Here is a 102,136-nt window from a genome sequence, read left to right as displayed (position 1 = left end):
GTACAACATCCCGGGCGCACAACCGAAGGTCATGTTTCCGAGGAGTTGGTTGCCTGAGCGGGACCCCGTCCGGACTGCATCTCCAGGTCTTCAACCCGGTGATCGTCTCGGCCGTTCCGTTCTCCGCCTCAGCGGCAACGAGTGATTACTTTACGCAGAGGTGAACGGCAGCGCCAAGCCGGGCCACATCCCGGGCGTGTCGCCACCTGGGCCGCGGTTGGGCACTCCCCCGGCAACGACGAACGGCCCGCTCCCCACCTGGGGAACGGGCCGTACGGGAGCGCTGTCAGTGCCGTGCGATGACCGGGTTCTTCAGCGAACCGATGCCGGAGATGGTGACCTCGACGATCTCGCCGTCGCGGATCTGCCCGACACCGGCCGGCGTCCCGGTCAGGATGACGTCGCCGGGCAGGAGGGTCCAGATCGAGGACACGAACTCGACGAGCGACGGGATGTCGTGCACCATCTCGTTCGTCGAGGCCGCCTGCCGGAGGTCGCCGTCGACACGGGTCTCGATGCGGATGTCCGACGGGTCGATCTCGGTCTCGATCACGGGGCCGAGCGGGCAGAACGTGTCGAACCCCTTCGCCCGGGTCCACTGACCGTCGCGCGCCTGCAGGTCTCGGGCGGTCACGTCGTTGGCGATCGTGTAGCCGAGGATGACGCTCGCGAAGTCCTCACGCCGGACGTTCTTCGCGAGCGAGCCGATCACGATGGCGAGTTCGCCCTCGTGGTCGACGCGGCCGATGTCGGCGGGGAGGCGGATGGGTTCGTCCGGACCGATCACCGAGGTGTTCGGCTTGAGGAACACCACCGGGTCGTCGCCGGCACGCTCGTCCATCTCGGAGGCGTGCTCCGAGTAGTTGAGCCCGACGCCGATGACCTTCGACCGCGGGATGACGGGGGCGAGGAGCTTCGCGTCGGCGAGTGCGACGCGCTCCCCGGTCGTCTCGAACCCCTGGTACATCGGGTCTCCCGCGAGCACCACCAGAGCGCGCTCGTCGAGGATGCCGTACCGGGGGTCTTCACCCTTGCTGCTGAACCGTGCGATCTTCACCGTTCGACCCTACCCACGCCTGCCGGTCGATCAGGACGCGTCGGTCAGCTTGGTCATCCACCCGTGCGGGTCGGGACGACGGCCGTACTGGATGTCGGTGAGTTCATCGCGCAGGGACATCGTGAGTTCCCCGGCCCCCACGGTCGGCGAACCGATGGTGAAGCCGTCACCCCGGAGTTCGGCGATCGGGGTCACCACGGCGGCGGTCCCGCACGCGAACGCCTCGGTGATCGAACCGTCGGCAACGCCGTCACGCCACTCGTCGAGGGTCACCCGGCGCTTCTCGACGGTCAGGCCGCGGTCCTCGGCCAACTGCAGGATCGAGTCACGCGTGATCCCTTCGAGGATGGACTCGGAGTCGGGTGTCACGAGGGTGCCGTCGGACTTGACCAGGACGACGTTCATGCCGCCGAGCTCTTCGAGGTACTTGCCCTCCACCGAGTCCAGGAACATCACCTGCTGGCAGCCGTGCTCGTAGGCCTCTTGCTGGGGCAGCAGCGACGACGCGTAGTTGCCGCCGGTCTTCGCCGCACCGGTCCCGCCTTTGCCTGCCCGGGCGTACTGCGTCGACAGCCAGATCGACACCGGCTTCGGGCCCGAGGTGAAGTACGCACCGGCCGGGCTCGCGATGCAGTGGTACGCGACGGCCTGTGCCGCGCGCACCCCGAGGAACGACTCCGTCGCGATCATGAACGGCCGCAGGTACAGGCTGGTCTCGGGCGCCGAGGGCACCCAGTCGACGTCGGTCTGCACGAGCTGCCGGATCGACTCGACGAACGCCTCCACCGGGAGTTCCGGGAGCGCGAGCCGTCGGGCGGACCGCTGGAATCGCCGGGCGTTGGCGTCCGGCCGGAACGACCACACCGAACCGTCCGCGTGCCGGTAGGCCTTGAGCCCCTCGAAGATCTCCTGGGCGTAGTGCAGCACGCTCGCGCTCGGGTCGAGGGACAGCGGCCCGTACGGGTGGATCGACGCACTGTGCCAGCCGTCGTCGAGCGTCCACTCGACCGTCGCCATGTGGTCGGTGAAGTGCTTGCCGAAGCCCGGGTCGGCGAGGATCTGCTCGCGCTCGGCGGCCGCGCGGCGGTCGGCGGACGGGGTGCTGGCGAACTCGAGTCCGAAGGCGGTGTCGGTGCTCATGGGGAGGACTCCTTCTCAGGCGGTGGTGGTGCGTACCGTGGCCGCGGCGGCGATCGCGTCGCCGATCTCGGCCGTGCGACGCGGCGTGGTGCCCCGGTCGGCGAGGTCGGACTCCACCGCAGCCGTGACCGCGGCCGCCAGGTCACCGCGACCGAGGTGGTCGAGCAACAGGGCGACGGAGCGGATCGCGGCGGTGGGGTCGGCCAGCTGCTGACCTGCGATGTCCGGCGCGGAACCGTGGACCGGCTCGAACATGCTGGGGAAGGTGCCGTCCGGGTTGATGTTCCCCGAGGCCGCCAGACCGATGCCGCCGCTGATCGCGCCGGCAAGGTCGGTGATGATGTCGCCGAACAGGTTGTCGGTGACGATGACGTCGAACCGGGCGGGGTCGCGGACCATGTGGATGGTGACCGCGTCCACGTGCTGGTAGTCGACCGTGACGTCCGGGTACTCGGCGCCGACGGCCGCGACGGTGCGCTGCCAGAGGGCTCCGGCGTGTACCAGGACGTTGCTCTTGTGCACGAGGGTCAGGTGCCGACGCGGGCGTCGGTCCGCCAGCGCGAAGGCGTACCGGACGACCCGCTCGACCCCGAAGGCGGTGTTCAAGGAGACCTCGGTCGCGATCTCGTGCGGGGTCCCGGTCCGGATGGCACCGCCGTTGCCGACGTACGGCCCCTCGGTGCCTTCGCGCACGACCACGAAGTCGACTTCGCCGGGGTCGGCGAGCGGCGTCGGAACGGCCGGGTGCACCGTCGTCGGCCGGAGGTTCACGTAGTGGTCGAATGCGAAGCGGAGCTTGAGGAGCAGCCCGCGCTCGATGATGCCGCCGGCGAGCCGCGGGTCACGGGGGTCACCGCCGACCGCTCCGAGCAGGATCGCGTCGTGCTGCGCGATCGCCGCCATGTCGTCGTCGGTCAGGACGTCACCGGTCTCCAGGTACCGTGCGGCACCGAGGGAGAACGGGGTCTCCTGCACCACGAGGTCGTTCGGCAAGACCGCGTGCAGGACCTTCAGGGCCTCGTCGACGACCTCGGGGCCGATGCCGTCACCACGGATGACCGCGAGTCGGATGGTCTGCGCGCTGCTCATGTCCGCCACTCCCTAGAGCGTGATGTCGATCTCGCGGAGCGAGGACGCGTCGATCGCCGAGCGGACGTGCTCGAGGATCTCGGCCGGGACCGGCGAGTCGACGGTCAGGACGCTCAGTGCCTGGCCACCAGCGGCTTCGCGGGAGATCTGCATGGCGGCGATGTTGATGCCGGCCTGGCCGAACTCCTTGCCGTAGACCGCGACGATGCCCGGTCGGTCGGTGTACTCCATCACGACGTGGTGCCGGTCGAGCGGCACCTCGACGTCGTGCCCGTTGATCTCGACGAGCTTCTCGACCTGCTTCGGGCCGGTGAGTGTGCCGGACACGCTGATGGCCGGGCCGTCCGACTGGGCACCGCGGATCGTCAGCACGTTGCGGTACTCGGGGCTGTCGGTCTCGGTGATGAGGCGGACGGTGACCCCGCGCTGCTCAGCGATGAGCGGAGCGTTGACGTACGAGACCTGGTCGCTGACGACGTCGGTGAAGACGCCCTTGAGCGCCGCGAGCTTCAGCACGCTGACGTCGTACTCGGCGAGCTCGCCGTGCACCTCGACGTCGATGCTCGTGACCGGTGAGGTCGCGAGGGCGGTGAAGACCTGGCCGAGCTTCTCGACGAGCGGGATGCCGGGGCGCACGTACGGGTCGATGACCCCGCCGGCGACGTTCACCGCGTCGGGCACGAGTTCGCCGCCGAGGGCGAGACGGACCGACTTGGCGACCGAGACGCCTGCTTTCTCCTGCGCTTCGTCGGTGGAGGCACCGAGGTGCGGCGTCACGACGACGTTCGGGAGCGCCAGGAGCGGCGAGTCCTTCGGGGGCTCGGCGACGAAGACGTCGAGGCCGGCGCCGGCGATGGTGTTCGCCGTGAGTGCCCGGTGCAGGGCGTCCTCGTCGATCAGGCCGCCGCGGGCCACGTTCACGACGAACGCGGTCGGCTTCATCAGGGCGAACTGGGCGTCCGAGATCATGCCGAGGGTCTCCGGCGTCCTCGGCATGTGGATCGTGGTGAAGTCCGCTCGGCGGAGCAGGTCGTCGAGGGAGACGAGCTCGACCCCGAGCTGCTGCGCACGTGCCGTGGTGACGTACGGGTCGTACGCGATGACCGTCACGCCGAAGGCCTGCAGCCGCTGGGTGATGAGCGCGCCGATGCGGCCGAGGCCGATGATGCCGACGGTCTTCTCGTAGAGCTCCACACCGGTGTACGACGAGCGCTTCCACGCACCGGCGGCCAGCGAGGCGTGGGCGGCCGGGATGTGCCGCGCGAGCGACAGGATGTGCCCGACCGTGAGCTCCGCCGCCGAGATGATGTTCGAGGTCGGGGCGTTCACCACCATCACGCCGGCGGTCGTCGCGGCCTTGATGTCGACGTTGTCGAGGCCGACGCCGGCGCGGGCGACGACCTTGAGGCTCGGTGCCGAGGCGATCGCCTCGGCGTCGATCTTGGTGGCGGACCGCACGAGGACGGCGTGCGCGTCGGACAGCGCCGCCAGGAGCGCCGGACGGTCGGTGCCGTCCACGTTCCGGATCTCGAAGTCGGGCCCGAGGGCGTCGACCGTTGCGGGCGAGAGTTCTTCGGCGATCAGGACGACCGGCTTCGACACAGCAGCTGTTTCCTCACTCGAGACGGTTGGTATCCCACCATGCTATCGACGCGGGCCGGTGGTTACGACCGCGGGAGCGGTCCTGTGGAGAACCACACGACGGCAGGAGGCGCGGGGCGGGGCCGCACCGAGCCTCCTGGCCGTGGGCGGGTCGCGTCAGAAGTCCAGCAGCGTCGGGACGAACAGCTGGAGGTCGAGCCAGAGGGCGCCGGCGCCCGCGAACGCGACCACGAACACCGCGATCGTGACGGGCAGGCTCGCGCGCCGGGTGATGACGATCGCCGCGACGAACGCGACCGGCGCGATGAGGATGTCGAGCACGAGCCACAGCCACGGGGTGCTGGTCTGCAGCGAGTCTCCACCCGAGGTCGTCTGGAGGAACGCGTTGAAGGCGTCCACCCGCTGGTTGATCTGCGTCAGGTTGCCGACGGCCTGCACCGTCATGTACGCGAACAGCGCCGCGAACACGACCCAGACCACGATCTTCGCGACCACGGGGGCACTGTTCCGGCGGGTCGTCGCCGGCACTGCCCCGGTCACCCGAAACTCCGCGTCAGGAGGAACGGCCAGGGGAAGAGCACGACGGCGCCGAGGAGCATCCAGAGCAGGCGGGTCCGGGTGCGGCTGCTGCGCGCTGCCCAGAGCACCACCGTGAACCAGAGTGCCGGCGCGAGGATCGCGAGGAAGCGGAGCACCTCGACGAAGAGCGTGAGGACGGTGTCGACGCCGGAGACGTACGCGGTCGAGGCGGTCAGGAGCCAGGCCACCGTGTAGAGCAGGTAGAGGCCACCGAAGACGCCGAACCCGACGAGCGCGCCGGAGGTCTCGGGGGCTTCGGGGTCACGGGCTCCGCGGTCACGCACCGCCACCGGGTTGTGCGCCGCGTCGACGTGGGTGGCGTCGTCCGCGTCACCCCAGCTGAGGGCGGCGTCGTCGGTGTCGACGGCGTTCGGCACGTCCGGGTCGATCGACCCGTCTGGTGGGGATGCTGCCGTGGTCATGCCCCGATTCTACGAGGGACACGACACCGGGGAGACCAGCGGCGGCCGGGAGGTCGACGTCAGACGTCGGCCGGCTGCGTCGCGAGGACCTCGGCGACGACGTCGCGGACGGCCGGGAAGAGCGGGTGGCTCTCCATCAGGCCCGTGAGGATCTCGGTGAGCGCGTGCGCGGTCGCCCCGGAGCGCAGGAGTGCGTGCAGCTCGATCGACTCCGGGTCGTTCTCGTCGTCGAACGCGAGCGCCGCGCGGACAGCACCGAGCAGGTGTTCGACGGGCAGGCCGCGCTCGGCGAGCTGCGACGCCGGCCCGACGAAGCGTTCACGACGGCCGAGCTTGCGGAGCGGGTTGCGGCCGACGCGTGCCGTGGAGTCCGGCAGGTGCGGGTTCGCGATGCGGGAGAGGTTCGCGGCGACGTAGCGCGCGTGGTCCTCGGGATCGAAGCCGTGCTTCGCGACCAGCAGTGCGGTGGTCTCGGCGAGCACCCCGTCGACCTCGGCGCGGACGGCGTCGTCCTCGAGTGCTTCGCGGATGAGCCGGATGCCCCGCACGTAGCCGTGGTAGGCGGCGGTGGCGTGCGCCGTGTTGACCGTGTAGAGCTTGCGCTCGACGAACGGCTGCAGGTCGTCGACCCAGGTGACGCCCTCGATCGTCGGCGGTTCGGCGTCGGAGCCGAGGAACGGGGTGCGCTCGATGACCCACTCGTAGAACGGCTCGAGCACGACGTCGAGGCCGCCGGACTGACCGAGCACACCGGACTGGTCCGGGACGATGCGGTCGATCGCGCAGTTCGCGAAGACGGCGGCGATGTCCCGGTCTTCGAGGATCGGGGCTCGGCGGATGCTGGCGTGCAGGGAGTCGGTCGCGTTGAACGCGTTCTCGCAGGCGACGATCGTGACGTCGCCGCGCTCGAGCGGGCGTGCCGCGAGCCCCTCGGCGATGAGCGGCGCGACGAGCGGGAGCGTGCGGGCGCCCACGGCGGTCGTCACGACGTCGGCCTCGGCGATGGCCTGCACCACACGCTCGCGGTCGGTCTTGCTGCTGAGCGCACGGAACCCGTAGACGAGGTGCTCGACCGGCATCTCGCCGACCTCGTGCACCACGAACCGGCCGGCTTCGTTCAGCGCCGAGACCACGCGTTCGTCGACGTCGACGAAGGTGAGCTCGTAGCCGCTCGCCACGAGGAACTGGCCCACGAACCCGCGCCCGATCTTGCCGGCGCCGATGTGGACCGCTCGCTTCGTCACCGCCATCGAACGATCATCCCATGCTGGTCGGGGCGGTCCTGACCGCGGGTGCGCAGCACGGCCGACGGGTGTCGGGAATCGTCCGCGCGCACGGCGGAGGGACGCCGGTCCGCGGCGTCGGGGCTGGAGAAGGGCTGCTGCATAACGTTCGGGTCACATCGCGAGGCGGCGGTGCAGGTGCACCGCCGCCTCGCAGGTCGAGTGGTTCTCGGAAGACTACCGCGCGGCCGAGCCGTCCACGTAGTCGCCGTCGTTCTGCTTCCACGCGAAGAGCGCGCGGAGCTCACGGCCGGTGGCCTCGATCGGGTGGCCTTCGCCCTTGGCACGGAGCGCCTTGAACTCCGGAGCGCCGGCGTCCTGGTCCTCGATGAAGCGCTTCGCGAAGGCACCGTTCTGGATGTCCGCGAGCACCGCCTTCATGTTCTCCTTGACGTCCGGCGAGATCACGCGGGGGCCGGAGACGTAGTCACCGAACTCGGCGGTGTCGGAGATCGACCAGCGCTGCTTGGTGAGGCCGCCCTCCCAGATGAGGTCGACGATGAGCTTGAGCTCGTGCAGGACCTCGAAGTAGGCGATCTGCGGCTGGTAGCCCGCCTCGACCAGGGTCTCGAAGCCGTACTGGATGAGCTGCGAGGTACCACCGCAGAGGACGGCCTGCTCGCCGAACAGGTCGGTCTCGGTCTCCTCGGTGAAGGTCGTCTTGATGCCGCCGGAGCGGAGGCCACCGATGGCCTTGGAGTACGACCACGCGAGGTCCCACGCGGAACCGGACGCGTCGACCTCGACGGCGACGATCACGGGGACGCCACGGCCGGCCTCGTACTCGCGGCGCACGGTGTGGCCCGGGCCCTTCGGAGCGACGAGCGACACGTCGACGCCCTCGGGCGCCTCGATGTAGCCGAAGCGGATGTTGAAGCCGTGGCCGAAGACGAGCGTCGCGCCCGGCTTGAGGTTCGGGCGGATGTCCTCTGCGTAGACGATGCGCTGGACCTGGTCCGGCGCGAGGATGACGACGACGTCGGCCCAGGCGGTGGCGTCGCCCGGGGTGTGGACCTCGAAGCCCGCCTCTTCGGCCTTCTGCCGGCTCTTCGAGCCCTCCTGCAGGCCGATCTTGACCTCGACACCCGAGTCACGGAGGTTGAGGGCGTGGGCGTGGCCCTGCGAGCCGTAGCCGATGACGGCGACCTTCTTGCCCTGGATGAGCGTCAGGTCGGCGTCGGCGTCGTACACGATGTCAGTCACGAGGGTGTGTCTCCTTGGTTCTGTGGTCGGTGCCGGGCACCGTCGGCGCCCGGGAAGGGTGTGACGGGCGCTCAGCGCACCCGGTCGGTGATGCTCTTCGGTCCGCGGCCCATGCCGAGGAGGCCCGCGCGGGCGAGCTCCTTGACGCCGTAGGGCTCGAGCACGCGGAGGATCGCCTGGATCTTGCCGGGGTCGCCGGTCACCTCGACGATCAGGGAGTCGGTCGCCACGTCGACGACCTGGGCACGGAACAGGTTCACTGCTTCGAGCACCGCCGAGCGCGTCTGGTTGTCGACGCGCACCTTCACGAGCATGTGCTCGCGCTGGACCGACTGCGAGAAGTCCAGTTCGACGATCTTGATGACGTTCACCAGCTTGTTGAGCTGCTTCGTCACCTGTTCCAGCGGGAGGTCCTCGACGTCGACGACGACCGTGATCCGGCTGAGGCCGTCCACCTCGGTGTTGCCGACGGCGAGCGACTCGATGTTGAACCCGCGGCGGGCGAAGAGTCCGGCGACACGGGTCAGCAGACCGGGCTTGTCCTCCACGAGGAGGGAGAGGACGTGGCTCATGCGGTTTCTCCCGTCATGTCGGCGTCCTCGTCGTCCCAGGTGGGGGCGAGTGCCTGGGCGTACTCGATGGAGGAGTTGCTGACGCCCTGCGGGACCATCGGCCAGACCATCGAGTCACGACTCACGACGAAGTCGATCACCACCGGGCGGTCGTTGGTCGCCAGGGCGAGCTCGATCGCGGCGTCGACCTCGTCGGCCTTCTCGACGCGGATGCCGAGGGCACCGTACGCGTCGGCCAGCTTCACGAAGTCCGGCACGCGACGCGAGTCGTGCCCCGTCTCGAGGTCGGTGAAGGAGTGCCGGCCGTCGTAGAACAGCGTCTGCCACTGCCGGACCATGCCGAGCGAGGAGTTGTTGATGATCGCGACCTTGATCGGGATGTCGTTGATGACGCAGGTCGCGAGCTCCTGGTTCGTCATCTGGAAGCAGCCGTCGCCGTCGATCGCCCAGACCACGCGGTCCGGCTGGGCCACCTTCGCGCCCATCGCCGCGGGGACCGAGTAACCCATCGTGCCGGCGCCACCGGAGTTGAGCCAGGCGTTCGGCCGCTCGTACTTGATGAACTGCGCCGACCACATCTGGTGCTGACCGACACCCGAGGCGTACACGGCCTCGGGACCGGAGAGCTCACCGATGCGCTTGATGATGCCCTGCGGTGCCAGGAGCCCGTCGGTCGGCTCGGCGTACCCGAGCGGGAAGTCGGCCTTGAGCTGGTGGAGCTTGGCCCACCACTCGTCGGTCGATGCGCGGTCCTCGACGGCGATGCCGCCCCAGGCGTCGAGCAGGTCGACCAGGACCTCGCGGGCGTCACCGACGATCGGGACGTCGGCGAACCGGATCTTCGAGATCTCGGCCGGGTCGATGTCGACGTGCACGACCTTGGCGTCCGGCGCGAACTCGTCGGCCTTGCCGGTCACGCGGTCGTCGAAGCGGGCCCCGAGGGCGACGATCAGGTCGCTCTCCTGCAGGCCGAGTACCGCGGGCACGGTGCCGTGCATCCCGGGCATGCCGAGGTGCTGCGGGTGCGAGTCCGGGAACGCGCCGCGCGCCATCAGGGTCGTGACGACCGGCGCCCCGGTCGCCTCGGCGAAGCGGAGCAGCTCGGCGGTCGCGCGGGAGCGGACGACCCCGCCGCCGACGTAGAGCACCGGTCGCTCCGACTCGGACAGCAGCTGCGCGGCCGCGGTGATCTGCTTGCCGTGCGCCTTGGTCACCGGGCGGTAGCCGGGCAGGTCGATCTTGGGCGGCCACACGTACGGCGCCGACTTCTGCTGGGCGTCCTTCGTGATGTCCACCAGCACGGGGCCGGGCCGACCGGTCGTCGCGATGAGGTGCGCCGCGGCGAGGGTCGCCGGCACGTCGGCCGGGTCGGTCACCAGGAACGAGTGCTTCGTGATGGGCATCGTGATGCCGACGATGTCGGCTTCCTGGAACGCATCGGTGCCCATCAGCGTCGAGAACACCTGACCGGTGATCGCGATGAACGGCACCGAGTCCATGTAGGCGTCGGCGATGGCCGTGACGAGGTTCGTCGCGCCGGGGCCGGACGTCGCGATGGCGACCCCGACCTTGCCGGACGACGAGGCGTAGCCCTCGGCGGCGTGGCCGGCGCCCTGCTCGTGACGGACGAGGATGTGGCGGATCGTGGTCGACGCCATCAGCTCGTCGTAGAACGGGATGATCGCGCCGCCCGGCAGGCCGAAGACGTCGGTGATCCCGAGGTGCTCGAGCGTCCGGAGGACGGCTCCCGAGCCGGTCAGGATCTCCGGCGACCGGCGTGCACCGGCGGCCGCGGACAACGGAGTTGCTTCCGTGGGCATGAGTGGTCCTTGCCTGAGTGGTGGCGGTGGTGCGGGTGTCGGACGCTAGCCCGTGACCGCGCCCTGGGCGGCGGACTTGACGAGCTTGGCGTACTTCGCGAGGACTCCGCGGGTGTAGCGCGGGGGCAGCGGGGCCCAGCCGTCACGGCGGGCCTCCAGCTCGGCCGGGTCGACCAGTAGGTCGAGCGAGCGAGCCGCGATGTCGACACGGATGCGGTCGCCATCACGAACGAAAGCGACTGGACCTGCGTCCACTGCTTCCGGTGCGATGTGGCCGATGCACAGGCCGGTTGTGCCGCCTGAGAATCGACCGTCGGTCAAGAGTAGTACATCCTTGCCGAGGCCCGCGCCCTTGATGGCCGCGGTGATGGCGAGCATCTCGCGCATCCCCGGACCGCCCTTCGGTCCCTCGTAGCGGATGACGACGACGTCGCCCTTCTCGATCTTGCCCTCGGTCAGGGCGTCCATCGCGGCACGTTCGCGGTCGAACACCCGGGCGGGGCCCTCGAAGACGGAGGCGTCGAAGCCCGCGGTCTTCACCACGGCGCCCTCGGGGGCGAAGGAGCCCTGGAGGACGGTGAGGCCGCCGGTCTCGTGGATCGGGTTGTCGAGCGTGCGGAAGACCTCACCATCGAGCGCCGGCGGGTCGATCTCGGCCAGGTTCTCGGCGACGGTCTTGCCCGTCACGGTCATGCACTCGCCGTGCAGCAGGCCCGCGTCGAGCAGCGCCTTCATGATCACGGGGATGCCGCCGTTGCGGTCGACGTCGACCATGACGTACTTGCCGAAGGGCTTCATGTCGGCAAGGTGCGGGACCTTGGAGCCGATGCGGTTGAAGTCGTCCAGCGACAGCTCGACCTCGGCCTCGTAGGCGATGGCGAGCAGGTGCAGGATGACGTTGGTCGAGCCGCCCAGGGCCATCGCGACGGCGATCGCGTTCTCGAAGGCTTCCTTGGTGAGGATCTGCCGCGCGGTGATGCCGTGCTCGAGCATGTTCACCACGGCCTCGCCGGAGCGGTGCGCGTAGTAGTCACGGCGGCGGTCGGCGCTCGGCGGGGCCGCGGAGCCCGGGAGCGACATGCCGAGGGCCTCGGCGACGGAGGCCATCGTGTTCGCCGTGTACATGCCACCGCAGGCGCCCTCGCCCGGGACGATGGCGCACTCGATCTTCTTGAGCTCTTCCTCGCTCATGGTGCCGGCCTTGCAGGCGCCGACGCCCTCGAAGGAGTCGATGATCGTGACTTCCTTCATCGTGCCGTCGGCCTGCTTCACGTAGCCCGGCATGACCGAACCCGCGTAGAGGAACACGCTCGCCAGGTCGAGGCGCGCGGCGGCCATCAGCATGCCGGGGAGCGACTTGTCGCAGCCGGCGAGCAGGACGGTGCCGTCGAGGCGCTCGGCGTTGACGACGGTCTCGACGCTGTCCGCGATGACCTCACGCGAGACGAGGGAGAAGTGCATGCCCTCGTGGCCCATCGAGATGCCGTCCGAGACGGAGATGGTGCCGAACTGCAGCGGGTAGCCGCCACCGGAGTGCACGCCCTCCTTCGCACCCTGTGCGAGGCGGTCGAGCGACAGGTTGCACGGCGTGATCTCGTTCCACGAGGACGCGATGCCGATCTGCGGCTTGCTCCAGTCCTCGTCTCCCATACCGACGGCCCGCAGCATGCCACGCGAGGTGGTTGCTTCGATCCCGTCGGTGACGACCCGGCTGCGCGGCTTGACGTCGATATCAGGCATGGGATGAGTCTAGGACGCTTTGGGATACCAGCTGTGCACCCCCGTGCATTCTCATGCTCCGGGCCCGCGATCAGCGCGTCGCGCGGAGCCTCGCCAGCTGCTTGAGCACCCCGGTCAGGGCCGCCGGGTCGGCGATGCGGTAGCCGGCACGGGTCTCCCCGGGTCCGACCTTCACCCCGACGTCGCCGTCGCCGAGCACGCGGAACGCGTCCTCGTCGGTGACGTCGTCGCCGGCGAAGAACACCGCGTCGGCACCGTGCAGCTCGCGGAGCCGGGCGATCGCGTCGCCCTTCGTGACGTGGCGGACCGCGAACTCGACGATGTCCTTGCCACCGCGCTCGAGCACCTCCGGGTCGGCCTCGTGCGCAGCACGGCTCGCCGCCGCGTTCGCCTCGGCTGCGACCTCGGCGGAGACGCGGCGCGTGTGCACCCCGTGCCCGGCGGGCTTGTGCTCGATGACGACGCCCGGGAACCGTTCGCCGACCGCGTCGAGCGCAGCGCCGATCCGTGCCACACGACCGACCTCGTCATCGGACAGCGCGGCCTCGTCGTGGCCGTCCACGCGCCACTCGACACCGTGCGAGCCGACGAGCGCCATGTCCTCGGGTGCGTGGGTGACCGCGGCGAGGCTGCCGAGGGGACGCCCGGACACGAGCACCACCTCGGTGTCCTTCGCACGGTGCAGGGTCAGGACCGCGGCCCACGAGCCCGGCAACGCGCCGACCTGCGAGGGGTCGTCGGCGAAGGGGGCCAACGTGCCGTCGAAGTCGAGGGCGACGATCAGTCGCGGCGAAGCCGCGAGCGTCTCGAGGGCCGCGTCGATGGCGGTCTGGTCGGTGGTGGTCTCAGTCATCACGTGCCTCCCGGGTGTCCTCGGCAGCACGCGCGGACTGGGCGTCCTGGTCGAAGATCGACATGTTGTCGGTCTGTGCCTCGCGGTGCTGCTCGCGCGGGTCGGCGGCGGACGGGTCGATCTGGGCGTTCCGCGGTGCGTGGCGGTCGAGCGCCTCGAGGAACGAGCGCGACCAGCGGGCCACGTCGTTGTCGCGGACCCGCTTGCGGAGCGCGCGCATGCGCGTCGACCGCTCGCGACGCGGCATCTGGATCGCGCGCTCGATCGAGTCCTTGAGCGCGCCGATGTCGTGCGGGTTGACGATCACAGCCTGCTTGAGCTCGTCGGCGGCACCGGCGAACTCGGACAGGATGAGCACCCCGTCGTTGTCGAAGCGGGCGGCGACGTACTCCTTCGCGACGAGGTTCATGCCGTCGCGCAGTGCGGTGACGAGCATGATGTCGGCGGCCAGGTAGAGCGCCACCATCTCCTCGCGCGGGTAGCCGTGGTGCAGGTACGAGATCGGCTGGTGGCCGATGACTCCGAGGTCGCCGTTGATGCGGCCGACGCTCAGCTCGATCTCGTCACGGAGCGCCGCGTACGAGTCGACACGCTCCCGACTCGGGCTCGCGACCTGGATGAGGGTGGCGTCCTCGACCGCGATGCGGCCGTCCTCCACCAGCTCGCCGAAGGCCTTGATGCGGTGGCGGATGCCCTTGGTGTAGTCGAGCCGGTCGACGCCGAGCAGCACCGTCTTCGGGTTGCCCAGGCTCTCGCGGATCTCGCGCGCACGCTCCTGCACCTCGGGCTTGCGGGCGATCGCCTCGAAGCTCTCGGCGTCGATGGAGATCGGGAAGTGCCGCGCCTCGACGTGGCGGACCGTGATGCCCTTGCGGCTGCGCGGGGCTGCCGGGTCGTCCACCGGGACGTCGATCGTGGTGCCCTTGGTCGTGTAGCCCTTGATGTGCCGGACCGCGCGCAGGAAGTCGCTGGCGTCGTCGTGGCGCTGGAAGCCGATGACGTCGGCGCCGAGCAGCCCGTCGAGGATCTGCGCACGCCACGGCAGCTGTGCGTAGATGCCGACCGGTGGGAACGGGATGTGGTTGAAGAAGCCGATCGTCAGGTCGGGGCGCTTCGCGCGGAGCAGGGCCGGCACGAGCTGCAGCTGGTAATCCTGCACCCACACGATGCCGTCCTGCTCGACGATCTCGGCGATCTGCGCGGCGAAGCGTTCGTTGACCCGCTTGTACGCGTTCCACCAGTCGCGGTGGTAGCTCGGGTGCTCGATGACGTCGTGGTAGAGCGGCCAGAGCGTGTCGTTGCTGAAGCCCTCGTAGTACTCCTCGACGTCGTCGTCGGAGAGCGGGACGGGGACGATGTGGATGCCCTCGTTGTCGAACGGTGCGACCTCGACCTCGGCCTGCCCCACCCAGCCGACCCAGGCTCCGTCGTTCGCGCGCATCACGGGTTCGAGGGCGGTGACGAGGCCGCCCGGCGAGTGCCGCCAGCCCTCGTTGCCGTCCTGGTCGACGACGCGGTCCACCGGGAGGCGGTTGGAGGCGACGACGAACGAGTAGCGGGTCTGTTCGGTGCGGTCTGCAGGCATGGGGTGGTGTGATCTCCGTTCCGCCCGGCCGGGGCCGGGTGCGTCGGGTGCGTCGGTGCGTCGGGTGCGACGGCTGGCGTGGTGCGACGGCTGGCGTCGTGCGACGACCGGCGTGGTGCGCCGGGCGCGCTGCCGAAGTTACCAGCGTGGGGACAGCGCATTCACGGCGGATCGGCGGTTCCGCTACGCTGCAGGCACGTGTCGGGGGGACACGGGTGCTGGAGTGCGGCGCCGGCCTCCCGGTCGGAGAGGACCCCCAGCCGTGAGCGAGAACCCGCCCAACCAGCCCGTCCCGCCGTCGCAGCCCGGTCCCGGCCAGCCCGGTTCCGGCCAGCCCGGTCCCGGCCAGTACGTTCCCGGCCAGCCCGCCGGGAACGGCCAGCCCGCCTGGCAGCAGCAGCCTGGAGGCCCGCAGCAGTGGTCGGGTCAGCCCGCCCCTGCCGCGCAGCCGTCCGATGCGTTCGGCCGCTTCCTGCGCTCCGTTTCCGGTCGCGACTGGCTGGCGGCCGTGCTCGCCGCCGTCGGCGGCTGGGTCGCGGCGTACGTCGTCGCCGGACTCTCACTGCTCATCACCGTGGGCCTGCTCGCATCCGGCGGCAGCGGTTCGGCCGCTCCGTCCACCGGGTCCGGCACCGACCTCGGCGCGGGCTCGGCCCCCGACGTGGAGTCCCTGCTCTCCGGCGTGAGCGTCCTGCTCGGTGCGCCGGCGCAGCTCGTGGCCCTCGCCGACCTCGGCCGTCTGCACCTGTCCGGGTCGATCGGGTTCCTCGGTTCCGGTTCGGGCTCGCTCGCCGTGGTACCCGCACTGGTGCTCACCGCGCAGGTCGTCCTGGCCGTCGTGCTCACCCGCCGGATCCGCACGCGAGGCCTCGGTCGCACGCAGGTGCTCGTCACCGCGGTGGTCTCCGGCCTCGTGACCACCGTGCTCACGAACGTCGCGGCCGCCCTGTTCGCGATCCGGTTCCCGTCGGTGTCCGGCGCGGTCATCGAGCCGGTGCACGCCGTCGGTGTCGGGAGCATCCTCGGCGCGTTCGTCATCGGTGCCCTGGCCGCGCTCCTCGCCCGGCCCTCCGTGCTCGCTGGTGGCAACGTCTTCGCCGCCCGCCTGCTCGGCACACTGCGTGTCGCCGCGTCGCAGCTCACGGTCCTCGTCGTGCTGGTCGCCCTCGTCGTCCTCGTCGTCGCCGTCATCGCCCAGCCCTCTTCCGGCTCCGCGTTGCCGCTGCTGCTCGGCAACGTCGCGGTCGGGCTGACCGCGCTCGGGTTCTTCGGTGGGGTGGGGACCTCCGGCTTCGGGTCCGCCAGCGACAGCGCTTCGGTGTTCGGCGGGGCCGGCGGCTGGACCTGGCTGGTCGTGCTGTTCGTCGTCGTCACCTCGGTCGCGGCCGGGCTCGCACTCGCCGTCCGCCGCAACGACCGGATCCGCACCACCCTCGACTGGGTCGTCACCCCGCTGGTGTGGTTCGCACTCGGTCTGCTGTTCTTCGTCCTCGGCACCGGCGTCGCCTCGTACCAGGTGAGCAGCACGAGCTCCGTGGACGCATCGGGGTCGATCGGCGTCGCGCCGTGGACGCCGATCGTCTTCGCCCTGTGGGGCGGCGTGATCGAGGTCGTCGCCCGGTACCTCGCTCCGGTGCTCCTGCCCCGCCTCGGTGGTGCCGCGGTGCTGCGGACGTCGCGTCTGGTCGGGGCGGACCCCCGCCCCGTCGTGCCGCAGGCGTTCCCGGCCGGGCCCGTCGCCGGCCAGGGTGCTCCCGTCGCGCCCACCGCGACCGTCGACCCGGCCGCTCCCGTCGCGCCCGACGCGCCTGTCGCCGCGGACGCGCCGGCTGCCGCCGCGTGGAACACTCCCCCGGTCGCTGACCAGCACGCGTCGTACCCGCCGGCCGGGCCTGCCCAGGAGCCCGCGTACGGCGTGCAGTCGAACTCCGGCGCGCAGCCGTCGTACGGGTCGCAGCCGCCCTACGGCACGCAGCCCCCGTACGGCGCACAACCCGCCTACGGGTCGCAGCCGTTCATCGGCGGTGGTGCCCCGGCTCCGGCACCGATGTCCCCGCGGTCCAAGAAGATCCTGGTCCGTTCGCTCATCGCCGGTGGCGCCGTGATCGTGGTCGTCATCGCCGGCGCGGTCACGACGAGCGTCCTCCGCGCCAACGTGTGGGGTCCGGCCCCGACCGTCAAGTCCTACGTGCAGGCCATCGCCAGCGGTGACGCCGACACCGCCGCCGACCTGAGCGAGGTCCCCGACGACGCCGCGATGCTCGGCTCGAAGGTGCTCGGGAGCGCGAAGGACCGCCCGTCGGACATCCGCGTCGGCCGGGTCGCCCGGACCGGTGACACCGCGATCGCCACCCTGAGCTACACGCAGGACGGCAAGAACCGCTCCGGCCAGGTGTCGTTGCGGCGCACGGGCACCTCGTTCCTGGTGAAGGACGAGTGGCGTGTCACGCAGCCCCTCGCCCAGCAGGTCACCCTGACGGCCTCCGACGTGCTCGAGGGTGCACCCGTGACCGTCGGCGGCAAGGAGATCGGGAAGATCAGCGAGGGCACGTTCACGTCCCTCGCCTACCCCGGCACCTACCAGGTCTCGGTCGGCGGTTCGAAGTACTTCACCGGCGGCACCGAGAAGGTCTCCGTGGGCGCGGCCACGTCGGGCTACGTCGACTTCGCGCCGAAGGCGACCAAGGCACTCGAGCAGGACGCCGAGCAGTACGTGACCGACCTGATCGACGACTGCGCCGAGAAGACCGAGCTCCGGGCACTGAGCGGTTGCCCCTGGTACGGGCCCTACGACGCCGACGGCGGCGTGCAGTACGACGTCACGTCGATGCCCGAGCTGGAGGTCGAGGCGTCCCGCGCCGGCACCGTGATGGTGACGAGCACGAAGGACGGGAGCGTCTCGTACAGCTACACCTCGTACCTCGGTGACAAGAAACGCGGCGAGGACTCGTTCGATGTGAACCAGTACCTGAAGGTGGAGGACGGCAAGCTCGTCTCCGCCTACTGAGCAGGAGCCGGCTGAGCAGGAGCCGGCTGAGCGGCTCCGCAGCACCACGACGGCCGACCCGGGATATCCCGGGTCGGCCGTCTCAGTAGGCTGACGAGCATGGTCAGGACACGGGCGTGGTGCAAGGGCGACACGGTCGAGCGGGACTTTCCCGTCGACCGGATCTCCGACCTCGTCGCCGATCCGGACACCTTCGTCTGGATCGACTACACCGACCCGACCTCGGCCGACCTCGAGCAGATCGAGGAGGAGCTCGGCATCCACGCGCTCGCGGTCGAGGACGCCGTCGAGCACGGTCAGCGCCCGAAGCTCGACCGGTACCGGGACAGCCTGTTCCTGGTCGTCTACGACGTGGGCGGCACGGACGACGAGGGTGACCTGATCACGCACGAGGTCAAGGCCTTCGTCACCGAACGGGCCCTCGTCACCATCCACGGGTCCGACGTCGACACCGCCCCGATGGAACACCGGCTCACGGCGAACTCCGACATCGCCGAACACGGCGTGCCCTGGCTCGTCTGGGCACTGCTCGACGCCGTCGTCGACCGGGCCACCGACACCGTCGAGGACCTCGAGCGGCAGATCGATGCGCTCGAGGACGACCTGTTCGTACCGGGCGACCCCCGCGAGCAGCAGATCCAGCGGCGGTCGTTCCGGCTCCGCAAGACCCTCGGGGTGCTCCGGCGGCTGGTCGTCCCGACGCGGGACAGCGTCGCGTCGTTGCTGCACGGTGACGCGGAGACGATCTCGAACGGCATCCGCCCGTACTTCCGCGACGTCGAGGACCACCTGGTCTCGATCGCCGACTCGGTCGAGCAACTCCGCGACGCGGTGTCGAGCGTGCTCGACACGACCCTGAACCTGGCGTCGAACCGGCAGAACACCGTCATGAAGAAGGTCACGAGCTGGGCGGCGATCATCGCGATCCCGACCGGGGTGACGAGCTTCTTCGGGCAGAACGTCGAGTTCCCGGGCGAGGGCGCCTGGAGTGGTCTCTGGGCCTCGCTCGCGATCATCACCGCGTCGTCGCTCGTGCTCTACCGCGTCTTCAAGACCCGCGACTGGCTCTGACCACCCGAAGCTCCGCCACCGCCTCGGCACCAGGCCCCGCCCATGTCAGAGCGCGAGCGCCAGGACCCCGCCGACCACGGTGAGCGGCGCGACGACGCACCCGAGCGCCATGTACCGGCCCCACGACAGGTGCACCCCCTCGGCCGACAGCCGGGCGTGCCAGAGCAGCGTCGCGAGCGAGGCCCACGGCGTGATGAGGCAGCCGGCGTTCACACCGATGAGCAGCGCCGCGTACCGAACGGCCTCGTGCCCGGCGGCCGGTTCGAGCACCAGGTACGCCGGCAGGTTGTCGATGCCGTTCGCGGCGACCGCGCCCGCACCGCCGAGCAGCAGCAGCGGGCCGGTCCCGGTGCCGCCCTGCAGCGCTCGCACGATCGGGTCGGTGATGCCCGTCGTGTGGAGCGCCTCGACCACGACGAAGAGCCCGGCGGCGAACAGCAGGGTCGACCACGGCACGCGGGACACCCGGAGTTCGGACGGTGACCGGAACGCCGCGACCACGACGAGCACCACGGCGGCCAGGACCGCAGCGATCCACACGGTCACCCCGGCGGTCAGGGCGACGACGAGCGCGACCAGCACGGCGGAGGCCGCCCAGAAGAACACCGGGTCCTTCGGCGTGCGGACGGACACCGGCGAGTAGCGGCCGAACAGCTTGCCGCGGAACACCACGAGCAGGACGACGCACGGCACGACCACCCCGGCGACCGCGGGCCAGGCCATCAGCCCGGCGAACGGCAGCGGGCCGCCGAGCCCCATCCGGTCGACGGCGAGCAGGTTCGTCAGGTTGGACACCGGCAGCAGCAGTGAGGCCGTGTTCGCGAGCCAGACCGTGGTCAGGGCGAACGGCATCGGGGGCAGCCCCACACGCCGTGCGAGCGAGATGACGATGGGGGTGAGGAGCACCGCGGTGGTGTCGATCGACAGGAAGACGGTGCAGAGCACTGCGAGCACGACGACCGCGCCCCAGAGCCCGATGGTGCGTCCGCCACCGACCCGGGCGGCGACGTCGGCGAGCCGGTCGAACACCCCGGCGTCCGCGGCCAGCTCGGCGACCACGGTCAGCCCGAGCACGAACCCGAGGACCGGCAGGACCCGGTCAGCGAGCACGGCGAGGTCGTCGAGTGGCAGCAGCCCGAACACGACGCAGACCGCGCCGACCACGAGCAGGGCCGCTCCGATGACCGCTTGACGCACGAACACTCCTCTGGCACACACCGCGGCAGGGTGACCGGCGGCGCTCCAATGTACGGGCCGGTAGCGTTGTCAGCACGACGACAGGAGGCCTCTGTGCGCAAGTTCATGTTCAACGGTGCGGTGTGGAGTTCGCTCATCAGCGGCTACAGCGTGCTGCAGACCACCCGCCAGGGACCGCGCGACTGGCGGCTCGCGCTGACCTGGGTCGCGTGGCTCGCCACGACGATCGTGGCGATCGGCACGGTCGTCGAGGACGACCGCGCGGTCAAGGCGCGCCAGCCGTAGGTCCAGGCCGCAACCACACGACGGACGGGAGGCCCGTGGCGGATCCGCCACGGGCCTCCCGTCCGTCGTCAGCACCGTCCACGGAACCTGGTTCCGCAGCGGCAGACGCGCCCGTCAGCGCTCCGACGGCGGGATGTCGGACGTCTGGATCGGGCCGGTGAAGAGCGCCGCGCGGTCCTCCTGGCCCGGCGCGAACAGCGCCGAGTCGGCAGCGGTCGACGCTGTGCGCCGTCGCGGCGCCGTCTCGTCGACCATGAGCACGCGTTGGACCGGCAGGGCGTCGGGGTGGGTGCGCTGGATCCACTCGACGAGCTCCTCGCGGATGTAGCAGCGCAGGTCGAACAGCGACGGCGCGTCGTGCGACGTCGCGAGGACGCGCACCCGCACGTACCCCTGCACGGCGTCGGTCACCTGCAGTACCTTGACGCGGCGGTCCCACAGTTCGGTGCGGTCGAGGATGCGGTCGAGCTCCTCGCGCATCTCCCCCGGCCGGACCCGCCAGTCGAGGTCGAACTCGACTGCGCCGAGCAGTTCGCTGCCGGTCCGTGTCCAGTTCTCGAACGGCGTGCTCGTGAAGTACGTCGACGGCAGCACGAACCGACGGTCGTCCCACAGGTGCACGACGACGTAGGTCAGCGTGATCTCCTCGATCCGTCCCCACTGCTGCTCGACCACGACGACGTCGTCCACCCGGATCGACCCGGAGAACGCCAGCTGCATGCCGGCGAACACGTTGCCGAGCGTGGACTGCGCGGCGAGGCCCGCGACCACGGAGATGAGACCGGCGCTGGCGAGCACGCTCGCGCCGGCCGCCTCGACCCCGTCGAAGGTCAGCAGGATCGCGCCGACCGCGATGATGACGAGTACGGCGACGGTGAGCCGCCGGATGATGAGCACCTGGGTGCGGATGCGACGCGCCTGCCGGTTGTCGGGCACGTCGATGCGGAACCGGTGCAACCCGAGGTCCTCGAGGAAGATCGCGACCTGGCACGCGAGCCAGCAACCGGTCGCGATCGTGACGATCAGGAAGGCGTGCGCGACCTCGTCGCGCCACGGGTACGCGTCGGCGTTCCGCGGGATGCTCGACGTGAACGCGATCCAGAGCAGGACCACCAGCAGCACGGTGCGGAAGGGGTGCTTCGTCCGTCGCGAGAGCACGCCGGCCCAGCGTTCCCGGCGCGCGATCGCCCGGAGGACCAGGTGCAGGACGAGGGCGACGACGGCGGTGACGAGCAGGGCGAACCCGATCGCGACGAGGAGTCGGAGGAGGATGTCCATCCCTCCATGCAAGCAACGGACGACGGTCGTCGTTCAGGTTCGGGCCGCCGTCAGCTGTGCGGACGTTCAGCGGTCGCGGTTCGCCCGAACCGGGGTTTGCGTGACGGCCCGGTCCGGTGCGCATGTAGGTTCTCTCGCATGACAGCGCAGAACGACACGGGTGGCAACCGAGCGCCGGCGAACGACTTCTCGCACGAGCAGGAGGGCTACCAGCACGGCCTGAAGCCCCGGCAACTGCAGATGATCGCGATCGGCGGCGCGATCGGCACCGGCCTCTTCCTCGGTGCCGGTGGACGCCTGCACACCGCGGGCCCCGCGCTCGCGCTGACCTACCTGGTCGCCGGGATCTTCGCCTTCTTCATCCTCCGTGCCCTCGGCGAGCTGGTGCTGCACCGCCCGTCCTCGGGGTCGTTCATCTCGTACGCTCGCGAGTTCTACGGCGAGAAGTTCGCGTACGCCGCCGGCTGGATGTACTTCCTCAACTGGGCGATGACCTCGATCGTCGACACCACCGCGGTCGCGATCTACCTGCAGTACTGGTCGGCCTTCACCGCCGCACCGCAGTGGCTGCTGGCGCTGATCGCCCTGGTCGTCGTCCTCGCCGCGAACATGGTCGCCGTGAAGGTGTTCGGCGAGCTCGAGTTCTGGTTCGCCCTCATCAAGGTCGCCGCGCTCGTGGCGTTCCTCGTCGTCGCGATCGTCTGGCTCGTCTTCGCGTTCCCCGTCGAGGCCGGCGGCGAGGCCGTCCGCACCGGGTTCTCGATCTGGGGCGACAACGACGGGCTGTTCCCGAACGGGCTGCTCCCCGCGGTCATCGTGATCCAGGGCGTCGTGTTCGCGTACGCGGCGATCGAGCTCGTCGGAACCGCGTCGGGCGAGACGCAGAACACCGAGAAGGTCATCCCCCGCGCGATCAACTCCGTGGTCTTCCGCATCGCGGTCTTCTACGTCGGCTCGATCATCCTGCTCTCCCTGCTGCTGCCGTACACGGCCTACAAGGAGGGCGAGAGCCCGTTCGTCACGTTCTTCTCGTCGCTCGGCAACCCGCAGGTCGGTTCGATCGTCGGTGGGATCATGAACTTCGTCGTGCTCACCGCGGCCCTGTCGTCCCTGAACGCCGGCCTGTACTCCACCGGACGCGCGCTGCACTCGATGGGCATGAACGGCTCGGCGCCCAAGTGGACCACGAAGATGTCGAAGGGCGGCGTCCCCTACGCCGGCATCCTGCTCACCGCGGCGTTCACCGTCGCGGGCGTCGTACTGAACTACTTCGTGCCGAGCCAGGCGTTCGAGATCGCCCTGAACATCGCCAGTCTCGGCATCATCACGGCGTGGGGCACGATCATCCTGTGCCAGATGCGGCTCCGTCAGTGGGCCAAGCAGGGGCTCGCCAAGGAACCCACCTTCCGGCTACCGGGTGCGCCCGTCACCGCCTGGCTCACCCTGGCGTTCCTCGCCTCGGTCATCGTGCTGATGGCGATCGACTACCCCGTCGGCACGTACACGATCGCGTCGCTCGTCATCGTGATCCCCCTGCTCATCGTCGGGTGGTTCCTGCAGCGTGACCGCATCCTGCGCATCGCCGCCCTGCGCGAGGGCGTCACGGGTCCCTACCCGATCGGCGTCCGCGACCCCGCCGCCTCGGTGCGACGCGACGGCGACGGGAGCTAGCGCTCCGCTTGTCCCCGGAACGCAAGGCACCCCGGCGGGAACACGAACGGTCCGGCACCCCTCGCTACCATCAGCAGGTGCCGGACCGCTCTGCTTCGCCCACCCTCGACCTGCAGCTCAGCTGGCGAGGTGCCTACGGACGCCTCCGGGTGTTCGCGGATCGTCTCGAGGCCGAGACCGACTACCAGCGAGGGACGCGAACCATGGTGCCGATGGACGCGGTGCAGGGGTGGCGCCTCGGACCGTGCGACGAGGACGCCGTCTGCGTCGAGTTCCTCACCGGGCAGGACACCTACCGCGTGCTGCTCGACACCCCGGACGAGCAGCTCGCTGCGCTGGCGATCCGGAAGGTGCTCGGCCCGCCGCTGGAGTCCTGAGGACGCGGTGCCGGGCCCCCTGGGGCCCGCGGCCCGGGTGCCCGGGTCAGTCGTCGGTGTCGACGCGGTCGGTGACGACGTCACCGGATCCGGCGTCGATGCGCACGCTGTGCTTGGTGCCGGACGAGTCGAGCACGTCGCCCTCCCAGACGACGGAGCCGAGGTGGTCGTCGAGGCCGAGTTCGGTCACGGTCCCCGCGTGCAGGTCCTGGAAGGCGTCGACGGCCTGCTTGACGCTCAGGTCGGCGGCGGCGACGAAGCGCTCGTGCTCGGCCTCGTCGTCCGCGTCGGCGGCCTCGGTCTGCGGGGTGCCGGCGACCGAGGTGCCGTCGGCGTTCGTGTGCACCTCGTGCTCGGTGCCGTCCTTCGTCACGACCAGGACCTCGTAGGCGGAGGCGCCCTGCTCCTGCTCGACCGAGATGACGGTGCCCGAGCCGACCTCGCCGCGTGCGGTGGCGACCGCTGCGAGCAGGGCCGTGTTCGAGCCGCTGGACGCGACGCCGGACGCACCGGACGCCGACGAACCGGAGCCCGACGAGTCCGTCGCCGACGAGCCGACCGAGCCGGAGCCGGCCGAGCCGGTGTCGTCGTCGGAGTCGTCGCTGGCGCAACCGGTGAGTGCGAGCGCCGCGACGATCGGCAGGGCGGCGAACGCGGCGATGCGGCGGGCGGAGGGCTTCTGGTGCTGGGTGCGGAAGTTCATGTGGACGAGCATCGCGTCGGGGTGCTGAAGCAGCCCTGAAGCCACCTGTTCAGCCGCCGAGTGCGATGCGGACGACGAACCGCGCGCCGCCGAGCGGGGACGTGACCACGGTCGTGTCGCCGCCGTGCGCCCGCACGGCGTCGCGGACGATGGCGAGGCCGAGCCCCGCGCCACCGGCGTCCCGGCTGCGGGCCTCGTCGAGACGGACGAAGCGCTCGAAGACGCGCTCGCGCTCGTCCTCGGGGACGCCGGTGCCGTCGTCGTCGACCGTGAGCACCGCGGACCCGTCGTGCTCGGTGAGCGACACGGCGACGCGTGTGCTCGCGTGCCGGACGGCGTTGTCGACGAGGTTCCGGACCACCCCTGCCAGCACGCGCTCGTCGCCGAGGACCCGCGCTGCCGAGATCGCCGAGCCGTCCACCCGGACCGCCGGGGCGTCGCCGTCCTGCGCGGGCGCGTCACCGGCCCTCGACCGTGCTCGCGCGCGGGCCACCGCGTCCAACGCCAGGTCGTCGAGGTCGACGGAGCGCCGCGTGCGGATCCCGCCCTCGTCGAGGCGGGAGAGCTCGAGCAGCCCGGTGACCAGGTCCTGCAGGCGCACCGCCTCGGACCGGACGACGTCGGCGAGGTCGGCCACCTCGGTCCGCTCCGGGTGCGCGACGGCGACCTCGGCGTGCTGCCGGATCGACGCGATCGGCGACCGGAGTTCGTGGGAGGCGTCGGACACGAAGCGCCGCTGGCTCTCGGCAGACCGTTCGAGTCGGTCCAGCATGGCGTTCATGGTGCTCGCGAGCCGGGCGACCTCGTCGCCGGTGTCGGGCACCTCGACCCGGGCGTCCGGACGGGCCGCCCGGATCGTCTCGACCTCGGTGCGCATCCGCTCCACGGGCCGCAGCGAGCGTCCTGTGACGGCCCAGGTGACCGCGACCAGCAGGAGCACCAGCACGGGCACCCCCACGGCGAGGAGCACGACGGCGGTGCGGACCGCGGTGTCGGCCTGGTCGAGCGTGGCGCCGTAGACGAGCGTCGCCTCGCCGCCGCCGGGCAGGTCCACGTCGTCCGCGACGAGCAGCCAGCGTTCGCCGTCGTGGGTCCACCGGGACTCGTCGGCGGTCGGCAGGGCGGCCCCATCGGCGTCCTCGCCGTGCGCCAGGACCGCCCCGCCGTCGCCGATCACCTGCACCAGGACGTCCTCGTAGCCGGTCACTGCGGCCGCACCGTCCGCTTCGACTCGGGAGGACACCTGCTCGAGACCGGTCTCGGCCGAGGTGCGCACGCCGTCGAGCAGCACGAGCCGCAGCACGAGGACGAACGCGACGGCACCGATGACCAGCGCCGCGAGGACGACGACCCCGGCGCCGAGGGTGGTGCGTGCCCGGACCGACCGGGGGCGACGAGGCCGGTTCGGCGTGGCCCCGCTCGCACGGGGGGCCGGCCGCTCAGCCACCGTCCGCCGCCAAACGGTACCCGGCGCCACGGACCGTCTCGATCGCGGTGCGCCCGAACGGCCGGTCGAGCTTCCGGCGGAGGTGCCCGACGTACACCTCGACGATGTTCGGATCCCCCTCGAAGTCGACGTCCCAGACGTTCTCGATGACGTCGCGCTTCGACCGGACCTGACCCGGGTGCCGTGCGAGGTACTCGAGCACGGCGAACTCGCGGCTGGTCAGCTCGACCGGGGTCTCGCCGCGAGCCACGGTGCGGGCTGCGGGATCGACCACCAGGTCGCCCAGCGTCAGCACGGTGGGGCGCTCACGGGCACCCCGTCGGACGAGCGCCCGCAGCCGTGCGACGAGCACCGGGTGCGAGAACGGCTTGGTGACGTAGTCGTCGGCGCCCGCGTCGAGCGCCTCGACCTGGTCCCACTCGCCGTCCTTGGCGGTCAGCATGAGCACGGGGGTCCAGTCGCCGTCCGCACGGAGCTGCGCGCACACGGCCCAGCCGCTCAGGCCGGGCATCATCAGGTCGAGCACGATCGCGTCGTAGCGGAACTCCCGCGCGTGCCACAGCCCGTCGACGCCGTCGTTCGCGACGTCGACCGCCCACCCCTCGGCCTCGAGGCCGCGGCGCACGCCGTCGGCGAGCCGGACCTCGTCGTCGACCACCAGCACACGCATGGGGTCGATCCTGCCGTGCCCCGCTGAAGCAGGCCTGAAGCGGCCGGCGAGTGCGGCGGGGCGGACGGGAGGTCCGTGGCGGCGCCGCCACGGGCCTCCCGTCCGACGGTGGTCCGGACCAGGGCCGCGCCGCCTCGGAGGGCTCAGACCAGCAGCAGGATCCCTGCGATCACGGAGGCGACGGCGATGGCGAGCGCGAGGAGCAGGAGCACGAGGTGCACCGTGTAGAACGTCGTCGGCTTGCCGGCGGCGTCGCGGGCACGGGAGTCCTTCGCGACACGCTGGAAGAAGCGCGGCCAGGTGACGACGTTGAAGACGGCGCCGATGAACAGGACGACTGCGGCGAAGACGAGCACGGGACGATCCTAGTGAACGTCCGCGGCGACGATGCCGGTACGGCGACGCCGGGCGGGTGGTGCTCGGCCGCCCCCAACGCGGCCGAGTCCCGACCCGGCAGGCCACAGGATCTGTAGCACTTGCTACAGACTGTACACGGCCTGTTCGACAGCGTCGAGGGACTACGCGGTCTCGAGCGCGGCTTCGGCGTCGGCGAGGGCAGCACGCTCGGCGTCGGTCAGGGACGCCCGTGCACCCCGGACGCCGTCGTTGATCTCGACGATGCGGCGACTGAGCCGGGTCGCGGGGTCGTCGGTGGGCGGGTAGGCGTTGTCCACGCCGACACGGTCGTGCAGCGGCGCGAGGAGGCGCAGTGCATCGTCGACGCGGCGTGCCCGACGTCGGCGGGAGATCCGGTGCCCGACGACGAGCAGGAGCATGCCGGACGCCACGCACAGCACGGCTCCCGGCGTGGTGACGTCGTAGGGCAGCGAGAGCGCGTGCGTGACGTCCAGGTCGCCGGTGACGTGCGCGACGTCCATCACGACGACCACGACCATGCGGACGACCCCGAGCACCCAACCGAGGACCAGCACCCACAGTCCCACCAGGTCGGTGGTCGTCCGGGCCTCGCGCAGGTGGAGCACGCAGATGAACCCCGTCGCACCGAGGGCGACTCCGAGGTAGACGGTCTGCGCGATCGCGTAGACCGTCGCCGCCGGGTGCGAGCCGGCGTCGAGCATGAACGTCGTCGTGGTCGCGGGCTTGTCGAGCACCGTGAACGCGACGACGACCACCACGACGACCGCGGCGAAGGAGACCACGACCGCGTTCCGGAGCCACGGGCGCGCCGCGCCGACCGCCTTCGCCACGCCCCACAGCAGCGTGCTCGTCCCGGCCACCATGAGGCAGTCGCTGATGAGGGTCACGACGTTGTGCCCGCCCAGCAGCGGGTCGAGCCACCGGTACAGCGGGTCGACGTTCGTCACGATGGTGGCGGCGAACAGCAGGAACGTGAACGCCAGGGTGCGGTCCTGCCCACGCTGCAGGACCAACAGCACGATCGTCCCGACGATGAGCAGCACCGCCTGGACGACGGCGATGATCACCCGAAGACCCCGCGGAAGGCGCTCGGGCGGCCGCGGTGCCGACGGATCACGGTGGCCAGGCGGTCCGCGAAGACCTCGGCCTCGTGCTCGTAGGTGTTCGAGAACATCCCCCGGGCAAGTGCCCGCTCCACCTTGTACTCGGGCAGGTCGGGGATGACGTCGCGGATGTAGGCGCTCTGCGGCGCGTGCTCCTGGTGCCGGTGCAGGACGTGCCCGAGCTCGTGGCCGATGACGAACGACCGGAAGGTCGGTGAGGAGGTCGGCGAGATCATCACGAGGTGCGCGTGCTCGAGGGTGGCCACGAAGCCGCACACGGGCTCGGCAGCCAGGAACGACTCCTCGCGCACCACGATCGGCTTGCCGACGACGTCAGCCGCGGCGGCGACGGCCTGGTCGACGTCCGACCACCCCTCGGCGGCACCACGAGCCCAGAACGCCTCCACGAGGGCATCGGTCATGCGACGCTCCCCCGCTGTGATTCCTCCTCGAGCACCTCGGCGATGCGCCGCAACGCGTCGGGTGAGAGTTCGCCGGGGAAGGTCCGGGCCGCGAAGCCGCTCACGCGCGCGGACCGCAGGGACCGGACGAGGGCGAGCTGGGCACCGATCCGTTCCGGTACCTCGCTGTCCTCGAGCAGGAAGCGTTCGTCGACCTCGAAGTACCCGGCCAGCAGGCGCAGGAGCTCGGTGTCGCGGTTGCGGCGGCCGTCGCCGGAGAGCATGTAGGTCCACTTCGCCCGCGACAGCGACCCACCGTGGGCCGCGACGTACTCCTCGATCGAGGAGAACGGCACCGGAGCGCCACGCTGGGACTCCTCGAAGTCGAGGAGCAGGTTGAGGCGGCGCGCGAGTTCGGCGGCGTCGAGCGCCCCGCCCTTCAGATCACCCGTGTCCATCTCGGACTCCTCCCCAGCCGTGTCCGCGCGACCTGTGGGTCCGGCGCGTGGACGCCATGTTAGCGCGGGCGCCCGGCACGCGCGCCGCTACCCTCGTGGGCATGCCCCGCCGCTTCCCCGCCACCGTCGCGGCGCCGGTCGAGCACGAGCTCGTCATCACGAAGTCCCGGTTCATCACCACCGTCGCACCGGTGTCCGGGGTCGAGGACGCCGACCGCGTGATCGCCGAGGTCCGCCGGCGGTACTGGGACGCCCGGCACAACTGCACGGCGATGGTCACCGGCGTGCTCGGCGACCAGGCGCGTTCGTCGGACGACGGGGAGCCCTCCGGCACAGCGGGTGTGCCGATGCTCGAGGTCCTGCGACGCCGCGGTCTGACCGACGTCGTCGCAGTCGTCACGCGGTACTTCGGCGGGGTGAAGCTCGGTGCCGGCGGACTGGTCCGGGCCTACTCGACCTCGGTGTCCGAGGCACTCGACACGGCGGTCCTCGTGCGTCGCGAGGCCCTGACGCAGGTGCGCTTCGACGTCGACCACGCCGACGCCGGGCGGCTCGACAACGTGCTGCGCGACTGGGTCCGGCACCACCACGCGACGCTCGGTCCGACCGAGTACGGTCGGGCGGCGACCTTCGAGGTGTGGGTCCCCCGCGAGGCGCTCGGAGCCCTGACCGCCGACCTCGCCGCCGCGTCGGCCGGTTCGCTCGAACCTGTCATCGGCGAGGAGCGGATCGTCGACGTCCCCGCCGACTGAATCCGCGGTTCCTGCACACCTCGGGCGTGTCACCGCTTCGGCGTGAGAACCTGCCCGGAACGCACGAACGCACCGACTCGATGAGCCGGGGCGTTCGTTCTGCGGTGCACCCCCTCGGACTTGAACCGAGAACCCACTGATTAAGAGTCAGTTGCTCTGCCAATTGAGCTAGAGGTGCATGTTCCGGCTTCCGTGCCGCAACGGGAATCAACAATAGCATGGGTTTCGCGCGCCCACGACCACTCGTGTGCGCACGACGCGAACAAGGAGCACCATGACCGACCGTCTCGTCCCCGGCGACACCGCCCCCGACTTCACGCTGCCCGACCAGGACGGCACCCGGCACTCCCTGGCTGCCCTGCGCGGCAAGAAGGTCATCGTGTACTTCTACCCGGCGGCCTCCACCCCGGGCTGCACCACCGAGGCCTGCGACTTCCGCGACAACATGTCCTCGCTGCAGGCCGCCGGCTACGAGGTCCTCGGCGTCTCGAAGGACGAGCAGGCGAAGCTCAAGACGTTCCAGCACGAGCAGGCGCTGACCTTCCCGCTGCTGAGCGACCCCGATCTCGCCGTGCACAAGGCGTACGCGGCCTGGGGCGAGAAGAACAACTACGGAAAGATCGTCACCGGCACGATCCGGTCCACGATCGTGGTCGACGAGGACGGCGCGGTCCAGCTGCCGCTCTACAACGTCAAGGCCACCGGGCACGTCGCGAGCCTGCGGAAGAAGCTCGGCCTGGTCTGAGGACCGGCCACGCACCGGAGGCCCGGTGCCGGTTCTCGGAACCGGCACCGGGCCTCCAGTGCGCTGTCTGCAGACCGCCCTCGCAGGCTCGGCCGGCGCTGGCGCCGCGCGCCGCTGGCGCGTCGCCCCGTGCGGGGCGCGCGCTACTCGGCCGGACGCGCGAGCGCGGCCGTCACCGACCGCGACAGCACCAGCGTGATGCCGAGCAGGGCCGGGACGAGCAGCACCCAGCCGACCGCGGCGACCCGGAAGACGCCCTGGAACGCGCCGATCGCGATGGCGCCCTGCAGGACCTGCCAGACGATGATCCCGGAGCGCACCCACGACCGGCCCTGCCACAGGCCGTTCAGCAGCGCACCGAGCCAGAGCGCAGCGATGGCGACGAGGACGGTGAGGGCGATGCCGGACGCGATGCTCGTGGCCGGGGCGACGAGCAGTTCGACGACCAGGACGACGGTCACGACCACCAGCGCGAGGAACTCGAGGCCGACCACCGCGAGCAGCCCCAGCATCGCCGGCGACCGGCGCGCGACGGGTGCGGAGGGATCGGTGTCGTTCGGGGTGTCGTCGTGCACAGTGATCCTCCAGCATCGGAACCCTTGATTTGGCCCTACCAGTATGGAACGATATTGGAGGTCGTTTGGACGGCACGATGTGGTGTGCGTCTCCCGTGGTTCATCGCTCCTCCCCCGAGCGTCTCGCGGGCGTCAGACACGCTTCCTGCGGACTCCTCCCCACAGTTGTCCCCTCCATGCCGCATGCATGGTCAGCGGTCCGATCCCCCGAGCCACGGCCCCGGCCTGCCGTTCGAGCATCGACATCAAGGAGCACCACACATGGACTGGCGTGACAAGGCTGCCTGCCTCACCGCAGACCCCGAGCTCTTCTTCCCCGTCGGGAACACCGGGCCCGCCGTCGACCAGATCGAGAAGGCCAAGTCGGTCTGTGCGCGTTGCACGGTCACCGAGATGTGCCTGCAGTACGCACTCGAGAACAACCAGGACTCGGGTGTCTGGGGTGGTCTCAGCGAGGACGAGCGTCGTGCGCTGAAGCGTCGCGCCGCCCGCGCTCGCCGCGCGTCCTGACCCCGGTCGCCTGACACCACGACGCCCGTCGTCCCTCCGGGGGCGGCGGGCGTCGTCGTGCGCGCGGGGCGGCTTCTGCAAAACACCGGTGTTCACGCGTCGAACACTGGAACGCGGGTGTTCGACCGGTGAACACCGGTGTTTTGCGGACTCGAACCGGGCGTCAAGCGGGGGCGGTCAACCAGCGGAACGGGATGGTGATCGTCACCTCGGTGCCGCTGCCCGTCAGGGTGTGCCAGTCGATCGTGCCGCCGAGCTCGCCCTGGATGAGCGTGCGGACGATCTGCGTGCCGAGCCCCGAGCCGACCTTGCCCTCGGGGAGCCCCACCCCGTTGTCGCGGACCTCGATCTCCAGGTGGTCGTCGAAGCGGCGGGCGACGATCTCGACCTCGCCGTCACGGCCGTCCAGCCCGTGCTCGACGGCGTTCGTCACGAGCTCGGTGAGCCCGAGGGCAAGTGGTGTCGCAGCCTCGGAGGGCAGCACCCCGAACTCTCCGGTCTTCTTCGGGTGCACGGTGGTGTTGTGCGACGCGGCGACCTCGGTCACGAGCTTGAGCACCGAGTCGAACACCTCGTCGAAGTCCACCGTCTGGCTGAGGCCACTCGACAGCGTGTCGTGCACGACGGCGATGGCGGCGACGCGGCGCATGGCGTTCTGCAGCGAGGTCCGCGCTTCGTCCGAGTGCGTGCGACGCGCCTGGATCCGCAGCAGGGACGCCACCGTCTGCAGGTTGTTCTTCACCCGGTGGTGGATCTCGCGGATCGTGGCGTCCTTGGTGATGAGCTCGCGCTCCTGGTGCCGCAGCTCGGACACGTCGCGGCAGAGCACGATGGCGCCGATGCGCTCACCGTGGTCGCGGAGCGGGATCGAGCGGAGCGACACCGTGACGCCCTTCGACTCGATGTCGGCCCGCCACGGTGCACGGCCGGTGACGACGAGCGGCAGGGACTCGTCGACGTCGAGCTGGGCGCCGATGAGCTCGGTGGTGACCTCGGCGAGGGACTTCCGCTCGAGTTCCCCCTCGAAGCCCATCCGGTTGAACGCGCTCAGGCCGTTCGGGCTCGCGAACGTGACGATGCCGGCGGTGTCGAGGCGCAGCAGACCGTCGCTGGCACGGGGCGCACCACGACGGGGACCGGCCGGTGCCCCGAGGTCCGGGAAGTCACCGGTGGCGATCATGCCGAACAGGTCGTTCGCGCTCGCGGTGAAGTTGAGCTCCTGGCGGCTCGGGGTCCGCATCTCGTCCTGGTTGGAGTGCCGGGTGACGACGGCGATCGGTCGCTCGGTGGTCTCGGCGCTCTTCGCGCTCAGGCGGCGGAGCACCGGGATCGCGCGGACGCGGGTCGGGGTGTCCTCGTACCAGTCCGGCTCGGCGGAGTCGACGACCCGTGACCCGGCGAAGCTCTCGGTCACCTGGCCGCGCCACTCCTCGCGGATCTCCTGCCCGACGATGTCGCGGTAGAACAGCGTCGCCGCGGAGCTCGGTCGGGCGTGCGCGACGGCCACGAACGAGCCGTCCTCGGCGGTCGGGACCCAGAGCACCATGTCGGCGAAGGACAGGTCGGCGAGGAGCTGCCAGTCCCCCACGAGCAGGTGGAGCCACTCCACGTCTGCTTCCGAGGAACGGCCTTGCGCGAGGACGAGGTCACTGAGGGTCGACACCCAGCCAGTCTAGGTCCGGCGCCTTGTGGAGAACGTCGCCCTGTCCACAGGGCAGACCGGTATGTATTTTGTATGTCGCACGCCCCATACGCTCGCTCCAAAGACGGAAGGGGCAGGGGTGGCAGAGCAGGCACGCCGCATCGATCACGAGACGACGACGGCGCACCCACCGCCGCTGCGCATCGTCGAACCGGCACCGGAGCCCGCCGTGGCGACCGGCCCCCCGGACCCGGCGACGACGGCGCGGGCGCTCGGGCTCTGCGTCGCCGAGGTGCTCACCGGCGCGCGGGAGGTCGACAGCATCACCCGGTGGATCAGCGACGACGTGCAACGCCACCTGCAGCAGCGGGCCGCGGTGGCAGCGCACGCCCGAGGTTCCGGTCGGCGGGCACGCGGGCGCCCCGTGCTCCGGGTCGGCAGCGTGCTCGTCTGCCGCCCCGCGGCAGGCGTCGCCGAGGCGACGGTGGTCGTGCACGCGCGCAGTCACGCTCGGGCGGTCGCCATGCGGCTCGAAGAGCGACACGGACGGTGGCAGGCGACCGCGATCGGGGTCCTGTAGCCGGGTGGCGGGCAGACGGGAGGCACGGTGCCAGCTGGCACCGTGCCTCCCGTCCGTCCTGTGTGGACGCTAGTTCTTCTTGGCGGCCTGACGACGCTCGGCGCGGTTGCTCGCCGCGGCCTGACCGGAGGCCGTGGCCGCGTTGCCGAACGCGGAGCCCTGCTCCGGCTCGGCGGCCGCTTCGGCCTCGGCCTGGGCGCGCTGCGCGCGGGCGGTCGCCGCCTGCTCGAGGCGACCCTTCTCGTCGCGGACCTCGACCTCGCCGTCGATCGACGGTGCCGAGTACTCCAGGCCGGAGACCTCGTCCTCGCCGAGACCCTTGGCCTCGATCACCGCGTTCTCGCCGTCGGACTGCACCTGGACCTCGAGGTTGAAGAGGTAGCCCACGGACTCTTCGCGGATCTGCCCCATCATCGTCTGGAACAGGGCGTAGCCCTCGCGCTGGTACTCGACCAGCGGGTCACGCTGCGCCATCGCGCGGAGGCCGATGCCGTCCTTCAGGTAGTCCATCTCGTACAGGTGGTCGCGCCAGCGGCGGTCGATCACCGAGAGCACCACGCGACGCTCGAGTTCACGCATCGCCTCGTCGCCCAGGAGCTCCTCACGCTGCTGGTAGGCCAGCTTGGCGTCGGAGAGGATCTCGCGGGCCAGGAAGTCACGCGACGCCTTGCCCTTCGAGCCGGCCTCGGTGATGACCTCGTCGATGGAGATCGAGATCGGGTAGAGCGTGCCGAGCTCGGTCCACATGGCGTCGAGGTCCCAGTCGTCCGGGGAGCCTTCGCCGGTGTGGCTGTCGATCACGTCGTCGATGACGGCCTTGAGGAACGACTGCGCGCGATCGTGCAGGTCGTCGCCCTCGAGGATGTGACGGCGGTCGCTGTAGATCGCCTCACGCTGGCGGTTCAGGACGTCGTCGTACTTCAGGACGTTCTTGCGGATCTCGGCGTTGCGGCCCTCGACCTGCGCCTGGGCGGACCGGATCGCACGGCCGACGAGCTTGTTCTCGATCGCCAGGTCGTCCGGCACGTTCGAGCGGCCCATCAGGCTCTCGGCGGCACCGGAGTTGAACAGGCGCATCAGGTCGTCGGTCAGCGACAGGTAGAAGCGACTCTCGCCCGGGTCACCCTGGCGGCCGGACCGGCCACGCAGCTGGTTGTCGATGCGGCGCGACTCGTGGCGCTCGGTGCCGAGCACGTACAGGCCGCCGACGGCGCGGACCTTGTCGCCCTCTTCCTCGACCTCGGCCTTGACGCGGGCGAACACGTCGTCCCACTCGGCCTCGTACTCGTCGGGGGTCTCGGTCGGCGACAGACCCTTGGCGTGCATCTCCTGCACGGCGAGGAACTCCGCGTTGCCGCCGAGCATGATGTCGGTACCACGACCGGCCATGTTCGTTGCGACGGTCACGGCGCCGAAGCGACCGGCCTGGGCGACGATCGCGGCTTCGCGTGCGTGGTTCTTCGCGTTGAGGACCTCGTGCTTCACGCCCTGCTTGGCGAGGAGCTTCGACAGGTACTCGGACTTCTCGACGCTCGTGGTGCCGACGAGGACGGGCTGGCCCTTCTCGTGGCGCTCCGCGATGTCCTCGGCGACCTGCTCGAACTTCGCCTTCTCGTTCTTGTAGACGAGATCGGTCTGGTCGATGCGCTGCATCGGCTTGTTCGTCGGGATGGGCACGACGCCGAGCTTGTAGGTCGACATGAACTCAGCCGCCTCGGTCTCGGCGGTACCGGTCATGCCGGAGAGCTTCTGGTACAGGCGGAAGTAGTTCTGCAGCGTGACGGTGGCGAGGGTCTGGTTCTCGGCCTTGACCTCGACGCCCTCCTTCGCCTCGATCGCCTGGTGGATGCCCTCGTTGTAGCGGCGGCCCATCAGGATGCGGCCGGTGTGCTCGTCGACGATGAGCACCTCGCCGTTCATCACGACGTAGTCCTTGTCCTTCTTGAACAGGGCGACGGCCTTGATGGAGTTGTTCAGGAACGAGATGAGCGGGGTGTTCGCCGACTCGTAGAGGTTCTCGATGCCGAGGTAGTCCTCGACCTTCTCGATGCCGGGCTCGAGGACGCCGACGGTGCGCTTCTTCTCGTCGACCTCGTAGTCCTCGCCCGGGGTGAGGCGCTTGGCGATCGAGGCGAACTCGGTGAACCAGCGGTTGGCCTCGCCCGAGGACGGACCGGAGATGATGAGCGGCGTGCGGGCCTCGTCGATGAGGATCGAGTCGACCTCGTCCACGACGGCGAAGAAGTGACCGCGCTGCACCATGTCGGACGCCTGCCACGCCATGTTGTCGCGCAGGTAGTCGAAGCCGAACTCGTTGTTCGTGCCGTACGTGATGTCGGCGGCGTACTGCTCGCGGCGCTCGGCCGGGGTCTGGTTCGCGATGATGCAGCCGGTGGTCATGCCGAGCGCGCGGAAGACGCGGCCCATGATCTCGGACTGGTACGACGCCAGGTAGTCGTTGACCGTGATGACGTGCACCCCGCGCGACGGGATCGCGTTGAGGTACGCGGCGGTCGTCGCGACGAGGGTCTTGCCCTCACCGGTCTTCATCTCGGCGATGTTGCCGAGGTGCAGGGCCGCGCCGCCCATGAGCTGCACGTCGAAGTGCCGCATGCCGAGGGTCCGCTTCGCGGCTTCTCGAACAGCGGCGAACGCCTCGGGCAGGAGGTCGTCGAGGGTCTCGCCGTTGGCGTACCGCTCGCGCAGCTCCTTGGTCTCGTCGTGGAGTTCCTCGTCGGTGAGGCTCGAGAAGTCGTCCTCGAGGTCGTTGATGGCCGAGGCGTACGCCTTCAGCCGACGGAGGGTTCGTCCTTCGCCGATGCGGAGGACCTTCTCCAGCACGTTTGCCACGTGAACTCCTTACGAGGTCGTCGCGCGCGACCTGCGCGCCCGATCGACCAGTCATGCTAGCAACCCGCGAACGCACGGCGCTGTGAGCGGCGCGGCTGTGGCGGACACGGGTGTGCGCGGCCCGCGAACGGGCCGCGCACACGGTGCGGAACGCAGGTTCCGCGTCGGGGTCAGGCGATCGCGGCTGCACGCTCCGCGTCGGCGTCCACGTCGGCCGACGCCTGGCCGGCGGGCACCTCGTCGATGCCGATCACCCCGTAGTCCCAGCCCTTGCGTCGGTACACGACACTCGGACGACGGGTCTCGGCGTCGAGGAACAGGTAGAAGTCGTGCCCGACGAGCTCCATGTAGTAGAGGGCGTCGTCGACCGTCATCGGGGCGGCCTCGAAGACCTTGTGGCGGATGACGACCGGGCTGTAGACCTCGTTCTCGTCCTCGGCGGCCTCCTGGTCGACGACCGGGACGGCACCGGTCGCGACGTCCTCGATGAGCTTGCCGTCGGCCGGAACGACACCCATGCCGTCGAAGCCGCTGCCGGCGGCCTCGGCGACCGAGGTGGGGCGGTGCCGACCGTGGTGCACCTTGCGGCGGTCACGCGCCCGACGGAGGCGTTCCATGATCCGCGCGAAGGCGAGGTCGAAGGCGGCGTACTTGTCCGACGCCGCGGACTCAGCCCGCACGAGCGGCCCCGGTCCGATCAGCGTGAGCTCCACGCGGTCCTCGCCCTGGCTGCCGCTCGACTTCTCGTTGTGGCGGCTGATGCGCACCTCGAAGGCGAGCGCGCGGTCGGCGAGCACGTCGATCTTCTCGGACTTCTGTTCGACGTAGGTGCGGAAACGGTCGGTGACCCCGACGTTCCGGCCCGTGATCGTCACGTCCATGTGGCGGCTCCCATCCAGTGTCGGCGCGTCGCCTCCGTCCGGCGACCCGAACGCCTTGTCGCGAGGCTAGACCCGGCGCACCGTCGGCGTCACGGGGAGGCGGCGAGTCCGTCGGACACTCACCGGACACACAGCGGCCACCGGGTGTTCACCAGGCGTCAGGCGTCGACGGTCGCCACGGCGACGCAGCGCACCACCCGGCCACCGGCGGCCCGCACCGCGCGGACGCCCTCGGCCATCGTGACGCCCGTCGTGACGACGTCGTCGACGAGCACGACATCGCGGCCGTCGACGCCGGTCGCGTGCAGGGTCCCGACGGTCGCCGCGACGCGTTCCACCGCCGACCGCTCCTTCTGTCCCGGTCCGGATCGCCGTCGTCCGGCCGCGGTGCGGACGAGACGCCCCGTGTGCCGGACACCACCACGGGCGAGCAGCAGCACGACCGGGTCGAACCCACGTCGTCGGGCACCCGCCCGGGACGGCGGCACCCGGAGCACCACGGTGCCGTCCGGGGCCGCGGCGAGCGCCGCACGGACGAGTGCACCGAAGCGGACGCCGAGCGGACGGGCGACGTCGACCCGCCCCCGGAGCTTGAGCTCGAGGACCAGGGTGCGGACCAGCCCCTCGTAATCGAAGGCCGCGTCGAGCCGGACACCGGCGACCAGCCGGACCCGCCGGGGCCGTGCTGCGAGCGCCGCCCGGCACGGTGGGCAGAGCGCGCGGTCCTGGCGGCCGCAGCCCAGGCAGGTGACGGGCAGGAAGAGCCCGAGCACGGCGAGCAGGGCATCACGCCACGGGGTGGAGTCGTCGTCAGGGGGCATGCCCACGACTGTGGTGGTGACCGGACGGTGGTGGTGGGCCGTGGTGCCGGACGGTGGACGGGCCTCCAGGCCGGCTGGGGTGTGGAGGACCGTCGCGTCAGCGCTGGACGCCGAGCACGTCGGCGGTGACGCCCGTCGTGTCCCAGCCACCCCCGGTGGACTGCAGGACGTCGCCGTCCGACATCCGGAGCAACAGCGCGCCGCCGCCGCCGCCGCTGATGGCGGTGGCGCGCCCGTCGGGCTTCGGCAGGGTGCTCGACTTGCCGCCGATCGTCGTGCGCACGATGTTCGGACCGGTGGGGGTCTGCCCGACCGAGGCGACGTCGGTGTCGTTCACCCATGCGGCGTCGACCGCGGTGCCGCTGGCCGCCTGCACCCGGACCGGGGCGCCGAACGAGGTCGGTGACCGGTCGGACCCCCGGATGATCGCCATCACGTACAGGCCGGGGCCGTCCGAGGTCTCGATGAGTGCGAGGGCCCTGGTGGAGTCGCGGGACACCTGGAACGACACGAGGTCGCCGCGCGGCAGGGTGGTGCGCACCTGGTGGGGGTCGCCGCCGAGCCCGTACGCGGTGATGCGGCGGGTGTCGGACTGCTGTCCCACCCAGACGAAGCCGAGGTCGTCGACGGCGGGGGCGATGAGGCCGTCGCGGGCATCGACGCGCAGGCGGTCCTTGCCGCGCACGACGATGACGCCGTCCCGGTTGCCGACGGCGGCGGTGGTGCCGGACGCCGACAGGGCGATCGACGTCGGGTCGAGGCCGGCGATCGCGGCGCCGACGCCGCTGCCGAGTTCGGCGACCTTGCCGGTTCCCGAGGCGGCGTAGCCGACGACGCCGTCCTCGTCGACCAGGGGTCGGGGATCGACGTCGGGGTTCTGCTGGGCGTCCGCTCCCCCGGAGTCCGGCACCGACAGCGTCGCGCCCTCGATCGTCATCGAGACCGACGAGATGGTGGCGACCGAGGCGAGCGACTTGCTGAGCTGTTCGCGCATCCGGACCCTGTCGACGGTGCTCGCGCCCAGGGCGTCGCGCGACAGGTCGACGAGGGCCGTGCCGCTGTCGATCGTCACCGCGTTGAGGGACAGCTGGGTGCCCTCCGGGAACGACGAGACGACGGCGCCCTTCAGCCAGTCGGTGGGGCCGGCGAGCAGGGCGCTCGCGATGCGCGTGCTCGTGGAGGACCGGGCGAGGAACCAGCGCTGGTCGGGCACCAGGAACCTGTAGGTGGGGTCGTAGAAGTACAGCGCGTGCGGTTGGAACACCGACTCGAAGCTGACCGGCGACAGGATGATGCCGTCCGGGGCGTAGGCGATGCGCCACTCGCCGTCCTCGCGGACGAACTGGAACGTCAGCGTCGACGAGGTCGGGCGGACGGCCTGGGTGTACTCCCCTTCGGAGTCGACCGTGGCGCTGGCCGTCATCGTGTAGGTGAGTTCGCGGTCGTCGGCGCGTTCGACGGTGCCGCTGCCGTCGCGGATCGTGACGCCCTGCCGTGGGTTCCACTGCTGGGCGAAGTCGGCGGCCAGGAACTGCCGGGCGATGGCGTAGTTGTCCTGGGCGCCGGTGGCGGCGGCGATGAACCCGCGGAGGATCGCCGTCTGGTCGGACCCGGTGATCGGCTTGTCCGGCCGGAAGTCGACGCCCGAGAGTGACTCGTCCTTGATCGTCTGCCCGGTGCGGACGGCACCGTCGGTCGGGATGGCCGCGCAGGCGGTGACCGCGAGCAGGCTGACCGCGGCGAGCGCGACGGCGAGGACGTGGCGGATCCGGTGGCGCATCAGGACTCCTCTCGCACGGCGCGGGGGCCGTCGTACGACTCGTCGAGCTCGGGCAGCGGGATGGCCGAGGTGGCGGTGGTGCCCTGCTCGTTGCGGGGCAGGGTGAGCACGAACGTCGAGCCCTCGCCCGGTCGGGACCACACGTCGATGCGCCCGCCGTGGAGCTTCGCGTCGCCGAGGCTGATGGCCAGACCGAGGCCGGTGCCGCCGATGGTGCGCTTCCGGCTCGGGTCGGCTCGCCAGAACCGGTCGAACACCCGTGCGGCGTCCTCCGGCGGCATGCCGACGCCCTGGTCGCGGACGGCGATGGCGACGGTTCGTGCGTCGCTGTCGACGACGACCTGCACCGGCTTCGCGTCACCGTGCTCGATGGCGTTGCCGACGAGGTTGCGCAGGATCCGGCGGACCCGCTTGGCGTCGAGCCGCATCGTGGTGTGTCCGCCGGGGGTCGCGAGCTGCAGGTCGATGCCGGCACGCTCGGCCAGCGGGCGGAACTCCTCGACGATGTCCGCGGCGAGCGCCGCCGGCACCGACGGTTCGGTGTCGAGCTGCACCGCTTGCGCGTCGTAGCGGGAGATCTCGAGCAGGTCGGCGAGGAGCAGCTCGAACCGCTCCACCTGGGCGTGCAGGAGCTCGGCGGACCGGCCGACCGACGGTTCGAACGCGTGCCGGGAGTCGTAGAGCATGTCGCCGGCGAGGCGGATGGTGGTGAGCGGCGTGCGCAGCTCGTGCGAGACGTCGGACACGAAGCGCTGCTGCACACGGGAGAGCTCGGCCAGCTGGGTGATCTGGCGGCTGACCGCCTCGGCCATCCCGTTGAAGCTCCGTGCAAGGGTCGCCAGGTCGTCCTGGCCGCGCACCGGGATGCGCTCGTCGAGGCGCCCCGCGGCGATCTTCCGGCTCGTCTCGGCGGCACCGCGGATCGGCACGACGACGAGCCGGACGACGAGCGACGTGACCAGGGCGATGAGCACCATCAGGGCCACACCGCCGATGGAGAGCGTCTGGGAGACGAAGTCCAGGGTCTGCTGCGCGTCGGACAGGTCGTAGACCAGGTAGAGCTCGTACTGGCCGGCGCTCGGGATCTGCAGCGTGGACCCGACGGCGAGGCCCGGCACCCGGCGCCCGTCGTCGTCGAGCTCGACGGGCTGCAGGCTGAGCCGACCGGTGTTCTGCCCGACCTCCTTGCGCAGGGCATCCGTGATGACCGCGTCCGGGAAGTCCTGGCTGGCGATCGTCTGGAGCGTCTGCGGGGTGGACTGGTCCGGGCTCCGCTCGATGGCGATGCTCGTGCCACCCGGGCTCGTCGTGTTCGACAGGATCGCCTGCTGCGCCTCGTTCTGCAGGGTCTCGAGCTCGGACTGGTTGTTGTCCTCGGCCGCGGTCGCCGCGTCGAAGATCCCCTGGGCGACGATGGTGGCCCGGGCCGACTCCGACTCGATCTGGTCGCGGCGCTGCGAGTAGACGTTCGTCGAGATGCTCACCATGACCGCGGTGCCGATGATCGCCACCGCGAGTCCCGTCGTCATCACGGTGATGGCGACCGAGCGGAACATGAGCGAGCGCCGCCACAGGTAGGCGATCGGACGCCAGGCGCGTCGGAGCCAGCGTCGCATCCGGCGACGGCTGCGGTCGACGACACCGATCGAGACGGTGGTGCTGCCGGCGCCGCCGGCCCCACCGACCCGCCCGGAGCGTGCCGAGCCCGACGGGCGCGTCGAGGGCGGCACGGTGCTCAGGCTCCTCCGGCGCGGTACCCGACGCCGCGGACCGTGGTGACGGTCTTCGGGTTGTCCGGGTCGTGCTCGATCTTTGCGCGGAGCCGCTGCACGTGCACGTTCACGAGGCGGGTGTCCGCCTTGTAGTGGTAGCCCCAGACCTGCTCGAGCAGCATCTCGCGGGTGAACACCTGGTTCGGCTTCTCGGCGAGCGCCCGGAGCAGGTCGAACTCGAGCGGCGTGAGCGCGATCACGGTGTCGCCCCGGCGCACCTCGTGCCCGGCGACGTCGACCGTGACGTCGCCGACGTGCAGGACGGTCGCGTCGGACGCGCTCGGTCGCAGACGGGTCCGGATGCGGGCGACGAGCTCCTTCGGGTTGAAGGGCTTCACGACGTAGTCGTCGGCACCGTTCTCGAGCCCGAGGACGACGTCGGCGGTGTCGCTCTTCGCGGTGAGCATGATGATCGGCGTGCCGCTCTCGGCGCGGATGCGCTTGCACACCTCGATGCCGTCGATGCCGGGCAGCATGACGTCGAGCAGGACGAGGTCCGGCTTGGTGGCGTGGAACGCGTCGACGGCGTCGTTGCCGTCGGCGCTGAACTCGGGTTCGTACCCCTCGGAGCGGAGCACGATGCCGATCATCTCGGAGAGGGCCTGGTCATCGTCGACGACGAGGATGCGCGGTGTCATGTGATCTGGACTCCGGGTGGCGTGCGGGTGCCGTGGTCGGCACGTGTCCCCACACGATAGCCGAGGCCCCGCCACGCCGGGTTTTCCGCCAGGATGGGGGTGGACCGTGCATCGCTGGCACGGTCCGACACGACGAGGGGGCTGGAGTCATGTCCGATTGGCACACACCGGGCGGTGCGCAGCAGGGTGCGCCGACGCCGCCGGCGTCCGGACCGGCGCAGGGACCAGGACCCCTGCCTGGAGGCCCGCCCCGCTTCTCCGTGCCGCCGCAGCCCGCCCCGGGGCCGGGTCCGGGGCGACCGGGCGGCCCGTCCGGCGGCTCGCGTCCGGTGATCCCGCTGCGCCCGCTCGGCCTCGGGGACATCCTGGCCGGCGCCTTCACGGTCTTCCGCCGGAACGCCCGCGTGCTGCTGCTGTGGAGTGTGCTGTTGAGCGGTGTGCTCGGTCTGCTCTCGACGTTGGCCAGCACGTTCGGCCAGCAGGCGCTGCAGTCGCGGATGTTCTCGGCGCTCGACGGCGGCAGCGGTGCCGACTCGGTGGTCGCGGGCACGCTGACGCTCACGGCACTGCTCTCGGTCGTGCTGCCGTTCCTCGCCTACCTCGGTCGCGGGTTCCTGGTGGCGCCGGTCGCCGCGGACACCGGGCAGCGGGTGCTCGGCCGTCGCGCCACGTTCCGGGGGCTGTGGGCGCTGCTCGCCGGCCGCCGGTGGTCCGTCGTCGCGTGGATGCTCGTGCAGATCGGGGCCGGCGTGGTCCTCGCGATCCTGGCCGGACTCGTGTTCTTCGGGGTGTTCGCGGCCATGGGTGCCGCCGACTCCGGCACCGGGTGGTTCGTGCTGGCGCTCGTGCTGTTCGTGCTCGGCATCGGTGTCGTCGTCGTGTGGCTCGCCACGCGCTTCGTGCTCACCGTCCCGACCATCGCGCTCGAGGGCCGGCCGGTCTTCGCCGCAGCCGCACAGTCGTGGCGTCTGACACGCGGGGCCTTCTGGCGGACCTTCGGCATCCTGCTGCTCGTGCAGCTCGTGTTCGGGTTCGCGGCGTCCATCGCGTCGATCCCGCTCACCATCGGCGCCGTGCTCATCGGGGGCACCTTCGACCCCCTCGGCCAGACGGGAGGCACGTCGGGAGTCGGCACCGGTGCGGTCATCGCCATCGTCGTCGGCAGCCTGCTCGCGATCGCGGTGCAGTGCATCACCGACGTGCTGAGCGCGTCGATCACCACGTTCCTCGCCGTCGACCGGCGGATCCGCACCGAGGCCCTCGACCAGCGGATCGCGTCGCACCTGGACTCCGGGCAGCCGGCCGACCCGTTCGCGCCGTCCGCGCCCGTCGCGCGCCCGCCGTGGCCGCCGCAGCAGCAGTGGGGCGGTCAGCAGTGGCAGGCGCAGCAGTGGCAGGCGCAGCAGCAGCCGTGGCAGCCCGGTCAGCAGCAGCAGCCGTGGCAGCCCGGTCAGCAGCAGCAGCCGTGGCAGCCCGGTCAGCAGCAGCAGCCGTGGCAGCCCGGTCAGCAGCAGCAGCCGTGGCAGCAGGGTTCGGGCCAGGCGCCGCCGGACGGCTCCGCGTGACGGCGGTCGACCCGGACGAGGCGCGTCGCCTGCTCGAGCGCGAACTCGACCGCGCCGCCTACGACGGTGCCCGGCCGACGTGGTGGGACCGTGCCTCGCGCTCCTTCCTCGACTGGCTCGGGTCGCTCCGTGCCGACGGCCTCGACTCGCCCGCTGCGGCACGCACCGCGCTCGTGATCGCGATCGTGGTGCTCGTCGCCGTCGTCGTGCTCGTCGTCGTCGCCCGCGGGCTCCCCCGCCGACGCGCCCGGGCCGGTGACGGCGACACCGGCGGGGTGTTCGACGCCGACGACCTGCGCTCCGCCCGGGAACTCCTCGAAGCGGCCCAGGCCGCCGTCCGTCGCGCCGACTGGTCGGCAGCGGTGCTCGACGGGTTCCGCGCGATCGCCAGAGGGCTCGGCGAACGCGACCTGGTGCCCGACGTGCCCGGAGCCACCGCGCGGACGATCGCCGCACGGGGCGCCGTGCCGTTCCCCGCATCGGCGGGTGCGCTCGATGCGGCAGCGACGGCCTTCGACGCGGTCCGGTACCTCGGTGCCGAGGCCGACGAGGCCGCTGCCCTCCGCGTGCTCGACACCGAGCGCTCCGTCCGGCAGGCCCGGCCCGCCCGGGCCGACGGACCGGTGGTGCCGGCATGACGACCGACACCGCCACGCGGACGAGCGCCGGGCCGGCGCGGGCTCACGCTCCGGCTCCGGCCGAGGGACGCCGGTTCCGCGTCGGGTTCTGGGTCGCCATCGTCCTGGTCGGCGTCCTGCTCGCCGCCCTGACCGCCCTCGTGCAGGGCACCGACCCGGACGCACCGCGCGCACTCGACCCGACCTCGACGACGGCCAGTGGTTCGGCCGCCCTGGTCCGGGTGCTCGAGCAACGGGGCACCGCGGTCTCCGTCACCGACACCGTCGACGGCGTCGGCGGGATCGACGGCGGCACGGTGTTCATCGACGACGCGGACGGTGCGCTCGACCCGGCCGTCGCGGAACGCATCGCCCGCACGGCCCGGCACGTCGTGGTCGTGGGCACGAGCGGCGCCGGACTCGAGGCACTCGGACTCCGGGTCGACCCGGCGGTCCAGGTCGACGGTGACGCCACCGTCTCGACGGCCTCGTGCGGGATCCCGGCGGCGGCCTCGGCAGGCCGGGTCACCACCGCCGGCTCCGGGTACACCGTGCACGACGACGCCGCCGAACGGTGCGCGCCGACGGGCGAGGGCGGCTCCCGGGTCTGGGGCCTCGTGCGCACCGCCACGCCCGGCGGCGACGTCACGCTGCTCGGCACCACCTCGGCGTTCCGGAACGACACGATCGCCACCGCCGGGAACGCCGCGCTCGCCCTCGGCCTGCTCGGCGCCGACGAGCGGCTCGTCTGGTACACCCCGGCCGTCGGCACCCCCGACGCCGCTCCGACCCTCGGCGAGCTCGCCCCGCCGTGGGTCCCGAGCGCGCTCGCTCTGCTCGCCCTCGTCGCCGTGGCGGCCGGCGTCTGGCGGGGCCGACGGCTCGGCCCCCTCGTCGTCGAACGGTTGCCCGTCGTCGTCCGTGCTGCCGAGACCACCGAGGGGCGCGCCCGGATGTACGCCCGCACCCGCGACCGCACCCACGCCCTCGACACCCTGCGCGTCGCCGCCGTCCGCCGCATCGGCAGGATGCTCGGTCTGCCCCGCTCGGCACACGTCGACGAGGTCGTCCGGACCGCGGCCCAGGCCACCGGCATCCCGCACACCCGTGTCGGAGCCCTGCTCGTCGGCGGGACCACCGACGACGACCGTGCGCTCGTCGACGGCACCGCCGCCCTCGACGACCTCGAACGCGCCGTCCGCCGGGCGACCTCCGGCGACCGACCGACCTCCGACCCCGACCGACCAGGAGCACGACCGTGACCGACCTGCCCCCTGCCACCACCGAACACACCGCACCGGAACACGACCCCACGTCCTCGGACGGTTCCGACCTGCGCGACGCGTTCGGCCGGGTCCGCACCGAGGTCGCCAAGGCCGTCGTCGGCCAGGAGGGCGCGGTCTCCGGCATGATCGTCGGACTCCTCGCACAGGGGCACGTGCTGCTCGAGGGCGTCCCCGGTGTCGCGAAGACCCTGCTCGTCCGCAGCCTCGCCGCCGCGATGACGCTCGACACGAAGCGCATCCAGTTCACCCCGGACCTGATGCCCGGCGACGTCACCGGGTCGCTCGTCTACGACGCCTCGACCGGCACGTTCCCGTTCCGCGAGGGTCCCGTCTTCACGAACGTCCTGCTCGCCGACGAGGTCAACCGCACGCCGCCGAAGACCCAGTCGGCCCTGCTCGAGGCGATGGAGGAACGCCAGGTGAGCGTCGACGGCGACGCCCGGGCGCTGCCGAACCCCTTCTTCGTCGCCGCGACGATGAACCCGATCGAGTTCGAGGGCACGTACACGCTGCCCGAGGCGCAGCTCGACCGGTTCCTGATGAAGCTGACCCTCGACATCCCGCCGCGCGACGTCGAGTGGCAGGTGCTCCGACGCCACGCCGACGGATTCGTGCCGCGCGACGTCCGGTCGGCCGGCATCATCCCGGTGGTCGGCGTCGACGAGGTGGTCCGTGCGCAGCGTGCCGTCCGCGGTGTCGGGGCCCGCGACGACGTGCTCGCGTACATCGTCGACCTCGCCCGCGCCACCCGGCAGGCACCGTCCGTCCGCGTCGGCGTGAGCCCCCGCGGTGCGACGGCACTGCTCGCGGCCGCCAAGGCCTGGGCATGGCTCACCGGCTACGACGCGATCACCCCGGACCACGTGCAGGCCATGGCCCTGCCGGTCTGGCGGCACCGCCTGCGGGTCGCCGCCGACGCGGAGCTCGAGGGCGTCGGCGCCGACGGCGTGCTCCAGCAGGTGCTCGAGCAGGTGCGGGTGCCGATCTAGTGGCGGTCTCCGGCCGGTTCGTCGCGCTCCTCGCCGTCGCCCTCGTGCCCACCGTGCTGCTCGGCAGTGGGTGGGCCGGTCTGGCGTGGGTCGGGGTGGTGCTGCTCGCCGCGGCGCTCGACGTCGTGCTCGCCGCCGACCTGCGACGGGTCCGCGTCGAGCGTCGGATGCCGCGGCTCGCTCGGCGCGACAGCACCGCGGACGGCACCCTCGTGCTCGCCAACGACGGCGCCCGGACGATCCGCGGTGTGGTCCGGGACATGTGGGAGCCGTCGGCCGGACACCGTCCCCGTCGGATCCGGATGACGGTCCCCGCCGGGGAACGTCGGACGGCCCGGATGCGGTTCACGCCGTTCCGTCGTGGTCGCCGCCGCACCACCGGGGTCGCCGTGCGGTCCTTCGGTCCCCTGGGCCTCGCCGCACGGCAGCGGGTCGTCGCGGCCCCGGGCGAACTGGTCGTGACGCCGCCGTTCCGCTCCCGGCGGCACCTGCCGTCACGGTTGGCACGTCTTCGTGAGCTCGACGGCGAGACCACGCTGCAGCTCCGCGGGCACGGCACCGAGTTCGACTCGCTGCGCGACTACGTGCGCGGCGACGACGTGCGGTCGATCGACTGGCGCGCGACCGCGCGGCGGCAGGACCTCGTCGTCCGCACCTGGCGACCCGAACGCGACCGGCGCGTCGTCGTCGTGGTCGACGCGGGCCGGGCGGGTGCCGGCCGCGTCACCGACGAGCCCCGACTCGACACGTTCATCGAGTCGGCGCTGCTCCTCGGCGCCCTCGCGGCTGCCGCCGGTGACCGCGTCGACCTGGTGGTCCTCGACGACACGGCACACGACCGCGTGCACGGCGCCACCCGCGCCGACGTCGTGCAGCGCTTCGGCGAGGCCCTCGCGATGGCCGAACCCGGGCTCGCCGCAACCGACTGGGCATCCGTGCCCGCGCTCGTCGACTCGATCACGACCTCGCGCGCCATGGTCGTCCTCGCCTCGAGCCTCGACTCCGTCGGTGCCTCGGGCGACCTGCTCGCCGTGCTCCCCCGGCTGTCCCGGCGGCACGCGGTCGTCGTGACGAGCATCGAGGACCCGGCCGTCCAGCGGATGGCGCGCGGCGGGGTGGACCCGACCACGGCGATCCGCACCGCGCGCGGCGGACGGGTGCCGGGCCTCCCCACCGGCGCGGAGCGCGACGTCTACCGACGCGCGGCCGCCGAGCGCACCCTGCTGGACGCGGACGGTGCGGCCGACGTCGCACGGCGCTCCGGCGCCGAGGTCGTGCGCGGCGCACCGGCGGACGTCCCGCCGCTCGTCGCGGACGCCTACATCCGTGCGAAGGCCACCGGCCGGCTCTGAACCGGAACGGACGTCAGCCGGCCACCAGGGCGGTGGAGCCGCGCTCGAACTCCTCGAGGTCGCCGCGCTCCCCCGCTCGGTACGCGCGGCCGCCGAGCACCCACTGGTAGGCGAGCACCGCGACGAGGGCGACCGTGCCGATGCCGATCTTGATCGGCCACGGCCAGTCCTGCCGTGTCACCACGCCCTCGACGATGCCGGACAGCAGCAGGGTCAGGGTCAGGCCGATCGCGATGGTGATGAGGGCGCGGCCGTCCTCGGCGAGGGCCTGGGCGCGCGTGCGTCCGGGCCCCGGTGCCACCCACGACCAGAAGATCATCAGCCCCGCACCGCCCGCGAGGAACACCGAGTAGAGCTCGAGCTGTCCGTGCGGGGAGATGTAGAGGAAGAAGTCCGCCAGGCGGCCCTGGGAGTGCATGATCGCCGCGGAGACCCCGAGGCTGACGGCGTTCTGCATGATCGAGAACGGCACGAAGACCCCGGTGATGCCGAACGCCACCATCGTCGCGGCGATGTAGGCGTTGTTCGTCCAGACCTGCGCGGTGAAGGCCCCGAGGCCACGGTCGGAGTAGTAGTCGACGAAGTCCTGCGTGGCGTACCGGCGCAGGGCTTCGTCGCTGCCGAACGTCGCCGTCGCACCTGGGGTGGTGGTGATCCAGACGGCGACGATCGCCGCGATCGCCACCGTCGCGAGCGCGACCCAGATGGTCACCCAGCGGATCCGGTAGAGCGCGGCGGGCAGCTGCCGCGTGAAGAACAGGGCGACCGCGGTCAGCGGGTCGACGGGGGTGCCGGTGAAGCGCAGGCGGGCGCGGAACAGTGTGAGCGAGAGCCGGTCGCCGGTCACGGTGCGCGGTGCGGCGCCCCGGATGCGGGCGAGGTCGGTCGCGGCCTCCTGGTAGCCGGCGACGAGCCGGTCGACGTCCGCGCCGGACCGGTGACGGGCACGCGCCAGACGGTCGAGCTCCTGCCACCGGTCACGGTGCACCTCGGCGTAGGCATCCAGGTCCACGTGTTCCCCCTCAGATCGCGCGATCTCCGACAGAATGATCCCATGCCGAAGCCCCGCACGCCGCGTGACCTCGCCGACGCCCGGTTCTCGCGCGACCTCGACGAGACCGCCGACGAGCTGGTGGTCGGCGAGGGCGTCGCGCTCGACGTCCAACCCGCCGGACTCGTGCTGCGGCTCGCGGCCGCCCTGCTGGACGGCCTGTGCGTCATCGTCCTGTTCGTGCTCGCGCTGTTCGGCGTCTCGCGGCTCTGGCCGAGGGGACTCGAACCGGCCTGGGGCGCGGCGCTCGGCATCGCGCTGCTCGTCGTCGTGCTCGTGCTGGTGCCCGCGGCGGTCGAGACCGTGACGAAGGGGCGGAGCGTCGGACGGTTCGCCACCGGCACCCGCGTCGTCCGGCTCGACGGCGGTGCGATCGGCTTCCGGCACGCCTTCACCCGGTCGCTCGTCGGCCTGTTCGAGCTCTGGATGACCTTCGGGTCGGTCGCCCTGCTCGTCGCACTGTTCGGCAGTCGGCCGCGGCGCCTCGGGGACCTGCTCGCCGGCACGATCGTGCAGCACGAACGCCTGCCGAAGCAGCGGGACCCCGAGGTGCTGCTGCCCCCGGAGTTGACGGCGTGGGCCGGCGTCGCGGACGTGTCGGCGCTGCCGCAGCGGTTGGAGAACCGCCTGGGTGCGTTCTTCCGCGGGGCTGCACTGATGCGCCCCGAACTGCGCGAGGCGGCGGCCCAGACCCTGGCGGCCGAGGTGTCCGCGTTCGCGAACCCCGTGCCGCCCGTGCCGCCCGAGGTGTTCCTGGCCGGGGTCGTCGTGCTGCGGCGTCGACGGGACGTGCGGGCGCTGGGGGCCCGCGCCGAGCTGCTGTCCCGGGCGGGGGCGACCGCGGCGGCTTCCCCGCCGGGGTTCCCGCGCTGACGCGCACCGCGGCGCGGCGCTGGGACTGCTCGCACGACACCGGTGTTCGCACTCCGAACACCCGCGTGCGGGGGTGCAACGTGCGAACACCGGTGTTCGGCGGAAGCGGCAGCCCCGCCGCGCTCAGTAGCGGTAGTGGTCCGGCTTGAAGGGTCCCTCGACGGGGACACCGATGTACGCAGCCTGCTCCGGACGCAGCGACGTCAGCTGCACCCCGAGGGCATCGAGGTGCAGCCGTGCGACCTTCTCGTCCAGGTGCTTCGGGAGCACGTACACGCCGGTCGGGTACTCCTCGCGCCGGGTGTGCAGCTCGATCTGCGCGAGCACCTGGTTCGTGAACGAGTTGCTCATGACGAACGACGGGTGCCCGGTCGCGTTGCCGAGGTTCATGAGCCGACCCTCGGACAGCACCAGGATCGATCGCCCGGTCGGCAGCCGCCACTCGTGCACCTGCGGCTTGATCTCGACCTTCGAGACGCCGGGCAGCGCCTCGAGCCCCGCCATGTCGATCTCGTTGTCGAAGTGCCCCACGTTCGCCACGATGGCCAGGTGCTTCAGCCCGAGCATCTCGTCGACCCCGACGACGCCGAGGTTGCCGGTGCACGTGATGACCATGTCGACGGTGTCGACGACGTCCGCCAGGCGCGCGACCTGGTAGCCGTCCATCGCCGCCTGCAGCGCGCAGATCGGGTCGACCTCGCTGACGATGACCCGGGCTCCCTGCCCGCGGAGCGCCTCGGCCGCACCCTTGCCGACGTCGCCGTAGCCGACGACGAAGGCGACCTTGCCGCCGATGAGCACGTCGGTGGCGCGGTTCAGGCCGTCGGGCAGCGAGTGCCGGATGCCGTACTTGTTGTCGAACTTCGACTTCGTCACGGAGTCGTTGACGTTGATCGCCGGGAACTTCAGCTCGCCGTTCCGGAACAGCTCGTACAGGCGGTGCACGCCCGTGGTGGTCTCCTCGGTGACGCCCTGGACGTCGGCGGCGATGCGGGTCCAGCGGTCCGACGAGGTCTCGAGCGACCGCGCGACGGTGTCGAGCACGATCTTCCACTCGGTGCTGGCGTCCGGTTCGGCCACCGGAGCGGCACCGGCCGCCTCGGCGTCGGCACCGGTGTGCACGAGCATCGTGGCGTCACCGCCGTCGTCGAGGATCAGGTTCGGCCCGGTCCAGCCGGCACCCGCGGCGGCGGCCTCGTCGCTCCAGTCGAAGATGCGGCTGGTGCACCACCAGTACTCCTCGAGCGTCTCGCCCTTCCACGCGAACACCGGCACGCCGGCGGGGGCCTCCGGGGTGCCGGTCGGCCCGACGGCGACGGCGGCCGCGGCCTCGTCCTGGGTGGAGAAGATGTTGCAGCTGGCCCAGCGCACCTGCGCGCCGAGGGCGACGAGCGTCTCGATGAGCACAGCGGTCTGCACCGTCATGTGCAGGGAACCGGCGATGCGCGCGCCGGCGAGTGGCTGCGACGCGGCGAACTCGTCACGCAGGGACATCAGGCCCGGCATCTCGTTCTCGGCGAGGCGGATCTGGTGCCGGCCCGCTTCGGCGAGGGACAGGTCGGCGACACGGAACGCAGCAGCGGTGCGGGTTTCGGTGGGCATGCCCACCAGTCTTCCATGCCGGGAGGCGCGGATCACCAGCAGATCCCGGTCACGTCCCACGGGCCTCCGGTCCGACCACCGCGGCACGTCGCGGACGCGAGCCGTCAGTCGGCGTCGCGCGGCAGCGGCTCGCGCCGCACCACCTGCCAGCCGCGCGGGACGCGCAGGGCGGCAGCGTGCCGGGCGCAGAGGTCGTAGCCGTGCGGCTCGACCCGGGTCGACAGCGGCCCGACGACGACCATGGAGTCGCCGTAGTCGTACGTCAGGGTCGACGAAGCACTGTTGGCACACGCCACCTTGCTGCAGATCCGCACGTCCATCTCGACAGGGAGCCTAGCGGAGCGTCCGGCGCGTACCCGTCCCCGCGTACGATGTGGGGATGCGTCGGAAGCCTCGCCTCGTCACCCCGGTCGACCGCGCTCGGGGGCGCTCCCGGCACGGCCGCGGTGGGCGTTCGAGCGTGACCGGGCCCGAGCTCGCCCCGATCATCACCCGTGCCGAGGCGTTCGACCGGATCGTCGGCGACAGCGCGCACTACCTGCTCGGTCTCTGGCCCGAGGAGCTCTCCGGCGTCGTCTTCCAGGTGGCGGACATGCCCAGCGACACCTCGCTGCCGGAGGAGATGCCACGCTGGCGGATCGACCGCGACAGCCGCCGCGTGACCGTCTTCCGGATCCCCGTCGAACGGGTGAACCGGAGCCCCGAGAAGGACGACTCGGACCGCCGCATCATCATCGAGACCGCGGTGTTCCGCGCGGTCGGCGAGCTGATCGGCAAGGACCCGTGGGACCTGGCACCGGACCGCTACCGCCACTGGTGAGCCGCCCGCGCCGGTGCGACCGCGCCGGCCGTCGTGCCCGGCGTCAGGGGTAGACGCGGACCGGGGTGGAGACGTCGGTCGCCGGCCGCACCGGGAACCCGGCGATGCCGTCGGCCCCTCGGTAGGTCACGCCCGCGACGATGCCCTCCGTGCCGGTCAGCGTGAGCTGCTTCGCGGTCTGCACCGGGAGCGTCACGGTCGCACCGGACAGGATCTCCAGCGTCCGACGCTCGTCGCCCGACCGCACCGTGACGGAGCGGTCCTGACGGGTGGGGTTCACGAAGTTCAGGCGCACGCCCTCACCCGGGGCGATGGCGGTGATCGTCCGGTCCCCCAGCGGCTCGGCCGAGGCGAACCACCCGAGGTCGGTGCCGCTGCTGGCACCGTCGGTCGGCGTCGTGGTGCGTGCACCGGTGACGACCGGCTCGGTCGAGGTGACGGTGAACGAGTACCGGCCGTCCGGGAAGTCGTCGAGCGCGACGTCGGTGACGACCCCGGGCTCGGCGGTGGCGTTGACGGTCGTGCCGCCGCCGTCGGCCGTGCTGATGCCGAGGGTGACGCGGGCCGACTTCGTGCCGGGGACGAACAGCCGGACGATCGGCGCCGCGTCGGCCGTGTCGTCCCCGCGCTGGGCGGCCTGCGCGTCGGCGAGGGCGACGGCGGGGATGACCTGCGAGCGGGACGGGGCGGCCCCACCGGAGACGATGTCGTAGCCGCCCGGGGTGAGGGTGCGGACGACGGACTCCTGCATGTGCGCGACGATCTGACCGCCGGACGACGTGACGTGCACGACGGTGGAGGCGGCGTCGGACACGAAGCCCGACAGCGGGACGACCTTCTGCGTGTTCGGCGCGACGACGATGCCGGTGGTCCCGGGCGCGCTGACCGTCCCCGAGCCGTCGAAGATCGTCAGGTCGACCGTGGCGTTCACGTCGGTCGGGTTCGAGAGCGTGACGAGGCTCGTCCGACCGGTCTCCGTCGAGCCGCCGACGAGCCACGTGGACTGGGTCGGGTCGTCGCACGAGGCAGCACCCGCCCCCACCAGGTCGCCGCTCGAGACGCTCTGGAAGCTGCTGCCCGCGACCTGCGGCGTCGTCTCGCCAGCGGGGGCCGTCAGGAGCCGGGGGTCGCTGCCGCCGGTGGTGGAGGGGTCGAGCGAGGACCGCTCGACCGTCGAACCGGTCGTCGCCGTCGCGACGGTCGCGGTACCGACGGTGCTCGCCTGCGTCGCGTCGTTGCCGGCGTCGTCGGACAACCGCAGCGCACTGCCGGCGCAGACGCGCTCGGCGGCCGCGGGGACCGGCGTCACGGTGCGCCCGGCCGGTCGACCCGGTTCGGACTCGGTGCCGATGGCGTGGGCCGCGGTGACGGCACCCGCGGCGACGACGACGGCGACCGCCGTGGCGGTGCCGCGGACGATCCAGCGCCGGACCGAGGACGGGTTGGTGCTCATTCGTCGCGCTCCTCGTCGAAGGTGGTGGCGGGTTCCTCGGCCTCGATGACGCTCGAGGTGGCACGGCGGCGGCGCGGGGCCGTCGGGACCGCGAGCAGGGCCGCGGCGCCGAAGACCACGCCGAGCACGACGAGGTACAGCACGTGGGTGGCCTGGGTCGCCGCGGAGCCGGAACGGGTGCGGTCGACCTCGCCCTCGTAGTGGAACAGCTGCCCGTTGGTGGTCTCGCCGATGCTCGTGAAGAGCGCGTTCTGGCCGATCGCACCGGCGGCCCGGTCGTGCACCGTCTGCGCCTCGGGGTCGTCACCGGCGTCGTCGATGAGCACGAAGCTCACGCCGAGCTCGCGGAGCGCCGGCCGGGGATCGTACCCGCTGCGGCTCGCCAGGTTGCCGGCGAGCGTGGTCAGCCGCGCGCCGGACTCGCTCAGCCGGAGTGCGGTCGCGTCGAGCGTCGACTGGTCGTCCAGGGTGGACCCCTGCCCGCGCTCGAGCGTGACGGCGAGCGAACCGTCGTCCTGCGGGACGACCACGAGCGTGCCGACGTCGGGGTTCGCCTGGGCCTCGGCGTTGACGTACGCGCTGAGCACCCGGCCGGTGGTCGGCTCGATCGTGGCGGTGCCGAGGTAGAACGCCGCGAAGGCCGGAGCCACGGCCACGCCGGCGAGCACGGTCGCGACGAGCCCGGTGACCGGAGCGGCCTTCGGCAGCACGTCGATGCCGATGCAGGCCGCGACCACGAGGGCGAGCCAGTACACGGACAGACCGCTGCCGGGCCAGACGATGGTGGTGGTCGAACCGACACCGGTGACCGTGACGTGGGTGGCGGCGAAGGCCGTGGCGAAGCCGAGGAGCGCGATGACGAGCGCCGAGCCCGCGACCGCCCAGCGGTGGCCGAGCATCGCCCCGATCGCGGCGGCGGCCACGGGGAGCGCGAGGACGGCCATCACGATCGGCAGGACCGTCGCGACCAGCGCGAGTCCGGACGTCGCGGGGAGCCAGCCGCTCCAGTCGGGCAGGGGCTGCCCGATGGCCAGCTGGAGCGCGGACGGCGCCCGGGTCGCGGACGGCGCGCCCGGGTCGGCGAACACCGCGAGCAGGTTGCCGCGTGCCGCCTGCGCCAGGATCAGCGGCAGGAAGAGCACCGCGGTCGGCACCGGGATGAACAGACGACGGTGGGCCCGGCGCCAGCCGACCAGGAGCGCCACGAGCCAGCCGACCAGCAGGACCGGCAACAGTGACGGTGCCGAGGCGGCGACGACGGCGAACAGGAGCGACGCACCAGAGGCCCAGGCCCACGAGCGGTGCGCCTCGAGCACGGCGACGAACAGCCACGGCAGCACCAGGTGCGCGATCACGGCGCCGAGGTGTCCGGTCGTCACCGCGCCGACGAGCGACGGGGCGATCGCGTACAGCGACGCACCGATGACCGGCACCCAGGTGCGGGTCGTGACCTTGCGGACCGCGAACCAGGCGCCCAGTGCGGACAACGGGAACGCGACGAGCATGACGAGCACGACCGCGGTGGAGGGCGACCAGAACACGATCGAGCCGAGCACGGCGAGCACCGCGGCGAAGGGGTCGGACGGGCCGGTGAAGCCCGTGCCGAGCGAGTGGAAGCCGTACCCGACGTTCTGCCAGAGCTGTCCCGGGGTCGCGGAGAGCGGCAGGAGTCCCCCGCCGGTCAGGGCCGGCGACCCGAGCAGCGGGTAGAGCGTCACGACGCTGAGGACCGCGGCGGCCAGGACCACCCAGATGCCGCCGTCGCTCAGGAACGACGCCCGGGCGATCGGGGCGTCCTCCGCCCGGGCGAGTTCGACGTCCCGCGAGGTGGTGCGGTGTTCGTGCACACGACGCCAGCTCACGCGGAGCGGTTCGACCGCCGCCCAGCCGAGCTTCTTCGTGCGGGCGAGGTTCTTGCGCGCGCGCCCCGTGCCACCACCGAACGCGACGGCGAACGCGGCGGAGAGCTCGGGGACCACGGCGGCGGGGTGCTTCGCGACCAGGTGCCCGAGCGCGCGGCCGATCGCGAACGGCACGAGCGTGAGCCAGTGCAGCCAGACCAGCGCGGCGGGCGCGTACGTCATCCGACGGTGCAGCTGCGCCTGCCGGTGCATCCGGACGCGCCGCGCCTCGGACACGCGCTTGCGACCGAACTCCTCGATCGGTCCGGCGCTGGTGACCCTGGCCTCCGGCACGAGGGCGACGCGGTGCCCGGCGAGGCGGACCCGCACCGAGAAGTCGAGGGCCGCGTCGACGTCCGGCAGCGCCGGGTCGAAGCCGCCGAGCTCGTTCCAGACCGAGCGACGCACGAGCATGCCGCCCGCGGCGACACCGAGCACGTCGGTGTTGCGGTCGTGCTGGCCCTGGTCGAGTTCGTCCTGCACCAGCACGATCGACCGGCCGAAACGGGTCATGCTCTCGCCGAAGTCGCGGATGACCGAGGAATCGTCGTCGGCGACGAGCTTCGGACCGGCGACGACGACCGACGGCGCGATCTCGACGGCGGACAGCAGGTCGGCGAGCGCGGTCGGTGCCGGCGCGTTGTCGTGGCCGAGGATCCACAGCCACTCGTCGACCGGCTCGTCGGTCGCCGCTGGCGGCGCGCTGCGCTCGCCCTGTCGGACGGCGTCACCGAACGCGGTGCCGGCGGGCAGCCGGACGAGCTGGGCAGACCCGCCGAAGGACAGTTCGGCGGTCGATCCGTCGGTCGTGCCGACGTCGACGACCACCAGGTTCTCGGGGTGGCGGGTCTGGGCGGCGAGCGCGTCCAGGGTCCGGTCGAGGTGGGCCGCCCCGTTGGCGGCGACGAGGATCGCGGTGACTCTGGGCTGCATGACGGGCGTCACTCTACGGTCTGGAGGCGCGGTGTCGGCTGCGGACGGCGGCGCGCCGTGAACCTTTGGATGCGCTCACTGCACGGCGCGGGACGGGCGGAGGTGGCCGCCTTCCGGCGCCTTCGTCGCAGGCTCCTCAGGGGCGCAGTCGCACGGCGCTGGCGCGCCGAGAACGCTCCTACGCCCGTTTCCGCAGCTTGCGGCGTTCGCGCTCGGAGAGGCCGCCCCAGATGCCGAAGCGTTCGTCGTTCTCGAGCGCGTACTCGAGGCACTGCGCCCGGACCTCGCACGAGGTGCAGATCTTCTTCGCCTCGCGCGTGGAGCCGCCCTTCTCGGGGAAGAACGCCTCGGGGTCGGTCTGCGCGCAGAGCGAGTCGACCTGCCAGGCGAGCGGGTTCTCCTCGTCGTCGGTCTCCGGACGTCGGACTCCCGGGACGCCGAGCGCCACGGGATCGACGTGCCAGTCCTCCGGAACTCCGGCGTGGAACTCGGAACCGTTCACCCTGATCACCCCTGCCGCCTCGACAACGAACCCCAACTCTTGCGGCCGTTGCCTGTAATTACAGCGGTGTCATTCGCCTGAGTCAAGTCGCGGATCATAGAAGGCACTGACCGCTCCAGCGTGTCATGTCCCCCGTTTGGGCGTGTCGGACCGCTCGGGTGGGCGTTCCGGGGGACAACTGACTCGTCCTCAGGCGCTCAGGAGGCGCTGCGACGGGCCTCCCAGGCGCTCGACACCATCTCGTCCAGGGAGTGCCGCATGGCCCACTCGAGGTCACGGGCGGCGGCTTCGCCGGTCGCGACGATGCGGGCCGGGTCGCCGGGGCGTCGCGGCGCGATCTCGGGGTCGAAGGCGATCCCGGTGCCCGCCGCCATGGCGTCCATGATCTGCCGGACGCTCACGCCGTCGCCACTGCCGAGGTTGTAGGCGCGCTCGAGCGGCTCCCCCGCCTCGAGCTTCCGCGCGGCCACCGCGTGCGAGTGCGCCAGGTCGGCCACGTGCACGTAGTCGCGCACGCAGGTGCCGTCCGGGGTGGCGTAGTCGTCGCCGTTGATCCGCGGCGTCCGGCCGGCGAGCAGCGCGTCGAAGACCAACGGGAACAGGTTGTGCGGGCTGGCGTCGTACAGGTCGGGCTCCCCCGAGCCGACGACGTTGAAGTACCGGAGCGACGTGGTGGTGAAGCCCGCGGCGACCTCCATGTCGCGCAGCAGCCACTCGCCGATGAGCTTCGACTCGCCGTAGGGCGACTCCGGGTTCTTCGGGGTGGACTCGACCACGGTCTCGACGTCCGGCGTGCCGTAGACCGCCGCGCTCGACGAGAAGACCGCCTTGGTGACGCCGGTCTCGGCCATGGCGCGCAGCAGGGTCGCCATGCCGGTGACGTTCTGCTCGTAGGTGTGCAGCGGGCGCTCGACCGAGACGCCGGCGTACTTGAACCCCGCGACGTGCACCACGCCGGTGACCTCGTGCTCGCGCAGGGTGCGTGCGACGAGCTCACCGTCGAGGATCGTGCCCTCGACGAACGGCACGTCGTCCGGGACGAACGCGCGGAAACCGCTCGACAGGTCATCGAACGCGACCGTGTCGATGCCGGCCGAGCGCAGGGCGCGGACGACGTGGGACCCGATGTACCCGGCACCGCCGGTGACCAACCAACTCATGCTCGCCACGCTAGCGGACGTCGGCGACGCCCCGGTGGCGGTGTGCGGCTCCACGCCACGGTGTGCGCGCCCGCGCCGGCCTCGGCGCCGGTCCGCTCCCCTAGGCGCCGGTGGCGATGAACACGGTCGACGTGATGCCGCCGGAGGAGTCCGCCTCGACCGTCACGTCGCCCTCGTCCGGCGTGATGAAGCACGACTCGCCCTTGCGGAGCAGGGTCGCCGAGTGCGCGCCGACGAGCGTGACGACGCCCTCGGTGCAGATCGCGATCGACGGCCCGTCGATCGGAGCGAGCCCGCCCGTGCTCAGTCCCACCGGGCGGCCGTCGCCGTCCACCCGCAGCAGTGCGAAGCCGACGCCGTCCGGCGCGAACCGGTCGACGCCCGGGGCGATGCGCTCGGGCTCGAGGACCGGGGCCGGGTACGCGGAGAAGTCGAGCACCCGCAGGAGCTCCGGCACGTCGACGTGCTTCGGCGTGAGCCCGCCGCGCAGCACGTTGTCCGACGGCGCCATCAGCTCGATGCCGAGTCCGTCGAGGTAGGCGTGGATGTTGCCGGCGGGCAGGTACATCGCCTGCCCCGCGGCGAGCGTCACCCGGTGCATGAGCAGGGAGACGACGATGCCGGGGTCGCCGGGCCAGCTGGTGGCCAGGTCGCGGACGGTCGCCGTGTTCGGGGTGAGCAGGTCGTCGTCGAGCGAGACGGCCAGGTCGCTCGCGGCCTGCACCACGGCGAGCGCGGACTCGTCGGCCGTCTCGAGCCAGCGGACGGTGTCCTCGAGCCCGTGCAGCAGGTGCACTTCCAGCGGACCGAGCCGTCCGGTGCCGGCGTCGAGCACGCGCACCTCGGCCAGGGTCTCCTCGACGGGGCGGAAGCCGCTCAGCGCCTCGAACCGTTCGCTCAGCGCGACGACGAGCTCGGGCTTCGGGAACGGGTCCTTGTAGTTGCGGGCCGGGTCGTCGAGCGCGATCCCGTCGCGCTCCTCGCGAGCGAACCCTTCCTCAGCCTGCTCCGGGGTGGGGTGCGCCTGCAGCGACAGCGGTGCCGCCGCCGCGAGCACCTTGAGCAGGAAGGGCAGGCCGGTGCGGTCCGGACCGAGTGCGGTCTCCGGCTCGTCGGCGATCCAGTCGCGGAGCGTGTCGGCCCCGCCGACCATGGCCGGGTTGACGACGACACTGGGGCTGCCGGCGTGGGCGCCGAGCCAGAGCTCCGCCTGCGGGGCACCCGTGACGGTGCGGCCGAGGAGCTCCGGGATCGCGGTGACCGAACCCCAGGCGTAGTCGCGGGGGGTGTTCGTGATGCCGAGGAACATGGGCCAGAGCCTACCGGCGCTGCCGAGGGAGTCCTGCGGACGGCGACCGGCCGGTAGCCTGGCGTCGTGACGAACACCTGGCCACTGGCGCGCGGGACCGTACCGGAGCGCGAGGCGTTCGCCTTCGGGGCGACGACCCTGTTCGTGCTGTTCGCGGGCGACGCCGTGCCGAACACCCTGACCTGGGTCGGGGCCGGCGTCCTCTGGGCCCTCGTCGCGGCGTGGGGCATCACGATCCTGGTCCGGGCGAAGCCGCCGCTCGTCCGCACCCCCTGGGCGCTCTGGGCGTTCCTCGGCTGGTGCCTGGTGACCCTGGTCTGGTCGCACTGGCGGTTCGCGACGATCTCGAGCCTGACCGTGCAGGTGATCTGCGCAGCCGTGGCGTTCACGATCGCGTCGACCCTGACGTGGCGCCGGATCACCGATGCCCTGAGCCTCGCGCTCCGCTGGGTCCTCGTGCTCTCGCTCCTGTTCGAGGCCGCCGTCGCGGTGTTCGTCCGGCACCCGATCGCCCCGATCTGGACGGACTACGGCGACCGCGACGTCCCCGACGCGTTCTACTTCTCGCGCGCCGAGCTCTTCACCGGAGGCCGGATTCAGGGGCTGCCCGGCAACGCCAACCTGCTCGCCATGGTGGCCCTGCTGGTCGCCATCGTGGTCGCCGTGCAGTTCGCCGAGGGCCGGATCCGCCGGAACCAGGCGATCGGCTGGCTCGTCGTCGCGGCGCTCGGCTTCGTCCTCACCCGCTCGTCGACGGTCATCGCCGCCGCGCTCGTGGTCGCCGTGGTCGCGCTGGCCGCCGTCTGGATGCGCCGTGTGCCGACGGAGCGCCGAACCCCGCGCTACCTGCTGCTCGCGGTGGGTGCCGTCATCGTCGCCGTCGCCGCGTTCGTGCTGCGCGGCCCGGTGTCCGAGCTGCTCGGCAAGGGCTCGGACGCCACCGGGCGCGGGGAGATCTGGGCCAAGGTGCTCGGCCTGATCGACCAGCACCCCGTGGGCGGCTGGGGCTGGATCGGGTACTGGTGGCCGGGCATCCCGACCCTCGCCGACCTGGCGCAGCGCAAGGGCGTCACCTACCTGCAGGCCCACGACGCCTACCTGGACGTCTGGATGCAGACCGGCGTCATCGGCCTGGTGCTCTTCGCGATCTACGTGGTCACGACGCTGTCCCGCTCGTGGGCCTGCGCGACCCGCATCGGGTACGACGCAGCGCTGCGTCCGCGGGCGTTCGACCCGGTGTCGCTCCTGCCGCTCCTGGTCGTCGCCGCCCTGCTCGTGCAGTCCGTCGCCGAGTCCCGCCTGCTCTACCAGGGGAACTGGGTGCTCTTCGCCCTGCTCGCCATCAAGACGCGCATCGTGCTGACCGGCGAGGAACCGGTCTCCACCGGCGACGGTCCGCGCACGCCGCCCACCAAGCGGGAGTTCCGCTGGGCAGGCACGCGCTGACCCGGACGCTCGCTCAGCGCGACAGCCACGAGCACGACACCGGGGACGACCACGGGTTCGACTTCACCCGGGCGACCTGGAGCGTCGGGTCCGCGTCGCACGCCTCCACCGCCGCCGGCAGCTGCCCCGCCCACACCGGCCCGCCGCTCCGCCGCGTGTCCGACGGCGCGACGTGCAGGACCGCCGACGCGACCACGGCGGTGACCACGCACCAACCGGCCAGCGCGCCGACCAGGCGACCGGGGCCTCCCGTCCGTCCTGCAGCACGCGACCAGCTGCGGGCGTCCACGAGCGTGGCGGCGGCGACGACGGCGGCGCTCACCAGCAGCAGGCCGGCGGCCGCGGCGTAGCGCTGCGGCGGCACGGCGGCCATGGCGGCGACCGGGGCCGCCCACCGGATGCCGTCGCCGCCGTTGGCGAGCAGGGCCGCCCACCACACCGCGACGGAGCCGACGGCGAGGGCCGCGACCATCCACCGGGAGCGCGCCCGCCCGACGACGACGGCCGCCACCAGGACGACGAGCAGCAGGGCTGCGGGCACCACGACCACCGCCCACCCGTGCTCGACCACCGCCGTCAGGACCGCGCCGAGGTCCGGGTCCCAGGTGCCCGCCACGGGCCGCAGCAGGTACCCCGCGAACACGTCGCGCGCCGGCGGCGACCCCGTGGCGAGGGCACGCGGACTCGTCAGGGTCGTCACGCCCTGCACCACCAGGGCGGCGACCACGACGAGGGTGACGGGCAGCGCGGTCCACCGGCAGGCCGGCCCGGGCGCACGGCCACGCGGCGTCCAGGCGAGGAGCAGGAGGGGCGCGAACAGGGCGGTGAGCGGTTCGGTGAGCACGGCCGCCCCCGCGACCACGGCGAGCGCCCCGGCCCCCCACCACGACCGAGCACGCCATGCGAAGACCCACGGCACCAGGACGAGCAGGAACCAGTGCAGGTTCGCCGCGTTGCCGCTGATCTCGTACGGGGCGAGCGGCAGGACGACGGGGACGGCGGCCAGCACCAGCCGCAGCGGCCACGGGCGGACGACCTCACGGGACAGCACGAACACCAGGGCGCACACCCCGCCGACGACGGTGCACGCGGCGAGCGCCACCACCTGCGCGTACCGCTCGGGCGGCAGCGCGTACCCGAGGTCGACGATGAGCCGTGGCAGCAGGTGCACGTACCCCGCGTAGGGGTGCAGCAGGGTGTCGACGGGCCCCATCGCGATCCGTTCGCGCAGGAACACGCCGCCGTCCTCGGCCCAGACGGTGTTCCGCGGTACCGGACCGAGCCGGTACCAGGCCAGGGCGGTCGTGAGCATGCCGACGACGACCGCGACGAGGGGGACGCCGGCGACCCTGCGCGCGAGGTCCATCCGGTGAGGATAGTTCGGTCATCGCGCATCGTCGATACAGCCACACCGCGATGCGGTGCGCTCGTCACAAGGTCGTGCGCCAAGATGGACGCGTGACGGACGGCCGGGTGAGCAGACAGGTGCTCGGGCGCCGGTACCTCTCCGCCTGGATCGGCTTCTCGGCCGGTGGACGGTTCAGCCAGGCGCTCGCGACGGTCATCGTGCTGTTCGGGTTCGGGCAACCCACGGTCGAGGCCCTCGTCGGCCGTGCGGGCACCTGGGCCGTGCTCGTGACGCTGTTCGTGCTCGCGGGACTGAGCCTGCTCGGCCAGCGGTACCGCATCGAGTGGCACGGAGTCCTCCCCCTCTCACTGCTGGCCTTCGTCGGCTACTGCGCGTTGAGCGTGCTCTGGAGCGAGTACTCCTGGGTGGCGCTCCGCGGACTGGTGCAGACCGTGTGCTTCATCGGTCTCGGGCTGTACCTCGCCCTCGGCCGCGACCTGGTGCAGGTGATCCGGGCCTCGGGGGACGCGTTCCGGATCCTGCTCGTGACGGCCCTCGGACTCGAGGTCCTGTCCGGCCTGGTCCTCGACGTCCCGTTCCCGGCGTTCGGCATCCGCGGCGACATCGCGTACGGCGGCCCGATCCAGGGCATCGGCGGTACCCGCAACTTCATGGGCTTCATCGCCGCGATGGCCCTGGTCACCTTCGTGGTCGAGTTCCTCACCCGGTCGGTCACGGTCTGGCGGGCGATCGCCTCGACCTCGCTCGCCGTCATCGCCCTGATGCTCGTGCAGTCCCCCATCACCGGGCTCGCGATGATCGCGCTCGCCGTCACCGCGCTGGCGCTCTGGTCACTCCGGCACGCACGACCGGCGACCAGACCGGTGGTCAACGGCGTCCTCGGCGCGGCCGTCCTGCTGACGCTGGCCGTCGGGGTGCTCGCCCGGCACCGCCTGCTCGCCGAGATCGGCGCGGCCGGCGGCACGGCCACCCGGACGGACCTCTGGTCCCAGATCCGGGTCCTGGTGGAGCGGTACCCGATCCAGGGCTGGGGCTGGGTGGGCACGTGGCCGACCGAGCCCGTCGTGCCCTACGTGACGCTCATCGACCCCGCCGGGGTCCGGTTCACCTCGGGCCTGAACGCCTTCGTGGACGCCTGGCTGCAGATCGGCTTCGCGGGCACGCTCATCCTCGGCATCACCGCGCTGCTCGCGTTCGCGCGGGCCTGGGTGACGGCGACGACCTTCCCGGGCGTGGCGTACGTGTGGCCGGCCGCCGTGCTCGTCCTGCTCGCCGTCACCAGCACGGCGGAGAGCTACCTGCTGCACGGCGCTGGGCTGATGTTCTTCGTGACGGTCCTCGTGATCGCCGCGCGGCGCCGCTCGTGGCGCCGGCACCTGCCGCGCGTGTAGCCGCGGTACGGCGCGACCCACCGACTGCCGGGAGGCCCGTCGCGGCACCGCGCCTCCGGGCCGTCACGCCGAACGTTCCTGGCGCGCGCTTCGTGAGCAGGGGAGGTCGCCTCCGCCGAGGCGACCCGACCGTTCCTGCTCACGGAGTGGCGGGGCGACGCGCGCTACGGGCGCGTGCGGCGGCCGAGGCGGCGCTGCACACCCCACCGGGTGACGCGGAGCATCGCCTCGAGGACGATGGACCGGCTCATCTTGGAGACGCCGTGCACGCGGTCACGGAAGCGGATGGGCACCTCGACGATGCGGCCGCCGAGGGCGTCCACGCGCAGCGTCATGTCCACCTGGAAGCAGTACCCCTTCGAGTCCACCGACCCGAGGTCCATCCGCGCGATGGCCGACGAGCGGTACACGCGGAAGCCGGCGGTGATGTCCCGCACGTCGAGCCCGAGCACCAGGCGGGCGTAGGTGTTGGCCCCGCGGCTGAGGACACGGCGCCGGAGCGGCCAGTCGACCACCGACCCACCGGCGACCCAGCGGGACCCGATCGCGAGCAGGACGGCGTCGGACGCGGTCACGGCGTCGACCAGGGCCAGCAACCGGTCAGCCGGGTGCGAGCCGTCGGCGTCCATCTCGACCAGCAGCGGGTACCCGCGCTCCAGACCCCACCGGAACCCGGCGACGTACGCCGTGCCGAGCCCGAGCTTGCCGGAGCGCTGCAGCAGGTGCACACGGTCGTCCGCAGCGGCCAGGGACCGCACGATGTCCCCGGTGCCGTCCGGGCTGCCGTCGTCGACGACGAGCACGTGGGCACCGGGCACCGCCGCCAGCACGGCGGCGGTGATCGCACGGACGTTCTCAGCCTCGTCGTACGTCGGGACGATGACGAGGGCGGTGGTCTCCCCCGGGGTCACCGGTTCAGACGCCGCTTCACCTTGCCGGCGACGCTGCGGGGGCCCTCGGTGCGCAGGTAGTGCACGGCACGGCCGAGGTCGTAGCGGACGCCCGAGAGCTTCTTGCGCTCCGGGACGCGGACGCGCATCTTGTGCGGCTCGATCGACGAGGCGGTGTCACGCACCGACTTGTCCGCAGCACGGATCGGGTTCCGGCAGAACTCGACGAGTGGCGCCAGGACGTTCTCCCACGTGAACTGCTCGCGCACGCGGTCGACGTTGCCGATGAACTCGGTGCGGGCCTTCTTGTCGAAGAGCGCCGTCTCGAGCGCGGTGGCCAGCCCGTCGACGTCCTGCTCGTGCACGGCGATGCCGAGCTTCTCCTCCGCGACGAGGTCGCCGAACGAGTCGCCGGCCGTCGTGACGATCGGCAGGCGTGCCCACAGGTAGTCGAGGATGCGGGTACGGAACGAGAACGTGGTCTCGAGGTGCTCGTAGTGCGTCGAGACGCCGGCGTCGGCCTCGAGCAGGTAGGCGCCGCGCTCCTCGTACGGGATCCACTGGTCGTTGAAGAACACGTGCTTGCCGGTCAGGCCGAGCGCGTCGGCCTCGGCGCGGACCTTCGCGACGATGTCCATCTCGGGGACGTCGGGGTTCGGGTGCTGCACGCCCATGAAGAAGAGCTTGACCGACGGACGGCGCTCGGCGAGCTGGGCGATCGAACGGACCAGGGTGATCGGGTCGAACCAGTCGTAGATGCCCCCGCCCCAGACGACGAGCTTGTCGTTCTTGCCGATGCCCGGCACGACGCCCTTGACGCGCTGCTGGTCGTGCACCGGCGGCGTCGAGGACAGGCCGAACGGCACGACGCCGATGAGCGAGCGCAGGTCGGCGTCGCGCGAGTAGGTGCGGGCGTTCACGCGGCCGGAGCCGGCGAGCTGGCCGAGCCAGAACATCCGCTGGCGCTCCGAGGCGCAGATGAAGTAGTCGCCGAGCTCGAGCTGGTGGTTCAGCGTGTCCGACGCGTCGAGGATCTGGCGGTTCCACTTGTCGACGTCGTCGCTGCGGCCCTGTTCGAGCTGCTCGAGGTGCAGCGGGTCGTAGACGTCGACGACCAGGATCTTGCTGGTCGACTCGAGCACCGGGAACAGCCGGAGCGCGTGACCCTGCACGATGATGACGTCGGCCCAGCCCTCGTGCTCGACCATCTGACGCGGGTGGCGGTGCGGGACGGTGACGACCTCGTACGACGGGTCGATCGACGACGAGCGGGTCAGGCTGACCACGCGGACGTCGTGCTCGGACGCCAGCTGCTTGGCCATCTGGGTGGCGCGGATCGCCGGACCGGCCATCTTCGCGCCGATCGAGTCGCCCGTGATGATCAGGACACGGCGACGGGTGCCGACCTCGAGCACGCCGAGGGAGTGCACGATCTTGTCGTAGCCGGCCAGGTAGTTCTCGATCGGGTACGCGGGCTCGTCGCGGTTGCCGAACAGGCGGAGGAGCTCGCGGTCGGACCGGACACGGGTCGCCTGGATCCGGCGACGGGACTCGGTCATCGACGGCAGCTGCTCGACGAACTGGTCGACGCCGTAGATGCCCGCCATGCTCGTCTTCGGCACCGGGATCGTCGGGACGCTGTCGTCGCCGGGGTTGCGCAGGTCGAGCTCGGTGGAGTCGAGCTCCCCGCGACCCACGGCACGGCGGACGGCGAGTGCCAGGGAACCGGGCAGCGCCGCGGCGAGCTGCTCGTCGCCGAGGTTCTTGTAGAGCGTGAACAGCGCGTTGCGTTCGAGCAGGTAGGTCTCGCGGAAGTCGCCGAACTTGTTCATCGACGCGTGGTGCTTGTGGAACGCGACGGACTTCGGCTGGTACCGGAAGCGCCAGCCGAGCAGGTTGAGCCGCCAGCCGAGGTCGACGTCCTCGTAGAACATGAAGTAGCGGTCGTCGAAGCCGTCGAGCTGCTCGAAGAGCTCTGCGCGGATGAACATCGCGGCACCGGTGCCGAACAGGACGTCGGTCTCGCTCTCCCACCGGCCGGTGTCCGGTGACCCGGCGAAGGGCTTGTAGCCCATGCCGTACCAGGTCATCGCGGCCTCGGTGAAGTCGACGTTGACGCCTTCCCAGTCGAGGACCTTCGAGGCGACGGCGCCGATGTCGGCACCGGAGGCGAAGGTGGCCATCGCCTCGCGCACCCAGCCGGTGTCCGGACGGGCGTCGTTGTTGAGGAACGCCACGACCTCGCCGGAGGACTTCTCGACGCCGAGGTTGCACCCGCCGGTGAACCCGAGGTTCGCACCCGCGTCGATCAGGGTGAAGTCGAGGGTCGAGGCCTGCAGACGTCCGAGGTGCTCGGGGCCCGAACCGTTCTCGACGACGATCACCTCGAGCTTGTCCTGCGGCCAGTCCTGCTTGCGGAGTTCCGCGATGCTCGTCAGGGTGTCGTCCGTGCCCTTGTAGTTCACGAGGATGACGGACACGACTCCCGGCTTGCGCTCTGTCACGCGAGTTCCTCCAGCAGCTGCCGCGCACCGGGCGCGGGTCGATGGCTCGGCCGACGGGGTGCCGCGGGCCGATGACACCCTACAAGGCGCGCCCACGGACTCCCTGTCGCCGCTGCGGATTCGTGCAGAATGGCGTGCGTGACCGCAGTGATCCCGAGCACCCCCATGTCCTCCCCCCTCCGCGAGGACTACGCGGCCCTCGCGGCCGACGAGCACGCCGAGGGCCCCCGCGGCACGATCCGCTTCGCGGTGTCGACCGCCGACCCGGCCGAGGGCAAGGGCGACCTGTTCGTCGCGCTCGGACTGGCTCGGGCGCTCCGGGCCGAGGGCTGGGGCGTGGCGATGTGGCCGCTCGAGCGCTGGGGCGAGGAGCTCCCCGCCGACACCGCCGTCGTGGTCAGCATGATCGAGTCCTTCGTGCCCGGGTACGTCCCCGCCGGTACCGCGCTGGTGGCGTGGGTGCGGAACTGGACCGCCAAGTGGGCCGCCCTGCCGTACCTCGACGAGTTCGACGCGGTCTGGACCTCGTCCGGGATCGCCCGCGATGCGATCGCCGCTGCGTACTCCGGCCCCGTCGAGGTGGTGCCGATCGGCGTCGACACCGAGCTGTTCACGACCGACACCCCCGTACCGCGGGAGCGCACGGACCGCGCCGTGACCACCGTCAACTTCTGGGGCGTCCGCCGCCGGGTGCAGGACGTCCTGGCCGAGGTCGCCCCGGCCGAACCGATCGTCTGGTTCGCCGCGAACGTCGACCACGTCGAGGCCTCCGCGGGCGTCGAGCTCCGCCCGGCCGTGTCCTACTTCGCCCTGCCCGAGGTCTACCGCGCCGCCGGCTTCGTCGTCGACGACGTCATCGAACCGGCCGCCGAGTACGGCACGCTGAACTCCCGCCTGTACGAGTCGCTCGCGTCCGGGGCGCTGCCCGTCACCGACTGCGCGCTCGGGCTCGACGAGCTCGGCCTGTCCGACGTGCCGGTGTTCGACGATGCCGACTCGCTCGAGCGCGTGCTCGCGATGCCCGGGGACGAGCGCACCGCCCTGGTCGCCCGCCTCCGCGCCGTCGTCCTCGAGCGGCACTCGTTCCGCAGCCGCGCCGAGCAGGTCGGTCCGTCGCTCGACGCCGCCGTCGCAGCCGCCTCGGGCCGGCGCGGCGAGCGTGGCGCGTTCCTGCGGTGGGCCACCGCCCAGCGCGAGACGCTCCGGCAGGCCGAACACGACCGCGACGTCCACCTGGCCGGCGTGCACGACATCAACGCGCGCCTGGTCGAATCGGAGCAGAAGGTCGGCGCGTACGACACCGCCCGCCGCCTGGCCGAGGCGGAGCGCGACCAGATCGCGGCCCGCTTCGCGGGCCTCACCCGCTCCCCCGAGTACCGGCTGCTGCACGGCGTGGGCCTGATGGCGCGGCGCGCGCGCCGCTGACGGCGGTCGACGCGACCACGTGACGGACGGGAGGCCCGGTACCAGCTGGTACCGGGCCTCCCGTCTCGGCCGTCACCCCGCCTGCGCGGTGCGCCGGTACCGGCTGGTGGGGTCCGCCTCCGGACCGTCGTGGTGGCGGCCTACTGCACCGTGACGGTCTTCGTGCCGAAGCTCTTGTAGGTGCCGCTCGGCAGGTCCTGGAAGTAGACCCGCACGGTGTGCGTGCCCTTCTTCACCCCGGTGAACTTCCGCGACAGTCCGACGTCCGATCCCCAGTCCGGGTGCACGGCCTGCACGTCGGTGCGGGTCGCGTTGACCGTTCCGGGCGCGACGGCCACGCCGTCCAGGTGGATCTTGTACTTGACCGGGTCCCAGACGTCCGGGTCGATCGCCCAGCCGGCCACGGTGATGGTGCCCGTGCCGCCGGTGACGGACTCGTACAGGCCCTTGACCGAGCCGGTCTTGCCCGTCTTGCCGGTGGTGGGCGGATCGGTGACCGTCACGCTCTTCGTGCCGAAGCTCTTGTACGTGCCGCTCGGCAGCTCCTGGAAGTACACGCGCACGGTGTGGGTGCCGGCTGCCAGCTCCGGGATCTTCAGGGCGAGTCCCACGTCGGAGCCCCATGCGGGGTGCACGGCCTCGACGTCGGTCCGCTTCGCGTTCGCGGTCCCGGGGGCGATGGCGACACCGTCGACGTGGATCTTGTAGGCGACGGGGTCCCAGACGTCGGGGTCGATCGCCCAGCCGCGCACGGTGGCACTGTTCACGCCACCGACCACGGACTCGAACGCACCCTTGATCGAGCCGGTCTTGCCCGTCTTGCCGGTCGTCCCCGACGCGTCGGGTTCGGCGGTCGACGCGGCGGTCACGGTCACGGACTTGGTGCCGAAGCTGACGTACTTGCCGCCCTGCAGGTCCTGGAAGTAGACGCGCACGGTGTGCTTGCCGGCCTGCAGGCCGGTGAGCCGGAGCGTCAGGCCGACGTCGGAGCCCCACGTGGGGTGCTTCGCCTCGACGTCGGTGCGGGTGGCGTCGGCGACCCCGCTGTCCGTGCTCACGCCGTCGACGTGGATCTTGTACTTGACCGGATCCCACACGTCCGGGTCGATCGCCCAGCCCCGCACGGTGGCCGTGCCGACGCCGCCGGTGACGGAGTCGTACGAGCCGCGCACGGCACCGGTCTTGCCGGTCTTGCCGGTGGTCGGGGCGTCCACGACGACCGACTTCGACGCGACCTTCACGTACTTCGTGCCGGGCTTGTCCATCACGTACAGCGTCACGGCGCGCGTGCCCGCGCTGATGCCGCCGATCGTCTTCGAGAAGCCGAGGGTGCTGCCGACGCCCGGGTAGACCTTCGCCACGTCGGTGCGCGTCTTGTCCGCAGTGCCGGTCGCCTTGCTCACGCCGTCGACGAGGATCTTCCACGAGCCGGGCTTGGACGAGTCGGGATCGAGGACCCAGCCGGTCGCCGAGATCGTGCCGACGCCACCGGTCACCGAGTCGAGGACGCCCTTGGGTGCCGCGCTCGTGATGGTCCGGGTGTAGCAGCCGAGCAGGGTGTTCGCCCCGCGGCCCTGGTTGATGGCGTAGCTGCAGACGGAGTGCTTGCCGAGACTCAGCCCGGTCAGCTCGGCCGAGAACCCGTGCTTGGTGTTGTTCGCGCCGAGGGTGCCGGCGAGGTCGCTCCGGGTCTTGTCCGCCGTGACGGTCTTCGCGCCGGCGCCGTCGACGTAGAACGCGACGCGCAGGGCGTTGGTGGTGTCCGGGTCGGCCGCCCAGCCGGTGACCGTGATCGACGAGGTGGAGGTCGCGGTCACGGAGTCGACGTCGCCGTAGGGGTTGCCACCGCCGGCCGCAGCACCGAACCAGTCGGTGTACATGCGCCAGAAGTTGCGGTTGCCGTAGGCCGAGCAGCTGTCACCGGTGCCGTAGAGGTTCGACATGGCCGCGGCGTTCGGGGTGTACGGGGTGTAGATGTACAGGCTCGCGGTGGCCTGGTTCTGGATGTAGACGGACTTCCGGCCGCAGGCCGCGTTCGGGTTGAGCAGGATCGAGTTCGTCCGGCCCGCCTGGTACGCCCACGAGGTCGGCGACGCCTGGTACCGCTTGAACTGGAGCGCCGCGGCGTAGACCTGCTGGCCGAAGCCGTAGTAGGCCGGGTCGCACGGGGCGGTGTCCGGGCACGCGAAGCCGGTGGCGTGCAGGTACATGTAGGACGTCGGCGAGGACGTCGTGACGATGCCCTGCTCCTTCTGCAGGAGCACGAGCAGCACCTTCTGGCTGATGCCGCACGCGGCACCGACCTGGGCGATCATCGTCGCGGCGGTCTTCGTGCCGCCGGCGATGGCCGCGCACCGGCCGGAGACGGCGCCGATCGAGCTCATCTTCTGCGAGAAGTCCTTCAGGCAGGCGGGGCCGCCGGAGGCCTTGCGGCAGTTCGGCGCGACGCTCGTCAGGAACGACTGCACGGCGGCGGCGTTCATCGCCGAGCCGTTGTAGAAGTTCGCGTCGCTGATGATGTTGCCCGGGTCGAAGTCCGAGGCGACCGCGGCCGAGGCCGCCTGGGTCGTGGTCTGCTCCGCGAGCACCGTGCCGAAGGTCAGGCCGCTCACCGCGACGGCGAGGGCCGCAACCATGGCGAGGGAGCTGCGGAGGGGACGACGGGAGCGGGCTGCTCGGGTGGTGCGGGGGGTGCGGGAGTTGCGCATCACGGGACCTCGGCGGTCAGGGGGTCGGACGTCGTCGACGCGGAGCCGACGGCGTAGGTCAGGGTGACGGACCAGGTGCCGCTCGGCACCTTCGCCGCGGGGAACGACACCTGCGCGCAGTTCACCGACGACGCACTCGCCTGTGCGGTGCTCGTTGCGGTGCGCGTGACGCCGTCCTTCGTCGCGGTGAAGGTGCACTTCCCGCTCGTGTCGGTCGTGCCGGAGACCAGGCCGCCGGCTTGGAGGGTCTTCGACCCGGTGTCCCAGCCGGCGAAGGTGACGACGGCCGTGGCCGGGTACTCCGACGGGTCGGTGTCCGGCTGGTTCGTCGCGCCGCTGCCCGGGAACGCGCCGGGGGTGTCGTCGTCGGAGGCGTCGTCGCCGCCGCCGTCGGACGCACCGTCGGTCGGCGTCGAGGCCGTGTCGGTGGGGGCAGTGGTCGCCGAGTCGTCGCCCGTCGGGGTCGCACTCGGGGTGCGCGAGACGGACGCGGACGGCGACGGGGTGGCGTCGTCGCCCCCACCGGAACAACCGGCCAAGAGGAGACTGAGTGCGCCGACCACCGCGAACGCAGCGATCGGCCTGGATGCGAGGAGCATGCTGACGGGCCGTCCTGTGGATGTTGACAAGGGTCCGGGTTGCAACAACGGTAACTCGAAAGTGAAGGTTGAGGGTTGGATCGGCCGGAATCACCCCCACTCGGGGTGCACGACGACCGTCGCCCAACCCCGTCCCGCGGGCCCGGTGAGTATGCTGTTCCGGTCCTGCCCCCACGAACGAAGAGACGTATGGTCGACCAAGCCCGCATGACCGCGCTCGCGAAGGAACCCCTCGTCGTGATCGGCGCGCCGACGAGCGCCTTCCGCGGGACCTTCCGTGAGCTGCGCGACGTCTTCCGGCAGCGCGAGATGCTCGGCATGCTCGTCCGGCGTGACCTGAAGGCGCGTTACAAGGACTCGGCACTCGGGTTCGTCTGGACGCTCGTGCGTCCGTTGACCCAGCTGCTCATCTACTACTTCGTCATCGGCAAGGTCCTCGGTGCCGCCAACGGCATCGACAACTTCGCGATCTACGTCTTCACCGGCCTGACCGCCTACACGCTCTTCAGCGAGATCGTCGCCGGGTCGACCGGCTCGATCGTCGGCAACTCCGGACTGATCAAGAAGGTGTACGTCCCCCGCGAGGTCTTCCCGCTCGCCAGCGTGGGCGCAGCCCTGGTGAACTTCACCATCCAGTTCGCGATCCTGCTGGCCGCGACGGTCGTGATCGGCGTCTTCCCGTGGCACGAGGGCCTGGTCTACCTGATCCCGTCGCTCGCGGTGATCCTGGTCTACGGCGCGGCCATCGGTCTGGTGCTGTCCGCGCTCAACGTGTACCTGCGTGACGTGCAGTTCGTCATCGACGTCGGCCTGATGGTCCTGCTCTGGGCCTCGCCGATCGTCTACTCGTACTCGCGGGTGGTCGCCACCGTGAACGCGGACTGGCTCCTCACCGTCTACACGAACAACCCGCTGACCCTGTCGGTGCTCGGCCTGCAGAACGCGATCTGGCTGCACGACCCGGCCGACGTCACGTACCCTGACCACCTGATGCTCCGGCTGGGGATCGCGTTCGTGATCGGCCTCCTCTGCCTCATCGGTGCGCAGCGGATCTTCTCCCGCCTGCAGGGCAACTTCGCGCAGGAGCTCTAGACCATGGCCATCAGCACCCCCGTCGCCCCGACGACCCCCGGTGAGACCGCCGAGCGTCCCGACGTCATCGTCATCGACCACGTCCGCAAGCGCTTCACGGTCCGCAAGGACAACACCCTGCGCGAGCGCATCGTCACGCTCGGCCGCGCCGGGCGGAAGCACCGCCAGGACTTCTGGGCACTCGACGACGTCTCGGTGTCGATCCAGGCCGGTTCGACCGTCGGGCTCATCGGCCAGAACGGCTCCGGCAAGTCGACCCTGCTCAAGGCGATCGGCGGCATCATCCAGCCGACCTCCGGCACGGTGTCCCGCCGCGGTCGTCTCGCCGCCCTGCTCGAGCTCGGCGCCGGGTTCCACCCCGACCTGTCCGGCCGCGAGAACGTCTACCTCAACGCGAGCCTGCTCGGTCTCAGCCGCAAGCAGACCGACGAGAAGTTCGACGACATCCTGGCGTTCTCGGGCATCGGGGACTTCATCGACACCCAGGTGAAGTTCTACTCATCGGGCATGTACGTGCGGCTCGCGTTCGCCGTCGCCGTGCACACCGACCCCGACGTCCTGCTCGTCGACGAGGTCCTGGCCGTCGGCGACGAGGCGTTCCAGCGCAAGTGCCTCGACCGCATCCGCACCTTCCAGGAGGCCGGCAAGACGATCATCATCGTCACGCACTCCCTCAGCCAGGTGCAGGAGATGTGCGACCGCGTCGTCCTGCTCAACAAGGGCAAGGTGCTGCACGACGGTGACCCCGTCCAAGCCGTGAGCATGTTCCGCGAGGTGCTCGAGGAACGCCGTCAGGGCGAGCTCAGCACCGACGTCGCCGTCGGCCGCGGCAAGGTCGTCGGCGCGAGCGTGCACGTGGACGGCAAGGAGCCCCGCGCCGACGTCATGCCGGGAGACGACCTCGTCGTGGACATGGAGTTCGAGCACCTGGACGGCATCGCCGACTGGGAGGCCGCGGTCCAGATCAACAATGCCGGGGGCCAGGTCGTCTACGGCACCACCACCGGCATCATGGGCCTCGAACTGCAGCCGCTGCACGGTCGCCGGAAGCTCCGCCTGCGGATCGCCGACACCGCGTTCGGCACCGGCAAGTACTTCATCAACGTGTCGATGATGGACTCCGCCGGGCGCCACCTGCACGACATGCCGGAGTGCGACTCGTTCGAGGTCCCCGGGTTCGAGCACGCCGTGGGCACGGTCTACGCCGAGCCCTCGATCGAGGAGCTCGACTGACCCCGGACGACGGCGACACCGGGGACCGCGCCGACGGCACGCTCCGTGCCGGCTCCGCGCCCCGGACCGACGGCACGCTCCGCACCGCGGTCGTCGTCGTGAACTGGAACCGTGCCGATCTGACCACCGCGGCCGTCCGCGCCGTGCTCGACGAGGGCACGGCCGACGACGTCATCGTCGTCGACAACGGGTCGTCCGACGACTCCGTCGCGGTGCTCCGCCGTGCCCTGCCGGACGCCACCGTCATCGCACGCGGCGACAACGGCGGCTTCGCGGCCGGTGCCAACACCGGCATCCGGCATGCGGATGCCGACGTCGTCGTGCTCCTGAACAACGACGCCGTGCCCGCACCGGGCTTCGTCGCGGCGCTCCGCGACCACCTGGCGCACGCCGGGCCCGAGGTCGCCGCCGTGACGGGCCGCATCGTGCTCGCCGGACGTTGGACGGGCCTCCCGGCCGGGGTGGAGCCCGCACCCGGCGAGCGCGTGCTGCGCGACCACGACGGCCGGCGCTGGACGCCGTCGGCGGACGGCGAGGTCCGGCTCAACTCGACCGGCGTCCGCGTCGACCGCGACGGCAACGGGATGGACCGCGACTGGTTCGCGCCCGTCGACCGGGTCGCCGACGTCGACGTCTTCGGGTTCTCCGGTGGCGCTTCCGCCCTCCGCCGAACGGCGCTGGACGACGTCGGCCTGCTCGACGAGTCCCTGTTCATGTACTACGAGGACACCGAGCTCGCCTGGCGACTGCGCCGGCGCGGATGGCGCGTCGAGCACGCGGCCGACGCGGTCGTCGAGCACGACCACTCGGCGTCGTCCGGCGTGCAGAGCGACCTGTTCGTCTTCCGCAACGCCCGCAACCGCATCGTCGTCGCGCTCTGGCACGCCCCGTGGCCGATCGTCGCGCGGGCGAGCGCCCGCACCCTGGTGCGCGGCCTGCGCGGACTGGCCTCCGGTCGCACCCGCCGGGAGGCGCGGCTCGTCCTGACGGCGTTCGCGGACGTCGCGGGGACCCTGCCGGTCCACCTCGCGCGCCGACTGCGCGAGACCCGGCGCGCGTCCGTCCCGCGCCGCCGCGTGGACCCGGGCGCATGAGTGCAGCGGGCTATCCTGGACACTCCCCCGTCGACGGCCCCGGCCACGACGACCCCGCCCGGAAGGATCCACGCGTGCCGCAGCTCACCGTCCTCGTCGACGGGACCGCGGTACCGCGTGAACTCGGCGGTGTGGGTCGCTACGTCGAGGGGGTCGTGTCGCACCTGACCGACCCGGCGCTCGACGTCCACCTGGTGGTCCGACCCGTGCACGCATCGCACTTCCGCACCGTGGCGCCGCACGCCACCGTGCACACCGCGCCGGCGTGGACCGACTCGGTGCCGCTCCGGTTCCTGTGGGAGCAGACGGGCCTGCCGGCGCTCGGCCGACGACTCGGCGCGCAGGTGCTGCACTCCCCGCACTACACGTTCCCGTTCGGCTGGCGTGGCGGGTCCGTCGTCACGCTGCACGACGCCACGTTCTTCTCCAACCCCGAGTGGCACTCCCGCCTGAAGCGCACGTTCTTCACGTGGTGGAGCCGCCGGTCCCTGCGCACCCGTCCCGTGGTCATCGTGCCGAGCGCGGCCACCGCGACCGAGGCCGCACGGGTCGTGACCGGCATCCGCGCCGACGTCCGGGTCGCACCGCTCGGCGTCGACCGTGCCGTGTTCCACGAGCCGTCCACCGCCGAGGTCGAGGACGCCCGGATCGCCGCGACCCTGCCCGAGGGAGCGCCCTGGATCGCGTTCCTCGGCACCATCGAACCGCGGAAGAACGTCACGGCGCTGCTCGACGCCTACGCGTCCGTGCGCGCCGCGCGTGCGGCTGCCGGGTCGGACGGTGCTCCGGGCTCGGAGACCCCGTGGCTCGTGCTGTCCGGTGCCCGCGGGTGGGACGAGTCCGCGATCGCCCGGCTCGACGCGCTGCAGCCGGAGGACCACGTGATCGAAGCCGGCTACCTGCCGCTCGAGGACCTGGCGGGCTACCTCGGTGGTGCCGAGTTCGTCGTCTACCCGTCCCTCGGCGAGGGCTTCGGGCTGCCCGTGGTCGAGGCGATGGCCTCCGGCGCGTGCGTCCTGACCACCCGGCGGCTGTCCCTGCCCGAGGTCGGCGGGGACGCGGCCGTCTACAGCGAGCCCGACGCGACCGCGCTGGCGTCCGCGATGACGGCACTACTGGACGATCCCGCACTCGTGGCCTCGCACCGTGCGGCGGCGCTGGCCCGGGCTTCCTCGTTCACCTGGGAGGCCACGGCGGCCGTGCACGTCGCGGCCTACGAGTCCGTCGCCGGGGGTGCGCGGTGATCCGGGTGGCGGTGCTGACGGTCACCTACAACACCGGCGAGACCATCCGGCCGTTCCTGGCGAGCGTGGCCGGTGCCTCGAAGGACCCGGTCGCGGTGGTCATCGCGGACAACGGTTCGGCCGACATCGACGCACTCCGGGCGATCGGCGAGTCGTACGGCGCCGTCGTGGTCTCCTCCGGTGGCAACCGCGGCTACGGCGGCGGGATCGATGCGGCCCTGAACGCCCTCGACGACGTGCTGCCGGACGTGCGCCCGGAGTTCCTGCTCGTGACGAACCCCGACGTCGTGCTCGGCGAGGGCTCGATCGACGAACTCGTGGCCGCCGCGGACCGGTTGCCGTCCGGCGGGTCGTTCGGTCCCCGGATCCTCGACGACCAGGGCGAGACCTACCCGTCCGCGCGGCAGCTCCCCTCGCTCCGGACCGGCCTCGGCCACGCGGCGTTCTCGCGGTTCTGGCCGGCGAACCCGTGGAGCCAGCGGTACTGGTCCACCACCGAGGTCGTCGAGCGCGAGGCAGGCTGGCTCTCCGGTGCGTGCTTCCTCATCCGCACGTCGCTCTTCCGCGAGCTCGACGGGTTCGACAAGTCGTACTTCATGTACTTCGAGGACGTCGACCTCGGCCAGCGCGTCGGTCGGTCGGGGCGAGCGAACGTGTACGTGCCCTCGGCGGTCGTCACCCACACCGGAGCCCACTCGACGTCGTCCAACCGGCGCCGCATGGAGATCGAGCACCACCGGAGCGCGTACCGGTTCCTGTCGCGGAAGTACCGGGCGTGGTGGCTCTGGCCCCTGCGGGTCGTGCTCCACGCCGGTCTGTCGCTCCGCGCCCGCTGGGTCACACGCAAGTAGCGCCCGCTCGCCGGGCTGTCCCGTTCGCGGGCGGTCCGGTCCGCGGGCGGCCCCGTCCGCAAGACACCGGTGTTCGCGCGTTGCACCGCGGTCTGCGGGTGTTCCGAGCACGAACACCGGTGTCTTGCGGGCCAGACGGCGTCAGGGGCGGCGGGCGCGCTCGGCGCGGGCCGCCGCCAGCAGCTCGGCAGCGCGGGCGTCGAAGGAGTGCTCGACGGCGATGCGCTCGGCCACGGCGGCACGTTCGGCAGCGGCCGGCCACGCGTGCGCCGGGTCGAGCAGGTCGGCCAGCTCGTCACGGGAGCCCGCCACCTCGAGGGTCGGCACGTCCAGCACGTCGGACAGCCCGGCCACCGGGTCGGTCACGACGACTCCCCCGGACGCCAGCACGTCGAACACCCGGTTCGACACGAAGCCCCCGGCCGCCATGTCCGGCCAGTGGTCGTTCAGCACCACTCGGGCCGAGGCGTAGGCCGTCGCGACCTCGGCTCGGCTCAGGGATGCTTCTCCGAGTGACTCCGCGGGGACGAGTGCTCCCCAGCCGGGCCCGTGCACGCGGAGGTCCGCCCGAAGCGCCACCGCATCGGAGACGACGGGGCGCGCGGCGCCGCGGGTCGAGCCGACGAACACCACGCGGTCGGCGTCCGGACTCGTCGCCGAACGGGCCCGGGGGTGGAACACCGACGGGTCGGTCGCCTGCAGGAGCGTGCGCACCGGCACGCCCGCACGCGCAGCGGCCGCCGCCGCCCACACCGGCCCGGCCGCGAACGCCGCGTCGAAGGACCGCAGTTCGGTGTCCGTGACGTCGTCGGGGTGGCTGATCACCCAGAGCAGGTTCACCGACGCCGGGTTCGGCGGCACCCGGTCGAGTCCCCGGATCACCAGCGTGACGTCGTCCGAGGCATCGTCGTCCCGAACGTGGGCGTCGCGTCGGTCGATCCGGACGCGCTGCCCGAGCCGCTCGAGTGCCCCGGCGAGCTCGGCGGCGAAGTGCACGTCGCCCCAGCCGTCGCCCTCCGGCCCCACGGGCGCAGCGATCTTGAGCGACCAGGTGAGGTGTTCGGCGTCGCCACCGGTCACGCGCACGGCCGGGGACACCGGCCGCGCGCCCCACGGCGGCAGCGGCGGTCCGGCGACGACACCGTCGCCCTCGGACGCGCGGTCGCGCCAGGCGGTGAACGCGTCGACGGTCGCGGCGTCGACCGTGCGGCCGGCCTCGACCGAGCGGGTCGCCTCGCCGACGACGCGCACCGGTCCGCCGTGCAGGTCGGCGACCGCGCGGCTCCAGGCCGTCAGGGTCATGCGTTCGTCCGGGAGGCACGGTGCCGGCACCAACGCCGCCCCCGGCACCGAGAGCACCGGCTGGTCCGCCGCGAACACGGTACTGACGTCGGCGCGGTCGTCCGACCACGGCAGGGCACCGGGGCGGAGCAGCCGGGCACCCGACCGCACCGTGCCGTCCGGCAGCCGGACACGCGCCTGGGCGACGGTGTCGGCGGCGGCGAGGGCGCGGAGCGTGGGGACGTCGACCTGCACCGACGAGTCGACGAGCACGAGGGTGCGGCCCACGCCGCCGGCGACCCCGGCGTCGATCGCCGCGCCGAGGCCGTCGACCGGGGCGCGACGCACCCAGGGCAGGCCGCGGCCGAACGGGGCGACCGGCGAGGCGTCGGCGACGTAGCTCACCGCGCGGACGTCGGCGGAGCGGCCGAACGCCCGGCGCGCGATGGCGACGAGCGGAGCGACCTCGGCGTGCCGGTCCGAGCGTGTGGTGACGAGCACCGTGACCTCGGCGGCGGACCGCAGCGGAGCGTCCTGCGACCTGGCCATCCCGTCGCCGTCAGCCGACGTCGGCGACGCGGGGCGGGCCTCCCGGCCGGAGGGGTCGCGTCGGCGACCGAACCACCCGGTGCCCGACCCCACGACGGTGACTACGCGCCGAGGAGACGCTGCAGGTAGACGCCGTAGCCGCCCTTGACCAGCGGCGCGGCGAGCTCGGCGAGCTGCGCGTCGTCGATCCAGCCGTTGCGCCAGGCGATCTCCTCGATGCACCCGATCTTGAAGCCCTGCCGGTCCTCGATGACCTTGACGTACTCGGACGCCTGCATCATCGACTCGAACGTGCCGGTGTCGAGCCAGGCCGTACCGCGGTCGAGGACCTGGACGCCGAGTTCGCCGGCGTCGAGGTAGCGCTCGTTGACGGTCGAGATCTCGAGCTCGCCGCGCGCACTCGGCTCGATCGTCTTCGCGATCTCGATGACCTTGTTGTCGTAGAAGTACAGGCCGGGGACGGCGTAGTTCGACTTCGGCTCGGTCGGCTTCTCCTCGATCGACACGGCGGTGAAGTCGTCGTCGAACTCCACAACACCGTACGCCTTCGGATCGGCCACGTGGTACGCGAAGATCGTCGCGCCCTGCACGTCGGTGTTCTTCCGCAGGTTCGTGCCGAGGCCGGTGCCGTGGAAGATGTTGTCGCCCAGGACGAGGGCGACGCTGTCGTCGCCGATGAACTCCTCGCCGATGACGAAGGCCTGCGCCAGACCGTCCGGGGACGGCTGCACGGCGTACTGGATCTCCATGCCGAGCGCCGAACCGTCGCCGAGCAGGGCCCGGAACTGGTCGTTGTACTCCGGCGTCGTGATGACGAGCACTTCGCGGATGCCGGCCATCATGAGCGTCGACAGCGGGTAGTAGACCATCGGCTTGTCGTAGATCGGCATGAGCTGCTTGCTGATGCCCTTGGTGATGGGCCAGAGGCGCGTGCCGGAACCGCCGGCGAGGATGATGCCCTTCATCGCTTTCCCCTTACTTCTTCGTCCGGAGCGACTCGGTGTACGCGACGCACTCCTCGTACGTCGGCAGCAGGCCCTGTGCCGCGGCTTCCTCGAGGGTGGGGGCGCTGGTGTCCTTCTCGGAGAGCACCAGCTCGCCGAGGCCCTCGGGCAGGTCGAGCCCGACCGTCGGGTCGAGGATCGTGATCCCCTTCTCACGCTCGGGGTTGTAGTGCGCGCTGACCAGGTAGTTCACGGTCGACTGGTCCTCGAGCGCGACGATCGCGTGGCCGAGCCCCTCGGACAGGTAGACGGCCTTGCGGTCGATGTCGTCGATCCGGACGGAGTCCCACTGGCCGAACGTCGGGGACCCGACTCGGATGTCGACGATGTAGTCGATGAACGCCCCGCGCACGGCGGTGACGTACTTCGCCTGGCTCGGCGCGACGAGGGCGTAGTGGATGCCGCGGGCGACACCGGCCGCGGAGATCGACATGTTCACCTGGCGGAGGTCGAGCGGGTGACCGACGGTCTCCTCGAGCACGTCGGCGCGGTACGCCTCGAGGAATGCTCCTCGTGCGTCGCCGTGCTGGACGGGCGTGAACTCCCACGCGCCAGGGATCTTCAGTTCGCGGATCTGCACCGGGGAAGCCTAGCAAGCCGTGAGTTCGCATAGGCTGTCATGGTTCTGCGCATTGCCGACTCCCGAAACGAGACCAAGCGAGCCCGTGAAGCTATTCGTCCAGATCCCCTGCCTCAACGAGGAGAACACCCTCGCCAGCGTCATCGACTCCATCCCGCGGGAGATCGACGGCATCGACGAGATCGAGATCCTGGTGATCAACGACGGCAGCACCGACCGCACCGTCGAGGTCGCCAAGGAGCACGGCGTCAAGCACTTCGTGCACCACACGACGAACATGGGCCTCGCCCGCTCGTTCCGTGACGGCGTCGACTACGCGCTGCTGCACGGTGCGGACATCGTCGTGAACACCGACGGGGACAACCAGTACCCGCAGGCGCAGATCGCCGAGCTCGTGCAGCCGATCCTGCGGAAGGAAGCCGAGATCGTCATCGGCGACCGGCAGACGCGCACCATCGAGCACTTCTCCGGCTTCAAGAAGGTCATGCAGCGCTTCGGCTCGTGGGTCGCGAGCCGTGCGGCCGGACTCGACCTGCCCGACGCGGCGAGCGGGTTCCGGGCGTACTCGAAGTACTCGCTCATCCGCCTGAACATCGTGACGCGCTTCAGCTACTGCATGGAGACCATCGTGCAGGCCGGCTACAAGCGCCTGGCGATCGCGTCGGTCCCGATCACGACGAACCCGAAGACCCGCGAGTCGCGGCTCTTCAACAACATCTTCCAGCACATGTTCGAGTCGGGCTCGGCGATCGCCCGTGTCTACCTGATGTACCGGCCGATGGCCCTGTTCCTCTGGGTGGCGGCGGTGCTCGGTGCGCTCGGACTCTGGCCGCTGATCCGGTACCTGGTGCTCCTGGCGATGCAGACCGGCGGCAACCACCTGCAGTCGATCATCCTCGGTGTCGTCCTGCTCATCACGGCGCTCCTCTCCATAGTCATCGGCGTCGTGGCCGACCTCACCCGCCTCAACCGCACGCTGGCCGAGGAGCAGCTCGACCTGCAGAAACTGCAGCGGTATGGCGACTGACACGGCCCCGGCCGTGTCGCGCTCCGACACCCGACCCGCGGTCGGGCGACGCGAGCGCATCCTCGTGATCGCGTTGACGGTGGCCTTCGCCGCCGTCCTCGCGGTCTGGGCCGTCGTCACCACGACGTACAAGGCCCCGGACGAGCCGACCCACGTCGACGCTGTGCTGCACCTGGCGATCGGTGACGGCTGGCCCGCGCCCGGAGCGATGCACTACCTCAACGCGGTGCACGACACCCAGATCAGCAACATGCGGCAGTCGACCGACGTGAACCAGACGTGGGGCGAGCTGCTCCGCGAGTTCCCGGGGGTGCACCCGACCAGCATCGACCAGATGTCGCAGCACCCCGCCACGTACTACGCCCTGGCCGCCGGGGTCCTGCAGCTGGTGCACTTCGAGGACCTCCGCTGGGACCTCGCCGTCATGGTGCTGCGACTGTTCGACGCCCTGCTCGTCCTGCCGCTGCCGTTCCTGGCATGGGCGACCGTGCGTCGACTGACGCGGTCACCACGGGCCGCACTGGTCGGCGGTGCCGCGGTGTTCGCCCTGCCCGAGGTCGCCTCGATCGGCACCTCGGTCACGAACGACGCGCTCATGCTGCCGTCGGCCGGGGCGCTCGTGTACTTCGTGGTGCGACTGCTCACGGGGGACCTGCGGGTCCGCACGACCATCTGGATCGGACTGCTGCTCGGTGCGATGCTGCTCGTCAAGGGCACCGCACTCCCCGCGATCCCGTTCGTGGGCATCGCCGTGATGGCCGCCGGCTGCACCCGGGCGACCGTCTGGCGGAACGCGCTCCGGACGCTGTGGACGCTGGGGCTCGCCGCCGTCGTCGGCGGCTGGTGGTGGCTGCGCAACATCCTCGTGTACCACGACATCCAGCCGGACGGCATGGCCGGCGCACGTCCGCCGATGCCGTTCCCGGCCGGCACCGCCGCGAGCCCCGAGGTGTTCCTCCGCGACTACTGGAACGGCGTCACCCGCACCTTCTGGGGCAGTGTCGGTGGTCTCACCCAGTTCCAGCTCGCCCAGGTCCTGATCGACGGGCTGACCGTCGCGTCGCTCGTCGGCATCGTCGTCTGGGGCTTCCGGCGCGGCCCGTCGCTCCGCCCGGCGATCGTGCTGGCGTCGTTCCCCGTCATCCTCATCGCCCTGCACCTGCAGAGCGGGTGGGGCGGGTACGTCCGGAGCACCATCGTCGCCGGCACCCAGGGGCGCTACTACTACCCCACGCTCATCGCCCTCATCGCCCTGAGTGCCCTCGCCTGGCGCCGGGTCTCCGTGACGGCAGTGGGCGCCACCCGGCTCGCCGTCGGGATGTCGATCGCGGCGATGGCCATCGCGCTGTACGGCGTCGTCTACGCGCTGCGGGCCTTCGGGCACGACGCTGCCTTCTGGGTCGACGAGTTCGCGGTCGGCCGGTTCGACCGATACGGCATGGTCCCCGCCGGCACGAACTTCACCCTCGTCGCCGTCGCCGCGGTCGCACTGACCGTCACCGCCGTGCTGCTCGTCCGGTTCATGCGCCGTCCGGAGGTCCCCGCGTGAGCGCCCCGCGACCGTGCGTCGGCCGGCACGAGTGGGTCCTGCTCGGCACCGTGACGCTGGCTTGGCTCGCCTTCCTGCTGACCTTCGCCCTCGTCACCCCGGCCTTCGGGGCACCCGACGAGCCGGCGCACGTCGACGCCGCGTTCCGCCTTGCGCTCGTACTCGGTTGGCCGCACGGCGGGGAGATGCACTACCTCGCCGCCGTGCGGCAGATCGTCGAGCACCCGGTCCCGGCCGTCGACCGTCCAACGGTCGACGCGCTGCTGGCGGCGGTGCCCGGGGACTCCCCCGCGATCGACCCGATGTCCCAGAACCCGCCGACGTACTGGTTGGTGGCCGCCGGGATCCTGCGCGTCACCCGGTTCGGCTCGCACGACTGGGCGACCTCGGTGCTCGTGCTCCGCGTGTTCGACGTGCTGCTCGTCACCGCGCTGCCGCTCCTGGTCTGGGCGACGGTCCGACGGGTGACCCGCTCGCGCCGCACGGCGCTCGTCGCCCCGGTCCTGCTCTTCGCCGTCCCGCAGCTGGCGCAGGTCACCTCCGGCGTCACGGTGTGGGCACCGGTCGTCCTGCTCGGCGCCGTGCTCGTCTGGCTGAGCGCCCGCGTGCTGACCGGCGACCGTTCGTGGTGGACCACCGCCGGGCTCGCCGTGGCCGTCACCGGGCTGGCCGCCCTGAACGCGCTGGGGCTCCTGGCGATCCCGTTCGTCGTCCTCGTGTTCGCCCTGGCACCGGGCCGGACGCGGGGTCGCCGGGCCCTGCACGCCGGCGTGGTCGTCATCGCTGCCGTCGCCGTGTCCGGCTGGTGGTGGGTGCGGACGCTGCTCGTCAGCGGGACACTCCTGCCCGACGCCCTGCGCGCCGTCACGACCGTGCAGCCCTACCCGGCGGGCGGTGCGAACCCCGGGGCGTTCGCCGGACGCCAGTGGGACGGCCTGACCGCCTCGTTCTTCGGCGCACTCGGTGCGAACCAGTGGCCGTTGCCGCCGATGGTCGTCGACACGCTCGCGGTCGTGGGGCTGGCCGTCATCGCCTGGTCGTACGCCCGCCGGACCCCGGGCCGCCGGGTCACCACGATCCTGCTCGTCTGGCCGACGGTGGTCCTCGTCGCCACCCTCGCCTACAACTGGCGGAACTACCTCGGCACGCACCAGGGCAACGGGCTGCAGGGCCGGTTCCTGTTCGTCGCGGTCGTGGCGCTCGTGCTCGCCCAGGCGGTCGCCTGGCACGCCCTCGTCGTCCGTCCGGAGCTGCGTCGGCGCCTGGCCCGGTCGGCGGTCGTCGGCTCCCTCGCGATCGGCACGTACGGCATCGGCCTGACCTACCGCGGCGGATGGGAGAACACGCAGTTCCGCGTCACGCCCGGCGGGATCTCCGCGATGGCCGGCGGCGCACTCACCGGGCCGGCCGTGATCGCGCTGGTCGCCGTGGTGTTCGCGGCCGCTGCCGTCGCGACCGTCGTCCTGGTGTGGCGCACCGCCGCCGACCCCACCGGTGGCCCGCTAGAATCGCCGCCGACCCACGAACCGACCGTCAGGAAAGAGAACTCGTGAAGATCCTCGTCACCGGAGGAGCCGGCTTCATCGGCTCGAACTTCGTCCGCCGCACGCTGGAGGACGCGTACCCCGGCCTCGAGGGCGCCGAGGTCGTCGTCTACGACGCACTGACATACTCCGGCAACGAAGCGAACCTCGCCCCGGTCGCCGACTCCCCCCGCTACACCTTCGTGCACGGCGACATCCGCGACGCCGCGAAGCTCGACGAGGTCGTCCCGACCGTCGACGCCATCGTGCACTTCGCCGCCGAGTCCCACGTCGACCGCTCGGTCCGCGACTCCGGCATCTTCGTCGAGACCAACGTCGTGGGCACGCAGCGCCTGCTCGACGCCGCGCTCCGCCACGGCACCGAGCGCTTCGTGCACGTCTCCACCGACGAGGTCTACGGCTCCATCAGCGAAGGCTCGTGGGACGAGGAGCGCCCGCTCGAGCCGAACTCGCCGTACTCGGCGTCGAAGGCCGGCAGCGACCTGCTCGCCCGCAGCTACCACCGCACGCACGGGCTGAACCTCTCGATCACGCGCTGCTCGAACAACTACGGGCCGTACCACTTCCCCGAGAAGGTCATCCCGCTGTTCGTGACCAACCTCATCGACGACCAGCACGTGCCGCTGTACGGCGAGGGCAACAACATCCGCGACTGGCTGCACGTCGACGACCACACCCGTGGCATCGCGATGGTCCTGACCCGTGGCCGCGCCGGCGAGATCTACAACATCGGCGGCGGCACCGAGCTGACCAACAAGGAGCTCACGCAGCTGCTGCTCGACGCGACCGGCAAGGACTGGTCGTACGTCGACCGCGTCGCCGACCGTCTCGGCCACGACCTGCGGTACTCGGTCGACATCTCGAAGATCCAGGCCGAGCTCGGCTACGAGCCGCTCGTGCCCTTCGAGCAGGGCCTGGCCGACGTCGTGCAGTGGTACCGCGACAACCGCGCCTGGTGGGAGCCGCTCAAGCAGCGTGCGGCGCTGAGCTGAACCGGCACACCGTGACCAGGTACCTCATCACCGGCGCCGCCGGCATGCTCGGTCAGGACCTCCAGGCCGCACTCGCCGGCCGCGACGTCACCGCGCTGTCGCGGGCCGACCTCGACATCACCGACCCGGCCGCGGTGGACGCTGCCGTCGCCGGACACGACGTCGTGATCAACTCGGCCGCCTACACGAAGGTCGACGACGCGGAAGACCACGAGGACGACGCCCACGCGGTCAACGCGACGGGGCCGAAGCTGCTGGCCGAAGCGTCGGTCCGCCACGGCGCGAAGCTCGTCACCGTGTCGACCGACTACGTCTTCGACGGCAACGGCACCGCGCCCTACGCCGAGGACGCGCCGACCGACCCGATCAACGCCTACGGCCGCACGAAGGCCGCCGGCGAGGCGTTCGTCCGTGCGATCGCTCCGGACACCTCGTACGTCGTCCGCACCGCGTGGATCTACGGCGCGCACGGGCCGAACTTCGCCGCGACCATGCTCCGGCTCGCGGGGTCGCACGACACCGTCAGCGTCGTCACCGACCAGGTCGGCCAGCCGACGTGGACGGGCGACCTCGCCGCACGGATCGTCGAACTCGTCGACGTGGACGCCCCTGCGGGCACGTACCACGGCACGAACGCCGGCCAGGGTTCCTGGTTCGACTTCACGCAGGCCATCTACCGCGAACTCGGGCTCGACCCGGAGCGCGTGCTGCCCACGGACAGCGCCGCGTTCGTCCGACCGGCACCGCGTCCGGCGTACAGCGTGCTCGGGCACGACGGCTGGTCACGCGCCGGACTCGCGCCGATGCGCGACTGGCGCGACGCGTTGCACGCTGCGGTCGCGGCGGGTGCGCTGACCGCGTAGGCACGGCTCTCGACCCGGAGGCGCGGGTCGGTTCCCGCACACCGCGGACCCGACCCGCGCCTCCTGTCCGACCACCGACCGCGCCCAGGGGGCGCCGGGACCACCCTGGTAGTGTCGGGCAGCCGAGCGCGGGGCCGGCCCTCGGCCCCCTGCCCACGGGTCCACGAACCACGACGAGGAGCACAGCACCATGACCACCCTCCACGTCATCGTCGACCAGATCGTCGCGCCCGTGCCGGGCGGCATCGGGCGCTACGCCGAGGAGCTCGCACGTCACCTCGTCGAGCACGCGCCGAGCGGCTGCGAGGTCGCGGGTGTGGTCTCCGCCGTCGGGTCCGACGAGATGGCGCACCTGCGGACGCTCCTGCCCGGGCTGTCCGACCTGCAGCGACTGCCGCTGCCGCGTCGCGAGCTGTCGCTCGCCTGGCAGGGCGGGTTCGTGGGCGGCATCGCGAAGGGCATGGTGCACGCGCCGAGCGTGCTCGCACCACTGGTCAAGCACGACCGTTTCCAGGACCCGGGTCGGCAGACCGTGGTGACCGTCCACGACGTGGTGCCGTGGACCAACCCCGAGACGCTGACGCCGCGCGGCGTCCACTTCCACAAGGCGATGGTGAAGCGGGCGTGGAAGCACGCCGACGCCGTCGTGGTGCCGACCCACGCCGTGGCGGGGGCGCTGAACGAGATCCACCGGTTCGACGACCGGCTCCGCGTGATCGGCGGCGCGCCGAGCGGACGCCTCCGCCTGCCCGTCGACGCCGACCTGCGCGCCGAGCGCCTCGGCCTGCCCGACCGCTACGTGCTCGCGGTCGGCACGCTCGAACCGCGCAAGGCCCTCGCGTCCCTGATCGAGGCGATGGCCCACCCGGACGCCCCCGGCGACGTGCCCCTGGTCATCTCCGGTCCGGACGGCTGGGGCGACGTCGACGTGTACGGCACCGCGGAGCGCGCGGGCCTGTCCCGCGACCGGGTGAAGGTCCTCGGCCGCATCGACGACGCGGACCTCGCGGTGGTCTACGACCGTGCGACCGTGTTCGTGTTCCCCAGCCTCGCCGAGGGCTTCGGCCTGCCCGTGGTCGAGGCGATGAGCTTCGGCACCCCGGTGATCCACTCCGACGATCCCGCCGTGGCGGAGGTCGCCTCGGACGCCGGCGTCACCGTGGCCCGGTCACCGCGGGAGTCCTACCCGGCACGGCTCGCACAGGCGGTATACCAGGTCGTGAACGACCCGCACCTGGCCAGCCAGCTCGCCGTCGCGGGGCCGGACCGCGCACGCATGTACGACTGGTCCGACTCCGCCGCGGAGACCTGGCAGTTGCACGCCGACCTCTGACGGTCGGAGCGCGTCAGCCCCTGTACGTGTAGGTGCTGACCCAGTCGATGTACAGGTGACCGGCGTCGCCCCAGTCGCCCACCTGGAACATGTACCGGTGCGCGGTCTTCGGCACGTGGGTGGTGATCGTCTTGATCACCTTGCCGTCGAGGCGGTACCGCACGGACTTCCCGGGCACCCACTCGATCGAGTACGTGTGCCACGATCGCCACGAGACGCCGGTGCTCATGCTCGTCGCGTTGGCCTCCTGGCCCGCGATCATCGAGTGGTGGTGCAGCATCGGCTGCTGGTCGAAGTTGGCCTCGGGGTAGTCGATCTCCCCGTCGGCCCACCGGTCGGACGACGGCCAGAGCATGAAGGCCGCGCCGTTGCCGGCCCCGCCCGTGGCCTTGGCGCGGACGATGAACTTGCCGCCCTTGTGGCCCCAGGCTCCCGTCGGGGTGCCGAAGGTGCCGGCGGCGCCGTGCTTGCCGTCGAGCTTGACGTCCATGTACCCGTTGTGCGAGCTGATCTGCGAACCCGAGTAGTACATGCCGCCGGTCCCGTCCGGGTACGGCTGCCACGAGTTCGCGTACTTCTTGGCGAAGGCGCCCTTGGCGCTCGCCGCGGTGCTGAACTGCTCGCGGAAGGTCTGCTTGAAGTTCCCGACGTCGCCGAGCGGTGCCGAGCTGGCGGTCGCTGCGGTCCCCTGACCGAGCGGTCCGGCGACGAGTGCTGCTCCGAGGAGCACGACGGCGAGTGCGGCCCTCCTGGTGGTGCGCTTCTGCATGAGGTCGGTCACTCCCTGACGTGACTGTTCACACCCGTTCCCGTGGGTGACGGGCGGTCGGATCTCGACTGCCCGGCGTTCACGGTAGTTGCTGTCCACAATCTGCGCCCGGGGGTTGACACGACTGCGCACCCCCAGTACACGGGTCTTGCGTGAGGATCAGCCGTCGGGCAAGAAGTCCTGGTCAGTGGGCGTGGCGTGGCATCCGCATCGTTCGGATCAGCCGCGCGCAGACGTCGCGTGGTGGGGTCAGGGCCGTGCGCGACGGCGTCGAGCGACCACGGCGACCACGACGGCGGCCACCACGGCGAGGACGGCGACGACCGCTGCGGCCTCGGCGACGTGGAGCGCCGCGAACCACGAGTCGAACTGCGACTTCGTCGCCACGACGTCCTGGCCCGCGCCACGGAACCACCCCGCCACGGGGTTCATCGGACCGGCCGCGCCCGCAGCGACCACGCAGACCACCGCGGCGACCACGGCGACCACGGCGAGGACGAGAACGGGGACGGCGCGGCGCATCCCGCTACCGTAGCGCGGCTCGGACCCCGCAGCGGCGACCTCAGAGCGAGTCGCGGAGGCGCGCCGCCTTCTCCTCGACCAGGCGCTCGAGCCCGTCGGCGTAGTCGGTCAGGCGAGCGGCGACGGGCGGCTCCGAGGAGCCGATGATGCGCGCGGCCAGCAGACCGGCGTTGGCGGCACCGTTGATCGCCATCGTCGCGACCGGGATCCCCGCCGGCATCTGCACGATCGAGAGCAGCGAGTCGAGGCCGTCGAGACGCGCGAGCTGCACCGGGACACCGATCACCGGGAGCGTCGTCATCGAGGCCACCATGCCCGGCAGGTGCGCCGCCCCGCCGGCCCCGGCGATGACGACCCGGATGCCACGGTCGGCGGCGCCGCGGGCGAAGCGGGTCATCTTGTCCGGGGTGCGGTGCGCCGACACGACGTCCGCCTCGAACGGGATGCCGAGTTCGGTGAGGATGTCCGCTGCGGCCCGCATCGTCGGCCAGTCGGAGTCCGACCCCATGATGATCGAGACGAGCGGCTGTGCGGGTGCGGCGGTGGCGGTCACGCGACGAGCCTAGCCGAGCAGCACCCGTCGCCAGGTGTCGCCGTCACGGCCGATCGTGCGGTCCTCGGCGACCCAGCGCGCCGCCCCCTCGTCGGCCCGGCCACGGTCGACGGCGGTGCGGACGGCGTCCCGCCACGCCTGCACGTCGTCCGGCACGGCCACGGCCCCGTGGCCCCGTGCGACGGCGTAGGACGGACGGTCGGACACCACGGCCGGCAGTCCGAGCGCGGTGTACTCGAGGAACTTCAGGTCGCTCTTCGCTCGGTTGAACTCCTCGTCGCGGAGCGGCGCGACGCCCGCCCGCCAACGCTGCCGGTGCGCCACGAGCCATCGGGAGAACGCCGGGTAGTGCCCGTCTGGGACCTCGACCCGGCGGAACCAGTCGGCGCCGCCTTCCTCGGTCACCCCGATGACCTCGAGCCGGATCGGGGTGCCGTCGGCGGTGGCGAGGTCGGCGAAGACGCCACGCAGGAGCTCGAGGTCCGCGGCGTGGGTGAGCGTGCCCATGTACAGCACCCGGTGCTCCCCCGCGGGCCGCTCGTCGTCCTCCGCCGGTGCGCCGGCAGTCCAGATCGCCGGGTCGAGGGCGTTCGGCACGACGACGACGTCCCGCGCGACCGGACGGACCACGTCGGCGAGTTCGGGCGTGCTCACGACGACGGTGTCGGCACCGCGCACCAGGGCGTCGATCGAGGCGAGCCGGTCGGGGTCGTACTCGGCGCGGGCCAGACGCGCGCGTCCGGACTCGGTGAAGAAGTCGTCGTCGACCTCGGCCACGACACGGATGCCCCGGGAGGCGGCGGTTGCCAGGAAGGGCTGCACACCGTCCCGGGGAAGGATGTCCCGCTGCACCAGGAGCGCGGCGTACGGCGTCTGGTCGGAGCCGTCGACGAACGCTACCGGGTCGACCTGACGCACCTCTGCGGTGCCGCTCGCCGCCAGGTGCTCGGTGCGGCGGACGACACGGACGTGTGCCGAGGCCGGGTGCGCGCCCCCACCACCGGCGACGACGTACCCGAGGACGGGCAGGGGCGCCGGCTGCGGTGGGGCACCGGCGACGGCGCGGCGCAGGCGTCGGGCGGCCCGGCGGACGAGATCACGCGGCATGCCCCCATCCTCTCGCATGCCTCGCAGCGTGCGAGGTCACTCGCGAACGGTGCCGCCGCTTCAGCGCACCGTCACCGTCCGGCACGGCGACGCCCTGCGGTCCACTCCGCTCCCGGTGTTGTGGACGATCGCGCAGACGGTGTGCTTGCCGGCCGCCGCCCGGACGGTGCCCGCGAAACCGTGCGACGCACCGGAGCCCCAGGTCGCGTCCACGTCCGCACGCTTGCGGCCGGCGTCCAGCGACGTCACCCGCTTGCCGTCGACGGTGATCGCCACCCGGCTCGCCGAGGCCACCGCGTCGCCGTCGAACGCCCAGCCGCGCACCGCGATGCCCCGGGTCGCGGCCGTGGCGGACTCCAGTGCGGCGTACGGGTCGTGCCGGTACGCGCGGACGGTCGAGCACCCGAGCGGGGTGTCCGATCCCGCGCCGATGTTCACCGCGGTGACGCAGACGCGGCGAGCGCCGGCCGCTGCCGGCACGACGACGTCGAAGCCGTGGGTCGCACCGACGCCGGAGCGTGCGTCGACGTCGGGCCGGTCGAGCCAAGCGGTGGTCACGCCAGCCGAGACACCGTCGACGGTGGCACGGACCCGCACGGGCTGCGTGGGGTCGTCCTCGTCGTAGGCCCACCCGGACACGCGGACGCCGCCGCCGGCCCCGGCGACGGTCTCGAGCGTGCCACGGGGCGTCAGGTCGGCGGCGGCCACGCCCAGGCGTGCGTTCGCGACGAGCGCCTGCGCGTAGGTCGAGAACCACTTGCCGGCGGCCGGGGCCCCGTTGCAGGTGCCGTCGCTCGCGCCGGGGGTCTTGACCCACAGCAGGGCGTCGAGCGCCGTGCCGTCGGACACCACCCGGGGCGAGGTGCCCAGCCCGGCGCCCGGCCCGTTGCACCAGGTGCCGCGCCAGCCCTGCCCGTTGCGCGAGGTGTCGATCACGTAGTGCGACCCCCCGGTGGCGGCGGACACCTTCTGCGCGTACGCCTGCTCCTGCGCGGTCGGGTAGTAGTTCGCGACGTTCGTGAAGAACCCACGGGCCTGCTGCACGCCCGCACTGTTCAGCCGCGACGCCATCAGCGCGGGCTGCACCCAGTTCGAGTTGCCGGCATCCAGGTAGGCGGGGACCCCGGCGGCGGTCAGCCCGGCGACGGTGCGCGACAGGATCCGGTAGCGCTGCTCGTCGAGCGCGGTGCTGCACGCGGCGTTGCTGAGCATCGCGAGGGAGTCCGGTTCGACGATGACCGCCGCGCGGTGCCCGGCGAGCGCCGCGGTGACCTGGTCGACCCAGGCGTCGTAGGACCTCTCGTCGAAACCGCCGGCGGAGTACCCGCCGCAGTCACGGTCGGGGATCGCGTAGAGCACGAACACGGGGGTGGTGCCGGACTGCTCGGCACCGGTGAGGGCGGTGCTGATCGTCTTGGTCAGCTGCGTCCCCTGGCTCCAGTCGCCGAGCCAGGTGGCGACGGGGTAGCCGGCGATCTTCGCCGCCGCAGCAGCCCCGGCCGGTTCGGTGGCGGCGAGAGCGGCCTGCGCCTTCGCGGCCTCGCTCGTGGGCGACCGGTACGGCCCGGCGCCGTAGAGCGACGCCGACGTGGCCGAGCGGATGGTCGAGGCCGAGGTCGCTGCGGAAGCGGTCACGGTCGGCAGCAGGCCGGCGACGGCTGCGACGAGGGCGACGGTTGCACCGAAGACGGCGGCACGACGCGGACGGCGGCGCATGGAGACTCCCTGGACGGTGGGCACGGACTGTTCCAGGGGAACACGCGCTCCCGGCCCCCGCCAGCCTCCCGAGCGGGTGCCACCCGATGGGGTGTCCGCAGAGCGACCGACGAGTGTGTCCCGCACGATCGACGGACGGGAGGCCCGTGGCGGCGTCGCCACGGGCCTCCCGTCCGTCAGCCGGTCACGTCGCGGACGCGACCCGGTGTGGCGGACACCGTCTCAGTCGTCGAAGTGGGCCGCGGCAGCGCGGGCGCGGTAAACGACGTCGTCGACGTCGTCGCCGAGCACCGTGACGTGCCCGATCTTCCGGCCGGGCCGCGGGGCCTTGCCGTAGAAGTGGTACTTCGCCTCGGGGAACGCTCGGAGCGCTGCGGGGTACCGGGCGGCGAGGTCGCCGTCTGCGGGTCCGCCGAGCACGTTGACCATGACGGCCGCGGGGGCGAACGATCCGGTGGCTCCGAGCGGCAGGTCGAGGACGGCCCGCAGGTGCTGCTCGAACTGGCTCGTGGTGGCGCCGTCGATCGTCCAGTGCCCGGTGTTGTGCGGACGCATCGCGAGCTCGTTGATCAGGATGCGCTCGTCGTCGGTCTGGAACAGCTCGACCGCCAGCACACCGGTGACACCGAGTTCCTCCGCGATGCGGACGGCGATCGACTCGGTCAGGTCGGCGACCCGGCCGGCGCTGTCCGGGGCGGGTGCGATGACCTCGGCGCAGACCCCGTCGCGCTGCACGGTCTCGACGAGCGGCCAGGCGACCACCTGCCCGGAGGGACGGCGTGCCACGGACTGCGCGAGCTCGCGGGTGAAGGGGACGAGCTCCTCGACCAGGAGGGCCTGGTCGCCGCCGGCCTCGGCCACGGCGATGAACCAGTCGTCGACGTCGGACGCGTCGGAGACGACCCGGACGCCCTTGCCGTCGTACCCGCCCCGCGGCGTCTTGACGACGGCACGGCCATCGTGGTCCGCCAGGAACGCGCGGAGTTCGTCGGGCCCGTGCACGGCGGCCCAGTCGGGCACCGGCAGCCCGAGTTCGCTCAGCCGGCGACGCATGGTGATCTTGTCCTGGGCGACGGCCAGCGCGTCCGGTCCGGGGTGGACCGACACGCCCGCGTCGACGAGGCTGCGCAGGACGTCCTGCGGCACGTGCTCGTGGTCGAAGGTCACGACGTCGACCTGTCGGGCGAACTCGAGCACCGTGTCGGCGTCGTGGTAGTCGCCCTCCGCGGTGGCGGCGATCGCGGCGGACATGCCCGGTCCCTCGGCGAGCACCCGGATGTCGACCCCGAGTTCGACCGCGGCCGGCACCATCATCCGTGCCAGCTGCCCTCCACCGATGACCCCGACGCGCAACGCCATGCTGTGTGATCCTTCCGGCGTTCCCACCGTGCGGTGGGAACGCGTTGTCTACAATCGCTGTTCGGGTCGCGCTCTGCACGACCGGTCACAACTCTACGGATCCTGGAGGGCTCGTGCGGCGCCTCATCGCCCAGCTGGCACGCTTCGGCGTCGTCGGTGCCGTCGGCTTCGTCGTGGACACCACGGTGTTCAACGTGCTGCGCATCACCGTCCTGGACCCCGAGGACGTCCACTCGGGACCGTTCTGGGCGAAGGTCATCTCCACCGTCGTGGCGATCTTCGTGAACTGGATGGGCAACCGGTACTGGACGTTCCGCGAGCAGCGTCGCGCCGTGGCCACCCGCGAGGGCGTCGAGTTCGTCGTCGTGTCGCTCGGCGGCATGGTCATCGCGCTCGCCTGCCTCGGGGTGTCGCACTACGCGATGGGGCTCACCTCGGTGCTCGCCGACAACGTCGCGAACGTCATCGGGCTCGTGCTCGGCACGGTCTTCCGGTTCTGGCTCTACAAGGTCTGGGTCTACCACCCCGAGCGCACGGCCACGCAGCCGATCGCCGCCGACGAGTCGGTGTCCGACGGGCCGCGGGTCCCCCACGACGCCTGACCTAGGATCGGTGGGGTGACGGCCGAGACGACCACCACCCCCACCCCACCCCGCACCGCGCGCTGGGAACGTGTCGCGATCGCGGTGGTCACGGCGACCTTCGGGCTCTGGCTGGTGGCGTGGGCGTTGCTCGTCCCGGTGTTCGAGGCCCCGGACGAGACCGCGCACATCGACGCCGCCGTGCACGTCGCCCTCGGTGACGAGTGGGCGGCCCCCGGCGAGCTGCACGTCACCAACGCCGTGCAGGCCGCGAAGGTCGAACAGGCGACGAAGCCGTCCGACGAGTGGTCGACGGTGAGCGAGCTGCTGCAGAACGCCCCGGGACCCTCGGCGACGGTCAACCAGATGACCCAGCACCCGCCGACCGCCTACCTGGCCGGAGCCGCCGTGCTCCGGGCCGTCGACTTCGGCGAGCTCCGCTGGGACCACGCGTTCATCGCCCTCCGCCTGGCCGACGTGCTGGCCGTCACCGCGCTCCCCCTGCTCGCCTGGGCGTCGGTGCGCCGGGTGACCCGCAGCCCCCGCGCCGCGCTGATCGGGGCCCTCGCCGTGTTCGCGACGCCCGAGCTCGCGTCCATCGGCTCGTCGTTCTCGAACGACGCCCCGGTGCTGCTGGTCGCCGGGATCGTCGTCTGGCTCGCCACCCGCCTGCTCACCGGCGACACCCGCTGGCGCACCACGATCGCACTGGCGGTGGCCCTCGGTGCCCTGGTCTGGGTCAAGGGCACCGGGTTGCCGGCGGTGCCGTTCGTCGCGGTGGTGGTGCTGTTCGCGGGGGCGGGGGTGCTCTCCCTGCGGCACCGGATCGTCCGCACGGTCGTCACGATGGCGGTCTCCGGCGGCATCGGTGCCTGGTGGTGGCTGCACAACGTCGTCTCGTACGGCCGGATCCAGCCGAACGGCTACACGGCGATGCGGCCCCCGAAGGACTTCCCGCCCGGCGAGAGCCCCACGCTCGGACACTTCCTCGACGTCAGCTGGGGCACCCTGTCGCGCACGTTCTGGGGCAGCTTCGGCGGTCGGGCCCAGGTGACCATCGGCGACCTGCTCACCGCCGTCCTGACCCTGGTCGCCCTCGTGGTGCTCGTCGGCTGGGCGTTCCGCCGGGGGCCGGACCTGCGGGTGGCACTGTGCCTCGCCGTGTTCCCGGCGCTGCTGATCGGCATCCAGAACCGCACGAGCGCGCACTCGTACCTCACCACCACCGAGGTCGCCGCCACCCAGGGCCGGTACTACTTCCCCGCGATCATCTGCCTGATCGTGCTCAGCGCGCTCGCGTGGCGACGACTGGTGCCGGCCGGCCGGGCACGCACCTGGGCCGCGGTGACGCTGGCCGTCGTGCTGCCCGCGGTGGGCGTGTACGGCTTCGCGGTGGCGTCGGCCTGGTTCTGGAACGCGGCGCTGTTCCCGGTGACGGGCCGCGGGCTGCTGCGGTACTCCGAGATCGGGCCCGTGCCGCCCGCGGTGCTCGTCGTCGTCGTGGCCCTGGTCGCGGTGGGCCTCGTCGCGTCGGTCGTGCTTGTCACGCGCGCCGACCGTCGGGCCCTGGCGACGACGGTTCCCGTCCGCTGACACGCCCGGCCGCGGAGCGCCGGGGCGGCACGACCTGCCGCAGGTGCGGCCCCGAGGGGTCGCGAACCGTCGGCGGACGCGGCCCCAGACGACACGTCGTGGCCCTCGGCGGACGGCGCGCGGCGTGGGGTGGACGTCCCCACGGGGCGGACGGGAGGCCCGGTGCCAGCTGGCACCATCCCTCCAGGCTCGGCCGTCGTGGCGCGCGACCCGTGCCCACTCCGTGCGCAGTAATGGTCGGGTCCGTCATCCGGATCCGACCATTACTGCGCACGGAACGCCGCGCGACGCGCGTCAGGCGGCGGGCACGCCGCCCTCGACCGCTGAGGCGTCGTCGGTCGGGCGGTTGCGCCGGAACCACGTGGGTGCCGCGGCGCAGAGCAGGAAGAGTCCGTCGACCGCCAGGCTCCAGATACGGGTGACCACGACCACCACGAGGGCGACCGGCACCGGCATCACGAGCGCCAGCAGGAGGGCCTGCACGCCCTCGCGGACGCCGAGCCCGCCGGGAGCGAAGACGGCCAGCATGCTGATCGCCGAGGCCATGCTCGCCGCACCGATCACGAACGCAGCATCGGAGAGCTTCAGCGACGGGTACACCGCCAGCGTGATGAAGTAGTAGGCCGTCCCCGAGAGCACCGCGCCGGCGACGTACAGCCCGGCACCGCCGAGCACCGTGCCGAGGTTCGGACGGACGTCGGCCTCGAGCGGCTTGCGACGCAGGATCTTCAGCGCGATGCCGATCAGGAACACGAACACGCGCGGGATCAGGCAGACGACGCAGCCGACGAACGCCGCGATCATCAGGACGATCAACCACGGGTCGAGGTCGTGCGTGCGCGGGTCGATGAGCAGCAGCACGAGCGCCAGGGCCAGGGTGGCGGCGATCTGCAGGGCGCCCTCGAGCAGGCCGCTCACACCGAGCCGCGCCTTCGAGACGCCGTGCTTCGAGGCGAAGTAGACCTTGCCGATGATCCAGGTCGCGGCGCCGGGGATGTAGCGGCCCATCCACGACTTCGCGTACACGTACGTCAGGGTGACGCCGCTGCCCTTGAGCCCGGTGGCACCGAGCCGTCGCAGCAGGTAGAACCAGATCCCGACGCCCCAGTAGCGGAACCCGAGGCTGATCACGGTCGCGACGACCACCCAGGACCACTGCCAGTCGAGCCCGGCGAGCTGTCCCCAGTCGACGCCACGCAGGTACAGCACGAGGAACACCGCGAGCAGGACGTAGAAGACGATGGGGATCGCCTTGCCGAGGAACCGTCGTCGCTTCGACGGACGCTTCCCCTCGGGCGCGGGGGTGTCGCTGGTGCTTGCGGACAAACGGGTCTCCTGCTCAGGTCACGGGCTCAGGTCATGGTAGACGGTGGGGCGGGCCGCTCCCTGCGGTGCTGCTGCGGGGAGCGGGTCGCGGGCACGGTCACCGGTCGAGCGTCACCGGGCGAGCTTGACGATCTGCACGCGGCAGGGGATCTCCGGGTCGGTGGAGCGGTCCGCGCTGCACGAGATCGTCGCGTTGTACGTGCCGACCAGCTTCCCGGCCACCGAGTAGTCGCGCGCCGGGGCGGTCGCCGGGTCGAACTGCACGAAGTACTGCACGCCCTCGTCGATGAACAGGTTGCGCATCGCGTCCGAGTGGTAGGTGTAGCCCTGACCTGAGCGACCGTACACACGCGTGTCGGTCAGGAACGCGAGCGAGGAGAGCGAACGGTAGTTCGAGCCGATGACGGTGGCGTCCTCGGGCAGCGCGCCGCTCGCCCGGATCTGGTCGGCGAGCCGGACGATCTCCGGCACGTCGGTCGGCCCGAACACGCGCAGCGCCTCGGTGCGGTTGACCGACGGGTAGAACGGCGCCGGGGACCCGAACCAGTTCTGCGTGTACGAGGCGATCGGCACGACCGCGATCGCGACGCACGCCACGATCGTCCGGACGACACCCCGCCGGCGCACCAGCCGCCAGACGGCCGGCAGCATGAGCGCCCCGATCATCGCCGTCAGGTAGAACAGCGGCCAGTAGTACCGGGCGTTGCCGCCGCCGCTCGACGACGACGTGATCATGCCGTAGCCGACGAAGTACACCAGGGTCGTCGCCGCGACGATGCAGGTGAACGCGTAGCGGCGGAACCGCACGACACCGATGACGAGGGCTGCCGCGAAGAGCAGGGCGATCGGCGCCGCGAACGGGGCGAAGGTGCTGATCTTCTGCAGGTAGTACGGCAGAGCGAGCATGCGCTCGTGCAGGTAGTACCCGGCGCGGGCCGCGATGCCGGACTCCTTCGTGACCTTCGGCGCGGTGTCCTCGGTGGTCGACTGCGTGGGCGGCGGCACCACGGCGGGGTCCGGGTTGTCCATCGGGCCCTGCTTGTAGACCGACGGGGTGAAGTCCTCGTTGGGCGAGAAGGCGTGGTCGTTGGGCGGGACCGGCAGGAACGGCCAGTCCGTGGCACGGCCGCCGTCGTCGAACTTCGAGCCGATGTTGACCGACAGCGACGACCCGAGCGTCACCGTGCCGTACTTGACGGTCAGCGCGCCGACCCACGGGGCGATCACGACGGCGAACACGACGATCGTGGCGACCGGGGCCGTCCACCAGTGCCGGACGGGCTCACGGCGTCGGCGGGCGGACCAGACGCGCAGCAGCAACCAGAGGATCACGGCACCGACGGCCACCGGCAGCAGGAAGAGCTTGGTGAAGTACCCGAGCGCCGCGACGACGCCGAGGACCGCGCCGGAGACGACCCGTGCGCGCGTCGAGCCGTGCAGCGCCTGGTCGGCCCACCGGAGCGCCCAGAGGAACCCGACGACCCAGGCGACGACGAGCAGGTCCGGGGTCTGCACCGACACTGCGCTCATCAGGGCGGGGATCGCGGTGACCATGAAGAGCACGGCGGGGACGATGCGGTGGTTCTGTGACCAGACGAGCCACCCGCCGATGCCGAGCACGACGGCCACGGCGAAGCAGTTCACGATCGCGAAGGCCGTCTGCATGCCGAGGCCGAGGGCGATGAACGGCGCCATCATCCACGAGACCAGCGGCGACCAGTACGCGTTGATCGCGTCGGGCAGCCAGCCGTTCGCGTACTCGCGCGCGATGCCCATGTAGGAGATGCCGTCGACGTTCGTCACGCCGAGGCGGTTGTGGTACGCCACGGCGGCGCTCAGGGCGACCCCGATCACCACGAGGACGCCCAGGATCAGGGGCGCGACGACGTGCCGGTACCGTCGCGCACCCGCCCCCGAACGCGGCCGTGCGGGCTCGTGGGTGGCCTGATGTGCTGCGGTCGTCGTCACGGTCACGTGCTTCATCATGACATCCGTTCGCTTGTCGGACCGCACCGAGGCGGATCGCGAGCCCCGCTCGGCGTGTGGGAGACTGCCGGGGACCCCGCTCCGACCACCTCGAGGACGTTCGTTGGCCACCGAAACCCGCGCAGCCGAATCCGCAGCCGAACCGACGGCGGCCGCTCCCCGCGCAGGGGGTCGGCTCGAGTTCCCGTACCTGGACGGGCTCCGCGGTCTCGCCGCCCTGGCCGTGGTGTTCTACCACGCGTACCTCTTCACCGGGACGACCGGCACCGGGCCCACCGAACTGCCGTGGCTCCGACCGTTCATCGGGTGGGGCTACCTCGGCGTCCCGCTGTTCATCGTCCTGTCCGGCTACGTCCTGATGCTGCCCGTCGTGACCCGGTTCGACCGCTACCGCTTGCCCGGCGGCTTCTGGAAGTTCATCTGGCGCCGCGCCCGACGGATCATCCCGCCGTACTGGGCGTCGCTCGTCGTCTTCGCGCTCATCATCCTGTTCGTCCCGGTGATGGGGCAGCCCGGCGGCACCCAGTGGGACACGAAGCTCCCGATGGGCTGGGGCACCTTCCTCACGCACTTCTTCCTGGTGCACGACTTCTTCCCGCAGTACATCGGCAAGATCAACGGCCCGATGTGGACGGTCGCCGTCGAGTGGCAGATCTACTTCCTCATGCCGCTGCTGATCCTGCCGCTCTGGAAGGTCTTCGGTGGGTGGGCGACCGCGTCCTCGCTGGTCCTGATCGGCATGTGGATGGGCTCCGAGAGCCGCTACTCGTGGATGCACCCGTGGTTCGTCGGCCTCTTCGCGGTCGGCATGCTCGCGGCCGAGCTCACGGTGAAGGCCCGTGACGAGCACCTGACCGGCAAGCTGAACACCTCGAAGCTCGGCGGGCCGCGGTGGCAGAGCGGCGTGTTCGTGGCCGCGATGTTCGTGGGCATGCTCCTCGTCTTCTTCCGCAACCGCGACTACTGGCAGCACCAGACCTGGCCGTCCGAGGTCGTCCTCGGCATCTTCGCCGGCATCCTGCTGACCTGGATGGGGCGCAAGGCGGTCACCGGGCAGCACACCTGGCTCGCCCGGTTCTTCGCCTGGAAGCCCTTCGTGCTCGCCGGCCTCGTGTCGTACACGATCTACCTCTTCCACAGTCCCTTGCTCGGACTCGGCAACCTGCTGCTCCTGCCGATGGGCCTCTACCCGAAGTGGCAGTTCCTGATGATGGTCTTCGTGGTGATCCCGATCACCCTGGCGATCTGCGTCGGCATGTGGTGGCTCGTGGAGCGCAACTTCCTGAACCGCCGGCAGAAGCACGCCACCCGCGAGGTCTCCTCGCGGGGTCGCCTGCCCGAGGTCGAGACGGACGACGAGCGCACCCGCACCGACCGCTAGCCCCGACAGGGGACGCTGCGGTCGACGCCGTCCGGGTGCGTCTCACGGACAGGTGTCGCCGAGGCCGGGTAGCATCGCCCGGACCGCGGCGTGGGAGATCAGGCCCACGGCATCTCGACAGGGAAGACGAGACCACATGCGCGCACCCATCAGCAGGATCCTCGGGCTCGGCACCGCTGCCGCCGTCGCCGGGGCCATCACCTTCGGCAGCGGCCCGGCGGTCGGCGCGACCGCGACGGAACCCGCCGACACCGGCCAGCAGCTCTCCATCGCCGAGATGGACCGCACCGGTAACCACACGATGGGTGCCGGCATCGCCGCCCACGCCGGTGAGACCCACGTGACGACCTCCCCCGACGCGACCTCGGGCGGCGGGGTGAGCGCACAGTCCCTCAGCTCGTCGGCCGCTGCCGCCACCGCAGGCAAGCCACCCCCCGGCCGGGTGCAGGGCTTCGACATCAGCGCGTGGCAGCCGAGCGTCAACTTCCTGCAGGCCTACCGCAACGGCGCCCGGTTCGTGTACGTGAAGGCGACCGAGGGCACCTCGTACGTCAGTTCCACCTACAAGCAGCAGTACGCCACCGCCAAGCAGCGCAACCTGTACCGCGGCGGCTACGTCTACGCACAGCCGAGCCAGGCCAGCGGCGCCGCGACCGCGAACTACTTCTTCGCCCACGGCGGCCAGTGGAGCAAGGACGGCAAGACCCTGCCACCGCTGCTCGACA

88 protein-coding genes and 1 tRNA gene (1 of these 89 only partly in view) are annotated in these 102,136 nt (G+C 71.6%); 34 read left to right on the top strand and 55 right to left on the bottom strand.

Annotated elements, in window-relative coordinates:
* Positions 1–286: 286 nt before the first annotated feature.
* The 13 genes from Q9R26_RS03805 to otsA form a co-directional block, all read right to left on the bottom strand.
* Complete coding sequence (locus Q9R26_RS03805; protein ID WP_027466538.1) at positions 287–1,057, bottom strand: fumarylacetoacetate hydrolase family protein; 771 nt, start codon at positions 1,055–1,057, stop codon at positions 287–289.
* A 30-nt stretch (positions 1,058–1,087) separates the two neighbouring features.
* Positions 1,088–2,197: a branched-chain amino acid aminotransferase gene (locus Q9R26_RS03800; RefSeq protein ID WP_163342593.1), complete on the bottom strand. Its 1,110-nt coding sequence runs from the start codon at positions 2,195–2,197 to the stop codon at positions 1,088–1,090.
* A gap of 15 nt (positions 2,198–2,212) precedes the next feature.
* Positions 2,213–3,286 carry a 3-isopropylmalate dehydrogenase gene (locus tag Q9R26_RS03795; RefSeq protein ID WP_311226567.1) on the bottom strand — a complete coding sequence of 358 codons (1,074 nt, stop codon included), beginning with the start codon at positions 3,284–3,286 and terminating at the stop codon, positions 2,213–2,215.
* 12 nt (positions 3,287–3,298) lie between these two features.
* Positions 3,299–4,888 carry a phosphoglycerate dehydrogenase gene (gene serA / locus Q9R26_RS03790; protein ID WP_182065917.1) on the bottom strand — a complete coding sequence of 530 codons (1,590 nt, stop codon included), beginning with the start codon at positions 4,886–4,888 and terminating at the stop codon, positions 3,299–3,301.
* A gap of 156 nt (positions 4,889–5,044) precedes the next feature.
* Positions 5,045–5,383: a hypothetical protein gene (locus Q9R26_RS03785; RefSeq protein WP_027466534.1), complete on the bottom strand. Its 339-nt coding sequence runs from the start codon at positions 5,381–5,383 to the stop codon at positions 5,045–5,047.
* 41 nt (positions 5,384–5,424) lie between these two features.
* Complete coding sequence (locus Q9R26_RS03780; RefSeq protein ID WP_027466533.1) at positions 5,425–5,889, bottom strand: hypothetical protein; 465 nt, start codon at positions 5,887–5,889, stop codon at positions 5,425–5,427.
* A gap of 59 nt (positions 5,890–5,948) precedes the next feature.
* Entirely contained in the window at positions 5,949–7,139 is a 1,191-nt protein-coding gene (locus Q9R26_RS03775; RefSeq protein WP_311226566.1) for a mannitol-1-phosphate 5-dehydrogenase, read from the bottom strand.
* Between the two features lie 210 nt (positions 7,140–7,349).
* Complete coding sequence (ilvC, locus tag Q9R26_RS03770; protein WP_027466530.1) at positions 7,350–8,375, bottom strand: ketol-acid reductoisomerase; 1,026 nt, start codon at positions 8,373–8,375, stop codon at positions 7,350–7,352.
* A gap of 71 nt (positions 8,376–8,446) precedes the next feature.
* Complete coding sequence (ilvN, locus tag Q9R26_RS03765; protein ID WP_017888842.1) at positions 8,447–8,947, bottom strand: acetolactate synthase small subunit; 501 nt, start codon at positions 8,945–8,947, stop codon at positions 8,447–8,449.
* Positions 8,944–10,767: an acetolactate synthase large subunit gene (locus Q9R26_RS03760; RefSeq protein WP_182065921.1), complete on the bottom strand. Its 1,824-nt coding sequence runs from the start codon at positions 10,765–10,767 to the stop codon at positions 8,944–8,946. Before Q9R26_RS03760 ends, ilvN begins: the two co-directional genes overlap by 4 nt.
* A 45-nt stretch (positions 10,768–10,812) precedes the next feature.
* Positions 10,813–12,507 (bottom strand): dihydroxy-acid dehydratase, encoded by a 1,695-nt coding sequence (gene ilvD, locus Q9R26_RS03755; protein WP_071246395.1) that lies wholly within the window; start codon positions 12,505–12,507, stop codon positions 10,813–10,815.
* 70 nt (positions 12,508–12,577) lie between these two features.
* The gene (otsB, locus tag Q9R26_RS03750) at positions 12,578–13,360 is read right to left on the bottom strand and encodes a trehalose-phosphatase (protein WP_209135191.1); all 783 of its coding nucleotides are present in this window, start codon (positions 13,358–13,360) and stop codon (positions 12,578–12,580) included.
* Positions 13,353–14,945 (bottom strand): alpha,alpha-trehalose-phosphate synthase (UDP-forming), encoded by a 1,593-nt coding sequence (gene otsA, locus Q9R26_RS03745; protein ID WP_071405817.1) that lies wholly within the window; start codon positions 14,943–14,945, stop codon positions 13,353–13,355. Before otsA ends, otsB begins: the two co-directional genes overlap by 8 nt.
* A gap of 262 nt (positions 14,946–15,207) precedes the next feature.
* Here otsA and Q9R26_RS03740 point away from each other — a divergent pair, with 262 nt between their 5' ends.
* Positions 15,208–17,952: a hypothetical protein gene (locus Q9R26_RS03740; RefSeq protein ID WP_311226565.1), complete on the top strand. Its 2,745-nt coding sequence runs from the start codon at positions 15,208–15,210 to the stop codon at positions 17,950–17,952.
* Between the two features lie 99 nt (positions 17,953–18,051).
* Complete coding sequence (locus tag Q9R26_RS03735) at positions 18,052–19,023, top strand: magnesium transporter CorA family protein (protein WP_182065924.1); 972 nt, start codon at positions 18,052–18,054, stop codon at positions 19,021–19,023.
* A 45-nt stretch (positions 19,024–19,068) separates the two neighbouring features.
* Here Q9R26_RS03735 and Q9R26_RS03730 read toward each other — a convergent pair whose 3' ends face one another.
* Complete coding sequence (locus Q9R26_RS03730; protein ID WP_311226564.1) at positions 19,069–20,220, bottom strand: SLC13 family permease; 1,152 nt, start codon at positions 20,218–20,220, stop codon at positions 19,069–19,071.
* Positions 20,221–20,313: 93 nt separating this feature from the next.
* Between Q9R26_RS03730 and Q9R26_RS03725 the strand changes: the two genes are divergently transcribed.
* Entirely contained in the window at positions 20,314–20,505 is a 192-nt protein-coding gene (locus tag Q9R26_RS03725) for a hypothetical protein (RefSeq protein WP_071261817.1), read from the top strand.
* A gap of 114 nt (positions 20,506–20,619) precedes the next feature.
* Here the strand turns inward: Q9R26_RS03725 and Q9R26_RS03720 are convergent, their stop codons facing one another.
* A complete protein-coding gene (locus Q9R26_RS03720) occupies positions 20,620–21,783 on the bottom strand; it encodes a mechanosensitive ion channel family protein (protein ID WP_262138482.1) in 1,164 nt (387 codons plus the stop codon).
* 138 nt (positions 21,784–21,921) lie between these two features.
* Here Q9R26_RS03720 and Q9R26_RS03715 point away from each other — a divergent pair, with 138 nt between their 5' ends.
* Together Q9R26_RS03715 and Q9R26_RS03710 are read left to right on the top strand one after the other, a co-directional pair.
* A complete protein-coding gene (locus Q9R26_RS03715) occupies positions 21,922–23,454 on the top strand; it encodes an amino acid permease (protein WP_182065927.1) in 1,533 nt (510 codons plus the stop codon).
* Between the two features lie 77 nt (positions 23,455–23,531).
* Positions 23,532–23,831 carry a hypothetical protein gene (locus Q9R26_RS03710; protein WP_182065928.1) on the top strand — a complete coding sequence of 100 codons (300 nt, stop codon included), beginning with the start codon at positions 23,532–23,534 and terminating at the stop codon, positions 23,829–23,831.
* Positions 23,832–23,877: 46 nt separating this feature from the next.
* Here the strand turns inward: Q9R26_RS03710 and Q9R26_RS03705 are convergent, their stop codons facing one another.
* The 7 genes from Q9R26_RS03705 to Q9R26_RS03675 all read right to left on the bottom strand — a co-directional run bounded on the left by Q9R26_RS03705 (position 23,878) and on the right by Q9R26_RS03675 (position 28,991).
* Positions 23,878–24,534, bottom strand: a complete 657-nt coding sequence (locus Q9R26_RS03705; protein WP_311226563.1) for a PepSY domain-containing protein — start codon at positions 24,532–24,534, stop codon at positions 23,878–23,880.
* A gap of 49 nt (positions 24,535–24,583) precedes the next feature.
* On the bottom strand, positions 24,584–25,981 hold the full coding sequence (locus Q9R26_RS03700; RefSeq protein WP_259579284.1) for a cell wall metabolism sensor histidine kinase WalK: 1,398 nt from the start codon (positions 25,979–25,981) through the stop codon (positions 24,584–24,586).
* On the bottom strand, positions 25,974–26,651 hold the full coding sequence (locus Q9R26_RS03695) for a response regulator transcription factor (protein WP_111089168.1): 678 nt from the start codon (positions 26,649–26,651) through the stop codon (positions 25,974–25,976). The genes Q9R26_RS03700 and Q9R26_RS03695 overlap by 8 nt, the downstream gene beginning before the upstream one ends.
* A gap of 143 nt (positions 26,652–26,794) precedes the next feature.
* Positions 26,795–27,007, bottom strand: coding sequence for an SCO4848 family membrane protein (locus tag Q9R26_RS03690; RefSeq protein WP_182065932.1), 213 nt, complete (start codon positions 27,005–27,007; stop codon positions 26,795–26,797).
* Positions 27,008–27,169: 162 nt separating this feature from the next.
* A complete protein-coding gene (locus Q9R26_RS03685; protein WP_311226562.1) occupies positions 27,170–28,096 on the bottom strand; it encodes a hypothetical protein in 927 nt (308 codons plus the stop codon).
* On the bottom strand, positions 28,093–28,554 hold the full coding sequence (locus Q9R26_RS03680) for an ImmA/IrrE family metallo-endopeptidase (protein ID WP_209135182.1): 462 nt from the start codon (positions 28,552–28,554) through the stop codon (positions 28,093–28,095). The genes Q9R26_RS03685 and Q9R26_RS03680 overlap by 4 nt, the downstream gene beginning before the upstream one ends.
* On the bottom strand, positions 28,551–28,991 hold the full coding sequence (locus tag Q9R26_RS03675; protein WP_051596928.1) for a hypothetical protein: 441 nt from the start codon (positions 28,989–28,991) through the stop codon (positions 28,551–28,553). The genes Q9R26_RS03680 and Q9R26_RS03675 overlap by 4 nt, the downstream gene beginning before the upstream one ends.
* A gap of 101 nt (positions 28,992–29,092) precedes the next feature.
* On the opposite strand from Q9R26_RS03675, the gene Q9R26_RS03670 reads away from it, so the two are divergent.
* Entirely contained in the window at positions 29,093–29,743 is a 651-nt protein-coding gene (locus Q9R26_RS03670) for a YigZ family protein (RefSeq protein WP_371830601.1), read from the top strand.
* Positions 29,744–29,848: 105 nt separating this feature from the next.
* On the opposite strand, the gene Q9R26_RS03665 is transcribed toward Q9R26_RS03670, so the two are convergent.
* Positions 29,849–29,921 (bottom strand) — tRNA-Lys (locus tag Q9R26_RS03665).
* A 96-nt stretch (positions 29,922–30,017) separates the two neighbouring features.
* Here Q9R26_RS03665 and bcp point away from each other — a divergent pair.
* A complete protein-coding gene (gene bcp / locus Q9R26_RS03660; protein WP_259579288.1) occupies positions 30,018–30,488 on the top strand; it encodes a thioredoxin-dependent thiol peroxidase in 471 nt (156 codons plus the stop codon).
* 143 nt (positions 30,489–30,631) lie between these two features.
* Here the strand turns inward: bcp and Q9R26_RS03655 are convergent, their stop codons facing one another.
* Positions 30,632–31,063: a hypothetical protein gene (locus Q9R26_RS03655; RefSeq protein WP_259579290.1), complete on the bottom strand. Its 432-nt coding sequence runs from the start codon at positions 31,061–31,063 to the stop codon at positions 30,632–30,634.
* A gap of 261 nt (positions 31,064–31,324) precedes the next feature.
* Here Q9R26_RS03655 and Q9R26_RS03650 point away from each other — a divergent pair, with 261 nt between their 5' ends.
* Entirely contained in the window at positions 31,325–31,573 is a 249-nt protein-coding gene (locus tag Q9R26_RS03650; RefSeq protein ID WP_017888820.1) for a WhiB family transcriptional regulator, read from the top strand.
* A 163-nt stretch (positions 31,574–31,736) separates the two neighbouring features.
* Here the strand turns inward: Q9R26_RS03650 and Q9R26_RS03645 are convergent, their stop codons facing one another.
* Positions 31,737–33,236 carry a sensor histidine kinase gene (locus Q9R26_RS03645; protein ID WP_027466510.1) on the bottom strand — a complete coding sequence of 500 codons (1,500 nt, stop codon included), beginning with the start codon at positions 33,234–33,236 and terminating at the stop codon, positions 31,737–31,739.
* A gap of 118 nt (positions 33,237–33,354) precedes the next feature.
* Between Q9R26_RS03645 and Q9R26_RS03640 the strand changes: the two genes are divergently transcribed.
* Positions 33,355–33,795 carry an Rv3235 family protein gene (locus Q9R26_RS03640; RefSeq protein WP_311226561.1) on the top strand — a complete coding sequence of 147 codons (441 nt, stop codon included), beginning with the start codon at positions 33,355–33,357 and terminating at the stop codon, positions 33,793–33,795.
* A gap of 69 nt (positions 33,796–33,864) precedes the next feature.
* Here the strand turns inward: Q9R26_RS03640 and secA are convergent, their stop codons facing one another.
* From secA to mtrA, 6 genes are all read right to left on the bottom strand, one after another.
* Positions 33,865–36,645, bottom strand: coding sequence for a preprotein translocase subunit SecA (gene secA / locus Q9R26_RS03635; RefSeq protein ID WP_111024364.1), 2,781 nt, complete (start codon positions 36,643–36,645; stop codon positions 33,865–33,867).
* A 170-nt stretch (positions 36,646–36,815) separates the two neighbouring features.
* On the bottom strand, positions 36,816–37,526 hold the full coding sequence (gene hpf / locus Q9R26_RS03630) for a ribosome hibernation-promoting factor, HPF/YfiA family (RefSeq protein ID WP_182065940.1): 711 nt from the start codon (positions 37,524–37,526) through the stop codon (positions 36,816–36,818).
* 158 nt (positions 37,527–37,684) lie between these two features.
* Positions 37,685–38,347 carry a phosphoribosyltransferase family protein gene (locus tag Q9R26_RS03625; protein ID WP_311226560.1) on the bottom strand — a complete coding sequence of 221 codons (663 nt, stop codon included), beginning with the start codon at positions 38,345–38,347 and terminating at the stop codon, positions 37,685–37,687.
* 97 nt (positions 38,348–38,444) lie between these two features.
* On the bottom strand, positions 38,445–40,127 hold the full coding sequence (locus tag Q9R26_RS03620; RefSeq protein ID WP_209135175.1) for an LpqB family beta-propeller domain-containing protein: 1,683 nt from the start codon (positions 40,125–40,127) through the stop codon (positions 38,445–38,447).
* Positions 40,127–41,857: an MtrAB system histidine kinase MtrB gene (gene mtrB, locus Q9R26_RS03615; protein WP_262138502.1), complete on the bottom strand. Its 1,731-nt coding sequence runs from the start codon at positions 41,855–41,857 to the stop codon at positions 40,127–40,129. Before mtrB ends, Q9R26_RS03620 begins: the two co-directional genes overlap by 1 nt.
* 5 nt (positions 41,858–41,862) lie before the next feature.
* On the bottom strand, positions 41,863–42,537 hold the full coding sequence (gene mtrA, locus Q9R26_RS03610; RefSeq protein ID WP_017888813.1) for an MtrAB system response regulator MtrA: 675 nt from the start codon (positions 42,535–42,537) through the stop codon (positions 41,863–41,865).
* A gap of 149 nt (positions 42,538–42,686) precedes the next feature.
* On the opposite strand from mtrA, the gene Q9R26_RS03605 reads away from it, so the two are divergent.
* The 5 genes from Q9R26_RS03605 to Q9R26_RS03585 are packed head-to-tail and all read left to right on the top strand — an operon-like array spanning position 42,687 to position 48,346.
* The gene (locus Q9R26_RS03605; RefSeq protein WP_311226559.1) at positions 42,687–44,102 is read left to right on the top strand and encodes a glycerophosphoryl diester phosphodiesterase membrane domain-containing protein; all 1,416 of its coding nucleotides are present in this window, start codon (positions 42,687–42,689) and stop codon (positions 44,100–44,102) included.
* On the top strand, positions 44,057–44,740 hold the full coding sequence (locus Q9R26_RS03600) for a DUF4129 domain-containing protein (RefSeq protein WP_311226558.1): 684 nt from the start codon (positions 44,057–44,059) through the stop codon (positions 44,738–44,740). Before Q9R26_RS03605 ends, Q9R26_RS03600 begins: the two co-directional genes overlap by 46 nt.
* On the top strand, positions 44,737–45,981 hold the full coding sequence (locus tag Q9R26_RS03595) for a DUF4350 domain-containing protein (protein WP_182065945.1): 1,245 nt from the start codon (positions 44,737–44,739) through the stop codon (positions 45,979–45,981). Before Q9R26_RS03600 ends, Q9R26_RS03595 begins: the two co-directional genes overlap by 4 nt.
* Positions 45,982–45,986: 5 nt before the next feature.
* The gene (locus tag Q9R26_RS03590; protein ID WP_396136814.1) at positions 45,987–46,994 is read left to right on the top strand and encodes an AAA family ATPase; all 1,008 of its coding nucleotides are present in this window, start codon (positions 45,987–45,989) and stop codon (positions 46,992–46,994) included.
* A complete protein-coding gene (locus Q9R26_RS03585) occupies positions 46,994–48,346 on the top strand; it encodes a DUF58 domain-containing protein (protein WP_182065946.1) in 1,353 nt (450 codons plus the stop codon). The genes Q9R26_RS03590 and Q9R26_RS03585 overlap by 1 nt, the downstream gene beginning before the upstream one ends.
* Positions 48,347–48,359: 13 nt before the next feature.
* Here the strand turns inward: Q9R26_RS03585 and Q9R26_RS03580 are convergent, their stop codons facing one another.
* A complete protein-coding gene (locus Q9R26_RS03580) occupies positions 48,360–49,358 on the bottom strand; it encodes a stage II sporulation protein M (protein ID WP_311226557.1) in 999 nt (332 codons plus the stop codon).
* 42 nt (positions 49,359–49,400) lie between these two features.
* On the opposite strand from Q9R26_RS03580, the gene Q9R26_RS03575 reads away from it, so the two are divergent.
* Positions 49,401–50,270, top strand: a complete 870-nt coding sequence (locus tag Q9R26_RS03575; protein WP_311226556.1) for an RDD family protein — start codon at positions 49,401–49,403, stop codon at positions 50,268–50,270.
* Positions 50,271–50,393: 123 nt separating this feature from the next.
* Here Q9R26_RS03575 and ahcY read toward each other — a convergent pair whose 3' ends face one another.
* Both ahcY and Q9R26_RS03565 read right to left on the bottom strand, forming a co-directional pair.
* Positions 50,394–51,872 (bottom strand): adenosylhomocysteinase, encoded by a 1,479-nt coding sequence (gene ahcY, locus Q9R26_RS03570; RefSeq protein ID WP_182065949.1) that lies wholly within the window; start codon positions 51,870–51,872, stop codon positions 50,394–50,396.
* 104 nt (positions 51,873–51,976) lie between these two features.
* Positions 51,977–52,192 carry a DUF3499 family protein gene (locus Q9R26_RS03565; RefSeq protein ID WP_111039893.1) on the bottom strand — a complete coding sequence of 72 codons (216 nt, stop codon included), beginning with the start codon at positions 52,190–52,192 and terminating at the stop codon, positions 51,977–51,979.
* Positions 52,193–52,251: 59 nt separating this feature from the next.
* On the opposite strand from Q9R26_RS03565, the gene Q9R26_RS03560 reads away from it, so the two are divergent.
* Positions 52,252–52,692 carry a metallopeptidase family protein gene (locus Q9R26_RS03560; RefSeq protein ID WP_262138514.1) on the top strand — a complete coding sequence of 147 codons (441 nt, stop codon included), beginning with the start codon at positions 52,252–52,254 and terminating at the stop codon, positions 52,690–52,692.
* A gap of 43 nt (positions 52,693–52,735) precedes the next feature.
* Here Q9R26_RS03560 and Q9R26_RS03555 read toward each other — a convergent pair whose 3' ends face one another.
* From Q9R26_RS03555 to manA, 5 genes are all read right to left on the bottom strand, one after another.
* A complete protein-coding gene (locus Q9R26_RS03555) occupies positions 52,736–54,145 on the bottom strand; it encodes a DUF5719 family protein (protein WP_182065951.1) in 1,410 nt (469 codons plus the stop codon).
* Complete coding sequence (locus Q9R26_RS03550) at positions 54,142–56,979, bottom strand: glycosyltransferase (protein WP_311226555.1); 2,838 nt, start codon at positions 56,977–56,979, stop codon at positions 54,142–54,144. The genes Q9R26_RS03555 and Q9R26_RS03550 overlap by 4 nt, the downstream gene beginning before the upstream one ends.
* 178 nt (positions 56,980–57,157) lie before the next feature.
* Positions 57,158–57,490, bottom strand: coding sequence for a WhiB family transcriptional regulator (locus Q9R26_RS03545; protein ID WP_081827389.1), 333 nt, complete (start codon positions 57,488–57,490; stop codon positions 57,158–57,160).
* Between the two features lie 188 nt (positions 57,491–57,678).
* Positions 57,679–58,641 (bottom strand): UDP-glucose 4-epimerase GalE, encoded by a 963-nt coding sequence (galE, locus tag Q9R26_RS03540; RefSeq protein ID WP_110861386.1) that lies wholly within the window; start codon positions 58,639–58,641, stop codon positions 57,679–57,681.
* A gap of 100 nt (positions 58,642–58,741) precedes the next feature.
* Positions 58,742–59,950 carry a mannose-6-phosphate isomerase, class I gene (gene manA, locus Q9R26_RS03535; RefSeq protein WP_311226554.1) on the bottom strand — a complete coding sequence of 403 codons (1,209 nt, stop codon included), beginning with the start codon at positions 59,948–59,950 and terminating at the stop codon, positions 58,742–58,744.
* A 66-nt stretch (positions 59,951–60,016) separates the two neighbouring features.
* Between manA and Q9R26_RS03530 the strand changes: the two genes are divergently transcribed.
* Positions 60,017–61,396 (top strand): O-antigen ligase, encoded by a 1,380-nt coding sequence (locus Q9R26_RS03530; protein WP_259579312.1) that lies wholly within the window; start codon positions 60,017–60,019, stop codon positions 61,394–61,396.
* A gap of 13 nt (positions 61,397–61,409) precedes the next feature.
* Here Q9R26_RS03530 and Q9R26_RS03525 read toward each other — a convergent pair whose 3' ends face one another.
* Positions 61,410–62,762: a hypothetical protein gene (locus Q9R26_RS03525; RefSeq protein ID WP_311226553.1), complete on the bottom strand. Its 1,353-nt coding sequence runs from the start codon at positions 62,760–62,762 to the stop codon at positions 61,410–61,412.
* Positions 62,763–62,869: 107 nt separating this feature from the next.
* Here Q9R26_RS03525 and Q9R26_RS03520 point away from each other — a divergent pair, with 107 nt between their 5' ends.
* Complete coding sequence (locus Q9R26_RS03520) at positions 62,870–64,156, top strand: O-antigen ligase (protein WP_182065957.1); 1,287 nt, start codon at positions 62,870–62,872, stop codon at positions 64,154–64,156.
* A 164-nt stretch (positions 64,157–64,320) separates the two neighbouring features.
* Here the strand turns inward: Q9R26_RS03520 and Q9R26_RS03515 are convergent, their stop codons facing one another.
* Positions 64,321–65,067: a polyprenol monophosphomannose synthase gene (locus Q9R26_RS03515; protein WP_311226552.1), complete on the bottom strand. Its 747-nt coding sequence runs from the start codon at positions 65,065–65,067 to the stop codon at positions 64,321–64,323.
* The gene (locus tag Q9R26_RS03510) at positions 65,064–67,550 is read right to left on the bottom strand and encodes a glycosyltransferase (RefSeq protein ID WP_259579318.1); all 2,487 of its coding nucleotides are present in this window, start codon (positions 67,548–67,550) and stop codon (positions 65,064–65,066) included. Before Q9R26_RS03510 ends, Q9R26_RS03515 begins: the two co-directional genes overlap by 4 nt.
* 138 nt (positions 67,551–67,688) lie before the next feature.
* Here Q9R26_RS03510 and Q9R26_RS03505 point away from each other — a divergent pair, with 138 nt between their 5' ends.
* Complete coding sequence (locus tag Q9R26_RS03505) at positions 67,689–68,975, top strand: glycosyltransferase (RefSeq protein ID WP_209135153.1); 1,287 nt, start codon at positions 67,689–67,691, stop codon at positions 68,973–68,975.
* A gap of 140 nt (positions 68,976–69,115) precedes the next feature.
* Here Q9R26_RS03505 and Q9R26_RS03500 read toward each other — a convergent pair whose 3' ends face one another.
* Together Q9R26_RS03500 and Q9R26_RS03495 are read right to left on the bottom strand one after the other, a co-directional pair.
* Positions 69,116–71,683, bottom strand: a complete 2,568-nt coding sequence (locus tag Q9R26_RS03500) for a hypothetical protein (protein WP_311226551.1) — start codon at positions 71,681–71,683, stop codon at positions 69,116–69,118.
* The gene (locus Q9R26_RS03495; protein ID WP_311226550.1) at positions 71,683–72,282 is read right to left on the bottom strand and encodes a hypothetical protein; all 600 of its coding nucleotides are present in this window, start codon (positions 72,280–72,282) and stop codon (positions 71,683–71,685) included. The genes Q9R26_RS03500 and Q9R26_RS03495 overlap by 1 nt, the downstream gene beginning before the upstream one ends.
* Before the next feature lie 189 nt (positions 72,283–72,471).
* On the opposite strand from Q9R26_RS03495, the gene Q9R26_RS03490 reads away from it, so the two are divergent.
* The 5 genes from Q9R26_RS03490 to Q9R26_RS03470 all read left to right on the top strand — a co-directional run bounded on the left by Q9R26_RS03490 (position 72,472) and on the right by Q9R26_RS03470 (position 77,796).
* Complete coding sequence (locus Q9R26_RS03490; protein WP_111235512.1) at positions 72,472–73,374, top strand: ABC transporter permease; 903 nt, start codon at positions 72,472–72,474, stop codon at positions 73,372–73,374.
* A gap of 3 nt (positions 73,375–73,377) precedes the next feature.
* Complete coding sequence (locus tag Q9R26_RS03485) at positions 73,378–74,607, top strand: ABC transporter ATP-binding protein (RefSeq protein WP_182065859.1); 1,230 nt, start codon at positions 73,378–73,380, stop codon at positions 74,605–74,607.
* Positions 74,526–75,701 carry a glycosyltransferase family 2 protein gene (locus tag Q9R26_RS03480; protein ID WP_311226549.1) on the top strand — a complete coding sequence of 392 codons (1,176 nt, stop codon included), beginning with the start codon at positions 74,526–74,528 and terminating at the stop codon, positions 75,699–75,701. The genes Q9R26_RS03485 and Q9R26_RS03480 overlap by 82 nt, the downstream gene beginning before the upstream one ends.
* A 74-nt stretch (positions 75,702–75,775) precedes the next feature.
* Positions 75,776–76,945, top strand: a complete 1,170-nt coding sequence (locus Q9R26_RS03475) for a glycosyltransferase family 1 protein (protein ID WP_311226548.1) — start codon at positions 75,776–75,778, stop codon at positions 76,943–76,945.
* The gene (locus tag Q9R26_RS03470; protein ID WP_311226547.1) at positions 76,942–77,796 is read left to right on the top strand and encodes a glycosyltransferase family 2 protein; all 855 of its coding nucleotides are present in this window, start codon (positions 76,942–76,944) and stop codon (positions 77,794–77,796) included. Before Q9R26_RS03475 ends, Q9R26_RS03470 begins: the two co-directional genes overlap by 4 nt.
* Before the next feature lie 141 nt (positions 77,797–77,937).
* Here the strand turns inward: Q9R26_RS03470 and Q9R26_RS03465 are convergent, their stop codons facing one another.
* From Q9R26_RS03465 to Q9R26_RS03455, 3 genes are all read right to left on the bottom strand, one after another.
* Positions 77,938–79,626, bottom strand: a complete 1,689-nt coding sequence (locus Q9R26_RS03465; protein WP_311226546.1) for a glycosyltransferase — start codon at positions 79,624–79,626, stop codon at positions 77,938–77,940.
* A gap of 101 nt (positions 79,627–79,727) precedes the next feature.
* Entirely contained in the window at positions 79,728–80,591 is an 864-nt protein-coding gene (gene rfbA, locus Q9R26_RS03460) for a glucose-1-phosphate thymidylyltransferase RfbA (protein ID WP_259579344.1), read from the bottom strand.
* Between the two features lie 10 nt (positions 80,592–80,601).
* Positions 80,602–81,210, bottom strand: a complete 609-nt coding sequence (locus Q9R26_RS03455) for a dTDP-4-dehydrorhamnose 3,5-epimerase (RefSeq protein ID WP_311226545.1) — start codon at positions 81,208–81,210, stop codon at positions 80,602–80,604.
* An 85-nt stretch (positions 81,211–81,295) separates the two neighbouring features.
* On the opposite strand from Q9R26_RS03455, the gene Q9R26_RS03450 reads away from it, so the two are divergent.
* The 6 genes from Q9R26_RS03450 (at position 81,296) to Q9R26_RS03425 (ending at position 88,518) form a co-directional block, all read left to right on the top strand.
* Positions 81,296–82,237 (top strand): glycosyltransferase family 2 protein, encoded by a 942-nt coding sequence (locus Q9R26_RS03450; protein ID WP_071406435.1) that lies wholly within the window; start codon positions 81,296–81,298, stop codon positions 82,235–82,237.
* Positions 82,227–83,786, top strand: a complete 1,560-nt coding sequence (locus Q9R26_RS03445) for a hypothetical protein (protein WP_311226544.1) — start codon at positions 82,227–82,229, stop codon at positions 83,784–83,786. Before Q9R26_RS03450 ends, Q9R26_RS03445 begins: the two co-directional genes overlap by 11 nt.
* Positions 83,783–85,339 carry a glycosyltransferase family 39 protein gene (locus Q9R26_RS03440; protein ID WP_311226543.1) on the top strand — a complete coding sequence of 519 codons (1,557 nt, stop codon included), beginning with the start codon at positions 83,783–83,785 and terminating at the stop codon, positions 85,337–85,339. Before Q9R26_RS03445 ends, Q9R26_RS03440 begins: the two co-directional genes overlap by 4 nt.
* On the top strand, positions 85,336–86,322 hold the full coding sequence (rfbB, locus tag Q9R26_RS03435; RefSeq protein ID WP_110892679.1) for a dTDP-glucose 4,6-dehydratase: 987 nt from the start codon (positions 85,336–85,338) through the stop codon (positions 86,320–86,322). Before Q9R26_RS03440 ends, rfbB begins: the two co-directional genes overlap by 4 nt.
* An 11-nt stretch (positions 86,323–86,333) precedes the next feature.
* Positions 86,334–87,185 carry a dTDP-4-dehydrorhamnose reductase gene (gene rfbD / locus Q9R26_RS03430; RefSeq protein ID WP_182065851.1) on the top strand — a complete coding sequence of 284 codons (852 nt, stop codon included), beginning with the start codon at positions 86,334–86,336 and terminating at the stop codon, positions 87,183–87,185.
* Between the two features lie 190 nt (positions 87,186–87,375).
* Positions 87,376–88,518 (top strand): glycosyltransferase family 1 protein, encoded by a 1,143-nt coding sequence (locus Q9R26_RS03425; RefSeq protein ID WP_182065850.1) that lies wholly within the window; start codon positions 87,376–87,378, stop codon positions 88,516–88,518.
* Between the two features lie 13 nt (positions 88,519–88,531).
* On the opposite strand, the gene Q9R26_RS03420 is transcribed toward Q9R26_RS03425, so the two are convergent.
* The 6 genes from Q9R26_RS03420 to Q9R26_RS03395 all read right to left on the bottom strand — a co-directional run bounded on the left by Q9R26_RS03420 (position 88,532) and on the right by Q9R26_RS03395 (position 94,544).
* Positions 88,532–89,299, bottom strand: a complete 768-nt coding sequence (locus Q9R26_RS03420) for a family 16 glycosylhydrolase (protein WP_311226542.1) — start codon at positions 89,297–89,299, stop codon at positions 88,532–88,534.
* Between the two features lie 237 nt (positions 89,300–89,536).
* On the bottom strand, positions 89,537–89,809 hold the full coding sequence (locus Q9R26_RS03415) for a hypothetical protein (RefSeq protein ID WP_311226541.1): 273 nt from the start codon (positions 89,807–89,809) through the stop codon (positions 89,537–89,539).
* Between the two features lie 40 nt (positions 89,810–89,849).
* Complete coding sequence (gene purE / locus Q9R26_RS03410) at positions 89,850–90,317, bottom strand: 5-(carboxyamino)imidazole ribonucleotide mutase (protein WP_182065864.1); 468 nt, start codon at positions 90,315–90,317, stop codon at positions 89,850–89,852.
* Between the two features lie 54 nt (positions 90,318–90,371).
* Positions 90,372–91,469 carry a glycosyltransferase gene (locus tag Q9R26_RS03405; protein WP_311226540.1) on the bottom strand — a complete coding sequence of 366 codons (1,098 nt, stop codon included), beginning with the start codon at positions 91,467–91,469 and terminating at the stop codon, positions 90,372–90,374.
* 60 nt (positions 91,470–91,529) lie between these two features.
* A complete protein-coding gene (locus Q9R26_RS03400; RefSeq protein WP_311226539.1) occupies positions 91,530–93,185 on the bottom strand; it encodes a glycoside hydrolase family 6 protein in 1,656 nt (551 codons plus the stop codon).
* Between the two features lie 222 nt (positions 93,186–93,407).
* On the bottom strand, positions 93,408–94,544 hold the full coding sequence (locus tag Q9R26_RS03395; protein WP_311226538.1) for a 5-(carboxyamino)imidazole ribonucleotide synthase: 1,137 nt from the start codon (positions 94,542–94,544) through the stop codon (positions 93,408–93,410).
* A 113-nt stretch (positions 94,545–94,657) separates the two neighbouring features.
* On the opposite strand from Q9R26_RS03395, the gene Q9R26_RS03390 reads away from it, so the two are divergent.
* Together Q9R26_RS03390 and Q9R26_RS03385 are read left to right on the top strand one after the other, a co-directional pair.
* On the top strand, positions 94,658–95,146 hold the full coding sequence (locus tag Q9R26_RS03390) for a GtrA family protein (protein WP_182065845.1): 489 nt from the start codon (positions 94,658–94,660) through the stop codon (positions 95,144–95,146).
* 15 nt (positions 95,147–95,161) lie between these two features.
* Positions 95,162–96,718 (top strand): DUF2142 domain-containing protein, encoded by a 1,557-nt coding sequence (locus Q9R26_RS03385; protein ID WP_182065844.1) that lies wholly within the window; start codon positions 95,162–95,164, stop codon positions 96,716–96,718.
* Positions 96,719–97,012: 294 nt separating this feature from the next.
* On the opposite strand, the gene Q9R26_RS03380 is transcribed toward Q9R26_RS03385, so the two are convergent.
* Together Q9R26_RS03380 and Q9R26_RS03375 are read right to left on the bottom strand one after the other, a co-directional pair.
* A complete protein-coding gene (locus tag Q9R26_RS03380) occupies positions 97,013–98,044 on the bottom strand; it encodes a lysylphosphatidylglycerol synthase domain-containing protein (protein WP_182065843.1) in 1,032 nt (343 codons plus the stop codon).
* Between the two features lie 111 nt (positions 98,045–98,155).
* Positions 98,156–100,027, bottom strand: coding sequence for a glycosyltransferase family 39 protein (locus tag Q9R26_RS03375; RefSeq protein ID WP_209135119.1), 1,872 nt, complete (start codon positions 100,025–100,027; stop codon positions 98,156–98,158).
* A gap of 106 nt (positions 100,028–100,133) precedes the next feature.
* Between Q9R26_RS03375 and Q9R26_RS03370 the strand changes: the two genes are divergently transcribed.
* On the top strand, positions 100,134–101,411 hold the full coding sequence (locus tag Q9R26_RS03370; protein ID WP_182065841.1) for an acyltransferase: 1,278 nt from the start codon (positions 100,134–100,136) through the stop codon (positions 101,409–101,411).
* Between the two features lie 136 nt (positions 101,412–101,547).
* Positions 101,548–102,136 carry the 5' portion of a GH25 family lysozyme gene (locus Q9R26_RS03365; RefSeq protein ID WP_311226537.1) on the top strand. The gene runs 356 nt beyond the window's last position, so 589 of the gene's 945 nt are visible here — the first part of the coding sequence; it begins with the start codon at positions 101,548–101,550; its stop codon lies off the right edge, out of view.

This window comes from Curtobacterium sp. BRB10 (assembly GCF_031844325.1).
In the GTDB taxonomy this organism is placed as follows: domain Bacteria; phylum Actinomycetota; class Actinomycetes; order Actinomycetales; family Microbacteriaceae; genus Curtobacterium; species Curtobacterium poinsettiae_A.
This window is presented reverse-complemented; position numbering and strand designations above follow the sequence as displayed.

Bases quoted from the DNA above. Each gene is read 5' to 3' on its own strand.
- Q9R26_RS03800 (WP_163342593.1), bottom strand. From the start codon at position 2,197: ATGAGCACCGACACCGCCTTCGGACTCGAGTTCGCCAGCACCCCGTCC.
- Q9R26_RS03795 (WP_311226567.1), bottom strand. From the start codon at position 3,286: ATGAGCAGCGCGCAGACCATCCGACTCGCGGTCATCCGTGGTGACGGC.
- Q9R26_RS03780 (WP_027466533.1), bottom strand. From the start codon at position 5,889: ATGACCACGGCAGCATCCCCACCAGACGGGTCGATCGACCCGGACGTG.
- Q9R26_RS03775 (WP_311226566.1), bottom strand. From the start codon at position 7,139: ATGGCGGTGACGAAGCGAGCGGTCCACATCGGCGCCGGCAAGATCGGG.
- ilvN (WP_017888842.1), bottom strand. From the start codon at position 8,947: ATGAGCCACGTCCTCTCCCTCCTCGTGGAGGACAAGCCCGGTCTGCTG.
- Q9R26_RS03760 (WP_182065921.1), bottom strand. From the start codon at position 10,767: ATGCCCACGGAAGCAACTCCGTTGTCCGCGGCCGCCGGTGCACGCCGG.
- ilvD (WP_071246395.1), bottom strand. From the start codon at position 12,507: ATGCCTGATATCGACGTCAAGCCGCGCAGCCGGGTCGTCACCGACGGG.
- otsB (WP_209135191.1), bottom strand. From the start codon at position 13,360: ATGACTGAGACCACCACCGACCAGACCGCCATCGACGCGGCCCTCGAG.
- otsA (WP_071405817.1), bottom strand. From the start codon at position 14,945: ATGCCTGCAGACCGCACCGAACAGACCCGCTACTCGTTCGTCGTCGCC.
- Q9R26_RS03735 (WP_182065924.1), top strand. From the start codon at position 18,052: ATGGTCAGGACACGGGCGTGGTGCAAGGGCGACACGGTCGAGCGGGAC.
- Q9R26_RS03720 (WP_262138482.1), bottom strand. From the start codon at position 21,783: ATGGACATCCTCCTCCGACTCCTCGTCGCGATCGGGTTCGCCCTGCTC.
- Q9R26_RS03715 (WP_182065927.1), top strand. From the start codon at position 21,922: ATGACAGCGCAGAACGACACGGGTGGCAACCGAGCGCCGGCGAACGAC.
- Q9R26_RS03705 (WP_311226563.1), bottom strand. From the start codon at position 24,534: ATGAACTTCCGCACCCAGCACCAGAAGCCCTCCGCCCGCCGCATCGCC.
- Q9R26_RS03695 (WP_111089168.1), bottom strand. From the start codon at position 26,651: ATGCGTGTGCTGGTGGTCGACGACGAGGTCCGGCTCGCCGACGGCGTG.
- Q9R26_RS03680 (WP_209135182.1), bottom strand. From the start codon at position 28,554: ATGACCGATGCCCTCGTGGAGGCGTTCTGGGCTCGTGGTGCCGCCGAG.
- Q9R26_RS03675 (WP_051596928.1), bottom strand. From the start codon at position 28,991: ATGGACACGGGTGATCTGAAGGGCGGGGCGCTCGACGCCGCCGAACTC.
- Q9R26_RS03670 (WP_371830601.1), top strand. From the start codon at position 29,093: ATGCCCCGCCGCTTCCCCGCCACCGTCGCGGCGCCGGTCGAGCACGAG.
- bcp (WP_259579288.1), top strand. From the start codon at position 30,018: ATGACCGACCGTCTCGTCCCCGGCGACACCGCCCCCGACTTCACGCTG.
- Q9R26_RS03650 (WP_017888820.1), top strand. From the start codon at position 31,325: ATGGACTGGCGTGACAAGGCTGCCTGCCTCACCGCAGACCCCGAGCTC.
- hpf (WP_182065940.1), bottom strand. From the start codon at position 37,526: ATGGACGTGACGATCACGGGCCGGAACGTCGGGGTCACCGACCGTTTC.
- Q9R26_RS03625 (WP_311226560.1), bottom strand. From the start codon at position 38,347: ATGCCCCCTGACGACGACTCCACCCCGTGGCGTGATGCCCTGCTCGCC.
- Q9R26_RS03620 (WP_209135175.1), bottom strand. From the start codon at position 40,127: ATGCGCCACCGGATCCGCCACGTCCTCGCCGTCGCGCTCGCCGCGGTC.
- mtrA (WP_017888813.1), bottom strand. From the start codon at position 42,537: ATGACACCGCGCATCCTCGTCGTCGACGATGACCAGGCCCTCTCCGAG.
- Q9R26_RS03605 (WP_311226559.1), top strand. From the start codon at position 42,687: ATGTCCGATTGGCACACACCGGGCGGTGCGCAGCAGGGTGCGCCGACG.
- Q9R26_RS03595 (WP_182065945.1), top strand. From the start codon at position 44,737: ATGACGACCGACACCGCCACGCGGACGAGCGCCGGGCCGGCGCGGGCT.
- Q9R26_RS03575 (WP_311226556.1), top strand. From the start codon at position 49,401: ATGCCGAAGCCCCGCACGCCGCGTGACCTCGCCGACGCCCGGTTCTCG.
- ahcY (WP_182065949.1), bottom strand. From the start codon at position 51,872: ATGCCCACCGAAACCCGCACCGCTGCTGCGTTCCGTGTCGCCGACCTG.
- Q9R26_RS03565 (WP_111039893.1), bottom strand. From the start codon at position 52,192: ATGGACGTGCGGATCTGCAGCAAGGTGGCGTGTGCCAACAGTGCTTCG.
- Q9R26_RS03560 (WP_262138514.1), top strand. From the start codon at position 52,252: ATGCGTCGGAAGCCTCGCCTCGTCACCCCGGTCGACCGCGCTCGGGGG.
- Q9R26_RS03555 (WP_182065951.1), bottom strand. From the start codon at position 54,145: ATGAGCACCAACCCGTCCTCGGTCCGGCGCTGGATCGTCCGCGGCACC.
- Q9R26_RS03550 (WP_311226555.1), bottom strand. From the start codon at position 56,979: ATGCAGCCCAGAGTCACCGCGATCCTCGTCGCCGCCAACGGGGCGGCC.
- galE (WP_110861386.1), bottom strand. From the start codon at position 58,641: ATGAGTTGGTTGGTCACCGGCGGTGCCGGGTACATCGGGTCCCACGTC.
- manA (WP_311226554.1), bottom strand. From the start codon at position 59,950: ATGTTCCTCGGCATCACGAACACCCCCCGCGACTACGCCTGGGGTTCG.
- Q9R26_RS03525 (WP_311226553.1), bottom strand. From the start codon at position 62,762: ATGGACCTCGCGCGCAGGGTCGCCGGCGTCCCCCTCGTCGCGGTCGTC.
- Q9R26_RS03500 (WP_311226551.1), bottom strand. From the start codon at position 71,683: ATGCGCAACTCCCGCACCCCCCGCACCACCCGAGCAGCCCGCTCCCGT.
- Q9R26_RS03495 (WP_311226550.1), bottom strand. From the start codon at position 72,282: ATGCTCCTCGCATCCAGGCCGATCGCTGCGTTCGCGGTGGTCGGCGCA.
- Q9R26_RS03490 (WP_111235512.1), top strand. From the start codon at position 72,472: ATGGTCGACCAAGCCCGCATGACCGCGCTCGCGAAGGAACCCCTCGTC.
- Q9R26_RS03485 (WP_182065859.1), top strand. From the start codon at position 73,378: ATGGCCATCAGCACCCCCGTCGCCCCGACGACCCCCGGTGAGACCGCC.
- Q9R26_RS03465 (WP_311226546.1), bottom strand. From the start codon at position 79,626: ATGGCCAGGTCGCAGGACGCTCCGCTGCGGTCCGCCGCCGAGGTCACG.
- rfbA (WP_259579344.1), bottom strand. From the start codon at position 80,591: ATGAAGGGCATCATCCTCGCCGGCGGTTCCGGCACGCGCCTCTGGCCC.
- Q9R26_RS03445 (WP_311226544.1), top strand. From the start codon at position 82,227: ATGGCGACTGACACGGCCCCGGCCGTGTCGCGCTCCGACACCCGACCC.
- Q9R26_RS03425 (WP_182065850.1), top strand. From the start codon at position 87,376: ATGACCACCCTCCACGTCATCGTCGACCAGATCGTCGCGCCCGTGCCG.
- Q9R26_RS03415 (WP_311226541.1), bottom strand. From the start codon at position 89,809: ATGCGCCGCGCCGTCCCCGTTCTCGTCCTCGCCGTGGTCGCCGTGGTC.
- purE (WP_182065864.1), bottom strand. From the start codon at position 90,317: ATGGGGTCGGACTCCGACTGGCCGACGATGCGGGCCGCAGCGGACATC.
- Q9R26_RS03405 (WP_311226540.1), bottom strand. From the start codon at position 91,469: ATGCCGCGTGATCTCGTCCGCCGGGCCGCCCGACGCCTGCGCCGCGCC.
- Q9R26_RS03400 (WP_311226539.1), bottom strand. From the start codon at position 93,185: ATGCGCCGCCGTCCGCGTCGTGCCGCCGTCTTCGGTGCAACCGTCGCC.
- Q9R26_RS03395 (WP_311226538.1), bottom strand. From the start codon at position 94,544: ATGGCGTTGCGCGTCGGGGTCATCGGTGGAGGGCAGCTGGCACGGATG.
- Q9R26_RS03375 (WP_209135119.1), bottom strand. From the start codon at position 100,027: ATGAAGCACGTGACCGTGACGACGACCGCAGCACATCAGGCCACCCAC.